Consider the following 115343-nt stretch of genomic DNA (forward strand, 5'->3'; position numbering starts at 1 on the left):
CCTATTATAAAACTAAAACCCTTCAATAACATGAAAAAGTACTTTCCATCCTCTGAATTGATAATCAATGAAGACGGTTCAGTATTCCATCTTCACGTAAAACCCGAATGGTTGGCAGACAAAGTAATTCTGGTAGGTGACCCCGGACGTGTAGCACTCGTAGCTTCTCATTTCGAAAACAAAGAATGTGAAGTGGAAAGCCGCGAATTCAAAACCATCACGGGTACTTATAAAGGTAAACGGATTACGGTAGTCTCTACCGGAATCGGTTGCGATAACATCGACATCGTGATGAATGAATTGGATGCACTCGCCAATATCGACTTTGTCACCCGCGAAGAAAAGGATCAGTTCCGCCAACTGGAATTAGTGCGTATCGGCACATGTGGCGGTCTGCAGCCCAATACTCCTGTCGGGACTTTTGTCTGTTCACAAAAGTCCATTGGTTTCGACGGATTACTGAATTTCTATGCCGGACGTAATGCCGTATGCGATTTACCTTTCGAACGTGCCTTCCTCAATCACATGGGTTGGTCGGGAAATATGTGTGCTCCCGCTCCTTATGTCATTGATGCCAGTGAAGAATTGATTGACCGGATTGCCAAAGATGACATGGTACGTGGAGTGACAATCGCTGCCGGAGGTTTCTTCGGTCCTCAAGGACGTGAACTTCGTATCCCGCTAGCAGACCCGAAACAGAATGATAAGATTGAGACATTCGAATATAAAAGTTACAAAATCACCAACTTCGAAATGGAAAGTTCGGCTTTGGCAGGACTTAGCCGGTTGATGGGACATAAAGCAATGACCGTCTGCATGGTGATAGCCAACCGACTTATCAAAGAAGCCAACACCGGATATAAGAATACAATCGATACGCTGATTAAGACAGTACTTGACAGAATATAAATCATCTATATCCAAAAGGATTAAATTGTAATCGAAAGCACAAAACTGTCATCGAAAAATAGATAATGGCTTGAATCTTCCACTGATAACGTATAGATTCAAGCCATTTTTTATCATTTACATCTTTTCAATATAGCATCATTATATTACACAGCTATTTTTGATTTGTTATTTTATCAATAACCAATCGTAAATCTCTCCTGATGATGTTTCGGATATTCCAACTCATCGATCATGGCGGCGGCATAATCTTCCACAGAGATATGGCTGTTGCCTACGACATCTACAATCATATCATCTTTTCCCAGCCGGTAACGCCCTGTACGGACTCCCGGACGCATATCTGCCGCCGGAGAGAAAAACACCCAGTCTATTTCTTTTTCTTTCTTTAAAAAGTTCAGATAGAACTCTCCTAAAGCTTTCACTCCCGGCAATATATTTTCAGGTACTTCACCGGAATCCATCAGACGCAAGCCCGGAGCAATAAACAAAGAACCGGCACCCCCAACCATCAAAAAACGATTGACGCCAGCTTTCTTCACTCCATCAATAATGGTCAGATAGACTTTAATCGTTTCATCGTATATATCAGGATTATTCCATCCCGGATTGAATGCACTAATAACAGCATCTGCACCTTTACAAACGCCAACCACTTCATCAAGCACAGAAACATCGGCTTTCACCACTTTCAGATTTTCATTCTTTATCTTTATCTTTTCCGGATGACGAACCACAGCCGTAACTTCGAAACCACGATTCAAAGCTTCATTCAGAAGCGCAGAACCCACAAAACCACTTGCCCCGATAAGGACAATCTTTTTCACTTTCTCCATATTCCAATATATTATAATGTTACTACTATATGACAAGTAACACTACAACATCCTGAATGTTAGTTCTTTTTCAAAAAATTAATTATCCGATATAAGATTCTATCGTCTCTTTTAACCTCTCTAAAGAATAAGGCTTTGAGATAACAGCGTTACATCCTGCCTGAATAGCCTGTTGCTGTTCAGTATAGAAAGCATATGCGGTCACTGCAATAATAGGTACAGTCAGGGAAATAGCACGGATCTTTTCAGTGGCTTGAATACCGTCCATGATCGGCATACGGATATCCATCAGAATCAAATCCGGCTTTTCACGGATGAAACTATTAATGGCTTCCTGTCCGTTGCGCACCCATGAAATAATATATTCCTTATTCAAAAGAATATTAAGTTGAGCAAAATTCGATTCAATATCCTCTACCACTAATATATTCTTACGTTTATCCTCATCGACATTCTTCTTATGCTGAAGCCTTCTTTCGACAACCTCCTTCGGTATTTCCTGATAAGGCAAATAGAGTGCAAACATACTCCCCTGCCCTAACTCTGAAGTTACTTCGATGCGACCGCCCAACCGTTCTACAATGCTTTTACAAATTGAAAGCCCTAATCCGGTGCCCTGCACAAAGTCATTCAGCTTCTCAAAACGGGTAAAAATTTGCGGGAGTTTCTCTTTGGATATACCGCAACCCGTATCGCTGACATACAGTTTCAGCCAGGGTCCTTCATGTTTCAAGCCTAAGGTTATACTTCCCTTTTCCGTATTTTTAATCGCATTCGACAAGAAGTTGAACAATACTTGCATCACACGGTTACGATCGGTAGAAGTCCAGTATTCTCCTTCGGGGCGAATCACTTTCAATTCTACATTCGACTTCATCTTCAGTTGGTGCACTTTTTCCACTTCTTCCACTAGCCCCGCAATCTCAACCTGCTGGAAATGCATTTCCGATTTACCGGATTCAATACGGGAAAGGTCTAAAATATCATTAATCAGCTGCAGTAACAGGTTACTATTTCTCTGGATAATCTCCAGATACTCCCTTTTCTCTTCTTCACCCTCCGTCACCGCAATAATCTCCGAAAAGCCAACAATAGCATTCAACGGGGTACGAATCTCATGGCTCATATTCGCCAGGAAAACCGACTTCATCTTATCAGCATCCTCTGCACGACGTTTTGCTTCAATCAATTCCTGCGAACGCTGAATCCGATCTCCAATATCATGTATCAACGCCAACACTCTGTTCCCCTCAAAAGGGGCGATACGCGCCTGAAAATAATGTACACACCCATCCACTTCAACCGGATATTCAATTTCTTTCAACTGACTGTCTTGCAGACACTCGCGAATGTTACAGAGGAATAAGTCACTAACCTCCGGTGAATAAATAGATCGCCCGTCTGCTCCGCGTAACACTTCTACCGGATGAAGTAAAATCGTCCCCGGTGCCATCAGGACATCGGTAATAAAGAAATTATCATCAAAAATAAAAATGAATTCCGGCAGTGCCTCAATAATTTTGCGGTTATATTCTTCCAGATATTTGATATGTTGCTCTTTTTCGCACTGTGAAGTGACATTCACCGTGTACGCCAGCACTTTACCCGGATGGCTTGCACAACTCTCTTTATAGGACAAGAAATGATCTTCCAACCAAACCACTTTCCCCTGTTCACCAATACAACGGACTCTGATTTGTGAAGTCTTAGAGTCTGATGAAAGCATCTCTGCAAAAGCCTGTTTGTAAGCTTCAGCATCTTCCGGATGAACAAACCGATAGAAACTATCAATATCTTCAAAAAGAACTCCGGCATTTTTCAGTCCAAGTGTAGAGAAATAATCGTCAGAAAAAGAGCATTTACCTGTAATGATATCATACTCCCATAAAGCTATTTGATGAGCTGCAAGGACAGATAGAATTTCTTGTGAGTTCTCCCGTATGAGTTCACTCTTTTCATTGGAGGAATATAAATTGATCGCTGGTTCCATAAGCATTATTGTTTTATTTTGTTTGGTGTACCACTGCACGGCAGCAAATATAAACAAATAAAGTATAAGTTGTGCTCATTTTTCTGTTTTTTACTTAGAAACAATTATCTTTGCTCATCCAAAACGAAAAAACAATGATTCAAGATACTATCTGCGCCATCGCTACCGCTCAAGGCGGTGCTATCGGAAGCATCCGTGTTTCCGGTCCGGAAGCTATTTCCATCACCGGCAGCATCTTCAAGCCAGCCAAAGCAAGCAAATTATTGAGCGGACAAAAACCATATACTTTGACATTCGGGCGTATTTATGACGGAGACGAAATGATTGATGAAGTACTCGTCAGCCTTTTCCGTGCTCCTCATTCGTATACGGGAGAAGACAGCACGGAAATCACGTGTCATGGTTCTACTTATATTCTTCAACAGGTGATGCAGTTGCTTATTAAGAACGGTTGCCGCATGGCCCAGCCGGGAGAATATACGCAACGTGCTTTCCTCAATGGAAAGATGGATTTAAGTCAGGCAGAAGCCGTGGCGGACTTGATTGCTTCTTCATCTGCTGCCACTCACCGATTGGCAATGAGCCAGATGCGGGGTGGATTCAGTAAAGAGCTGACAGATCTACGCAACAAGTTGTTAAATTTCACCTCCATGATCGAATTGGAGTTGGATTTCAGTGAAGAGGATGTGGAATTTGCCGATCGTTCGGCATTAAGGAAACTGGCCGATGAAATTGAACAGGTCATTTCGCGGTTGGCTCATTCATTTAGTGTCGGCAACGCCATTAAGAATGGTGTTCCCGTAGCTATCATCGGTGAAACAAATGCCGGAAAATCGACTTTACTGAATGTATTATTGAATGAGGATAAAGCCATTGTCAGTGATATTCACGGGACAACACGTGATGTAATCGAAGATACTGTCAATATCGGAGGAATCACTTTCCGGTTCATTGATACCGCCGGAATCCGGGAAACCAATGACACGATTGAAAGTTTGGGTATTGAACGTACTTTTCAGAAGTTGGATCAGGCGGAGATTGTCCTTTGGATGGTAGATGCTGTGAATGCCGCCTCTCAAATTGAACAGTTATCAGAGAAGATAATTCCACGTTGCGAAGGAAAACATTTGATTGTTGTATTCAATAAGGCTGATTTGATTGAAGGCAAACAGAAAGAGGATTTATTATCTTTATTAAAAGACTTCCCCAAAGAATCTACAGAATCTATTTTCATCTCGGCCAAACAACGGGAGAATACAAGTGAGCTACAAAAAATGCTTATTGATGCAGCACACTTGCCTACAGTGACACAGAATGATATTATTGTAACAAATGTAAGACATTACGAAGCTTTAAATAAAGCTTTGGAAGCTATCCATAGAGTACAAAACGGACTTGATTCGCAGATTTCCGGGGATTTTCTTTCGCAAGATATACGTGAATGCATTTTCTTTATTTCGGACATAGCGGGTGAGGTTACGAATGACATGGTACTTCAAAATATCTTTCAACATTTTTGCATCGGTAAGTAAGAGAAGTGCATGCTATCATCGCTGCAATAAAATAGATCATTTCAAGAAGTCACTATGCCTATTATAGAAATATCATCCTTAACAGACTCCGGAGTAGAAATATTCAGTACCCTCACCGAAGCTCAATTACGCAATCGTATCGAGCCTGATAAGGGATTGTTTATTGCAGAAAGTCCCAAAGTTATCCATGTAGCTCTGAATGCTGGTTATGAGCCTTTAGCCCTCTTGTGTGAACAGAAACATATCACTGGTGATGCCGCTGGCATTATTGAACGTTGTGGTGATATACCAGTCTATACTGGTGAAAGAAAGTTACTTGCCACATTGACCGGATATACACTGACGCGCGGTGTCCTCTGTGCCATGCGTCGTCGGGCACTACCAAGTGTAGAAGAAGTATGCCGGAAAGCCCGGCGGATCGTAGTCATTGAGGGTGTGGTGGACACTACTAATATCGGAGCCATCTTCCGTTCCGCAGCCGCCTTGGGAATAGATGCTATATTATTGACGCGTAATTCCTGCGATCCGTTGAACCGACGTGCAGTCAGGGTTTCGATGGGTTCTGTCTTCCTGATACCATGGACTTGGTTGGACGGTTCTCCCAATGAGTTGCGCAAACTGGGTTTTCGTACAGTCGCTATGGCACTCACGGAGAAATCAATCTCCATCGATAATCCTATCTTAGCAACCGAACCCAAGTTAGCCATCGTAATGGGAACAGAGGGAGACGGTCTTCAAAACGAAACAATTAATGAAGCGGACTATGTAGTCCGCATTCCTATGGCAAACGGTGTCGACTCTCTCAATGTAGCCGCCGCATCCGCTATTGCTTTCTGGCAACTTCGCGTTCAAAATGACACAGATCTGCCACCATCACCGGATGATGTACATATATGATTTTACTTATATTCCTACTCACACCTACAATACGTATTTGCGCCACAGGAACAGCGAGGCAATAATTTTTCCATCAATTCACTTCGAAAGAACTCATACAGTTCTTTATGCATGATGTCATATAGTGCTCTAACCCGTTCTTCCTGCTCATCTTCTACATGAATTCCTCCCTGAAAGGGATCTGTAAAGTTGAAAGAAACGTATTTTCTCACTACACCCTGCATTTCCTTTTGCACTTCCTCCGCTTCCGGACAAAGGGTAATGACATAATCCCATGTCTGTTGAGCATATGTCGCAACATCACAGGGCTTTCTACGCGAAAAGTCATATCCATTTTGTTCCATCACTTGGCAAACAACGTCAGGGACAGAATTTCCAGCCAAAATACCGGCAGTACTAATCTTCATCCCTCTACCGAAGGAGTTCAAAATTTCCTGTGCCATACGACTGCGGCACATATCATTATTACTTACTATCAGTATATTCTTCATACACAAATTCTATTTTTACTTACTTCCTGATATAGCTACTTTAATAACCCCATCCAACTTGTTCTCGAATATACGGTAAGCTTCCTCAATCTCATTCAACGAAAACCGGTGTGTAATAAGAGGAGTAGTATCAATTTTACCTTCCTCAATCAGTGCAAGGATTTCGGCACAGTCGCAGCCATCCACTCCCCCTGTTTTGAAAATCAAATTCTTGCCATACATATCAGGTAAAGGAAGAAGCTGTGGTTTATCATAGAGGGCTACAATCGTGACAATAGCATTAGGACGGGCGCAATCCCAAGCCAAATAAAAAGAATCGTCACTCCCTGCCACTTCCAAAACAACATCTGCACCACCATGGTCACTGTTCTTGAAAACAAAATCCTTGCAGTTTTCCGGTTCAGTCACCAACACATCAGGATAATGCTCGCGGACAAACCGAATTCTTTCAGGAGACTTCTCACAGATAATAATGCGTTTTGGCTTCTTCAGCATCACACACAGCAAAGTACAAATCCCGGTAGGTCCGGCACCGATGATAAGAACAGTATCTTTCTCGGTAATTTCCGAGATGCGTGCTGCCCAAAAACCTGTTGCAAGCACATCACCGACAAACAAAGCTTGTTCATCACTCACTGTATCCGGAATACGGTTCAAACCTTGATCCGCATAAGGAACTCTAACATATTCCGCCTGACCGCCATCAATTCGACAACCTAAAGCCCAACCGCCATTAGGGTCAGTACAGTTATTCACATATCCATGCTTACAGAAAAAACACTCACCGCAGAAAGTTTCGACATTCACAGTCACCCTGTCACCAGGCTTCACCGAAGTGACATCAGCCCCCACTTGTTCTACCACACCTACCATCTCATGCCCGACAGTTATTCCGGGCACAGCACGCGGCACACTGCCATGTTTAATATGAAGATCACTGGTGCAGATGCTACCAAGTGTTACACGTACGATTGCATCCCGTGAATCCTTTATTTCCGGTCTCGCCTTCTCCTGCAATTCAAACTTTCCGTGTTCAATATATGTATATGCAAGCATAATATCCTCCTCGTTCATTAATATATACCTTGCAAAGATAATGATTTCATTGGCAAAACAAATCTCTTTTATCACGTTCAATACCCCCAAACCAAATCTCACTCTATATTTATAACAATACAAAACTGAATAAAGTCATTCACTGTTTTTTCGACTTCGGTTTTGATATTCTGGAAAATATTCTTACTTTTATATCCAAAATAATAAATAAGAACAGCAGCACGACTTATTATATTTACACACAAGCCTATGATAGATACCTCCGAAAATCTGATTATTATAAAAGGTCAAATCAAGACTCCTGAAATAGAAAGCTGCCAGAATCATAATGGCAACTATAAAGTAATATTCCGGAATGTTCCCAGTGCGTATACTTACAAAGAAGAAAATGTCCTTTGGCTGACTGATCCGGACAAACCGGACCCCAATAATTATCAAATAATCAGTAAAGGGAGAACTTTATCAAACATTAAAGCCTTATCTATTTTTAAAGCCGGTTCACGCTGCTATTGGCACATTCGTTTTCAGAATGGCAAAGAGTATGATTACAGAGAAAAGGACTTAGAAATTATCGAATCATGCTTGGGAGAGAGTCGTTCGAAAAGCATATTCGAATATTTGAAGAAAGTTGCCGATGCGAATGAATTGAAAGCTGATGACGGAACGAAGCTATTAGCAAAACAATATGAAAAGATTCATTTCATCGCAAACAACAGAGCTATTGCTGTATATCTGAATCCTCAAAAATATAAAATGCAGACCCAGACTGCCTCAACCTTGATTTTTCCTTTCGGCTGTAATGCAAGCCAACAAAAAGCAGTTCAGGCAGCTTTTGAGAATCAAATCAGTGTTGTGCAAGGACCTCCGGGAACCGGAAAGACACAAACGATTCTGAACATCATTGCCAATATCCTTGTGCGTGGTAAGACTGTTCAGGTAGTATCTAATAATAACTCCGCCATCGTCAATGTACTTGAGAAGTTATCCAAATACGATATGGGTTTCATTGTTGCATTGCTTGGCAGCACAGCTAACAAAGAGAAATTCATCGAGACTCAAGAAGAGGCAAAACAATATCCGGAGAACTTTGAGTCATGGCATGATGCGGATGCCGACCAACCTCAATTTCTCAATCAGATACATCATCAGACAGAAGAACTCAAAAGCATATTTTCCAAACAGGAACGCCTTGCCATGGCAAGACAGGAAATACAAGCTTTAAAAATAGAGTGGCAACATTATCTGCAAGAGTTCGGAACAAAAGAAATTACTCTCAAACAACGAAAGAGTTCCAGCTCGGCAGACCTTCTGAATTTATGGAATGAATGTCAGCAATTTGCAGAAAAAGAACAATCATCAAGTCTTCGGGGAATAGCAGCTTTTATTCAACGGTTGAAATGGTTATTCTTTAAATTCAGGAGCAGAGCGATTTGTAAAATCCCCGATAAAGGTTTTTATAAACGGGAGATGAGTTTGATTATCGCCGACTTCCAAATCTTATTCTACCAAACAAAGTATGCAGAACTGGAAGTTGAAATAGACACATTAGAAAAGGAACTTGCCAACAAAGATGCAGCAGAAATGGCTAGACAAATGGCTGATACATCAATGAAATATCTAAAGAATCAGTTATTTCACACCTATGGCAATAATCATGACAAACCCATCTTTACGCTCCCTGATCTAAGAAATAATTGGCGAGAGGTACAAAAAGAATACCCTATTATCTTAAGTACAACCTTTTCATCATTAAGCAGTCTACAGCGAGATGCTGTATATGATTATATCATTATGGACGAAGCGTCGCAGGTTTCCGTTGAAACCGGAGCTTTAGCCTTGTCATGTGCTAAAAATGCAATCATTGTCGGCGACACCATGCAACTCCCCAATGTAGTCACAGAAGAAGATAAGGAAAAGCTAAACTTTATCGCTAATGCCTGCCTGATTAAGCCGGAATATGATTGTGCCAATATGAGTTTTTTGCAATCCATCTGCAAAGTTATTCCAAATGTACCGCAGACCTTGTTACGGGAACATTATCGATGCCATCCCCGAATCATCAACTTCTGTAATCAGAAATTTTATGGTGGAGATCTCGTCATCATGACACGTGATAAAGGAGAAGAGGATGTCATTTGTGCCATACGGACAGCCAAAGGTAATCACTCCCGCAGTCACATGAATCAACGGGAAATAGATGTTATCAAAGAGGAAGTACTACCGAATCTATCTTATGAAACAGATGAAATTGGCGTCATAGCTCCATATAACAAACAAGTAGATGCAGTAAAATCCGCACTTGAAGAGGATATTGATGTCGCAACAGTCCATAAATTTCAGGGAAGAGAAAAGGATGCTATCATTATGACCACTGTCGACGATGTCATCACTTCCTTTTCCGACGATCCAAACCTGCTCAATGTTGCTGTTTCGCGGGCTAAGTCACAATTCTACTTAGTAGTATCGGGAAACGAACAACCCAAAGACTGCAATATCAGCGATTTGATCGCTTATATCGAATATAACAATGGCACTGTTTCCACCAGTAAGATTCATTCCATATTCGATTACCTATATGAGCAATATACAGATGTACGAATTGCCTATTTGAAGAAGCACAAAAAAATATCCGAATACGATTCCGAGAATCTTACATTTGCCTTACTCGAAGATATCCTGAAAGAAAATATCAATATGCGTCATTTGAATATCATTTGCCATTTACCACTCTATATGTTGATTCAGGATTATTCTCTGTTGAATGAAGAGGAAAGCAAATATGCTGCAAATATAAACACTCATATTGACTTTCTGATTTATAATCGTGTGAGCAAACAACCGGTATTGGCTATTGAGACGGATGGTTATACATTCCATAGATCGGGGACGAGTCAGTCAGAACGTGATATTAAAAAGGATCGTATTTTAGAGTTGTACGGAATCCCGTTGGTGAGATTGTCTACTATTGGTAGTAATGAGAAAAAAATTATTGGAGATAAGTTAAGCGAAGTATTAAACTTGCATTAGAATGCTCATTGCAAATCATATTTTTTTGTTAGAATAGGAGTTTCTGCATATTCTAACGACCAAAAGAATAAATTTTACTCCAACTATAACAATTACATCAATAATAATGCCTACATTTACTTCTCATTTAAAGTACGACAACACTATGGAAATTATTTTCTACTTTTGCATCAACCTCATTAAAAGTTTCTGAGAACTTAAAGTGAGTACATAAATAAACATTAATCACAATGACAAAAAACTATCTCATCGTAAATACATTAATTAAAATGCGGATAAGATACAATACATATAACAATAAGAATCATCTGTTTTACAAAAATAGACAGATAAATAAATCGTATTTCGACCAAATACTAAGAAATGAACAGGAAAGTATTAGGTTAACAATTCTACGCGACACACTTCTCCCGAAGCTGATGTCAGGAGAACTAAAAATTAACGCAACTGAAGTATTATAGATTACGATGAACAAGTCAATAAACATACTTGATAAAGAATATCTGCAATGGGTGAAAAACCTTTGCGGTCGCTATCGTCAAAGCCAAATAAAGGCAGCGGTGAAAGTAAATGTGGAACAGTTGAAATTCAACTGGCTTTTAGGTCGTGACATTGTTGAATTGCACGTAGAAGAACGCTGGGGCGAAAGTGTTATCACTCAATTAAGCAAAGATTTACGTGAAGCCATACCCAATGCGGCTGGTTTATCAAAGAGCAATATTTACTATTGTAGGAAGTTTTATTTGTTATACAAGGATGCTCTGAAAACTTTCCACCAACTTGGTGGAAAAAATGAAACGGAATTATTCCACCAAGTTGGTGGAATATTTGAAGTCCCATGGAGACACCATTGCTTGATAATGGATAAAGTGAAAGACGATATAGACAAAGCTCTGTTCTATGTTCACCAGACGGTGGAGAATGGCTGGAGTCGTAGCATGCTGCTCAATTTCATTAGCACCGACCTTTATGAGCGGCAGGGCAAGGCACTGACTAACTTTACAAAAACATTGCCTGATGCGATGAGCGACCTTGCACAGGAGTTGACCAAAGATCCCTACAATTTTGCTTTCACGGGTATAACTGGGCTTACAATGAACGATTGCTCAAAGATGCTCTACTGAATAACATTACCCGATTCCTGATTGAACTGGGTACAGGTTTCGCTTATGTGGGCAAAGAATATCGTTTAGAAATAGGCGAAACGGAAAACTTTATCGACTTGCTCTTTTATAATCTTTCGCTTTCCTGCTATGTAGTGGTAGAGGTAAAGATCGGTAAATTTGCTTTTGCCGACATCGGTCAATTAGGTGGATATGTGGTAGCTTGCAATCATTTGCTGCGTAAGGAAGGACGAGATAACCCCACCATCGGCTTACTGATTTGCAAAGAGAAAGACCGCATACAAGCTCAGTATGCTTTGGAGTCGAGCAGCCAACCTTTGGGTATTTCCGAATATGATCTGGAGAAGTTCTATCCCGAAAAAGTGGAAGGTACCATGCCTACCATTGAAGAGATAGAAGCTAAATTAAGAGATAACTAACATTGACTGGCAGAAAAAAGAATCTGCCAGAGCCGGAATGCGCAAAATGATAAAGCGGTTGCTGAAGAAATATAAATATCCGCCCGAGGAAGCTGCTAATGCTTTGGAAACAGTCATTCGTCAATGCGAACAATGGACGGATAATGATGATTCAGAACCTCTTTAACAGAAAGCCCCGAAGAAATATGAGTTTCCTGAAAGCAGTTCATACACCATAGCTGCTGAACCAAACAGCAAATACAATAATATTTGTATTACTAAATTTTCCCATTTACAAGGTATTTACAGAGTCAAGCTTTCTAAATCAATTATAAAAAATACGGTCCTGCTGACCCGTTGCATTACATATCTATGCCGAAGCCTAGGATACAGTGGGGGCATTAACCCTCCACACGGGAACAGAACCGTAATATCGCGAAACTACGAACACATTTTTAATATGTTCGTAGTCGTTTACGACTAAAGGCTCCTTGGCTTCCAGTCGGCAAAATAGACATGTAATGCCCTACAAAGATAAGACAAATTCCTTATAAAGCCAATAAAATCAATGTTTTATTATAAAATAATGCAGAATGGTATATAAAAATCTCAATAAAAAGATACGACCCTGATTCCCCGCCGCATTACAAATCTATTAGCCGCAGCCTAGGATATGAGTGGGGTAATTAACCTACCACACGAGGAACACAGAGCCGTACTATCATTAATTGCAAAGTATATATACCTGCAACTGACGACAACTAAGGATCTCCTAAGACATATAAACGACTTAAATATTGTAATGCAATACAAAGGTGAACATAAAATCCGAGAAAACCAAAACACCAAGCATTATTCTTATAGCAAATGCACATTATATACCGCCTAAAATAAAATGACCTGACATTTTGAAGAATTGAATCTAAACAAAAAAATCACCTTTGAAACACAATGTAACAAAGGTGATTTTTGCACCAATTTCATTTCAAGATATTATTCCCGAAAGCTATTCTTTATTTTTCTGCGACACTTCAATCCCCTCCGGCCATACAGCAGTTGTATAAGCCACAGCATCATTTCCATTACCGGTCAAGTCTCTTGCAATGTTATTTCCTTTACCTTCGTTGAACTTCCAGTAAGCTTTCAAACCAGTAGTTTGGGGATCAACATCATACATATTCCTGTAAATTTCTTCCTGTGAACGAATCACATTCCATATACGTACTTCGCAAATCTCACCATTTAATTGCCGACTCATATCGTCGGGTTCGCCATAAGAGTGTCCTATCTTAAACATAAAGTCTCCTTTCTTCTGTTTTCCAAGATTTATGGCTTCCCCATTTCCGTAATCGTCAATGCGGCTCTGCTCTTTACCATCTACATACATAATAGCAGCTTTTGTCTCCGTGTCATAAGTAACGGCAACATGATACCACTCACCAGGTTGCAACAGTTTACTGTCATTGGCATTTGGGAATTTCATTTCATTAGCCGCGAATTGCAATTGCTGTCTAGGAAAGCCAGAATCACCAAAACGTAACAAACAATATTGCTCAATACCCATAATGGATGAGATTTCAGTAAGAGGATCAAATCTATTCACTCGAACAACAGCTTCGAAAGTAAGTTGCTTCAATCCGTTTACTACATTAGCAGTAGGACTACCAGCAACAAATCCCGGTATCTCAAAATAATTGTTAGCAAGACTGACCGCAGTAGTTATTGCACTGGAACGACGCACTATGTAACAGATATTTTTAGATCCGTCCAGTATACTCATCCCTCCTGATGCTTCTCCAATAGTAACAGGTAATAGAAAGCTAGTGTCAATATCCAAATCTATCAAGTTGGAAAATTCAATAGTGACCATTTCTGAATCTACATTTCCTTTAGGAATGACAACGTGCTGGGTAGAAAACTTATAATACTTAGCATCCAACATTGCATAATTATTCCCTAAACGTGCATTATAATAACTTATCAATGAAGGATCTGTCCGAAAGCTGACATCTATATCCTGCTCGGCAGGATATGCCAGTACAGCAGAAATCTGTTGCTGTCCATCCTGTTTAAGATTATTAAATGTAAAATTAGCTATATCCTTCACTTTCGCCACATCAATATATACACTATTACCAAAAGGAGATTCCTTAGTATAATCTTTGTTGTCACAACCTGTTATTAATAACAGGAAAACCATGACCAAACAATTATTACTTATTTTCATTATATTCTTGTTTTGAATTATCAGACTCATTATATCTTAGTTTTAAGATTCATTTTATTTCTCACATTCCGGACGGACGTACCCATCCTTTTGAATACACATTATACATCTGGCGCAAAAGCCAGTCCAACGGTTTATAAGTATAAGAATACTCACCGGAAATAAATCCCCAATCATAAGGAGGATAGATGGATTGCCCCCAATAAGCACCATCATCCATCATAGCGTTAATGCCATCTCCTATCGCGATATCGTTCACCATTCCTTCATACATATTTTGCTCATTGGCTGTAAGATCAAACGCATATACAACAATATTATTTTTCTTACGCTTATTCATTTTCCAATCCACCATCCTATATTGCGATTTATCTCTCAAAGGATTTTCTCCTTTTTCATATAATGGAATAACCAGACTTCCATAACATTCCGGTGCCAACCCTATAATAGGTTTACGAGTATATTCACTATAAGGATGCTCTGCGTCCCATGGTTCTATAATCTGTATCACTTCTTTTCCACTATCATACGCATGCCACGCATAGTCTATATACTTACCTACCTCAATGCCGCCACATCGATTTACATCATAAAAATATTCAGTAGCTTCTCCTTTATCAACAACTGTCAGCAACTTTTCAGGAAGTGCATCCCGTAATGCTTTAATGAGTTTAGGATAAGAGGCTGTATTCATAGCAAACATACCTTCCTTGCTATAAGTACTCACCTTATCCCAAAGATTTATTCCATCCAAACGATAAAGTTCTACCACATTTTTCACCTGTTGAACAAAATCTGCAAGCTGCATATCGGTTAAATTACAAAAGCCAAATCCTTTATTACCATTTTCAATGCTAAGACATACTTTACGTCCGTGTTCCTGAAGCGGACGAATAAACTTATCCGCCTTTTCCAACACATCACGTATGTCACTACTCAAATTGAGCAGTGCACGTCCTGTTGCAGGCTCATAGTCCATTGTCACAATTCGCAGATTCACGATACTACCTATATTATGTAAAGTTTGAGTATAATCCATCTGATTAATTTTTTGAATTCCATAAACGTCAGCTATCAACGGTTGATAAGTTGAAGTATTCACATAGAAAACAACAAATGCATCAGGTAACATTGACGGCATATCTATTTGTTCATAATGGTTATTAGGATAACAAGTCGTTATTCTTTTTCGAATATTCACAATATAATAAAGCACCTGTTTCTTAGTATCCACTTTTACTCCTGCAGGTATTTCTTCCATAGTTAATGGCAAAAGATATGGAGTATCAGTATTCAGTCCGGCTGTGGATATAGTAAATTTGATTTTGGCAGATTTTTGTTCTCCAGCATCTATTGAAAGAACTCCACTATTTTCGAACCGCACATTCTCAACCGGCAATGTATTCAATTTGGAATCGTTTTCCTTATTATAATCTTCTACAAGCTTTTCGCTTACAACGGCTGTCGCAGTCAACCTGCTTCTGGCTGATTGTGACAGTGAATAGAATATTTCCTCTGTGACAGATTCGTCCCCTTCCGCCAACTCAATAAATGCTTTATTAGTCAATGTAGTTGTGTTACGCAGGGCACCTGCAATATTATCCATAGCCGTCTCGTCAGGCATTCTGTCCGCATTCATTAAGATAGTCTCTTCGGTACACCCTGTTACTCCTATTTTCAGTAACAATACTAATATAAAATGTATGATAAGATTCTTTTTCATATTGATTCTTTTTTATTTCGATGGGTTCATTAGTTGAATAGCCGTTCGTGTAATCCCGTAATTCCTTATCGGACTATAATAATCATTGCCTATAGCATAAATACCCAATCCAGCTAATGGACCAAGAGCAATCACACGGTCAGTCATTAAAGTTACAGCCTCTTGTTTTACACCAGTCTCATCAATTACTTGTCCGCCCATTTGAACAGATAACAATAATTTATCTTTAAACAATAAACTATTGGCAAGAATCCCCGTCACCTGCAATTTCAAATCGGTAACATTAGTCAACTCTGCAGTATTCAACACAATATAATTCAATTTGTCAAAGTCTGCTTCATCAACGAAAGCCGGGTTTCCTTCCAATACCAATAATTTATCCTGTCCCGTAGCAGTAGATAATTTAGAAACAATCAGTCGTGATTTCTCTTTATACGATGCCAATTCAGCATCAGTTCCATTATAGAGCGGAAGACCGGTAAAAGCAAATCCGTCCAGATTGAGTTCGGCCGACGTAGCAATTTCTTTATCCAACCAACTGTTTAATGCCGTCATATCCGTTAAGGAAGAGGCGTGAGCTACATAATCTATCAAATAAAGCACACGGATACTCTTTTCCTGCAATAGAGGGATATCCTCCCGATCATAATCAGAGATTTGATGAGAATTACCCAAGGTCACAATATCCAACGAATCCGGCAATGACCGAAGATAACTACCTTCATTTAGCGATTTTTCCGGAGAATTATCAAAGTGCGCATATGATAAGTAATGTTCACTTTGTTTGTAAGTACGTAATGCCTGCATATAACGCGCCCATAGTTCCGGATTCTGTTCTTTCGCACTATTAATATCAATATCTACAATTTCAGGTTCATTCCAGTCATCACAAGCAACAGGCAATAAAAAAGCCGTTAAAAACAGAAAACCATAAATGAATTGTTTATATATTATTGTTTTCATATAAATTCTTTTTCATTCTTTTATTCGTATTCAAACTCTCTCATCAATTGAGATAAGATTTCTTATCCCACCACAATCTCGTTCCCCCATTGTCAGGACCTCCCAACATACCTATCGCCAAATTGATATTCGAAAGATTTTCAGTATATTCTGTAGGCGGATACCACAAACGACGGATCATATGCTCAGAACTGATGCTACCACCACTTTTGTTTTCTATAACCGGCATAAGATGAGGATATCCTGTACGGCGGAGTTCGCTCCATGACTTAACACCCAAAGGAAAATTAGCAATCCATTTTTGAGTGATGATACGTTCAAGATTACGTTCAAAATTATCCGCACCATCTTCCCAAGCAATAGTAATAGTACTTCTCGGACCTTCCCAATCAGTATAGGCAAATGTCGGATCATTGTACGCTTCCGGAGTGTCAGTCGAATTCTCCGCATAGGTTTCAGAGCCCGACAGACCATATTGTTCAAAAGAAAGGGCTATCGCCATATTATATAAATCTTTAGCTTCCCCACCCATATTCCAACCTCGCAAGGCACCTTCGGCACGTAAGAAAGTGATTTCTGCGGCATTCATCCATAAAAAAGGACTGGTACTGCTGATAATCGGTATGCTGTATGCATTTACCATCTCATCCTTGGTAGTCACATCAATGCCAATACGAATACCCGCATATCCATCAACCTCTTGCGGTTGGAAGTTTTCATCATATACAGTCATTTTCACTGTAGTGAACATCTTTTCCCGACGCGGATCTTTATAACCATTCATATATGAGATAATATCAGCCCCCGCACGCTGGTCATTCCAGTCATTAAAAATCATGGCTACCCTATTTTCTTCCACTTTCAAGAAAGCGTTATCAATTATTTCCGTCATTACGCCTGCCGTTACAGCTTCTTCGGCTATTCGTTGTATTTCCGCCTGCATTTCCGGTACATAAGTCAAGCGCATGGCCATACGCAATTTGAGTGAATTAGTAAATTTGAGCCATTTGGAAAGATTGCCTTGATATACATCATCAAATTTACGAAAAGCTTCCGCACTCAAATTGAGATTATCCCTAAGGACATCACTCACTTCGTCCAATTCACTAAACATTTGCTTATATACCTCTTCCTGCGAATCATAAGGTACGGTAAGAGAAACCTTACCTGTTTTAGAAATGATTTTTGAATAAGGAATCGGACCGTACATATCCGTCACACGTTGCATGATGACTACACGAAACAGTTTTCCCAGTGCCAACGCCACAGGATCGTCTGTTTTATCCAACAAGTCCCGATAAAACGGATAAGTGCGGGTGACTAAATCTGAAAAAGGAGCTTCTTGCCAATCTATTGGCGGATTATAGGTTTCAAACTTAGCCGTCCATTCTACAATACAACCAATGTAACCGGCAAACGCACCTGCGCCAAGTGCTTCAACAAACTGATAGAGATGTTCTTCCGTAGGAATCACCAACCCTTGTAATCCTTTAAGACTGGCGCCTACGTTATAACTTTCACGACCCAACTCTTCTTTATCAACCTGATAATCCTTCCGGTTGATTTTATCGAAATTATTCGTACAAGCGTAACCGACAATAGACAATAGTGCTAGTGAAAACAATTTTATGATAGATGTTATATATTTCATAGTAACTACTTTTTATCTGTTAAAAGTTGATTTTCACATTCAAACCGACATTACGGGTACTCGGCAACATGAAAAAGTCGATCCCTTGATAATAGTTGCCTGTCGTTGCAACGGCTTCCGGATCAAAAGGAGCTTTATTATAAATCATACAGAGATTGCGTCCCACAACAGACAACTGAATATTGCATACATCATGCAACCATTTACGTGGAAGCGTGTAACCGATAGCCGCCTCCTGCAATCGAATATTGGTAGCACTATAAGTATAATACTGTGGCAAACCACTTTGTGAACCGATAGCCGTGAACCATGTCTGCGCATCCACCCTATTACGTCCATTCACTAATACCCCACCATTATCACGGGCAACCGCCGAACTTTCAGACACCCCATATTGATCCATAGCTGCTGCAGTAGCCGAATAAACAATACCGCCTATACGCGCAGTAACTAAAGCACTGATATTAAACCCTTTCCATGAAAACTGATTGTTCCATGCCAAATTACATTTAGGGAAAACACTTCCTAATTTAATATCAGGTCGATTATTCACTGTTACTAATGTACCCGCAGGAGAAATTTCTACCATTCCATTGTCATCCCGCTTCAAATCAGACTGTGTGTAAAGGTCACCCAGCGAACCTCCTGTTTTCAAGATGAATCTGGCTTTTCCGAGTCCGCCTACATCCAGCCGATCTTTATTTATAGGCTCACCAGTCTCCGGATGTATATAGTCCTTTACCAATTCTATAATTTTGTTCTTGTTATGACTTAATGTAAAATTACTTTGCCAACGAAAATCTTTCTTCCATGTATGTCCATAACCAAGCGAAAGCTCCACTCCTTGGTTACGTACATATCCTGTTTGAAGGTAAATGGTAGTATATCCGGATGATACGGAAATTTTCGGGTCGAACGTCTGATTAAATGTATTAGCCAAATACCATGACAAACTAAGATTAAAGTCCTTGAAAAGCCGCATATCCAAGCCTAATTCCCACGAATCGGTCCGTTCAGGTTTAAGGTCACCAATAGGATAATGTGTTTTCGGCTTCCACGTTTGAGTAGTTTCGTCATACTCAAAAGTAGGCGATGTCAAGTTACGAGGATAAGGCATACCTACCGAACTAAACGAACCACGTACCTTCAGATAATCCACGAAAGAAGGTAGTTTCACCATCTCAGAGATGACAGCCGAAAATCCAATTGACGGGTAAAAGAAACAAGTAGAAGATGAGTTTGCCAACTGTGACGCCCAGTCATTACGTCCGGTCAGCGTAAGATAAAGCATACTCTTCCACCCTACTTCAGCACTGGCAAATATAGACTGCGTCTGCTCTTCCCATTCATCCTGACGTGCTTTCTTCTGCGTATTGTCAAGATCAAACACATTAAAAACATTGGGAATACCATTGGCGCGTATCGGTCCACGATAACTCAATTCGTCATACTTATTATCTACGATGCTCGTCCCGATATTGACCACAATAGAATAATCACCCAAACGTTTATTTATATTTGCCAACGCATCAGCATACACTTGTGTTTCGTCAGGTTTAGATATAGCATAAAATCCCTGTGCACTACCTTCAGTAAGAGTAGTATTGGAACTTGCATATAATTTTTGTTCATATTTGGTACTGGAATTATCAACCCGAACACGCCCTGAAATATTCAGCCAGTCTGTAATATCATAACTTAAAGAGGCAGACAGCATATAACGCTTCTTGTCATTCGTCCGTAAATTGCGATAAGCGATCCAATAAGGATTCTGCATCCGCAAGTCTCCTTCCCCTTGAGGCCAAAACATGGTTTTAATCTTACGGGCCGGATCCCAACGTTCGAACACTTTTATCAAATTAAAGTCGTCGCCACGTGGAAACAAATAAACAGGAACTATCGGATTTGAGTAAGCACCTTGATTAGTCATATTGCGGTCATTCTGAATAATATAACTTGCACCTACATCAAGCTTCATCCTGTCATTCAGAAAGTTTGTAGTGTTACGGAAGGTAAAATTAAAACGGTTGTAACGGTTGTTCGGTACAATCCCTTCCGAATTAACCGCAGCAGCAGAAAAGAAAGTCTGATTCTTATCTGTTCCCGTTGATAATGTAACGGAATTGGTATAAGTTATCCCCGTATCAAAGAAATCACGTGGTTCATAGTTTCTACGAGAGGCGTCATTTAATAAAGTCCCCCAACTCAACGTAGTAGAATTACCAGTTTTTCCCGAACTGCCTGTACCATAGCGATTTTGAAAACGTGGAAGTACGAATGGCTTAGCGAATTCTGTATTACTGGATACAGAAACCTGCAATTTACCAACCTTGCCACGTTTCGTATTAATAACAATGGCTCCATTTGCCGCATTACTTCCATAAAGGGCAGCTGCGGCCGCTCCGGTCAACACAGAGATGCTTTCAATGTCATCCGGGTTGATGTCGGCAATGCTTTCAGTCACTCCCTGTGAGCCATTCTCCATACTACCGCCACCTCCGAAATTAAACATGGGAATACCATCGATAACATACAATGCATTACTACTTTGTTCAATCGACTTTGTACCACGCATCACCACCTTACTAGCTCCACCTACTCCTGAAGAACTACTGTTGATATTAACTCCTGCGACTTTACCATTCAGGCTATTAATAAAATTTGCATCCTTGACATTTGTCAACTGGTCAGATTTTACCTGTTGCACATTGTAACTCAGAGCCTTTTGTTCCCTCTTGATACCCAAGGCAGTCACAACGACTTCATTTAGCGACTCTACATTAGCAGACATTTGTATATTGTATACATTCTTATCTGCTATTTTTACATAAGACGAAATATAACCAATATAAGTAAAACTTAGTATACTACCTATAGAAGCTTTTATGACGTACTTACCATCCAAATCTGTGACAGTTCCATCATCAGTCCCTTCTACCCGTATATTTACTCCTATCAGCGGTTCATTATTCTCATCAACAACCCTACCTGTAATCTGTTTGATAACCACAGTTCCAGTCTTTGGCTGAGGAATAATATTAATATAATTTCTTTTAATTCCATAAGAAAATCCTGTTCCTTTAAGGATAATCGAGAGGGCTTTTTCCAAATCAATATTTTTCAAATTGAGATTGATAGCCGGTTTATCAATTAATTGCGAATCGTTATATCCTACCGAAAGCTTTGATTGCTTTTCCACTTCTTTCAGTGCTTCAATAACAGTTATATTTTCTTTTTGAATAGTAATTTTCATACCACTTTGGGCAAAAGCTGTAGCTTGTATTACAACCATAAATAAAAACAACACAAATCTTATCCTTTTTGCCTTCTTATCATTTTTCAATGTATAACTGTGTAACATGAATTTTAAGTATTAGTTTGCTAACTTTTTTATTCGCAACACATGTCTATCTGTTTTAATTTTCGATTTCATATCCAAGGCAGAAAGATTCCTGGCATAGATACTTTTTCACATATATCTTTATTATTAGGCAGTGCCTATCAACAAATGAAAGGCATCTGCAGTTTGTATATTCAGGTTAATTTATAAAAGACCGGAAGTGTCCTTCTCTGAAAGTCTATCACTTCCAGTCTTCAATTCATTCACATGGAGCGTCCTGATATCTTAATAATTCTTCGCATAGATAGTCGTCGTACGAGATACGGTCTTGCCTCCCCAAACTCTTGAAGCAAAGTTATTCATTAAGCTTGTTTGACCGGACTCGCGTAGATTGAACATCATAATGGCGCCATAGCCACTATAATTTGCAGCGCTACTTTGTATCACACCTGCACTTGGTCTACCATCCGTACAGTGTATTGACATCTTTGCCCATTTGCTATTCCCTAATCCGACCGGAGTACTCCAATCCGCCCCGAAATCAGGCCACATGTAACTAATGGCATTCATTGTAGTCGCATCAAAATTTGTATAACCACCAAAACTGAATACTGTAATCAGTTTATCAGGCAACAACTGACACACTCTTTTTACAAGATTTCCAAAAATCGTAGTACTTGGTGAAGGCAAATTAGAAGGTGCCTTCCAATAGTCTGCATATTCATCGTCAAAATCCACACCATCTAAATTGTATTGCTTAACACAAGCGGCAATCTGTTGTGCAAAACTTTCAATCATGGCCGGTGTCAAGTTACAGAAACCCACTCCGGTGTGATCACCCAACAGCCCTAAAGAGACTCTGATACCTTTCTGTTGTAAAGGAGCGATAAGCGTACCGGCATTGGTCAATATATGAGACTGATTATTATTATGATATAATTGAACAGTACTAGCCGTACCCCGAATATTAGAAGCGAACAGAATCACATTATCAATCACCTGCTCTTGCGGATCCGTACCTGTAAAATAGTACTCTCCTGCATTTAGAGGATTTACATCATTAGTTTCAATATAAGTAGTCAACTTCGGCATCTTGTCGCTGACGCTGCGAGTAGCTGGCGAAATACCTTGTTGTTGTGTTTCTGCCATGTAGTCATCATTACTACAACTTGTGATCAAAGTTCCTGTCACCATTGCTACAACGAGCAACAAGAAGTATTTCAAATTTTTCATATAGTATTACTTTTTATATGGTTACTATTTCGCTTAGGTAATGCGTTCTAAAAGTTTAATAATTCCTCCTTTCTCCGTTTTAGTTATTCGACATACCTTCCACCGCTTTAACTTTCTAATATCAAAATTATTTCTGCATAATATAGCATTTATCGTGTTCTATCTTAAAATATAAATCTCCTGCTACATCAACAATGACATCCATAACTTCAGACAAAGGTGGATTATCCTTAAACCTGAAACTATAACGATCATTCTTTAAGCTATGCTGATTATAAAAGAACTTACAATCGTACTTACGTTCCAATATCGTTATAATCTCCGTTATAGTTTTCCGATTAAATACCAACCCACCTTTTTGCCATGCTGTCACATCTTTCATATCAGGATAAGTCAGAGTATCTTGACGGCTCTTCCTATTATACCCCAATTGTTCATTTGGTTTAAGCAATATCTTTTTAGTCAAATCAGCGAATTCCACAAGAACACTTCCTGTTATCAGAGTTGTAAAAATATTCTCGTCTGAGGTATATGCAGAAACATTAAATTCGGTTCCTAAAGCTGTTACTTGAAAATCATTGGTTTTGACAATAAATGGTTTCTCTTTATTCGTTTTTACCTTAAAATTGGCTTCTCCAATTAGAAAAACACTACGATACTTTCCAGTAAAATGTTCGGGATATAATAGCATACTACTCGAATTCATGCTTACCCGACTTCCGTCAGGCAAAAAAAATGTCTTCATCTGAGTGCCCGATATGCATTGCTGAATTATTCCTGAGTCATCTTTTTCTGACTTACAAAGCAGATATCCTAAAGAAATAGATACTATTAATAATACAATTGCTACAGATTGCCACCATCGCATAAACAGGTTGTTATCAGACTTTTGTTGAGGTTTTACATGAGCAAGATTGTTATCCGATCTCCAACGCTCCAGTGATTCTTCCACATCGAAGATTTTTCCTTTTTTTCTTGCTTCTGAATAGAACTCCTGTAATGCTTCATCCTTTTCTTTTTCATATTCATCATTAACCAACCACCTGTAAAACATTTGATTTGTTTGTTCCGAATAATTATGTCGGGCAAAAAGGGATAATATTTTCTGAAAATAGTTCTTCATGTTATCGTTATATTAGATTTCGGAATTTCATATATAACGATTGAAACATTCCAGCTACTTAAAGAAAATACAGGAAAAATAAAATTAAAATGATTCTCTTTAAAACTTGAAGCGACAAATATATCTGATGCTCTATTGTACGAACAGAAAGATGTAAGGATAATGCAATCTCCTGATTGCTCATATTATTGAAACGGCTCATCTCAAAAATCTTTCTGCGACGTTCAGGAAAGTTTTCAAGAGCCATTCTTATTATTAGTTGTATTTCTTTATAATAAAGCGAATTTAACGGATCCGAAAGGCCTAACAAATCCTTAATTTTACTTTTCTTTATTTGTTCCTCCCGATAATCATTTTCCAGTCTTTTGTGTTTGATAAAATCAAATGCTACATTTTTTGCCATAGCGTATATATACCCTTCTTTTCCATCATTATTTTGCCACGTCTCAAAATTAGTCCATAATTTGGTAAATACATCTTGAGCCAAATCTTCCGCATCTGCTTCCGATTTAAGAAACATATTGATAAAAAACTTCACTGAAGAGAAATGAGTTCTAAATATCATTTCAAACTGTTCTACTAAACAATGGTCTTGATTCATATAAGATTACACTTTTGTTTGTGTTACCTTACAAAGATAGAATAACTTATCTAGAATTAAAAGTAATAATGATTTTATTTTTAATAAAATATTACCATACAATTAGATAGAGTATGATTTCTTTGTTATATCATGGTAAGCGAAGTATTATACCAATAATAGTTATAGACCATGTACTAGAAATCCATCCAATTGTTTCTTGATATTCTCGAAATCCTGATTCAGATCAAGTGTCCGGTAATATATGATATTCCCATCCCTAAATGTCGTCTGTCCATCAGGTGTTATATCTTCTTCTGTCTTGGCATACAGCAACATTCCATCCACATTCCCAGTATGATTAACATCATAATTCATTATATAAGAATGGATTTGATACAGGTTATTAGAATGAATAGTTCTCTTGTCAAATTGACATTGCATTGATTTACTATAATATTTGGTATCAATAATCAATGTTCTCTCTTTAAATGTCAACGTTATATCCGTCCGCATTATAGGAAGAATGTTGGAAGTAGACTGTTCTTTATCAATATTCCAGTCTATTTGAGTAGCTTTTGCTTTTAATTCCGGATAATGCTTTCGGTAATATTCCAAAACAAACTTCTCATAAAGTCTACACATATGTTCATCGGAAAAATCCCTCATTTTATACGTACCCCTTTCCGTAGTCATCAACATCCCGTCGAGAATGAAATAACAAACATATAGAAGCATCTGATAAGTCTTGCAATTTCTATCAAAGCGCATAATAGTCCAGTTTATTGTCAGAATATCAATAACTTCTACATTGCTAAAGAAAAGCATAAGACGCTTCAACGAAGCTTTCCTGTCCGATTTGACTTTCGGATGTTTCAGCAAGAATTGAACAGTCGTCTTTAATATCTGATTAAACTTGTTATTCTCTGATAATTCATCATACTCACAATCTATTTTCTGTTGTTTTCGCATCAAATTATTGATAGTACCATTTATATCAAGCTTACCCTTCAACGTAGATAATGAACCATGACAGGAAATATATTCTTTATGTAACCCCTGCTTAAGTTGATACGAAATACCACGAACTAGAATTTCAGCAAATAAATCATGAATCTCGTCAAATTCTTCACCTGCTATTTCTTCATAGTTGTTCTGCTTAAGCTCTTGAAAAGCATAAGTCAACATATAATAGATATTGCGAATGAATATACCTTTGTCTATTGTCATTTTATCAGGCTCAATAATTTGTCTGTTTCTTCTTTGAATTTCTTATCATTGTCAAACCAATATTCGCGTAACATAGGGGCAATATCATATTCAATCACATTTCCAAGCCACATATTATCAATAGATTCCTGATTACAAAAATAACTATGACCGATACAAAAGCCTTTTCCGAGTGAATCATCTTTAGCAATCTCAACATTCAGAGCTTTGATGGCATCAATTACCCTATTAAAGGCTTCACAAGCAAGATTCTCCTGATACTTTTTGAAACCATCCGAATCAAATCCCGGCACCATATCAAAGAAACTGAACCGACGACGTAAAGCATAGTCAATCATAGCTAGGCTACGGTCTGCCGTATTCATCATACCTATGATATAAAGATTCTCCGGAACAGAAAAATACTCATCATTATATGCAAGACGGATTTGATGTTTTTCGCCCCGATAATCGTTTTCAATAAGCATCAGTAACTCACCAAAAATCTTACTCATATTTCCTCTATTAATTTCATCAATAATAAAGAAATACTTCTTATCCGGATCACTTTGGGCTTTCCGGCAAAAATTATAGAATACCCCTCGTCTAAGCTCAAAACCACCATCTTCTTTTGGCTTATACCCCATCACAAAATCCTCGTAGGAATAATTCTGATGAAATTGAATGAACTCTATTTTAGTTCTATCTTCTTCTCCTATAATAGAGTAAGCTAAGCGTTTTGCCGAATACGTTTTACCAACACCCGGAGCGCCTTGTAATATGACATTTTTCTTTGCCAACAACAGGCTTCTCAATTTGTTATACTCTTCTGATTTTATAAATACATTATCCAAAAAATTTGTTTCGGAATATTGAGGATTATGCATAGGATTTCCGCCACGTATTAATTTCATCAATATGTTATACTCGTCTTTTGTCAGTTTGAAAAATGAGCCGTTCTTATTCTTTAGGAATTCCATACCACTTAATTCCGGTATATCCTTTATAACTGAATAATCAACAGGATTCAATAAACTTTCAGTCTTTTTGAAATATATTTTTTGTCCATCAGCAGATTTGGCTATTTCTGCAATAGCTACCACCTGTTTAACAGGAGTAGCTTCATAGCCAATAACAACATCTCCTTCTTTTGCATCAATAAAATTTTGAAATACCCTTCGTTGGTTTCCACTATCATTATAAAGAGTATAGTCTTGTATTTCGCCAACCGGAGTTTTCGAAAAGCTCCATATCTTAGGACTAGCCACAAGCCACCAATATTGTTTTTGAGATTTATTTTCAAATAGCTTCTCCAAAGATTTCACATAATCCGGCTGCTTGGTTATATCGGTCAAAGTTTTTTGGACATTCTTACCTACTGTCTCCCATTCTCCGACATTCGTCCATTGCATTTTACGAACATTCTTAAAATCAGGAAAAGAACCATCAAAAGCATAGTCACTTTCCACAGTACCCCGCCCTATTATTTGATTCTGACCTTTCTTGACTATAACAATATCGCCCACTTGCATCTCATGAGCAAACTCCCATAATGCCAAACTATCATTTTTAAACGAAGCCCCTGGCTTGCCATATATATCCTGCAATTTAGCTGCCATTTCTTTCTTAGAAGAGTATTCCAAAAGGTTACCCATATCATCCCAACCAATACACATTATGTTTTGAGATAAACACACATCCCACTTAGATGCATTTTCTCCCGGAGCATATAACCAAATCTTATGTCCCATATTTGAACTATCTAATTCATTTACAATATTTAGTAACTCATCATAAAATTCGAAAAGGTCTTTTTCGCCTTTCTGTTCTATCAGGAACCTTTGCAAATCAGAGATTTTAGTTTTATTTGTGACAGACATCCCCAAATAACGAGCCAACTTAACCAACATATCACGCTTATATACTGGTATTAGAGTCTCATCTGAATATAAGAACGCTATTTTCCATTTGTAAGCATCACCCAACTCATCTATTTTTTCTATTGCTTCCAATTCACCTTTGCCTGCATGTTCTGCTATTTTAAATATAGTACTTCTGACAATAGCAAATGCTTCATCAGCAGTCTGTTTATCATATTTGTTATACCAAGCATACTTATCATTGCTAACAATACGAGAATCATTCTTATTGGGTTTGTTTCTATATTCATAAATACCAAACTTATAAGAAGAGCCACCCCAAATAGAACCTAAATCATATGTTTTAGATTCAACCCAATAACAAAATGAATTCTGTCTTTCGAGATTTGTATATTGCGTAAGTGTCATTTCTACAAGATGCTCTTTCGGAAAAGCAGCTTGAAAATCTTGATATATCTGTCTTCTGTCAATCATACTCAAATAGTATTAGAACTTTTCTTCATTAATTCACCTTCCAATGCCTTATTTTATCATGTCCAATTCTTTCAACAATGTAATCAAAATCACCCTACAACAGAACAAACACCTTTATAAAAACAAAATCACCTGCCCATGAATTACTTTTTAAGTCACAAAGATACAGAATAGTTATTTTAATATAGTAAACACCTGTGTTTTTTATCGAAATATACCTACTATCTATATTACACAAAATAATATTGTCGCTATTAATAATAGTCATGCAATAAACCACTTTTGTTTATTACTTTAAAACCACATAAGTACCATTATGAGAACAAATATTTGCCGAAAGGTTGGACTATTTGTTCTTTGGATGATTTAGCTACTTTTGGGGGAGGAAAAACGCCCTCAATGGATAACAGAAAGTATTGGAATAATGCTAAGCATTTATGGATAACATCAAAAGACATGAAGTTTGCTCATATAGCAGATTCCTTGTTGAAGATTTCCGATGCAGCATTAGATCAAATGACAATTTACGGTAAAGGCACATTATTAATAGTGACAAGAAGTGGAATATTACGTCATACATTCCCCATTGCAATTTTAGATACAGAAGCGACCGTTAATCAAGATGTAAAGGCGATTTCATGTGTTTTATCACATATCCACACATACTTGTATTATGTGATAAAAGCTCAAGAGCAGGTGATTCTTAAAGATTATCATAAAGATGGTACTACCGTTGATAGTATAGATTTTGATAAATTTAAGAAGTTGATAGTACCATTACCTCCATTATCTGAACAATACCGTATCGTAGAAGAGATTGAACATTGGTTTGCTTTGATTGACCAAATAGAGCAAGGAAAAACCGATTTACAGACAACTATCAAGCAAATTAAGGGTAAAATCCTTGACCTCGCCATTCACGGCAAACTCGTGCCTCAAGACCCGAATGACGAATCTGCCATTGAACAGTTGAAGCGCATAAATCCCGACTTCACACCTTGTGATAACGGGCATAGTGGGAAGTTACCTTATAAAATACCTAAGACATGGATATGGTGTAGTCATAATTCTATCTTAGATATATCTGGAGGATCACAACCTGCGAAGAGTTATTTTGAAACTATACCTAAACCAAATTGCATTAGACTTTATCAGATTAGAGATTATGGAGAGTCTCCTGTACCTGTTTATATCCCAATTAATCTTGCTTCAAAACAAACCAAAAAAGGAGATATATTATTAGCACGTTATGGTGGTTCTTTAGGAAAAGTGTTTTATGCTGAACAAGGGGCTTATAATGTGGCAATGGCAAAAGTTATCTTTAAATTTGAAAATCTCATATACAAGGAGTTTGCATACTATTATTATTTATCTGACCTATATCAAGGAAAACTAAAAGAAATTTCAAGGACGGCTCAAACAGGATTTAATATTACAGACTTTAATGATATGTATTTTCCACTCCCCCCTATCAACGAGCAACAACGCATCGTTCAAAAGATGGAAAAACTTTTTTCATCCCTTGATGATATTCAAAAAAACTTAGAAGTGTAATTAATTACACTTCTAAGAATAGATAAAATTTACCAATTTACTACTTTGTCCACAATTTTTTGCTGTTCACTGGCTGTTCGACGAAGATAGATACGAGTAGTTTCAATACTTTCATGTCCCATAAGGTCGGCAAGTAGGGCAAGGTCATTGAATCGGTCAAGGAAGTTCTTGGCAAAACGATGACGGAATGAATGAGGATAAACCACTTCCTTATTCATTCCGTATTTTTCCGCAAAATGTTTCAGTTGTTGGGCTATGCCACGTGTTGTAATACGTTCTCCAAATCGGTTCAAGAATATATAGCCAGAAATAAGGCCTTTTTCTTTGAGCCATTTCGTAGCTTCTGTACGCAAATTTTTCGGAATATATAAACGACGTATTTTTCCACCTTTACTGTAAAGATCAAGATGACCAACATGTACATGCTCAGCTTTGATGTGAAGCAATTCACTGACACGTGCGCCTGTGGCAGCCATAAACCATACGATAAAATACCACTCATTATAACCATCGGTTTTTAAGCGTGTTTTTAGAAATTTGTAGTCTGCATCGCTAATGACGTTTTCCAAAAAGTTCTTCTGTTGCACTTTGACAAACTTTACCTTCAGTTTCTCCTGTTTTGTAAATTCCAAATACTTGTTGATACCTTGCAATCGTAGATTTACCGTTTGCGGCTTGAAGTTCTCCACCAGATACCCTTTATATGTTAAAAGGTTCTTTTTGTTTACTTCTCCATAATGATTGAGGAAATACTGTACTGTCCACACATACGATGTAACAGTGTTTTTTGCCAAATTAGTTTTGGCGAGATAGCTTTTGAATTTTGTTACCATATTATATTGATTTATAATGAATACGGCAACAATATAATAGAATATATCGGGCATTATACGCAGTTGCCTGATGGATGGACAATTGCACCCATGCAAATACTATGTTCGTTGATTGATGGTGATAAGCAAAATGGTATAGAACGAGTAAATCTTGATGTCAAATATTTGCGTGGTGAGCGTGATGCCAAAACTTTGACTTCCGGCAAATATGTAGCTACAAAATCTCTTTTGATTTTAGTTGATGGAGAAAACTCGGGTGAAGTATTCAGAACTCCAATCGAAGGTTATCAAGGTAGCACTTTTAAACAGTTGTTTATCAACGAGCATATGAATAGCAGGTATGTATTACAAGTTATCAACTTACATAGGAGGATATTACGAGAAAACAAGGTGGGTTCTGCTATTCCTCACTTGAACAAGAAACTATTCAAAGCGATAGAAGTACCAATTCCACCTTACAAAGAGCAACAAAGGATTGTAGAGACTATAAATAAGGCTTTTATGTCTTTGGATTTGATAATGGAGAGCCTATAAACTCTCCATTATCAAATCTAATTGTGTAAATATTTCACGGACTGCATAAACTATTCGTTTTTGTTCAGCCTTTGGTGGTATGGGTATTTCTAATTTTGAGTATTCGGAAATCCAATATCGTTTATGAGTGTCACCTACCAATCTGGTAATGCTCATAAACATTGTCACATAATTAATTTCAATATCCTTGTGTATTTTTAGAATCTTCATTGCTGATGATTTTACCTTAAAGGGGAAATCAACTTTTTTTGAATCAGTTGTAAAATCATCAAAGATTATACAAGGAAGATTTGAATATATACCAGCAGTCTCGTTGGTGTAACCGATAATAAATGATTTACCTGCTGTTAAAACTGGTGTTGAATAGGAATCATCATAAGTTGTTGAGTTTACAATATAAGCGGTAGGTTGTTCATAATTTGTAATTTGTTCAAGCCTGCAAACTGTCCATCCATCAGGCAACTGCGTATAATGCCCGTTATCACAAGGTGTGAAGTCGGGATTTATGCGTTTCAATAGCTCGATGGCAGGTTCGTCATTTGGGGCTTGTGGCACGAGTTTTCCATGAATGGCAAGGCCGAGGATTTTGCTCTTGGTTTGTTTAATGATAGTTTGTAGATCTGCTTTTCCTTGTTCGATTTGGTCAATCAAAGCAAACCACCTTTTTATTTCTGCCACAATGCGATGCTGTTCTGAAAGGGGAGGCAATGGTAAGTCAAAAGGTCTAATACTCGCCATATTCACATGGGTTACAGTTGAACCGGTAGCCTTACTTGTCAGATGATTTTTCGAATAAGGAGCAAGCATGGTGTATGTAAGCCATACGGAATCAATAAGTGTATTCATTGGGCGAATCAAAACAGTTCTCTGCCCCAAACAAACCTGCTCATTCTCTCTGATAACAGCAACATTTCCAGCAGGTGCTTCTCTTGCGTATATTATATCATCAACTTGAGGAACTGCCCTTACATTTCTTTTGTCATAAACTTCCTTAGAAACTCGATGTACACCATCTAAAAGTAATTGTCCTTCACCGATATTAGGGGTACGCACCAAAGGGTATCCCTTTCCTTCATCTTTGGCTGTTGTATGAGGGCAATCTTCGATAAGAACAGTAATATTTTCCAATTTGCACCACACCCATCCCTCCGGCACCTCAAACGGTACATTCTCATAATGGTACGTATCAGAAGAAGCCGTTTTCTTACTTCTCTTAATCTTCCCCTCCTTTATCAAACGTTCTTTCTCTTCCCTAATACGTTCAAGTAAAACAGATGCGGGTTCATCATTAGGGTCTTGTGGAACAAGTTTTCCTCTAATAGCGAGGTCTAATATTTTCTGTCGTAGTTTCTTTGTGTCCATTAGTCCTCGATATTTGCCATTAATTTTTGAAGCTCAGCCACCGCTTTACTTATGTTGTCACTTTTCTCTTTGATAATATCCATCAATTCTGATAATGAATAGTCTACTTCATCTCCGCCCTGTTTTATCCACGACAAATCAAGGTTGGTTTTGTCACGAGTTATTACTTCATCACAAGTATATTTACGCCAACGTCCATTGGGATTAGTCTCAGCATTATATATTTCTACACGAGCATTTATATCCTCCGCATGATAACACGAAACGAAATCATCAAGATGATGCCTTTGCATTGGATTAGTAGCCAATGTATGCTTTATATCTGTACGATAATCATAAAACCAAATATCCTTCGTACTACTACCTTTTGTAAAAAATAACACATTAGCTTTTACACCTTGAGCATAAAATATACCTGTCGGTAAACGCAAGATAGTATGCAAATTAAATTCTGAAAGTAGTTTCTTACGAATCACTTCTCCAGCGCCCCCTTCAAACAGTACGTTATCAGGTAAAACGACCGCTGCACGTCCGCCTGTTTTGAGCGAAAGCATTATATGCTGTAAGAAATTCAATTGATTATTTTTCGTTTCAACATAAAAATCACTTCGATTAATGTCGACAGAACCAGAAGGACGGGTTCCAAAAGGCGGATTAGCAAGAATAACATTCACTAATATATCAGGTTCTTTTTCTAAAGAGTCCTGACATATAATAGGGCTTCGGTCAGTACCAACACCATGAAGATACAAGTTCATCGAAGCTAATGTAACAACCAAAGGAGTATTATCCGAACCATGCAGAGCTTTATTCCGCAAAAAATCCCGTTTGCCTTTGTCTTGTGATTGTTTTTTCATGTAGTCATAAGCTGCCAAAAGAAAGCCACCAGTTCCACAAGCCGGGTCACAAACCGTTTCCCCAATCTGAGGACGCGTTACATCAACCATTGCCGATATAAGAGAACGAGGAGTAAAATACTGACCTGCTCCACTCTTTTTATCTTGTCCATTCTTCTCTAAAATACTTTCATAAATAGCCCCCTTAACATCACCATCCATTATAAGCCATTGCTCCTCATTAATCATTGTTATGACCTTCTTCAAATATACAGGCTTATCTATTTTATTTTGAGCTTTCGTATAGATAGTACCAATTAGATTATCCTGCTCACTCAGTATTTTCAATGTATTTTCATACTGACCTATCAAATCAAGACCATCTAATTCTATCAAGTTTTCCCAACGATATCCTTCAGGTATGGCTGATTCTTCGTCAAGCAATTTAACGTTTTCATCATCCATTTTCAGAAATAACAAATAAGTCAGTTGGGTTATATAATCGGTAAATCCAATACCTTGACCCGCTAACGTAGTGGCAAGTGTCCAGACCTTTTTAGTCAGACCTTGCTCATTCGAATTTGATTTTGCCATATTAATTTTATGCTACTTTTCTATTATAAATTAAAAACTGAGATAATGAAACAATAGCCTCATTCACCGCTGCTATAGTACCAAATTTACGTATCATCTGAAGCGCTATCGTTTTATCATCTTCTTTTATTTCTTTTATCGTACAAGAACCATTCGCTACAATATAGTTCACAATCTGACGGATAGTATTCTTTTGAGCATCAGTCATTGTACGTTGTATTTGCCCACACCACAATTCAAAACGTTGGGCAGCCATTGATGACAGGCTACGAAGTTCTGTCACCTGGTGATAAGCATATCGGACTAACTGAATAATATTAGTCAATGCTTCTTTTTCCTCTTTTGTTCCAAAATGTACTACACTGGAAGGATTAACAATAGAGTATGTATTCCATAATTGAGAAAGATTAAACTTGTAATTCTCCATTTTCATCCGATTTTCCAAATCCTTAAGCATTGCATAAGTGATAGGTTCACCATTATTGTTATAAATAATGCGTAAAGCCTCTATCTCATCCCTATGTTCATTTACATATTGTTCGAATGCCTGAGTCGTGTCGTGAGCTTCCTCTATCGAAAACCCTTTCTCAATCAATGTATCTTCACCGGGCATTAAAATTGTGACAAATCCGGCGCTCAGAATACACAGATATTCACGGGCATCAGGATGAATAGCGAGAGGACGTACCAAGCCTTTCCGTTCGTTATTCGGTTCGTTTATATGCACATATTCCGGCAATAGATTATTATCCAAAGCTTCATATATATGAGATGCCATATCCCGCATATCTGTACCAGCCAATCTTATAAACTCATTCCTCTGTTCTTCATTTGCCTTATTATGTATTCTTGACAGACGGCTAGCCAACAATCGCAGATGTTCATCCAGCAGTTCACCATGAGAGATACGTTCTAAAAGTTGCCTTAAAGACAACAATGTTTCAGCATTGCTTCCCACTCTAGAAGTTGTTACATAATGCTCATGTTCTGTTACTCCCACTGCATCGACTAAGAAAAATAAATCTTTACTATGAGCATTTGGAGTAACATTACGAAGTTGCTCATCACCAATAGTACGTACTCCCCTACCTTTCATCTGAGTATAAAGAGAGTCAGACTCGACATCACGCATAAACATCACCACTTCCAAAGGCTTCACATCTGTTCCAGTAGCAACCAAAGTCACAGTTACAGCAATACGGAAGTCCTTATCATTACGAAAATGACGTATCAATTCATTACTATCTCCAGCCGAATAAGTGATTTTCTGCACAAACGTATCATCTTCACGTCCAAAGACCTCCTTCGCTATTTTAACAATATTACTTGCATGAGCATCATTCAAAGCAAATATTAATGTCTTAGGTAAATAGTCAAAATTAGGTTCTCTTTGGGGATCATTAAACATTTCTGTATAAACCGAATCTCTATATGTCTCTAAAATCAACTTTATTTGAGCAGGATTAATAATACTCCTATTCAGTTCCTGTCTTGTGTAAGTAGTCGTTTCCTGTGTTTCGATATTTTCAGTTTTACCTGTATAGCGGGTTATTTTACGTACTTTATCCCCCTCGCGAATTGCACCGCCATCTTCGGTTACTTGTGTTTTAATACGGAACACCCTATAATCAACATTGACACCATCAACTATTGACTTTTCAAGAGTGTAGTTCACTATTAAGTTGTTATTAAAGAAGGCTAATGTTTCAACAGCAGGAGTAGCTGTTAACCCTATCATTTTTGCAGAACTAAAATATTCAAGTACACTTCGCCAACTACCATAAATAGAGCGATGGCACTCATCAATAATTATCAAATCAAAGTAATCCGGGGGCAAGTTAGGATGAACTGGCAAATTCATATTTCTAGTGCCGTCGACAACATAATCCGCTTCATTATCATCATCTATAAAATCGTCTCCAGACAATAAAGAAAATAAACGCTGTATAGTAGAGATAACAACATTGGCATCATTTGGGATTTTTGCAGTTTTCAATCTTTCTACCCCAAATATGGTATTAAACGGATCGCCATTTTCTGTCAAACGGAATGTTCCAAATTCTCCTTCTGCCTGTTTTCCAAGATTATTACGGTCAACAAGAAACAGAACCCTCTTCATTGAAGTGAAAGCCAGCAAACGATAGGCAGCCAAACATGCGGTATAAGTCTTTCCCGCCCCCGTAGCCAAAACCATTAATGCACGATTGTGCCCACTACGAAAACTATTTTCTAATTTTGTTATCGCTTCATACTGGCAATCCCTTAATCCTTTCCTTTTTAAAGTTGGAAGTCCTGCAAAATCATCTTTAAGTCCTAATAGTTTTACTATTTCTTTAGGAGAATGAATTTTATTCAAAGAAATATATTCAGAATCAATCTCACGAGTATCTCTAAATAACAGTTCCCTTCCATTTGACAAATAAACTAAAGGTAAAGGATTCATCCAAGCCTGACACCAATGAGGTACGCCTCGAGTATATTTCTCAGCCTGGTCTGCCACAAATTCAGAATAAATTGACACAGATTCTTTCTTTGCTTCCAATACGCCAACAGCTTTACCATTTAAAAAAAGTAAATAGTCAGCTTCACGATTACCTTTCAGCAAGCCTTCCTCGACTGCTATAGCAGATACTTCAGGAGAATAATGATTTCTATCAACTACCTCCCAACCCGCATCATTAAGCATACGGTCAATTATTATTCGAGCCTTTTCTTCCGGTTTCATGTGTGTGTTTTTTGTAACTTCCGATAAGGCTATATTATCGGAAGTTACAAAAATAGGTAAAAATATAGAATATGAGAAAGAAATGGAGATTTTTTGATGCATCACAACACAATTTCTCTATAAAAGATTCTTTGCATGTCAGTAATATTTGTTCAAACACTTCTCATTCCCAAAATAAAGCCCTACTTTTGTGAAGAATATTTTCCCGTATATTAACGTATTAACAACAGTATCTCACAAATAAAATAAACCCTACAAGATGAAAGAAGAACCCGACAGCCTGTCTGTCCCCTACAATTTTGCCCGTTGCTTCAACGATCAATGTCCACAAGTCTCAAAATGCTTGCGCCACATAGCTGCACAAAATGAAACAGCCGATTACCTTTATATCTCCATCGTTAATCCGGCACGTTATCCTGCGGATGGAAACCAATGCGAATGTTTCAAGACTGCTGTCAAAGTTCATGTGGCATGGGGACTTAAACAGTTGCTTAACAGAATTCCCTATGAGGATGCGGTCAGTATCAGAATACAAATGGTAGGACACTATGGAAAAACGGGATATTATCGGTTCTATCGTGGAGAACGGGGGCTTATGCCCAAAGACCAAGCCTACATCAGACAACTATTCCGTAATAAAGGGATAAAAGAAGAACCAACTTACCAACGTTACACAGAAGAATATATTTGGTAAGTTGCTGTCATCTGTCACAGATTAGGGGTTAATAGTTTAGTAATTAACCGATAAGCCTGTGACAGCAAGAGGTGACGGCAGGGTGATGGCATTTTTGCCGTCACCGATTTACTAGTCTTACAACATGATAGAGTGTACCGCTACGCGTATGTTTGGAAGGGATTTCTTGCTTTTTCAGTATTCTCCCGAAGGAATTAACCCTCTTGACAGACATCGGAATTGAACTGCCTTTTTGAATATCCTCCATAATCTCGGCAGGAGATAGCCACTCCCCTTCCTCAGACTGTGCAGCACGGAAATAACGGAAGAAAAGTTGTTCTTCCGGCGGAACTAGTTCAAATTCACGGTTGTTTTCCACCATAATCTTTTCTTCCTCCTGGTCGAACCAGTAACGTTCGCCATGTTCCAGCTCATACATAGCTTGTGCGTAAAGCTGCTCATAGTCTATCGGACGGTTGGTGTCAATCACTCCGGTCACTTCGATACAAATAAAACGACGACTGCCGGAAGGGTCGGTCAACAAGTCTTTTTGGTTACTCGTAGCTATGAATGAGGCGTAACGACGCATTTCAAGCACGGCACTGCCATGAGGTTTCTTCACATTCAGTACAGGCTTTTGCAGAATATGTTTCAGAAAGCCTTGTTGTGTCGAACTCACCTGGTCAAATTCATCGATATTGATAAGCGCAAAACGATTGAGGTAAAGTTCGGCATCTTTCTTTCGGGAGAAATCAATACTGTCGGTATAGTAGGAACGCTCGGTAGGGGGCATTATGCTCCGGCAAAAGGTGGATTTACGTGTCCCTTGCGGTCCGACAAGTAAGGGAGAAACACTGTTTGCATACTTTTTATTGCTTCCTTTCCAATGAGAAACCATATTGAGGAACCAACGGTGGAACAAATCCATCCAATACGGGTTCTTACAAGGGACGGTGGCTGCCAATGCACGGATACGGTCTTTGCCGTCCCACGCAGGAAGCCGGTAGAGAAAATCTTCCAACGGGTTGAATACAGACACACGGTTGGAGTAAATATAACGACTAATATCCCTGTCCCACAACGGGATGCCTTCCATTTGCGCATCCAGAGCAATGCTGTTCAGCGCACGTTTGTCGAGAGGATTGAAGCGGAAACGGAAAGAAAGCCTTTCACGATATTCTACCTCGCCAATTTGAGTGTTATGACGGAATTCATAGCGGCGTTTCATGAATTCTTCTGTCTGCAAGGCGAGTTGCTGCTCTTTAGTCAGGCTGATATTCTTACCAAAGCCTTTGCACTCTGTATATATATTACCAATCATTTGCCGGATAAGCTCTTCCTGTTTATACATATAAAAATGGAAAATGGTACGTTTCACAACTTCTTCTTGCGGAAGTCCCGAAGCAAAACAGTTTTTAGCCAGTTGGACAACTAAAGGATGCCATGTGTCCTCGCACAATTCGAGCCCCGCTTCCCTAAGATCGGCATAAGCTTTCCGAAAAGCGGCTTCGAAAAGCATCAGAAATGCATTTTCCGCATCATATCCCGGTACGGCACGGGTCAATGGAGATTTCTCCGCCTGAACCGCTTCACGGAAAGTGGTTTCTTCGGGCATTGATGATGGTTGAGAGAGATAAAACTGGACTGAATCCGGACGATATATGATGTCCGGATCGTGGGATAATCGCGAATATTGTTCCAAAGTCGGTTCTTTGGGAAGTATATCGAATGGAATCTGGGGCTGATAACATTTCACAGCCAATCGATAAGCATGGGCGTGGAATAATTCCGCTTCTTCCCGTGTATTGGGAAGCGAGTTGTCCGGTCGGGTAAAGGTAGTCCATATTTTCACCGTTTTGCCACTTGAACCCATAAAAACACAACGGGTTTGTGGTTGCTCACAGGCTTTTTGTTTCACTAAAGCGATTTCCGACTTATTGGACAAGGGACCGATGGTCAGTTCTACAATACCGTTGTAGTTTTTCATCTGTTTCTGACCGTTTACTTTTCGGAATTCGGCAGCAGGAATTATTTGGGAAAGTTTATTGGCAAACATACACCGTTCATCGGGAAGGGTATATCGCAAATGTTCTCTGAATGTAGAAACAGGACGGGATTTTATTTCTGTCTTTATCTTATTTACCAGTATATCAAGATCCATTACGCTAAGCGCTATCGTATCTTCGTTCTTACGAAATTGAGTAATTTTCATTAATTTGACAATAAATTGTTTTGTCAGCGCCTTTGTGATCGTTGAGACTGCTAAATTACTCATATTATTCGGGACCGACAAAAAAAAACAAGATTTTAATATAGAAAATTATTGATATATCAAGTGTCTATTTAGCCAAAAGAAATGGGATCGTTATCACCCAATTACGGTTCAAGTTAGTTTTCTCTGCTTGAAACTAAAGTTTCAGCTAGGAGAAACTCTAGTTTCATCGGTAAGAAACCAATGGTTTCAAGTAATTGGAACTAGAGTTTCAAGCCTATGAAACTAAAGTTTCAAACCGCAGAACCAACAGTTTCACGCCTTGAAACTGTTAGTTTAAAGGCAGGGCACAACTCATAAGTACGGAAATAATAAATTGAACGACTTATCTTTCTATGACTGATACTATCAATTTCCAAACAGTATCTTTGATTTTTTCTTTGTTTTTGGGGAGTGACAGCATTATTACTATCACACTGCTGTCACCATGTGCTGTCACAGCATTAAGTACTTATACTCTGCAAGTTAGATTATAATCTGTGACAGATGACAGATATATTTTGTTTTTCATTTCATAGGGGGGGCTGTGTAATTTCACAGGGGACAATTATTCCGTCATCGTATCATATTCCACAATCTTCTCTTTACATAAGCGTTCAGTAATATCTTTCAGAATATCTATGCGGGCAATAAGGTATTCCAGTTGTTCTTGTGAGATACTGAAATCTTTGTTATAACGAGCCTCGATATACGAACGGCATAATAAATCAAAACATTCTTTCTCTTCATCCGTATTTTGAGGAAAGACTGTGGTCAATTCCTGTGAGAAACGTTTTACCATCCCACTAAGCTCTTTAATTTTATGAGTTTTTGGAAGATAATTCGTAAAAACCATCAGGATAGTATAGTATAATTTTTCACAAGTCTGATGAAGCATGAAAGCTGATAAGTTATATTGTTCTTTAGGCATGAAATATTCCTTCACAACACCCAAAAAGTCACACGCATAAGGATACAACCTATCAAATTCACTCTGCGCAATATCCCGAATCTCTCTAAAACTCAACTTTCGCGGTTTTGCCAATTCACATTTACCACTATTGTAAAGCATAATTCCTTCCTTTACTATATCTGTAAAGAAATATTGGCTGATTTCCAGATTACGGTTTACTGTATTAATATGTTCTACAACAAATTGTGGAAAAGCATGACGACGGTCTGCAAACAAGTCATGATATTTATTCGTAATACGGTTCAATTTTCTTTCCACATATTTAGTCTGCCCGGTCACAACAAGAAGAATATCATAATCGCTTTGATAGGAAGTATGAACACCAAATTCTATATTAGTGTCCCATAAAACATAGTTTCCCCTTGCATAACTTCCGAACAGGATAACCATCTGACAATTCCCGATGCTTTTACACACTAAATCCAGCAAGACTGTCAATTCTTCCTGCGTACGTTTGGGTAAACGTTTTATAGACTTTTTCATAATCAAGCTTATTTGATAACCTTACAAAGGTACGAACTTTGCTATCTCCAAACAACAGAGATACAGAAAAACTTATAATAAAGTATTTTTAGAATCTCCTTAATATTTCCATCATTGCCGGACGACGTTTATATTTTATCCGGAACTCTGCAACCAACCTTTCCACTGCTTCCTGTCCCCCATTAAGTTTCTTTGCACACAACAACGCCTGTGCTATCAATTCATAATGAGTCCGTCCCACATTCTGTTCCGCGTAATCATTCAACAAAGAGGTATATATAGCAATCAATTGCTCCGAATGAGTATCTTTCAGATGATAAGAATATTTCATCAGTGCTTCCAACTGATTATACCTGATTGATGACAACAGTTTGAACAAACGCTCATAATCTCTTTCTTTCACATAAATTTCAGCCTCATCATTTCCACCAAAAGAAAAATATTCACTAAATTGAGTTTCTTTCATCATCGTATCCAGAAAACTCTTCCATACTTCTTTCGGAACAAGAGTTTTAAGTTTACTATAATATTCTAACTGATCTCTACCCGACACAAACAATAAACGACATGTATTAATGACTTCAGCAGTTTGATGAGTCATCTCGTAAATCCTCAATTTAGTTTTCAACCATTCCTCTATGGTTCCGATATGTTCTTCTTTTTCTGCAATCTCTATTCCTTCATTCAGCAAACGGATAGCTTCATCATATTGACAACGGGCAATCAATTTATCCACCTCCATTTCTCGAATTTCAGTTAAATAAAGGTATTGACGAATCGTATCAGCTGCTTTTTGCTCTTCATGCAGTTCGGTTAACAGATTGACTTTCCGAAGAACGATTTGATATAAGTCGTAAGTATCTTTTCTTTCTTCCAAGAGTTTGTCAATCAATTCCAACGCTTTTTCTGCCGGTTGAATGGAAAGATTTATTTGCATCAGCAATTCGTCTATATCATAAAGGTCATAATCACGATAAGTAGATAGTTTAGCCAGCTGACCTAATTCCTGAAGAATCGCTGTCTTTTGCTTTTGGGTGGTCTTAGGGTGCTCAATTACTTTTATCAGCAAATCTCCTGCCTGCTCACAATAATCAGAAGGATAGAGATCATCATTATACAAAAGCTCATCCTCATAATTCTCACCGATTGAACGAAGAGTTTGAAGAGCTATATCAATAGCAGTATCTATGTTTCCCACATTCAAAAAGAAGTCTGCTTTCTCCAAAAAAGTGTCCATCCGATTGAAAACTGTTTCCCAATCACAGTCAAAATCATCATAACGATTATGATAACGAGACTTTTTGTTATAATAAGAGTCATTAAACACTTTCTGAATCTCTGCTCTGTAATCCTTTTCTTTTGATGTTGCGGACAACTCTTTAGCCATAAAACGAGTCAAAAGGGCTGTTTTAAACTCCGGATGCATAGAGGCATATTCATATATAAATTGTGAAAGTTCTTGTGGGTTAACGAATGACAGCAATTGTTGTATGTCCACAGTTTCATCTATAACGACGGCTTCCTCTACCTCTACTTTCATCTTGGAAAAGGCACTGCGATTCACCTTTTTCTCATTATCACGAATTGCCAGTAAGGTGGCTACGACATGTTTACAAATCTCCCCATCATACGGACAGTCACAGTACCAAGACTCTATTTCCTTTCCGTCCATAGATATCTCTACGCTATAATTCTCCGTACCCTCTACTGTCGCAGTCCATTCACCGGGCGAATCTTCTTCCAATTCAGAAACAGCCCCTGTTTCATAATACTCTTCTCCGCGCACTAATATTCTATATGGCACACAGCTCTCAAAATTATCTAATGCAATCATAATGAATACTTTACTCTTTTATATAATCTTTTTGTTCATACCCTCTTCTGTATTTATGTTACATATTTGTCCTAATTTTCTTCCTCTTAATTATTTCTTCCACAACACTTTTTATACTTCTTCCCACTTCCACAGGGACAAGGATCATTTCTTCCGACTGTGTGACCAGTAGGTACAGTACGAAACATATTGTCCACCATCGCCTGCATTTCAGGAGTAACTTCCATACCGGCAGCCTTCATATTCGGACCTGCGACAATACGGGGAGGATTATTTTTCAATTTTTCTTTTTCAAATAAAACGAATGCCTCCTCTGAAGAATAACCTTTCAATAACCAACGGGGAGAATGATTCAAATAATCCATAAATATTTCAATGGCCTCTTGCAGTTCTTGCATGGAAGAAAGCTGACGGTTAATCATAGAATTGATAATAGACATTGGATTCTCTACAGTTTGGGCAATATACCACAGATATGACAAACTGCTATCCGCCTTTTCTTCCGTATACCGCAGTTTCTTCATCATATATTCCTTCAATTCATCCAAACACGGATTGGGAATGATGCTCAATGGCATCGTTCCCGCTGAAAAGGCTTCCTCTTTAGAGAACTTCTTCCTGTCCGGTATATCACGGCGCAGATACAATTGTTCCTCCAAAGACTCAAAATCATCCAAAAAAGGAGACTCTATGTAAAGGTCTGTATTATAACCATCTTCCACTTCAAAAGTTAGTCGCTGTATCAATGCCGAATTAGCCAAACTGTCAGCTATTTCTTCTCTTGTCGCTGAATGCTGCAAATAGCCCACCAGTATATACAATAAGTCCGAATAAGAGAGAAAACCATATAAATTTACGATTCCACAGGCATACTGTTCTATCATAAAACGAACAGATTGCTTTTTGGAAGTCAACAATTTACTAAGATAAGGAGCTACTGCCTCACGCAACTCATCACAGATCATATAACGGACTTTACTCTCATCCATGTGATTACAGTCCGTTGCTATGAAAGAAAGAGTTTCCAGAGTAGTCTCTAAAAATGAATTCTTACATTCTACATAACTACCGGATCCCGCTTTCACCAACTTATCAAGTAACACCAGTTCATAATGCGTCAACCGGGAAAGCCACATTTCAGGACAGGTTAAAACAGCTTCTGCAAAATAAGTTACATACTCATCTTTACGCAACTTGGTAGGAACAGGCAAAAGCAAGATCTTCGCCATCCGCTTTAATTCCTCTTTTGTGCTCATCTTTAAGCCATCCACCAATTTCAACGACGGCTGAAACAATTCCGACTGACATTTTAACATAACATCTATTCACTTATTGATTAATTCACAAAAGTAGGAATTTCTTATCCGACATCACTATTTTTGAATGAGAATTTGCAAAGGCAATTACTATTTATACCTTTGTGACTTCAATAGAGAATATGATTTCACTAGAGAATTAGTAACCCGTTAAAAGAGAAATTGATTATGCGTTCATTCATCCTATTTCTTTGTTTAGTCCCCACCCTCCTGTTTGCCCGACAAACTCAACTTGAGACACAGTTGAAAGAAGCCATCAAGGGAAAGAAGGCCGAAATAGGAATAGCTGTCATCATTGACGGGAAAGATACGGTAACTGTCAATAATGATATTCACTATCCACTGATGAGCGTATTCAAGTTTCATCAGGCATTAGCATTGGCAGATTATATGGGAAAACAGAAGCAATCGTTGGAAACCCGGTTACCCATTAAAAAATCGGATTTAAAGCCGGAGACTTACAGTCCGCTACGGGATAAATATCCGCAGGGTGGAATTGAAATGAGTATTGCCGACCTGCTAAAATATACACTTCAACAGAGCGACAACAATGCCTGCGATATTCTTTTTGATTATCAAGGAGGTCCGGATGCCGTAAACAAGTATATCCATTCACTAGGAATCCGGGAATGTGTCATTATCGGAACGGAAACTGCCATGCACGAAGACTTGAACCTATGTTATGAAAACTGGACTACTCCGTTAGCAGCAGCCGAATTAGTGGAGATATTCCGTAAGAAGCCATTGTTTCCCAAAGTGTACAAAGACTTCATATTTCAAACAATGGTGGAATGTCAAACCGGACAAGACCGTCTGGTCGCTCCATTGCTCGACAAAAAAGTAACCGTAGGCCATAAAACTGGAACGGGAGATCTTAATGCGAAAGGACAACAAATCGGCTGTAATGACATCGGTTTCGTTCTTTTGCCCGGTGGACGTAGTTACAGCATAGCTGTCTTCGTGAAGGATTCTGAAGAAAACAATCAGGTGAACAGTAAGATTATCGCAGATATTTCCCGTATCGTTTACGAATATGTAATGCAGCATTAAAATGGAGACAAAGTACGTTCGGTACGAATGAAGATTGAAACAAAGTAATAGAAATTAGAAAATTCATTTATATGAAACTACATCATATCGCTATCTGGACTTTTCGTCTGGAAGAATTAAAAGAGTTCTATGTCCGCTTCTTCGGAGGAAAAAGCAACGAAAAATATATCAATCCCAAGAAAGGATTCGAGTCCTATTTTATCTCCTTTGGAGAGGGAACAGACTTGGAACTGATGAGTCGTACAGATGTACAGAACACTCCCATTGAAGAAAACAGGGTTGGACTGACACATTTCGCTTTCACCTTCCCCAGCCGGGAAGAAGTATTACGCTTCACCGAACAAATGCGTTCGGAAGGATATACCATCGCCGGCGAACCGCGTACTTCGGGAGACGGATACTTTGAAAGTGTAGTCCTCGATCCTGATGGAAACCGGATCGAATGTGTATACCGGAAAACAGCAATCGAACCGGAAACTAAAGCTGGAGAGGAGACTGAAATTGAGCCGAAAACTGAAATTGAAAGTATTCCCCCCGTAACGCTCCATACAGAACGTTTATTTCTCCGCCCCTTCGAAGAGAGAGATGCAGAAGCGTTTTTCGCTTGTTGCCAGAACCCGAATCTGGGGAACAACGCCGGATGGCCGCCTCACCGTACATTGGATGAATCCCGCCAGATCCTTCATTCCACATTTATCAATCAGGAGGGTATATGGGCGGTGATGCTAAAAGACACGAAACAACTGATCGGTTCCGTTGGTATTATTCCCGACCCCAAACGGGAAAATCCACAAGTGAGAATGTTGGGTTACTGGCTCGGCGAGACTTATTGGGGCAAAGGATATATGACCGAAGCAGTGCAAGCCGTCCTCAACTATGGCTTTGAAGAATTGCGGCTTAGCCTCATCACAGCTACTTGTTACCCGCACAATAAACGTTCGCAGAAAGTACTGAAAAAGAACGGTTTCATCTACGAAGGTACACTTCATCAGGCAGAACTGACTTACAACGGAAACATCTACGACCACCAGTGTTACTATCTGCCCGGCATCTCCCAACCTACCCCGGAAGATTATGATGAAATCCTCGATGTATGGGAAATGTCCGTTCGCCACACACATGATTTCCTAACGGAAGAACATATCCAGTTTTATAAACCACTGGTGCGGGATCATTATTTACCTGCCGTTGAACTTTTCGTGATCCGGAATGTCAGCGGAAAGATTGCCGCCTTTATGGGACTGAGCGATGAACTGATCGAAATGTTGTTCGTATACCCCGACGAACAAGGAAAAGGATATGGCAAACGATTAATAGAATACGCAAAAGATAAAAAATATATGGATAAAGTAGATGTAAACGAGCAGAATGAAAAGGCACTCCAATTCTATCTCCATTTAGGATTCCAAGTCATCGGCAGAGATGAAACGGACAGCATGGGCAAACCTTTCCCCATTCTTCATTTACAACTGCCGGAAGCTGATTCCGATAATAGAGATTAATTCCCCAAAACACGAAAGTTACATGAACCTACGTGCAAGATTATCCGAACGAGTACACATTGAAGACATCAGAGAGGTACTCCACTTTATACAGGATGATGAACGGCTTAGAGAAGAAATCTACCAACTGATATTCGACGAAGATGCTATCGTCTCCTATCAGGCATTGTGGGTATGTACTCATTTCTCAAAGGCAGATGTAGAATGGTTAAGCGGGAAACAAGACGTATTGATTGACGCTGCCATGACCTGCCCACACTCTGGAAAACGGAGAATGATTCTGAACCTGATATGCCAGCAACCTGCCGCCGATCCGCCACGAGTGGATTTCCTCGATTTCTGCATGGAACGTATGATCTCCCGTGAGGAACCACCGGGCGTACAGTCGCTCTGTATGAAACTGGCTTATCAACTGACACGCTCCATACCGGAACTGCAACAGGAACTACGCACCATGTTGGAAATCATGGAACCCGACTTATTGGTCCCCGCTATCCGCGCTGTGCGAAGAAACACGCTGAAAGCCATACAAGCAAAGAAAAGCTGATAATTTCTATCGCTTTTATCTTACCGTTCAATTAGAGTATATTCAGATGGAAGATCTGGGATATACCCGTCACCGAAATCTGAATACCGATGCAGAAAGTGAAAAAAGCAACAAGCTTATTAATGATTTGATTTCCCACCGGTCCCAACCTCTGAATAAACCTCTGTCCCTGTGAAAGGAAAACGTAAAAGATGGCTGCCATACAAATAATAACAAGTGCAATGACCAAATAATTAATTCCGGTTTGCAGCAACTTGCCTTTAACACTTGCAGACGCCATCAAAGTAAAGATAACCGATATACTGCCCGGCCCGATACTGATAGGAAACGTGATGGGATAAAATATCTTCTGCTCGATGTTTTTCCATCTGAAACCGTCTACATTCTTGCTGGCTTCTTCTTTATCAGACGAACCCGAATCCCCCAACAGCTCCATTGCCGTCTTGCAAATCAGTATTCCACCTCCCAACTGAATAACAGGAATAGCCAGACCGAAAATCAACAGAAACAAATGCCCTATCACCAATGTCCCTACACCGATCATTATAAAATTGAGTGTCAGTTTCTGAATAGCTGCTTTCCGTTGTTGAGGATCGAGGTCTGTAAAGAATCCATTAACGACAAAACCATTCCCCAAAGGATTTATCACCGGAAACAGTGCCATAAACGATGACGAAAATATGATTAGAAGATTGCTTAATGACATAATACCTGTTTTTTGATACTTTATTAATATCTGATATGTATCTAAAACATAAATGGAACGTTATTGTTTTGAGAATATGCTTTTGCGAAAGGAATCCGCATCGGTTGAATTCCTCGTGAAAGCAGTTTATAATAAACCTTTAACTAGAAATTAAAATTATGTGTACAAGAGTCGTTTATTCGGGAAAAAATGGAATGGTGGCAACCGGCCGGTCTATGGATTGGAAAACAGAAATGCACAGTAATCTTTGGGTATTTCCCAAAGGTATGGAAAGAAATGGAGAAACGGGAGCCAACTCCCTGAAATGGACTTCCAAGTATGGCAGTGTGGTGACTTCAGCTTTCGAGATTGCCAGTACAGATGGGATGAATGAAAAAGGGCTGGTTGCCAATCTGCTGTGGCTGCCCGAAACGGAGTATCCGGTCAGAGATCAAACTAAACCGGGACTTGCCATTACCGCATGGGTACAATATATGCTGGATAACTTCGCCAACGTAGAAGAGGCCGTCGCTTTCATCGATGAGAATACTTTCCAAGTGGTATCGGACATGATGCCGGATGGTTCCCGCCTGGCAACCTTGCATTTATCAATTTCCGATGCAACAAGTGATTGTGCGATATTTGAATATACGGGCGGAAAGCTGACTGTCTACCACAGCAAGGAGTACAAAGTGATGACCAACTCCCCTACCTACAACAAACAACTGGCACTAAACGAATACTGGAAATCAATAGGAGGATTGAGCTTCCTGCCCGGAACCAACCGACCGTCCGACCGTTTTGCAAGAGCCAGTTTTTATATCAATGCCCTGCCCCCAACAGATGATGTGAGGATAGCCGTGGCAAGTGTATTCAGCGTTATCCGTAATACTTCTGTTCCTTATGGCATATCCACTCCCGAATTTCCGGAAATTTCCACCACACAATGGAGAACGGTATCGGATAGTAAGAATCTGCTCTACTTCTTCGAATCAAGTCTGACACCTAATACATTCTGGGTAAATCTGCGGGAAACAGACTTGTCGGAAGGAGCTCCGGTACTCAAATTGTCTATCGCCAACGGTGAAACTTATCATGGAAATGCAACGAAAGAGTTTCAACCGGCACAGCCGTTCAGATTTATGGGAGTAAAAGGATAAAATTATCCCCGGAAACGATCCGTCTGAAGCACACCCAAAAAGTTTTTGTATCTAACTCTTGAGACGTATTTCGATCATTTCCGGGGATAAAATCTGTTTCTTTAACAGCTTGCCATTAATTGAAATAATAAAGGAATACAGCAATTCCTTCCAGCGCCTTCTTCGGTTGGTCTTTTATTTCGATAGCAAACTTAATTTCTGCTTTTGCCACACCACGCAGATTGGTCAGTGAGTGCAAAGTAGTCACCAGACGCACGCTCTGTCCTGACAATACAGCCTGACCGAATTTCATCTTATCCATACCGTAGTTAATCATCATCTTCAGGTTATTTACCTGGATAATCTGATTCCACAGATAAGGAAGCATAGACAATGTCAGGTAGCCATGAGCAATCGTGCTATGATAAGGGCTGTCTACTTTCGCACGTTCCGTATCTACATGAATCCATTGATGATCCAGCGTTGCATCAGCAAAAAGATTAATACGTTCCTGCGAGAGTTCCACATAATCGGAAACACCTATCTGTTGGCCTACTAGTTTTTCAAATTCTTCATACGAATTGATAATTACTTTTTCCATAAGTCTTATCGTTTTTATGGGGGTTATTTACTATTAAATTGGGGACAAAAATAGGAAAAATAAACTGATATGCCACCAAATTTATAAATAAAAGCAAGGAATGAAGTATTTAGGTATGTTTTACAAACCGGAAGCCCGTTTCAGTGCTTCTGACAAAATACTGTAACCCTTGCCATTCAAATGTAAATCGTCGAGAGTCAACTCCGGATTCAGCCTGCCATCCAGCAACAAACGGTCGAAAACATCGAGATAGACAATGTCCGTCCCCTGCAATTTCTCGTATATCTTCCGGTTAAGGACACGAATGAATTGATTCACAGCCGTACTGTAATCATCGTAATCATTACGTGGGAAAATACAGAAAAGATATGTTTTCAGTGAAGGGATGGCAAGAACCGCTTTTACATAACGTTCCACATAATCGTCCATATTTTCATCATTCAACTGATAAATATCATTGGTTCCGAATTGAATGACGACTTGGCAATCGGAAGTGTCTACGGTAAAAGACTCCACATAAACCAGTCCTTCACCGGGAGCACCATAGTTCAGACATTCCCATGAAGGAAAGTAGACATCCAATGCCCAAAATGCCATGTGACTGTTGCCAAGAAAGGCAAATTTAGGTTTTTCTCCCATTCTATTCATGTTACTTCATTCGATAATTCACGGATTTACTTTACTTTTGCAAAGGTAATCACATTCATTCATATATATAAACCGATGATACATTTTTTCAAGCAACCCATTTCTCACCTTACGTTACCGGATAAATTCACTTATCCTTTCCACTATACGCCTCATCCATTGTGCGTGTTGGCAGCGGAAGAAGTGAAAGAATATATCGCGAGCCGAGAAGAATGGCAAGAAGAGCTAGCTTTCGGAAAAATGTTCGGGGTGTTGATTGTACAAAAAGAGAATAAACAAGAGACTACAAAAAAAGAAGCGGTCAATGAAATTGGTTATCTCGCTGCTTTCTCCGGCAATCTGGCAGGGAAGAATCTGCATCCTTATTTTGTCCCTCCTGTCTACGACTTATTGCAACCGGAAGGATTCTTCAAAATGGAAGAAGAACAAATATCTTCCATCAATATCCGTATTCGTGAATTAGAAAACAGTCGTTCTTATCTCGATTCAAAAGAAAAGTGGAAGACGGAAACGGAACAGGCTAAAGCTATGTTGAATCAGGCTAAAGCAGCACTCAAAGCAGCAAAGGAGGCGAGAGAGATTCGCCGCCAATCATCCCCCGCCCTTTCCGAAGAGGAACAAGCCTCCCTGATCCGGGAAAGCCAACACCAGAAAGCGGAATACAAACGACTGGAAAAAGAATGGAAGAAACGATTGGAAGAACTCGAAACGGAAACAAGACACTTCGAGACTGAAATAGAACAACTGAAAACCGAACGGAAGGAACGTTCGGCAGCCTTGCAAAGAAAGTTGTTCGAGCAGTTCCGGATGCTGAATGCCAGAGGAGAAGTGAAAGACCTATACACTATCTTCGAACAGACAGTTCAGAAAGTTCCTCCTGCCGGTGCGGGTGAATGTGCTTTGCCTAAATTGTTGCAATATGCGTATCTTCATCAATTAAAGCCATTGGCTATGGCCGAATTTTGGTGGGGAGACTCTCCTAAAAACGAAATCCGGCATCACGGATATTATTATCCTTCCTGCAAAGGAAAGTGTGAACCTATTTTGCTGCACATGTTGCAAGGACTGGAAGTAGACGAGAATCCGCTGCTAAACTCCATCCATGAGGATGAAGAACTGGAAATCGTATATGAAGATGAATGGCTAGTAGTAGTCAATAAACCGGCAGGAATGTTATCCGTTCCGGGAAAGGCGGAGGACAGAGATTCAGTCTATCATCGCCTGAAAAAGAAGTATCCCGATGCCACCGGACCTATGATTGTACATCGCCTCGATATGGCAACTTCCGGATTATTGCTCGTAGCGAAAACGAAAGAGGTACATCAACATTTACAAGCACAATTTGCTGACAGAAGTATCAAGAAACGCTATACCGCTGTATTGGATGGGGTAACAGCAAGAACAGAGAAGACAGTATCAACGGAAAAGACAACACTACCATTTGGAAGAGCAGGAAGAATCAACCTTCCTCTCTGTTTGAATCCCCTCGACCGCCCCCGGCAAATCGTCAGTAGAGAACATGGGAAAGAAGCGATTACAGAATACCGGATCATCAGTGAACCCGAAAAATATACCCGGATTACTTTCTATCCGTTGACCGGACGAACACACCAATTACGGGTACACGCCGCCCATCCGGAGGGATTGGGTTGCCCCATTCTTGGGGATGAACTTTATGGAAAGAAAGCGGACAGGTTATACCTCCACGCCGAATATATAGAATTCCGTCATCCCATCAGCGGAAAGATTCTATGCATACAGAAAGAGGCTGACTTCTAAGCTGCAACCGTGCTTGTGAACACCTGCTTTTTCAACCTGCGATAAACGTAGATAAATGCCGGCACGAGGAACAAGTCTGCCGCTATCCAAGCCATCGGATCACCGTAGCAGACAGCAACAAAGCCGAATGCAGGCACAGCGTAAATGCTGACAAGAATACGCGCAATCATCTCCGCCACTCCCGAAAACATGGCAAGATTGGTATATCCCACTCCCTGAATCGTGTAGCGCAGGATGCACAACAATCCAAGCATCGGGAAGAACATACAGGAGATATGCAGGAATAGCTCGGTATCCAACAGAATTTCCGTTTCTGACGGATCTACAAAGATCAACGCGAAATATCTGGCTCCCACCATCAGAAGAACGAACGTAAATGCCGCATAAACGATCATCATCAAAGCACTCGCCTTGATTCCCAACCAGATACGTTCCGGTTTCCCCGCCCCATAATTCTGTCCGCTATATGTAGCCATCGCAATTCCCAGACTTTCGAACGTACAGATAAAGAACATTTTGATTCGCATGGCAGATGTAAAAGCAGCCACACACGCCGTTCCCAACGCATTATTCGCACTCTGAAGCATGATACTGCCGATAGCCGTGATAGAGAACTGTAATCCCATAGGCACACCGATGTAAAGCAATGTCTTTGCCAGTTTCGCCTGAAACCGGCGTTCTTTCGGACTACCCTGCAATATTTCAAACTTCCGGTACATATAAATATAACAAAGGACAGCCGACAGCCCCTGCGAAAAGACAGTAGCAATGGCAGCTCCCGCCACTCCCCAGCCGAGTACCAGAATACAGAACAAGTCAAGAATGATATTCAGAACAGCAGCAAACAGCAAAAACCAGAAAGGCGTCTTACTGTCTCCCAACGCACGGATGATGCTTGAAAGAAGATTATAGAAGAAAGTGAAAGGAACACCGATAAACGTTACAAGCAAATAAGCATAAGCTCCTTCGAAAATATTCTCCGGTGTGCGCATGATTCGGAGTATGTCCGCACAAAAGAGACTGGTAACAAGAGCAATGACCACAGACATCCCTGCTGCCAGCTTCAAACTGACGGAAACGTAACTGCGCATCGTACTGTAATCTCGTGCACCAAACTTCTGCGCAACGGGAATCCCGAAACCTCCGCAACATCCATTACAGAATCCGAGAATCAGGAAAACAACCGATGTACTGGCTCCCACAGAAGCTAACGCGTTAATTCCCAAAAACTTTCCTACAATTGCAGCATCAACAAGCGAATACGTTTGTTGTAAGAGATTGCCGAGTAAAAGCGGCAATGTGAACTTTAAAATGAGAGGTAATGCCGGCCCTGCCGTCATTTCTTTAGAAGTTGCCATACGTCTATGTTCCAAAATTGGGCGCAAAGATACGGAAAATTCAAGGAATTAGTTCTCGATTTGCGTTCCTCTTTTAGTTGACATAAATCAATAAATGAGTATGAGAGTATGAATACCCCGGTCTATCGTTTCACCAACCGTTTAGGTGAACCATGCCACGAGCATCCCAAGCAGAAGACTTCTGTCAAATCGAATCCCTCCACCGAATCTTCCGGATATTTGGGAACCACTTCACCATCTTCGAGCACATAAACCAGCAGCCTTTCACCTTGTCCATTCTTCACATACATAGCTGCAATCTTGCATTGCGGACACAATAACTTTTTCATGCCGCAAAGATACAGATTGTTTCCGTCAACAACAAGCTCTTTCTAAGAAGTTTAAGAAGCCCGCCCATGATTTACTGTTTATCTATTCTTCCAGAATCCCGGATAAAACAACAGGAGTACGCTAAACAGCTCCAGACGTCCCACCAGCATCAGAAAAGAGAGTATCCACTTTGCCGGATCAGGTAAAGAATTCCATGAAAATGCAGGTCCGCAAGTTCCCAATCCCGGACCGACATTGCCTATACTCGAAATAACCGTACTGACGGACTCGGTAAAGCCAACTCCCAAAAACAAGAGAACCGTCCACCCAATCAGGATCAGGACCAAATAAAAAGCAAAGAAAATCAGTACGGTAGTTACGATAGAAGAAGACACCGTCTGCTTATTGATACGAACGGGAAGCACGGCATTCGGATGGAGCAGATGCTTAAACTCATTCCGGATGGCACGTGCCACAATCAGCAACCGCATATTCTTGATACCTCCACTGGTAGACCCCGTACATCCTCCCGAAAGCATCGCAATAAACAATAACAACCACGTGAAAGGAGGCCACATATTATAATCGTCCGTAGCAAAACCGCAGGAAGTATGCACCGTAGACACTTGGAACAATGCTTTCCGGAAAGCCAGCTCCCAGTCGTAATGATTTTGAAAGACAAGTGCCAATGTGATAAGGAAAGTCAAAATACCCACCGACGCCAGGAACCAGTGCAACTCTTCATCTTTGAACAAACGACTGACTTTTCCTTTCAAACACATCAGAAACAAAAAGAAGTTGATACTGGAAACAATCATAAAGATAGCCACCACATATTCTATATACGGAGAATTCCAGTAAGAAATACTGTTCTGCTTCGTAGAATATCCACCCGTAGCAGTAGTGGCAAACGACTGGCAAATGGCATCAAACAAGCTCATGCCCCCAAACATCAATAAAACAGTTTCCGAAATAGTCAGTACCAGATAAATGGTCCATAACCACTTGGCCATAACATTGATTTTCGGATGGGTACGATCGTGTGTCACTCCCGTAGATTCAGCAGAGAAGAGTTGCACTCCTCCGGTGGTAAAGATAGGAAGAATGGCAATCGTGAAAAACACAATCCCCAAACCACCGATCCATTGCGTCAGGCTTCGCCAGAAAAGCATACCGTGGGAAAGGGATTCAATATCATCGAGAATGGTGGCTCCTGTGGTGGTAAACCCGGACATGGTTTCGAAAAAGGCATTGGTTATCGTATCAATGCTTCCGCTGAAATAAAAAGGAAGCATGCCGAAAAAGGTAAAAGACACTCCGGCACAAAGTAAAAACATCCCCAATTCGATGAATAGCAACATACCCAGCACACGCCCTATCATCTTCCGGTTGATCATGCTATTATTCTTACTCCGAATATACAGACTGTTATCTGAAATGTACTCTTCCATAACTCATGAATTATCTTGTATGCTCCCCTCATAGCCAAGAGTATGCCAAAATGAAAAGGATGCAGATAATTCGCTTATAATCAATGCAATATTTTTTTCATTATGAAAAAGTAATCTCTAAATACCCTACCAAAATGAAAGGGTGATTTTCAAATTAGAAAAAAGAAGAAGGTGTATTTTAACAGAATACGCCTGTATTTCTGCATAATCTTCGCTATCTTTGTCACTTCAAAGTGTAAAAAGAAAGAGATGACAGCATCACACATTGAACGTGAAAAGAAAACAGTAGAATTGATGATCCGCCTCTATTGCCGGAAAAAAGAAAAAAATACAGTTCTTTGTGCCGACTGTGAAGAGTTGCTTCGCTATGCCCATGCCCGTCTCGACCATTGTCCGTTTGGAGAGAAAAAGGGGGCATGCAAGGAATGCACCGTACATTGCTACAAGCCTGCCATGCGCGAACGAATGCGGCAAGTGATGCGTTTCTCCGGACCGAGGATGTTGCTTTATGCACCCTGGCAGGCCATACGACATTTATTGAACCTATAACTTACTAAAAAAAATCAGTAATGAAAAAAGCCATTATCATTGGCGCTACCTCCGGCATCGGACAAGAAGTTGCAAAATGTCTGCTACTGGATGGATGGCAAATCGGAGTAGCCGGCAGACGGCAATCCGCTCTCGAAAACCTGCAACGGGCAGCACCGGATCAGATTCAGATTCAAGCGTTGGACGTAACACAGGAAGATGCAGGCGAGAAATTGAATATGCTCATCGACAAGGTGGGCGGCATGGATTTGTTTCTTCTTAGTTCGGGCATCGGTTTCCAGAATACGGAGCTAAATATGGAGGTGGAACTGAACACGGCATACACCAATGTTGAGGGATTTATCCGCATGGTAGATACCGCTTTCATCTATTTCAGGAAAAACGGAGGCGGCCACCTGGCAGTCATCAGCTCCATCGCGGGAACGAAAGGGCTTGGGGTGGCTCCTGCCTACTCTGCCACCAAACGTTTCCAGAACACTTACATAGATGCTCTCGAACAACTTTCATATTTACAAAAACTAAATATCCGTTTTACCGATATCCGTCCCGGATTTGTTGCCACCGATTTGCTGAATGACGGAAAACATTATCCGATGTTGATGGACGCAGCCAAAGTGGGACGCCACATTGCCTGGTCACTGGAGCGGAAACAACGGATAGTGGTGATCGACTGGCGCTACCGGATACTGGTCTTTTTCTGGAAAATGATTCCCCGCTGGATGTGGAAACGATTGCCTGTAACATAAACTTATAATCTAACTAAAAAATGGAACAAAAATTTTGTCAAAGTTGCGGTATGCCGATAGACGACTCAACTTTTGGAAAAGAAGCAAATGGTAGCAAGAACGAAGATTATTGCCACTATTGCTATGCGGACGGACATTTCACGAAAGAGTGCACCATGGACGAGATGATCGAACATAATCTAAATTTTCTTAACGAGTTCAATAAAGATTCGAAAGTAAAATACACGGTGGAGGAAGCACGGAAAGCGATGAAAGAGTACTTTCCACAGTTGAAGAGGTGGAAATAAAATGTAATAAATATAAACTTTCAGAGATACATTTATCTCTGAAAGTTTATATAAAACCATGTACAACCATTCTCTCCCCCGCTATAAACAAATTCTTTCAAATTCTATATTTCATGTACGTATCAACGTGCGTACTATCTGCATACAAGCCTAAATTCTAAAATTATCCACAAAAAAATATCATTCATAAAAAACACTAAGCGGCAGATTCCCTTTCTTTTTTCCACAATTATACCGTAATCCAAGAGATATGTTAGTAAACAGGAAATATATCTATAAAATTGGGCACAAACGCAATCGTTCATAACTTCAGCTTTTCCGTTCATTAATTCCTTTTTTCTTATTATTTTTATTACATTTGTATATAGAAGCATGCTACAGTGGTTAAGAAACGATGTACATACACTCTACAACCCAATTACCCATTTGATTCGACAGACAAAAATAAATAACAATAAAAATGAATGAAAAGGAGATTCTTCCCAGTGAAAACAGCCAGACAATCTTTGAACAAGGAATAACTGAATTGATGCACGAACAAATTCTGTTTGCGGAAGGTATATATGCCCATATACCGATAAGCATAGAAATGTATGATACAGACGGAATTTTACGTTTCATCAATGATCACGCATTGAAAATGTACGGAGTCAGCGACCGGAGTGCAGTCGTAGGTGTCGTCAACCTGTTTTCCAGCCCTTACATGGATGACCAGCTCAAAGCCAGAATACAAAGCGGTGAGGAAAACATGACGCTGGAATTTGAATATGATTTCAACCGCATCAATGAAGACGAGTATTTTGCTACTTACAACAAAAATAGCATGATCTTCGAAGTCCAGTTAGTTCCTTTACGGAATAAAGCGGGAGACATCATCGGACATATGCTGCTCTCCAATGACAAGACAGCAGTCAGAGAAACAGAATTCCGGACAGAAGAAAACAAGAAAAATCTGGAAATGGCAATGGAAGCCGCCAATATGTCTTCCTGGGTATACGATGTCCGCAAAAAAACATTCAACTCATTGTATGGAACATCCATTGTCAAAAAAGGAATGACTCTGGAGGAAGTATTAAATATATTGCATCCGCAAGACCGTGACCAGTTGAGAGTCGTGTTCTCACAGCTAATAAATAAGGAGATCGAAAACGGACAAATCACATTACGCGCCTACAATGAGGCCGAAAAACAATATCGCCACTATGAGAGCAGAATGCGCCTGTCCTCCGAACATATGGGGAAGTTATTGATTATCGGAACGCAATTGGACATTACCGAGAAACTGGAAATGGTAAAGAAAACACAGGAACTGATAGCCAAACGCGAACTTGCCATGCAGGTGAGCAATATCGTTCACTGGGATTTCGATGTACGTACCTGTAAGTTCGAATCTTACCACGATCCTATCAATGATTATGCAAGCGACAAACTTCTCACCATTACAGAGTATCTGGAAGTCATACACCCCGACGACCGGTCTGTTGTCTACGACGCTATGCAATCCATGCTTTCGGGAAAAGAAGTGACCATCAATTTCACCTGTCGCATGCAAACTAAATATGATAATTCATGGCAATATTGCAATATTCTGGGCGTACCGTTCGAGAAAGACGAATACGGCAATAACATACGCTTCACGGGATTCCGGCAAAATATATCCAAACTTCACCAACTGGACGAGGAAGTAAAGGAACGAAATTACAAAATGGAACTTACTTTCAAGACTATCGGAATGTCTTACTGGGATTTCGATGTCATGACCAGACAGTTCAAAGCATTCAATGACCCGGTAAACGATTATCATCCGGAAAGAGCCATCACCCCGAACGATTACATGGAAGTGGCTCACCCGGAGGACTTGGACTGTATCGGCAAATACATCGAGCATATGCTCCAACGGACAGATAAAGAGTTCAGTTTCCAGTACCGCTCCAAAAGTAAATGGGATGTAGAGTGGCAAACTCTGATAGTAACCGGTATTCCGGTTGAAAGAGACAAGAAAGGAAACGTCACCCGCTACACCGGCATAAAGTTCAACAACACGAAGTGGGAAAAGATGGCACAGGAACTGAAAGAGCTGAAAGAGAAGGCAGAACTTTCCGACCGGCTCAAATCAGCATTCCTTGCCAACATGAGCCATGAAATACGTACACCCCTGAATGCCATTGTCGGCTTCTCGGGCTTAATGGTGCATTGCGATAATCCGGAAGAAAAAGAAGAATACATGAATATCATCGAATCCAACAATGAATTATTGTTGCGGCTCATTAATGATATTCTCGACCTTTCCAAAATTGAATCAGGCATCCTCGAACGTAAGAGAGAGAAATTCAATCTGTCCAAGACCTGCAATGAACTATACATGATGATTCAACAGAAAATCACCAATCCTGACGTAAAGGTCTTCGTAGATAATCCTTATGCGGACTGCTGGATATTTCTGGATGCCAACCGTCTTAAACAGGTATGGATGAATTTCCTCACCAATGCGGTGAAGTGCACTCAAGAGGGATTCATCAAAATGGGATATAGCATAGAAAACGAAGGAATCCGTTTCTACGTGCAGGACTCGGGTGTCGGTATTCCGATAGAAGTGCAGGACAGGGTGTTCGGACGTTTTCAGAAGCTTAACGAATTTGCGCAAGGCACAGGACTCGGCCTGGCCATTTCCAGAGCAATCATAGAAGGTGCAGGAGGAAAGATCGGGTTCACTTCCAAGCCCGGTATCGGTTCCACTTTTTGGGCATGGGTTCCTTGTACTACAGATACACAGGGGACTGACATGGCCCAGGAAAACAAAAAAATATCCGGACCGTCGGTTTCCGTTCCGCCACTTCCTTCATTGAGCGATATCAATAAGAAGGTTTTCAAAGTACTGATTGCCGAAGACAATGACAGCAACTTTTCTTTAGTGCAACACATTCTCTTCAAGTATAATCTTACACGAGTAAAAAATGGAGTGGAAGCTCTTGAGAAGATACGTAACGAACAGTATGACATCATCCTCATGGATATGAAGATGCCGATCATGGGAGGACTCGAAGCGGTACGGAAAATCAGGGAATTCAATACCAAAATTCCGATTATCGCCTTGACAGCTTACGCATTCGATTCTGACAGAGCGAGTGCCATGGAGGCAGGTTGTAATGCATTCCTCACAAAACCATTAAACAAAAGCCAACTATTAGAACTTTTTTCTACCAAATATTAGTAAAGCACAAACAATTCTGATAACGTCATCCGGACAACGGTTTATACCAGTTCCGGATGGCGTTCTAACCATTTCACCGCATACGAGCAGGTTGCTTTCGGTTTCATCCCGTTGGCCAATGCGTAGCCGTAAGCAGCTTTCACCAGTGCAGCAGCTATTCCGCGGCCTTCTACCGGACGGGGTACAATTGTATGGATAATATCAAGAGAATCACCTATCAGGCGATATTCTACAAAGGCGGTGCGACCGTCTACTTCTGTCTTGAACAATTTTTGTTCGGGCTGATGAATAATTTCGTAATCCATAATTTCTGTTACTTTAAAGTTGGCTTATTGTTCGTTGAGTACTCTTGCAAAATAATCTTGGGTTATTAGCAGGGATTGGGATTAGAGTTGGTCAATCCACTTCAACTGACTCGTATCATATCCACGGCGTTCGGCAACGGTGACGAGTTTCTTCTTGATTGCTTCCGGCAGTTGAGGTGTACGGCTTAGTATCCAGAGATATTTATCGGTACTACTACCTACCAAAGCATAGTTATAATTCTCTTCATCCAGCTCCAAGACGTAATAGTCAGAATAGAAGCTAAGGAAGAAAGACACTTTCAGTTTACCCGGCTGTGCGGGATCGGGTATCTTGGCGTGTCCGTTGGCAGTCTTGCAGATGTCGTAAGGAGAATTACGTTTGCATCCCCGGTTCTCTACACGAATCATGCCGTCGGGACGAAGCGTATAAGTAGCCGTGACGTCTACAAGTCCATGTTCAAAACGGTTCTCGTAACGGGCTATTTCATACCAGAGTCCCATATACCGGTGCAGGTCGAGAGAGGTAACCGTACTGTGATCCGTACCTCTGAAAAGACGTTCGACATTGGAAATGGAGAAATGAAATCCCGCTTCCGTCAGACGCGTAGGGCGGACTCTCTGACCGGCAGTCAGGAAAGAGGCAGCTTCACCATATAAGATTCGGAAAACTTTTTGAGGAACCACAATCGTTGTCCATGCCTGATAAGCCTTTCCCATCGCATGGGTGAAAGCATTTTGCGAGATCTGCTGCGGGGCAACCAAGTTGTATACACCACGTGTTTCTTCGTGAGTGATAAAGAATTCCATTGCACGACAAAGGTCGTGTATCGATATCCATGGAAAAGCTTGCGTACCGGGACCAATGGCGGTGGCTATCTTTGTGGCCTGTAAAGGACGAAGCATCTGCTGCATCGCTCCCCCATCCGGAGAAAGCACTACGCCGAAGCGTGTAATAATGAGCCTGGTAGGTTCGGGACAGTGTTTCGCTTCCTTTTCCCACGCATAGCAAAGATCGGACAGAAAGCCTTCTCCACGGGTACGGGTATATTCGTCCACCTCCGCTTCCGAAGGATAATAGCCTACGGCGGAAGCCGAAATCATCAGTTTCGGTTTCGTCTTGACTGCGTTCAAAGCGCGGATAATACGATTGGTTACGACAATACGACTATTGAAAAGCTCCTGTTTATATTCCGGTGTCCAACGCTTATTGATAGGTGCACCTGCCAGATTGATGACAACATCGCAATGGGTCAATGTCTGAATCAAATAACCGGACATACCTTCGCGAAACATCGACCTTCCCAGAGGAATGATCCGGTGTCCGCCCTTTTCTGTGAGATAATTAGAAAGATGTTTACCGATATATCCGGTAGCTCCGGTCATTGCTATATTCATCTTGATTCATTGTTTATTTAACTCTATTAGAAAAACGTATAAAATGCAAGAAAAGTTCTTTGAAAAAGGCAAAATGAGGTTATCTTTGCAAGGTAGACTTAAACATTGAAGCATCCAAAAAGGTTATAAAATGAAAAGACGAATGAAAATCAACTATATTCTTACACTTATATTAGTATTTTGCATCGGTGCTTCCATCCCTGTATTGACAGGCAGCAGCCAAGTGAACGAACAACATTCCGCTAAATCGGAAGTGCCGTATTGCGTTACTCCGCCTACCGTTCCCACACAAGTCACCTTCGACGGGGAAACGATTGATCTCCGGCGCTACGACCGCCGCGAACGGATGGACCGCGAGATGATGGCCTTCACCTATATGCATTCCACCACCATGCTATTGATAAAGCGTGCCAACCGTTACTTCCCCATCGTGGAACCGATACTGAAAGCAAACGGCATTCCTGATGACTTCAAATACCTGATGGTCATCGAAAGCAACCTGAACAACATTGCACGCTCTCCGGCAGGAGCAGCGGGTCTGTGGCAATTTATGCCTGCCACCGGACGGGAATTCGGGCTGGAAGTGAACGATAACGTAGACGAGCGTTACCATATTGAAAAAGCAACCGTTGCCGCCTGCAAATACTTCAAACAAGCGTATGCCAAATATGGCGACTGGATGGCTGTCTCCGCTGCCTATAACGCCGGACAGGGACGTATCTCCTCCCAACTCGAAAAGCAGTTGGCAAATCATGCCATGGACTTATGGCTGGTAGAGGAAACTTCCCGCTATATGTTCCGCCTGCTGGCAGCCAAAGAGATATTCAATAACCCGCAACGTTACGGATTCCTCTTGAAACGGGAACATCTGTATCCGCCTATTCCTTATAAAGAGGTAACCGTCAACACTTCTATCGACGATCTGAACGACTACGCAAAGTCACAGGGAATCACCTATGCCCAACTCCGCGATGCCAATCCCTGGCTGCGCGACACTTCATTGAAAAACAAGACCGGAAAGACATACATTCTCTATATTCCTACACAAGAGGGAATGTATTACAACCCGCAAAAAACCGTTGCCTATAATAAACAGTGGGTCATCGACTAAAAAGGCTTTTTCTTTAATTCCGGCCAAACACTATTGATATGAAACTGAAAGAAAGAATCCATCTTTTTTTGCATGACGAGAAACTGAAACGAAAGTTGTATGTCATCATCTTCGAATCGGACACCCCTGCCGGGAAATTGTTCGACGTGATTCTTATCGGCTGTATTCTGGTCAGCGTATTGCTCGTCATCATCGAAAGCCTGAAAGGACTTCCTACCTATCTGACGACTCCGTTCGTCATTATGGAGTTCCTTTTCACCGGCTTTTTTACTTTCGAATATCTGACGAGGATTTACTGTTCACCCCGTCCCCGAAAATACGTATTCAGCTTTTTCGGTATCGTAGACCTATTGGCCACGCTGCCTCTTTACATCGGTCTGCTTTTTCCGGGCGCCCGCTATCTACTCATCATCCGCGCCTTCCGCCTGATACGTGTGTTCCGCGTCTTCAAGCTTTTCAACTTTCTGAATGAGGGGGAACGGCTGCTCACTGCCTTGCGTGAAAGTAGTAAGAAGATTGCAGTGTTCTTCTTGTTTGTCGTCATTCTGGTGACTTCCATCGGAACGCTAATGTATATGATTGAAGGAACGCAACCCAACTCCCAGTTCAACAATATCCCGAACAGCATCTATTGGGCTATCGTCACCATGACTACCGTAGGTTATGGAGATATTACTCCCGCCACCGGCCTCGGAAAATTCCTTTCCGCCTGTGTCATGCTGATCGGTTACACGATTATCGCCGTACCCACAGGTATCGTATCTGCCTCCATGATGAAAGAGTATAAACGCAGGAGAGACAAAGAATGTCCCAACTGCCATCGCTCCGGACACGAAGATAATGCAGAGTTTTGCAAATATTGCGGCCACAGCCTGGACCCATCCGAAACCAAAGCGGAAGAGAAATAAGTCCTCTATGATCTACGCCGGACGAAATGCTCGAATAAGACAATGAAAACGCATCCCACAGCATAGCAGGCAATATCTCCCCAATCGAACGTAGAACCCAGCACAATTCGGGCTACACGGTTCGTAACGCCCAATGTTTCCACCAGTTGGAAGTATTGCAACACTTCTACGAAACAGGCAAAAAGAAAGACATAAAACGGCATCCGCGGAATCCCCGTCGGTAGAAAGATACGTACAAAGCTATATACCAGCACTACAACCAGCATATCTCCGACATAGGGACGTATGAAACGGTCGCGCACATACAAAGCTATCAACACCTCAATACAGAAGATCACCAGAAAGCTGATTATATAAAAAAATCTTTTCTTCATTATTTGCTCGGTCGCGGGATTAAACATTTATTTGAATCTGCGAATATACGATAAAATGAATTGGATACGTTCAAATATTGCTAAATGATTGATACAAAAAGGGGAAATAATTGTATATTTATAGTCCTAAGCATTTTTCCACAAACAATAAAAAACAGAAAGGAGATTGAACACATGATGTTGAATATGGATTTTGTAATCCGTTTATTGGTTGCCGGAATACTGGGAGCCATCATCGGACTGGATCGTGAATACCGTGCCAAAGAAGCCGGATATCGCACTCATTTTCTCGTGTCGCTAGGTAGTGCTTTGATTATGATCGTTTCCCAATACGGATTTCAGGAAATTATAAAAGAAAGTAGTGTCACACTTGATCCCAGTCGGGTGGCGGCACAGGTTGTCAGCGGTATCGGGTTTATCGGTGCAGGAACCATCATCTTTCAAAAACAGATTGTACGCGGACTGACTACCGCCGCAGGGATCTGGGCAACAGCAGGTATCGGCCTGGCGGTAGGTGCAGGAATGTACACCATCAGCATTGCCGCCACGATATTGACCCTCGTCGGACTGGAACTACTTAGCTATCTATTTAAAAGCATCGGAATGAAAAGCTCAATGGTTTCTTTCTCAACTCCCAACAAAGACATACTGAAACAGATAGCGGACAGATTCAACTCTAAAGACTACCTGATAGTCTCTTACGAGATGGAAACGCTACACACGGGCGAAGCAGAATCTTATCAGGTTACCATGGTTATCAAGTCGAAACGAAATAATGATGAAGGGCATCTGCTTTCGCTGATACAGGAATTTCCGGATGTAACGGTGCAGCGAATTGAATAGTCAGACTTTCGCTCCTCTCCCAAAATGGAAATCTACTTCTGCTTTTCCGTCAGATACTTCCAATAACGTACAGGCATATCCTGCCTGTGCTTTCTCGGATTCATGCGTTCTTTGATACAAATGGCCTTGAAATATGTCTTCCAAAGTTGTTGGAAAAGCTTCTCATCCTTGTCCATCAGGCTTTCGTCCAGCATCCCCGTAATCAAATGGGATTCACGGCTGTCATCATCAAACGAGATAGTCGTCACCTCCTGCAAATCATAATAAAATCCGTAACGGCGTTTCATGTCGTAAATAATCCACTTCTGATCGGCAAAACGATCTTTGAAATGGTGAACGGTCAGCGGGAGCGCATTATACTGCGGTTCGAAAGCGGCAAAGAATGTACCGTCGGCAGCTTTCTGAAAACGGACAAACTGCATCAAGTGCACACGTTCGCCATCCACTTTTTTCCATATTTGCGCTAATTGCAAAACATCCGGATCACCAAAGTTGGTTTCAATAGAGCGGGGTGCATCAATTGCTTTACGGATATATCGAAAAATAAGTATTCCTATTTCCGGAAGTTCCGACAGCCAACTTTGCGTGAGGCAACCCAAAGCAGAAGAGGAAACTTTCTTCTGCAATCCCCGCCACACACGCCCGGCCTTTTCTTCATCGGTCACTACCGTATGCAGCTCATCACAAAATAAAGGCAAAGCATCTCCTTCCGACAGCAAAGCATCGGGAAAGGTCTTGCGGAAATAGGCGTCGAACACGGCCGTCAGCAGCCCATCAAAGGTTTTATCATAAATATAAACACTAAACATATTTACTATTAGACAATTCACAATTTACTATTTAAGTTACTATTAGACGATCTACGCTTGGTATCACTTTTGAAATCATTAACGTCCGATGCATACATGATATTTTACAATGCTAACTTAAATAGTAAATAGTAAATCGTCTAATAGTAAATTATTCTTATTCGCCAAAATCAAGCAACAACTGCCGCTCATCCACTTTCTTTTTCGGTTTCGGCAACAACAGACTGCGTACCCGTTGCGGAGAAAGTTCGTTCACCGTCTGCATCTGGAGAGGCAGTTCTTTGCAAGTGATGAAATATTGCGCTTTCTTCATTACTACTCCTATCTTCTTCAGTTCATAAAATCCCAGCCGCGAAAAACGACGGGAAGCAACAATCAGTTTCGCAGACTTCACCCCTACTCCCGGCACACGGAGCAACATTTCGTAGTCCGCCTTATTGATGTCGACAGGGAACTGTTCGGGATGGCGCAAAGCCCACGAGAGTTTCGGGTCTATCTCGAGATCGAGATCCGGATAGGAATCATCCACAATCTCATCTACCTTGAATTGATAAAAACGCAATAACCAGTCAGCCTGATAGAGGCGGTTTTCACGTACTAAAGGCGGCTGTTTCAATGCCGGAAGGCGCTTATCATACGTATTCACAGAGACGTAGCCCGAGTAATAGACACGTTTCATGGTAGGGCGCCCGTAAAGTGCCGACGAAAGAAAAAGAATATCTTTATCTGATTCGGAGGTAGCTCCCACAATCACTTGGGTACTTTGTCCTGCAGGTGCGAAACGGGGTGCGTGGCGAAACTTCTGCCGTTCTTCTTTGCTCTCCAACACGCCTTGTTGAATGTATTTCATCGGAGCAAATACGCTTTTGTGATCCTTCTCCGGCGCCAGAAGTTTCAGGTTTTCTTCTTTGGGAATTTCGACGTTGACACTAAGGCGATCGGCATACAACCCGGCTTCATTCACCAATTCGCGACTGGCTCCGGGAATACTCTTGAGATGGATATAACCGTTAAAACGGTACACTTGCCGCAAATCTTTGGCTACACGCACAAGTCTCTCCATGGTATAGTCCGGATTACGGACCACTCCGGAACTAAGAAACAACCCTTCGATATAATTACGACGGTAGAATTCCATCGTCAGCTCCACCAACTCCGAAACGGAAAAAGTAGCGCGGGGAAGATCGTTGCTACGGCGGTTGACGCAATAGGCACAATCGTAAATGCAATAATTGGTAAGCATGATTTTCAATAGCGAGATACACCGCCCGTCCTCGGCAAAACTATGGCATATCCCCCATCCTCCCACAGTGTTTCCCAGCGTTCCCGGCTTATTGGAACGCACCGTACCACTGGAAGAACAGGAAACATCGTATTTGGCAGATTCTGCAAGTATCTTCAGTTTAGCTAAGACGTTTTCGTTCATCATTCCCAATCTTGATTCTTTTCGCAAATATACGATTTAATTTGAGATAGATATTCAATATGAATCAATACTATATTAAAACCTTATCAGTCGTTTCTTCACGAGTCATGCAATGAATTGCTACATACAAAGATACCCCTTTCTACTTAAACAATTGTCACTATCTGTACTAAAACAATTAAAACTCATTCCACATTAAACCAAAAAGAGGGCATATCGCTTCACGATATGCCCTCTCTTTTTTCTGATATCTTAGTAGTCTTCTAACTATTATTTCTTAGAAGCTTCCAAAGATGCTTTACGGAATTCTTTCATTGCTTTTTCGATTTCCAAAGAAGCCTTACGAGCACGAGTTCCTGCTGCTTTGTTACCGTTTTCGATCTGTGCGTTAGCATCTTTTGAGAAGTCAGCATAAAGAGCTGCTACCTTTTCTACCAATTCTTTCATAATCCTTTTATTTTTTTCGTTAATAATGTGCCGCAAAAATACACTGTTTCCCGAAATAAAAGCATAAAATCAATATTTTTTTTGAAATAATCTTCGAAAAATATCTAAAAAAAGGACTTTTTATCAATTTTACCTACCTTTGTAGCCATGAAACCGCTTACTGATACCGATTATATACATGCACTGATTGCTGAAGGAGAGCACCAGCAACAGGATTTTAAATTCGAAATTTCCGACGCACGCAAAATTGCCAAAACACTTTCGGCTTTTGCCAACACGAACGGAGGACGATTACTTATTGGCGTTAAAGACAATGGTAAAATTGCAGGAGTACGCTCCGAAGAAGAAAAATATATGATTGAAGCCGCAGCACAACTTTATTGCGTGCCGGAAGTGGAATATTCTCTGCAAACATACATTGTGGAAGGACGGCAAGTGTTAGTGGCAACCATCGAAGAGACTCCACATAAACCGGTTTATGCCAAGGACGAAGCCGGAAAGCCCCTAGCCTATCTCCGCATCAAGGACGAAAATATTCTGGCAACTCCCATACATCTCCGCATATGGCAACAGAGCGATAGTCCCCGTGGAGAACTCATCCGCTACACCGAACGTGAACAGCTCCTGCTCGACCAACTGGAACACGGAACTTTACTCTCACTCAACCGTTACTGTCGCCAAACCGGACTTTCACGACGTGCCGCTGAACATCTGCTCGCCAAATTTGTTCGTTATGATATTGTGGAACCTGTATTCGAAAATCATAAATTCTACTTCCGAATAAAAGACGAATAACCACAAACAACCCCAATACTTAATACTTTATACTTAATACTTAACTATGACTTTTATCAACGAGATTAACGACATACTTTGGACGTATATTCTAATTATCATGTTATTAGGATGTGCAGTCTGGTTCAGCATACGGACACGTTTTGTGCAATTTCGTATGATCCGGGAAATGATCGTGCTGTTAAGCGAATCCGCCGGCAAAGGAAAACAGGGAGAGAAACATGTATCTTCTTTTCAGGCATTCGCTATTTCCATCGCCAGTCGCGTGGGTACGGGGAATCTTGCGGGAGTGGCTACTGCCATTGCCATCGGAGGTCCCGGAGCTATTTTCTGGATGTGGGTCATCGCACTGTTAGGGGCTTCGAGTGCTTTCATTGAGTCTACTTTGGGACAATTATACAAAATACGTGGAAAGGATTCATTCATTGGAGGACCTGCTTATTATATGAAAAAAGGGTTGAAACAACCGTGGATGGGAATGCTTTTTGCCGTATTAATAAGCATTACTTTCGGGTTTGCTTTCAATTCTGTACAGAGTAATACGATCTGTGCCGCCGCAGAGCATGCCTTTGGATTCAATCATATTATATTGGGAGGTGTGCTGACTTTGCTGACATTGCTTATCATCTTTGGAGGTATTCAACGCATTGCCCGCGTCAGTAGTATTATCGTGCCTGTTATGGCATTGGGATATGTAGGGCTGGCACTGGTTATTGTCGTACTCAATATCACTCATTTACCGGGTGTTATCGCACTGATTGTCAGCCATGCTTTCGGTTGGGAGCAGGCATTGGCAGGAGGAGTTGGTATGGCATTAATGCAAGGTATCAAGAGAGGACTTTTCAGTAATGAGGCCGGTATGGGTTCGGCTCCGAATGCGGCTGCTACGGCTCATGTCAGCCATCCCGTAAAACAAGGGTTGATACAGACTTTGGCGGTATTTACAGATACATTATTGATATGTACTTGTACGGCTTTTATCATCCTCTTTAGTGGTGCTCCTCTGGATGGTTCGGCTAATGGAGTGCAGCTGACTCAACAGGCGTTGACAAACGAAATCGGTTCTTCCGGCAGTATCTTCGTTGCCATTGCTCTTTTCTTTTTTGCTTTCAGCAGTATTCTGGGAAATTATTATTACGGTGAGGCTAATATCCGCTTTATCACTCACCGGAAGTGGGTACTTCATGGTTACAGGATATTGGTGGGTGGTATGGTGCTCTTCGGTTCACTTGCCACATTGGATATGGTATGGAGCCTGGCAGATGTCACGATGGCGTTAATGGCTATCTGCAATCTGATCGCTATCCTTTTCCTCGGGAAATATGCTATCCGTCTGTTAAATGATTACCGGGCGCAAAAGAAAGTTGGCATCCAAAGCCCTGTTTTTAAGAAAGAGACAATGCCGGACATCGAAAAGGACTTGGAATGTTGGTGAAAACCAACTGTTTTTGTACCTTTGCACGCAAATTGACAAATGGTAGTTATGTTATATACCTCCCACACGCTCAAATAGTAAATTGTAAATAATAAAATTGTAGAGATAACAATGGGCTTATTTGGTTTATTCAAGAAAAAATCCGATGAAACGAAAGTCGGCAATGTAGAAGATTTCATATCACTGACCCGGGTATATTTCCAGTCAGTTATCGCCACAAACCTCGGTATCACTAATATCCGCTTCTTGCCGGACGTAGCTAACTTCAAACGTTTGTTTAAAGTTCCTACTCAAAACGGTAAACTGGGATTGGCCGAAAAGTCTGCTGCACGCAAAATGCTGATGCAGGATTATGGGTTGAACGAGAACTTCTTTAAGGAAATCGACTCTTCCGTGAAACGGAACTGCCGCACTCAAAATGATATTCAATCTTATTTGTTCATGTATCAGGGATTTTCCAATGATCTGATGATGTTGATGGGAAATCTGATGCAGTGGAAGTTCCGTATGCCGTCGATCTTCAAGAAGGCTTTGTATGGTATGACACAGAAAACGGTACATGATGTTTGTACCAAGACCGTGTGGAAAGCTGATGATGTGCACAAAACAGCTGCGGCTGTCCGCCAGTACAAAGAGCGTCTGGGATATTCGGAACAGTGGATGACGGATTATGTGTATAATATTGTTCTCCTTGCCAAGAAGGAACCGAAAAGGAAGAATGATGACACGGAAACGAAATAACAAGTCGCTTTAAATGTTAGAAAAGCGTAAAGATTAATAGGATAGAAAAAGCGGGGGTTTTATACCTCCGCTTTTTTTGTTATCTTTATGTACTTTTTTCTTTTGTCTTGATACAAAAGAAAAAGTACCAAAAAGAAAAAATCAAGGCCGCGCCTGCCCGGCTACTTGACGCCATGCAGACGAGGCCGAAGGGACCGTGCGGCGTGAATAATGTATGATAATAATTTTTAAATAGAGAGATTGCTTATGAAACAAAAGAAAATGCTTACACTTACTTTTTCACAGTTGAAACAAATCTATAATCAAGAAATTCCGGAGGTGGTGGAGATGGCTGATAAGAGCTCTTCTGTGGAAGAGTTCAAGGCTGGGATGCTGCGGTTTCTGGAAGTTTGCGGGATAGAAAATGAGGCTGCGGAGGAGGCGAGGGAGCAAATTCGACTCTTACTCCATTATGATGGGCAGAATGTCCATGAACTGTCTACAGGACAGGATATGCCAGTACAGACTATCAGGCTACTTTATGAGTTTCTGACGGGGACGTTGGAAAATATGGAGATGCCGACGGATTTGTTTATTGAAATTTTCCAGATGTTTAAACGGTTAAAGGGAGAGGTTGTGCCTTTGCCATCGCCGCAACGTATCAAAAGTCGGAATGACCGGTGGGAAACGGGATTGGATGAAGAGGTATGTGAGATGCGTGATGAGAATAAGGAAAGGATGTTGCACTTGCTGATTCAGAAGATTGAGAACAGGAAATCGAAGCCTTCGGTGCGTTTTCATTTTGAGGAGGGAATGAGTTATGAAGAAAAGTACAGGTTGGTAAGTGAGTGGTGGAATGATTTCCGCTTTCATTTGGCGATGGCTGTGAAAAGTCCGAGTGAGTTGAACCGGTTCTTGGGAAATTCACTTTCTTCAGAGACTATGTATTTGCTTTATCGTGCCCGGAAGAAAGGAATGCCGTTTTTTGCGACTCCTTATTATTTATCGTTACTTAATGTAACGGGATATGGGTATAATGACGAGGCTATCCGGAGTTATATTCTGTATTCTCCACGTTTGGTGGAGACGTATGGAAATATTCGTGCGTGGGAAAAGGAGGATATTGTAGAGGCCGGGAAACCTAATGCTGCAGGATGGCTTTTGCCGGACGGACATAATATTCATCGTCGGTATCCGGAGGTAGCTATCCTCATTCCTGATACTATGGGACGGGCTTGCGGAGGACTTTGTGCTTCTTGTCAACGTATGTATGATTTCCAGAGCGAGCGGTTGAATTTCGAGTTTGAGTCTTTACGCCCGAAAGAGTCATGGGATCGTAAGTTGCGCCGATTGATGACTTATTTTGAAGAGGATACGCAGTTGCGGGATATTCTGATTACAGGGGGCGATGCGCTGATGAGTCAGAATAAAACACTTCAGAACATTCTGGATGCGGTGTACCGGATGGCGGCACGCAAACAAAGGGCGAATCTTGAACGTAAGGATGGAGAGAAATATGCGGAATTGCAACGGGTACGGTTGGGGTCACGCCTGTTGGCTTACTTGCCGATGCGTATCAATGACGGACTGATTGATATTCTGCGAGAATTCAAGGAGAAGGCATCGGCTATCGGTGTGAAACAGTTTATTATTCAGACTCATTTCCAGACACCGCTGGAGGTTACTCCTGAAGCTAAAGAAGCGATTCGGAAGATTCTTTCTGCAGGATGGATTATTACAAACCAACTGGTATATACAGTAGCTGCTTCACGTCGAGGGCATACGACCCGGCTTCGCCAGGTGCTCAATTCATTGGGGGTGGTGTGTTATTACACTTTCTCGGTAAAGGGATTCAATGAGAATTATGCGGTATTTGCACCCAACAGTCGTTCGATGCAGGAACAACAGGAGGAAAAGATTTATGGCTGGATGACACAGGAACAGGAAGAGGAATTATATAAGATATTAGAAACGAAAGTCGGAGCGGAAAAGGAGCCCAAAGAAGATGTTGCCAAGCAATTAAGACGCTTCATGAGAAAACATCATTTGCCTTTCCTTGCTACAGATCGCAGTGTACTGAATTTACCGGCTATCGGTAAGAGCATGACTTTCCAGTTGGTGGGACTAACAGAAGAAGGAAAACGAATTCTACGCTTCGAACATGACGGCACTCGTCATCATAGCCCGATTATCGATCAGATGGGGCAGATTTATATCGTAGAGAATAAATCGTTAGCTGCTTACCTGCGCCAGTTAGCCAAGATGGGAGAAGATCCGGAAGACTATGCTTCTATCTGGAATTATACGAAAGGAGAAACCGAACCTCGTTTCAGCCTTTACGAGTATCCTGATTTCCCCTTCCGTACAACAGATAAAATGAGTAATTTAAGTATTAAGGAATAAGAAATAAGTATTAAGTATTAATCGACAAATATCAAGCGTAAACCAGCTGCTTCGGTGGTAATACTTAATACCTAATACTTAATACTTATTTTTCATTCTTTTACCCGTATTACTATATTTGCAATAATTGCAGTTAAGCCTCCGGTGGTGATTCCTGAAGAGAAGATACTTCGAATTGCTTCCGGAGCTTGTTGTAATACATCCGGCATTAATTCTACACCCAAGCCTAAAGAAAGGCTGACTGCTAATACTAAAGTCTCTTTACGTCCTATTTCTTGTGAGGAGACAATACGGATTCCTGCAGCGGCTACTGTACCGAACATCAATAAAGTGGCACCGCCTAATACAGGATCGGGCATTAAAGAGAATACGGCACCGACGATGGGGAATAAACCTAAAAGAACGAGCATTGCTGCAATATAATAGCCGACATAGCGGCTGGCTACTCCGGTCAGTTGAATAATACCGTTGTTTTGTGCAAAGATGGAGTTTGGAAAAGAGTTGAATACACCGGCGAGAAAGGAGTTGAATCCATCCGCCATTACTCCACCGGAAACTCGTTTCAAATAGGAATCTCCTTCAATGGGAAGTCCGGAAATCATAGAGTTGGCAGTTACATCACCTGTTGCTTCGATGGCTGTGATTAGATAAACCAAGCCAATGGCTATGAAAGAAGATACATTGAAATCAACACCGTATTTGAAAGGTTGGGGAATATTAAAGCTCATCAGCATTTCCATATTTAACGAACTCATATCCACTTTTCCTAAGACAAATGCCAAGGCATAACCAAGACAAAGTCCGAGCACAATGGAACTCATACGCAGGTATTTATTCCGGCAACGGTTAAAAAACAAGACGCTAAGCAGCACCAGTGCTGCAATGGACAGATTTTCCCAAGTAGCAAATGTACCGTTATCCATAGCCGCATATCCGCCTCCGCAAGATACAATACCGACCTTTATCAGGCTTAATCCGATCAATAGTACAACAATACCGGATACCAACGGAGTAATGATATTGCGCAGATACTTGAATGTGCGGCTGACAATCATCTCGATAGGTGCGGCAGCCATACAGGAACCGAATATCAAGGGCAAACCACCCACCAATCCGGTGGCGATGATAGGGCCGATAAAAGAAAAACTGGTTCCCTGAATGCAGAGTAACTTTGCTCCTATCGCACCCAAACGACGGCATTGTATGAAAGTAGATACTCCCGAAGCAAAAAGAGACATGGAAACCAGAAAGCTTGTCTTTTCCACATCCAGTTTCAGGGCACTCGCGATGATTAGCGGGGGTGTAATAATTGCTACAAAAATAGCCAAGAGATGTTGTAAAGCCGCAAACAGGGCGTCTTTAAAGGGGGGACGGTCTTCTACGCCGTAGATTAAATCAGTTTTCATTTAACAGGTTGTTCTATATATTTTTAACTTCCGCAGAGGGATAGACAGAGATTCTTCCGGAATTTGGATTTTCTTAGTTCAGTGTCCATTTGAGGGCGAGTGTCGGGATAACATAAAAGCCATCACGACCGCCAAAGTTATTACTCAATTCGACTTCGGAGCCAACACTAAGATTGAATTTTTTATTTACTCCTTTGATTTTGTTCAGGTTCACCCAGAATTGTGGTTCGGAGAGGAAGATAGTCTTTCCGTAGTTGGTTTCTTCACGCCACCAGTCGGCAAAGCCGGAGAAAGTGAGCAGATTGCGGCAGAAATTCACGTACCACGTACCTGTCAGCTGGAAGTTGTTGGGTGATTGGTGTTTCTGAATATACTTATACATAGCAGTCAGCGTGAAGCCTTTGGAAAAGGAAGCATTATTAAAAGTGTAGGTAGCTCCTGCCAGATAAGCATTTTTATAAGACATGCCTTTCGATAATCCACCGTTATATTCAAGATGTGCAGAAAAAGGACCTTTCCAGAATTTCAGTTCACGCGCTATTTCCCAATAAGCGGAAGCGACACCTTCGGAAGTGTAATCCATATCGACAAAGAAATAAGTGCTTCCCCAAGTATCAGGCTGAAACTTCTCCACTGTGGAGGTGAGCAGCGGGCGACCTTGCAAATCTTTATCGTACAAAGAACGTCCGAAATCATAATGTAGCTGAATGTTTTGCGCCTGCAATCCCGGTACGGCAGAGAGCAACATACAGAGGAAAAGAGCAGAGATAATTTGTTTCATAAGTAAATGTGTTTAAATGAAGATGCAAAAATAGTTAAAGCTACACATATAAACACATTACTTCTGTCTTTTTTTATTCCAGGTTATTATTTCCCGTATCCCACCAGAGTCTTGTACCTCCATGGTCATCTCCGCCTAAAGCCTCGACAAGAGCAGAATATTGCTCCGAGTCTTCTGTCTGCAATGTACCTGGGAAATTAAGACGGCGCACCATGATCTCCGTGTCGATGCATCCGCTCCTACTATGATTGAATCGAACGGGAAATAAACGGGGATATCCCGTCCGTCTTTGTTCGGTCCAGGCTTCGCAACCTTCCGGGAACATGGCAATCCATTTCTGCGTGATAATCTTCTCCAGTTTGGTCTCCTTATCATCCTGCGGATTCCATTTGGGAGTGACTTTACAACGGGCCTCTATATTATTTTCTTCATCATAAGTGTCTATAAAGTCGGAAGCTGTCAGCTCACTTTTCAGGTAATCCTCCACCCCATAAATTCCCCATTGATGAAAAGAGGTAGTTACACCGTTCCGGTAACAAGCTTCTTCATCTTCATCCGTCCATCCGCGCAAAGCAGCTTCGGCACGCAGAAACCAGACTTCCGAAGCAGTCATCAGAGGTGTATCGGTATCCTGCTTGAAAAACAGCTTTGACAATCCCGAATAATGACTATGAGCAAAGCAGGTTCCCTGGCGAATTCCACGATACTGTCCTTTAAGAGCCTCATCCGTACAGGGTTCAAAATAAATTTCCAAACGGGGATCGTTATATCCGGTCAAAATTGATTCCATGTTAGCACTCATGTAAGTTTCATTCCAGACACGGTTAAGTTCTCCCAATGGATTGGTATACCCGGATTTGGTAGAAACAAACACTCCTCCTGTTTCCGCTTCAAAGAAGCCGTAACCATTTTCCTTTATTTTCTGTATTTCAGCATGCGCTTTATCTGGAGCAACAGAAGCAAGGCGCATTGCCAGACGCAGACGCAGGGAATTGGCAAACTTTACCCAGGAAGGATATTTCCCGTCCAACAAAATATCAAAACGTGCAAATCCATTGGATTCCGGTTTCTCATCTATATAGTTGGTGAGAGCAACTACAGCAGAATCGAGTTCATTGAAAAACTCATAATAGACATCCTCTTGTTTATCCGGACGGTAATGTTTTTCGGCATTAGCGAAATTCTTATAAATGATAGGACCATAATAATCCGTCACACGGTGCATCGCTTCCACCTTTAATATTTTCGTTATCCCGAACAGAGCAGGATGTGTATTTCGGGTAGCATTCTCCGACTGATATATCTGTGGGAAAATATAAGAATACATGTGTGTCCACATGGCGCTATTCCAGCCGTCCTGCATATTATAATCGGAGTTATGCGAGCCCCCGTTCAGCGGTTTGCCGTCATGCATATACCCACTGAACATATCCGCGTTCAGATTCTGTATCAGCTGAAAAGGCCAGTTCTTTCCTTTTCCGTAGTCGTAATTAAAATAAATACCTTGCTGAATAATTCCCAAACGGATTCCATAGCCATTGTCATCAATAATCAAGTCATCATCCGTGATACCGGACAAATCGGTATTGTAATCACGGAAGTTACCGGTACAAGCTACGGAAAACAGCAATAACCCCAACAAATATAGATATACAGATTTTCTCTTCATTTCTCTCTCTTACCTTTAAAATTCACATTTCAGAGTAAAGCCCAGACTACGGGTCGTAGGCATTCCGAACACTTCAATTCCTTGATTATCATTTCCGGTAGAAAGTACCAGATCCGGATCAAAAGGAGCTTCCTTATACAAGAAACATAGATTGCGGGCTACAAACGAAAGCTGAACATCTTTCAGCACCTTCGTTTTCTGTATCCACTTCTTGGAGAAATTATAGCTCAAAGATACTTCACGCAACCGCAAGTTGGTAGCATCATACATATAATACTCCGTCACCCCGGCACGCCCGCCTACTATTTTATAGAATCCTTTCACATCGTCTATACGCTGACCGTCGAGCATTACATATCCCCTGTCACGCGCATCAGCCGTTATTTCAGATACTCCATAAAGATCCATTTCCGCCTGCGTCTGCGAAAGGACTTTACCTCCGTAACGCCAATCAAGCAGAAAATAAAGGGTGAAGCCTTTGTAAGAGAACGTATGATCCCATCCCATCATAAAGACAGGGTTGGCATTTCCCACTTTCACCGTATTCCCATCGCCCTCCACTAATGGAAGTCCTTTATTATCACCCTCTGTTTCGTAGACAATATTGCCTGCATCATCACGCACAAAGGCCTTACCATAAATATCACCGATAGAACCGCCTTTAATAAGTTTCATAGCATAACTGGAAGAAAAGCTCGTAGGTCCGTAGACTAATTCTTTCAGCTCATCGTGCAATTTCACTATCTTATTCTTGTTGGTAGAGAAGTTTACGGAAGTTTTCCAAGTAAAACTAGGAGTTAATATGGGAGTCCCATTCAACGTCACTTCCCATCCCCGATTCTGAATATTTCCTGCATTTACATATCGATAAGCATACTTATCCCCTGCAAGTGCAGGCAGTTTGAAAAACTGATTGTAAGTATTGGTACGATAATAAGTCAGATTAATACCCAAACGGTGTTGGAAGAATCTCCATTCTGTTCCAAATTCCATTGCATGAGTCATTTCCGGCTCCATTTCTTTGAAAGGTGCGGCATCATTCGCCTGTATCTCGCCACCGGCATTAATCTGCGAAGAGGGATTAGTGATATGCGGAGGAATATCATTTCCTACTTTACTGTAAGCGCCACGCAATTTAGCGAAAGAAACCCATTCGGGTAACTTCACCCATTTATCAAGTAGTATGGAGAGCCCTACAGAAGGATAAGCAAATCCGGTTTTTTCATGGCTGGTATAAGACAAGGTTGACGCCCAGTCATTACGGGCCGTCAAATCAAGGAACAATTTCTCCTTATAACCGATCTGTGCCGTACCGAATATAGATTGCAACTGACGATGCTCATCTATTTTCTGGTCAATACTGGCAGAACTGTTCATAACGATATTGGCAATATTAAACACATTAGCAAATTTCAAAGAAGCATTCTTCGAATCATAACGGGTAGAATTTCTGATTCGGTCATTTATACTACCACCAATCGCCGCATCCAGTGTAAAATCCCCCCAGGTTTTCTTCACCATCGCCATGACATCACCATACATCTGCGTTTCCTGATAATCCATCTCAACATATCGTCCGTTCGCTCCACACAGAGCGGTGGCGGTAGACGCATAGAATTTTTGGCGCAACTTATCCGCCCAGTAATCCATGTTGCCACGGGCTTGAATCGTCAGCCATTCATTAACTTTAAAGTTTGCTGAAAGAGAAAGGATAACGCGCGTACGTGTTTCTTTACTTTGTATACGGTTCGTTATCCAGTATGGATTCTGTTCGAAGTCTTCGGTAAACGTATGCCAATTCTGCACACCCAGTTTCCGTTCTTCGTCATAGGTTTCAAAATGATCTTTATAATAAGACAGATCCTCCCCACGAGGGAAACGATAAAGCCCTACCAATGGATTCATATAGAAACCTCCCGATACCGGCTTATTCTCGACGGTCTGTTTCATGACATTTACACTACCATCCAGTTTCAGACGTTTGTCGAACATGGTAGCCGTCTCACGCAAGTTTATATTATGCTTTTTCAGTTTATTCTTGTCGATAATCCCCTTTCCGGTAGTATTGGCATAGGAGAAATAAGTTTGCAGGTTTTCATTTCCATAACTGATAGATACGGAAGTCATCGAAGTCAATCCGGTACGGAAAAAGTCATTCAGATTATCATAAGCCATCAGATTCTCTTTCTCGCCCCAACTGTCTACCACATCACTGACACCATAACGATTCTGCATTTTAGGCATACTGAATGCTTTCTCGAAAGTGAGTCCCGTAGAAAAATTAATATTCCTTTGTCCGACAGAGTTTCCTTTTTTAGTCGTAATAAGAATCACTCCGTTAGCAGCCATGCTACCATATAAAGCCGCAGCAGGAGCACCTTTCAGAATACTGATACTTTCCACATCTTCCGGATTCAGGTTAGAGATTCCGTCTCCTCCATCACGATTTCCTGCATTTGCCGTCCCCCCAATAGCCGAATAAGCCTGTTCGGAAGAGGTGTTCGACATCGGTACTCCATCTATTACATAAAGCGGTTGATTATCCCCGGATACAGAACGGATTCCCCGGAGACTGACTTTTGCGGAACCACCCATACCGGAAGAATTCTTATTGATTTGTACACCGGCAGCTTTTCCCGCTAAGGCAGTAATCATATTTATTTCTTTCACCCGATTCAGTTCCTCTCCCTTGATTTTCTGCACAGAATAAGCTAATGAAGCTTCATCCTTTTCAAGTCCCAAGGCCGTTACAATGACATGATCAAGCATCACCGCATCTTCCTGAAGACGTATTTCAAGCACATTCCGACCTGTCACATTGACATCTACAGTCTTGTAACCCACAAAAGAAACCTGTAAGACAGCACTATCCGGCACAGATAAAAAGAACTTTCCATCAATATCGGTCACAGTACCATTGGTTCCCCCCCTTTCGCGTATTGTAGCACCGATCAGTGGTTCACCATAGATATCAATTACACGCCCTCTCACGGTATTATGATCAGAAGGAACTTCTATCGTCCCTCTTAACGCTTGTTGCTCCGAAGCATAACAATTTCCTCCCGCCAGGAAAAATAGGCCTATTAAGAAGCAACTCACAAAAACTTCTTTTTTCAATGATATAATAAAATATTGTTTGTTCATCACGCCGCAAAAATAACTAATTATTTTAAATCTAGCATTTTTTCTCATTGATTTTGAGGGAAATAAACATTATCACTATTTTTGTACGAAATTAAAATGAAAGGAATTATGGAAATCGAAACACATCCGCTAGAACCGTTTCTCCCAGCGAAATCAAAACTTCTGATGCTAGGAAGTTTTCCGCCACAGAAAAAACGTTGGTCTATGGAGTTTTACTACCCGAACCTAAACAACGACATGTGGCGTATATATGGGATTTTATTCTTTAATGATAAGAATCACTTTCTAAATTCGACACTAAAATCGTTCTGTCGCGAGCAAATCATAGACTTTTTGAACGAAAAGGGGATTGCCCTATTTGATACCGCTTCATCCATTCGCCGGTTGCAGGATAATGCATCGGACAAGTTTCTTGAAGTAGTGGAAGCTACCGATGTTGCAGCATTACTGCGGCAACTTCCCGAATGCAAAGCAATCGTCACCACAGGCCAAAAAGCAACGGACACTCTTCGACAGCAATTCGACATAGAAGAGCCCAAAGTAGGTGATTACTCCGAATTTGTTTTCGAAGGACGTGCCATGCGGCTTTACCGGATGCCCTCATCATCAAGGGCGTATCCATTAGCATTGGACAAGAAAGCGGCCGCTTACCGGATTATGTTTCAGGATTTACAGATATTGAAGTGAAGTTCAAGTATTAAGTATAAAATATCAAATATTAAATTATAAATGAATATGGCAACATTATTTTTGCAGTACCCGGCATGCAGCACATGCCAAAAAGCCAAGAAATGGTTAACAGAAAATAACATTGAGTTTACCAACCGCTTAATCGTAGAAGAAAATCCTACGGTGGAAGAATTAAAGGCATGGATTCCGCGCAGCGGTCTGCCAGTGAAGAAATTCTTCAACACGAGCGGATTAGTATATAAAGAGCTGAAACTAAGCGAGAAGCTACCTACAATGAGTGAGGAAGAACAGATAGCACTATTGGCAACTAACGGTAAATTGGTGAAACGCCCATTGGTAGTGACAGACAGCTTCGTTCTGGTCGGTTTTAAGCCCGATGAGTGGGAAAAATTAAAATAATTCAAAACTTATTTACCCGAATGTTTGGAGATTCAGAAGTTTCTACTACCTTTGCAGCCGCAAACACGGGAGTAGCTCAGTTGGTAGAGCACCGGTCTCCAAAACCGGGTGTCGGGAGTTCGAGCCTCTCCTCCCGTGCAGAGTTAAATAGCTGTAAACAATAAGTTTACGGCTATTTTTCGTTTCAGGTCGGACGAAATTCGGACGAAAGAAAAGATAGTGACGCTATCCGACAAAGATAGTGACGGTATACAACAGCGATAGCGTCACTATCCCGAACATATACCGTCACTATCATTTTCTACGATTATCCATCTGGAATTCTACGTTCATTCATATCTGCGAATCTTACGCATAGTCACATAGCGTACACTCACAATGACTCCTGCCCGATTTCCTAGTTCTTATTCGTTCTTTCCAATCCTTTGGCAGCCTCAACCAGACGAATGAATTCTCTTCTATATCCCTTATCATCATTATTCAGTCCCTGTTTGGCCAGATTAATCACTTTATCGTAACTGGCATTTCCTTTGAAGTCAGAGTCCCGAAGCAACTGTCCGAACATAGCCACTGCAGAAGCAAAGCGGAAATCGGAAGAAACATTATTATCTTTATTATCAACGAAAGGAAGTTCCATTTTCTTGCTGACATCTTTATCCGGAGCTTTATAACGCAGTTTCACAGTCAGGAGATCATTAGAGCCTGTCGGTTTCACTGTCACTTTCTCTTTCTTCTGATATTTCAGATCGTCTATTTTACCCACATATTCATTCTTTGCACCGGTAGGAATCACTTCGTAAAAAACAGTTACTGTATGTCCCGCACCCATATCTCCGGCATCTTTAGTATCATTATTAAAGTCTTCGTCTTTCAACAGACGGCTTTCGTAACCAATCAAACGATACGCCTGCACTTGGGAAGGATTAAATTCCACTTGCAGTTTGACGTCTTTCGCCACCGTATGCAATGTAGCACCGAATTCGCCTACTAAAACACGGTTAGCTTCCTGCAAGTTATCTATATAAGCATGATTACCGTTTCCCTTTTCTGCCAACACCTGAATCTTTTTATCTTTATAATTACCCATGCCATAACCTAATACGGTAAGGAACACTCCACTCTTACATTCTTTTTCAATCAATTGTTCCAATCCTTCGGCGGAAGAAACGCCCACATTAAAATCACCGTCGGAACAAAGTATGATACGGTTGTTGCCATTAGAGATAAAATTCTTCTTGGCTATTTTATACGCCAACAGGATACCCGCACCACCTGCCGTAGAACCACCTGCCGTCAATTCATCTATCGCTTCACGAATCTTCTGTTTGTCACTACCCGGAGTGGCCTCCAGTTTCACACCGGCACTGCCTGCATAAGTCACGATAGCTACTTTATCTTTATCCCGTAAGTTGTTTACCAACAATTTGAGAGATGATTTCACCAAATCCAACCGGTTGGCTCCCCACATAGAGCCGGAGACGTCAATCAGAAACACCAAGTTAGATGCAAGCAAATTATCCGTCGGAATTTCTTTAGCTTTCAAGCCGATACGCACAAGACGGTGATCCGCATTCCAGGGACAAGTTCCGGCTTCCATCGTGATTTTCACAGGATCACTTCCTGTCGGTTTCGGATAATCATAGGAAAAATAGTTCACTAATTCTTCCGTACGGATAGCATCTACAGGAGGCAATTCACCTTTATTGATAAAACGACGCATATTACTATAAGAAGCAGCATCTACATCAATAGAGAAAGTAGAAAGCGGAGCATCCGACACACTCTTAAATCCATTCTCCTGAATCTGCCCGTATTCTTCCGCATTTACAGCATCATACATGATTCCCGGTGTCGGACATACCGCCATATAAGCAGCAGACACCGATTTAGTAGCCTTTAGCTCATGCCCGTATCCTACCACTACACATTCTTCCAATGCCACATCATCAGCTTTCATCTTCACATCCAGCGTAGCCGATTTCACCACCCTTCTCTCTTGCTTATACCCGATATACTGAAACAACAACGTCTCCCCCTTCTTGGCCTGAATTGTGTACTGGCCCTTCATATTCGTTATTGCCCCCTTCGAAGCACCCTTGATCTTTACCGAACAACCTACAAGCGGATTTCCATCCTTTGCATCCGTCACCGTACCCGACACAGTAATAACTTGCGCATTCATCCTACCTAAAGAAATAACCGCCATTAGCAGCACGAGCATCATCGCTCTGAATTGATTTGTTTTCATAACTTCTTATTTTAAAATGTTACTATTAGTTCGCTTTTATTATAGAGATGCACATTTCACACAGATTCCATAAAGGCATCAAACTTTTTTTTATTTTTAGTCTTACAGTTGTTATTTTTAGTCTCAATCCCTATCTTTGGCAATCAATAGATGTTGTTTTTCAAAAGAAAAATATTAAAACTATCGGACGAGGAATTACTAATACATTATACGAAGTCCGGTGATACGGAATATTTCGGTGAATTATATAACCGATATATCCCGTTACTATACGGACTTTGCCTGAAATATCTGCATGATGAAGACCGGGCACAAGAAGCGGTCATGCAGTTGTTTGAAGATTTATTGCCTAAACTGGGAAATTATGAGATAAAAGTGTTCAAGCCATGGCTCTACCGGGTGGCAAAGAATCATTGCCTGCAACTTTTACGAAAGGGAAATAAAGAAATTACGTTAGATTATACCGTTAATGTTATGGAATCCGACGAATTTCTGCATCAATTAAGTGAGGAGGAAAGTTCAGAGGAACAACTAAAGGCATTACATCACTGTCTCGAAAAGTTGCCCGAAGAACAACGGACCAGCATTACGCGTTTCTTTTTAGAGGAAATGTCGTATGCCGACATTGTGGAACAGACCGGATTTACTCTGAACAATGTGAAAAGCTATATCCAAAACGGAAAGCGAAACTTGAAAATTTGTATTAAGAAACAAGCCCTATGAAACTATTGGACTACATACGAGGACTCCGCAAAGGAAAAGAGGCACACCGGCTGGAAAAAGAGTCGATGCAGGACCCTTTCCTGGCTGATGCTATGGATGGATACAACCAGGTGGAGGGAAATCACGAACAACGGATCGAGAAACTGCGGATGCAGGTTTCTGCTCATTCGGCAAAGAAAAAGAACACTTATGCTATCACCTGGAGCATCGCTGCGTGTCTGGTTATCGGATTCGGTATCAGCAGTTATTTCCTGTTCCTGAAAAAGAGCATAACAGATGAAGTGTTTATCGCTGAAGAGTCTGTTCCTGCAAAGTTGCCTGAAGCTGCAACGCCGGCAATTCCTACAAATCCGGCGACTCCGGCAGCTCCTGCAACCCCGCGAAAGGAAATCGCACTGGCTGCCACAAAGGTCAAAACGGATTCTACCCCTATTTCCGGAATTGCTGTGAAACAAGCGGATAAAAAGGATATGATTGCCAAAAAACAAACTACTCCTACCGCTAAAAGTGCATCCGCAGTAATAGAACCGATGATGGAGGAAGCCTTGGAGCAGACTGCTGAATTGCAAGAGGTAGCAGCAACAATGGATACTTCCGAGTCCGCTTCCGACAAGAAAATGAGAATGGCTAAAGTGGTGACTATTCCCAACAGTAACATTATTCAGGGAAAAGTGACCAATGAAAAAGGAGAACCGATCATCGGGGCCAGTGTAGCATATAAAGGGACAAATATCGGAACCATTACGAATATGAACGGAGAGTTTTCGCTGGTTAAAAAGGAAGGTAAAAAACAGTTGACAGCGCAGTTCATCGGATACGATCCGGTAGAAATTCCGGTAGATACTAGCCAGACAATGCTCATTGCCATGAACGAAAACAAACAAACGCTTAACGAAGTGGTGGTAGTGGGATACGGAACAAATAAAAATAAGAAGTCGACAACTGTCGTGACGGCTAAGGAGCAGGCAGACAAAGATATTACTCCGCAACCCGTGATTGGTAAACGCAAATATCAGAAGTACCTGAAGGAGAATCTGGTTCGTCCGACGGATGAAAAATGCGCACAAGTGAAAGGGAAAGTGGTATTAACTTTCCTAGTTAACAAGGAAGGGCGTCCCTTCTACATCAAAGTAAAAGAGAGCCTCTGCGAATCTTCCGACAAGGAAGCCATCCGCCTGATTCAGGAAGGTCCGGACTGGATTTATGGCAATAAATCAGTGGAAATAACCGTCAAATTCGAATAGGACAAAAATTTGTGAATGTAAAAGATTAAATCAATTCATAACTGGCCATCTGTATCGGCATATCCAGATTGTGAAGTACTTTCTCCAACAGAATCCCCTCCCGATTGTCATATTCATACCCGAAAGTGGCACGGATTCCTTGCAGGATAAATTGAGTGGCACGGTCTAATGCCATCGGCAAGCTGTCTCCCTGCATCAAAGAGCCGGTTATGACACTTGTAAAAGTATCTCCCGTACCGGGATAATGTGCAGGCAGATAAGGACAGGTCACTTTCCAGTAGCGGTTTCCCTGACGGTTATAAGCGTAGACAGACGTTTTATGGGGTTCATCATGCACGGGGACACTGGTTATGATAACCACTTGCGGACCTTTATCGGACAAAAGGCGAAGATATTCTTTCAACTCTTCATCCGTGTTGTCTGCTTTATAGGGTTCATCCAATAAATAAAATAATTCCGTCAGATTGGGAGTAATCACATCTGCTTTGGTTATCAGGTGGCGCATTTCTTTCACCATCTTCCTATCAAAGTTAGTGTACAGCCGACCGTTATCTCCCAACACCGGATCGGCAACTATCAGGCTATCCGGCTGGCGAAAGTCCTTGATAAAATCAGAAACAATCTGAATCTGTTTCGGAGAGCCCAGATATCCGGTATAGATAGCATCAAACTTCACCTCCAGTTTCTTCCACTGGGCAATAATCTTCGGCATTTCGTCCGTCAGGTCGAGGAAGGAAAAACCGGGATATTGCGTATGGTTGGATAATACAGCCGTAGGAAGCGGACAAACCTGAAAGCCCATGGATGAAAGAATAGGAATAACGACAGTGAGAGACACGCGTCCCATTCCCGAAAGGTCATGAACGGCGGCTATTTTCTTTACTTTATTGGCATACATATCATTTAAATTTAAACATTTGACTACTCTTCTATGAACGGACCGGAACAGAGGCTCTATTTACAATAAACAGAAGTTCTGTTTATACCGAACAGAGGCTCTACTTCCTACCAATAGAGCCTCTGTTTTAAAACACTAGATTAATATCACTAATACGTCCCGTGCCCCATGTGCTCCCATCACCAATGCCTGCTCAATGTCGGCAGTCTTTGAAGGACCGGAGATGAATGTTCCGAATTGATATTCCTGTCCATCCAGTTCGCGGTAGGCATCATACATGGTATCCACTATTTTATTCCGGTCGAGCAGGATAACCAGCTTCTCCGAGATAAAATAAATAGCTTTATATTTCACCGTCTGCGGTATCCAAATGGCTCCGTTCTCGGCAACTCCGATTTCTCCTTTCACCACGGCTACATCGGTGCCATCCAACTCCTTCGGATCATCCAGATTGTCGGGATTGAATGTCGCGCAGGAAATATCCGGTAAGACGGAAGCAATGCGCATAGCATCCGGATAAGTCCGACGTATGACCGCATTCACATCTTCTCCTTCGCCCAATACCACTGCTGTGCCACCCACTGCACGGCTGATTGCACAAAATTGTTCTATCTTATCAAGATACGACAATCGTTTCATATCCGCAATATCCGGTTTATCATAACGAGTTTGCGTATTCTTGCGAATACTGGCTAATATCTCTTCTCTGCTGCTCATTTGGATTCCTCCTTTCCCTGTACTTTGTTTTTCTTCCACATTTCATTGAACGACTCTTTGGCAAATTCCGGCAGTTCACGCCCTTTTCCCCAATCGTCGAGATCGTTGTATTTCATAAAACGGGGCAGACCGTTTACTACCGGAGCCGCCCACAAAGCAGCATTGAACAATGCCGGACGTTCCATCAAGAACTTCATACCACCGGACATGATCTTCTTTCCTGTATTGGCTTTTCCCAGTCCGTCCAAATCCTGACGCCACTTGTAAATCTGTTCGGCCAAATCAACTTTCACCGGACAAACATCAGAGCAGGACATACACAGAGAGCAGGCAGAAAGATTATCATAATATTTCTCCGGATCATGAGCCATGCCCAGATTGATACCGATAGGTCCGGGAATGAAATAGGTATAAGAGTATCCCCCACTCCGGCGATATACCGGGCAGGTATTCATACACGCACCACAACGGATGCAATTCAATGTCTTGATATGATCGGGCTTGGAAAGCAATGTACTTCGGCCGTTATCTACAATGATGATATGATATTCACCGCCTTCGCGGGGACGGCGGTAATGGGAAGTGTAGGTGGTCACCGGTTGTCCGGTAGCCGAACGGGCAAGCAATTGGGTGAATACGCCCAGTGCATCCAAATCCGGAACAATCTTTTCCATACCGAAAGCGGCGATGTTCAATTTCGGATAGGAAGTACCCATATCAGCGTTTCCCTCATTCGTGCAGACTACGATGTCACCGGTTGAAGCTACGGCAAAGTTGGCCCCTGTCATAGCGGCTTCGGCATTCAGGAAGAGAGGTCGCAGGTTCTTACGTGCCGCATGAGTCAGGTAGGTAGGGTCGAAGTTTCCTTCCTCGGTTCCCATCTCCTTTTCGAAAAGTTCGCCTACCTGTTCCCGTTTGATGTGGATGGCAGGCAGTACGATGTGACTCGGTTCGAGATGCATCAGTTGCAGGATGCGTTCGCCCAAATCGGACTCTACGACATCAATGCCCCGCTCCATCAGGAAAGGATTCAATCCGCACTCTTCGGCAAGCATGGATTTACTCTTGATGAAATGATGCACATTATGTTCATTCAATATCTCATAGACAATGGCGCAGTATTCATCGGCATCTTTTGCCCAATGCACAATGGCACCGTTGGCGGTAGCGTTCTTCTCGAACTCCAGCAGAAGTTCTTCGAGGTGGCTGTTGGAATAAAGTTTCAGTTCGCAAGCCTTGTTGCGCAACTCTTCCCATTCGGGAACTTCCTTGCTCATCTTATCCCTTTTGGCACGGACCATCCAAAGGGTCTCATTATGCCATGCTGCCATCTTGCTGTCCTGCAAGAACTTCTCGGCAGCCTTTGAATGTTTTGTACTCATGATTGCGACGCTAGAATTTCTACAATATGGATAATCTGAATAGGCAGATGCTCCCGTTTGATAACACCTTGCATGTGCATCAGGCAGGAACTGTCCGCTCCGACAATATATTCGGCTCCAGTGGCCATGTGGTCTTTTACCTTATCACGTCCCATGCAGACGGAGACTGCCTGCTCTTCCACGGCAAACATTCCGCCAAAGCCGCAACACTCGTCAATATGGCTGGGTTCGAAAACTTCGATTCCTTCAACCAGATCAAGCAAATCACGCAATTTATTGTAATAAGGAATATTCAGTTCGGAGGGAGCCGAAATTAACAATTCACGCACCCCATGACAACTATTGTGAATACTAACCTTATGGGGAAAGCGTGCAGGAATCTTCGAAGGCTTCAGTACATCATGAATAAAATCACAAATATCATAAATCTTTCCCGCGCTCTGACAAGCGTGTCCTTCTTTCTCTAAGATGCCCGGATGATTCTCTTTCACAAAGGCCACACAACTGGCGGAAGGACCGACTATGTAATCATACTTCCGGAACAAATCGTCAAAACGGAGTGCCAATTTCATCGATTCGTCTTCAAAACCGGCATTTGCCATCGGTTGTCCGCAACAGGTCTGATCCAACGGATAATCGACGTCTACTCCCAAACTTTTCAATAACTTATACGATGCCACTCCCACATTGGGATAAATAGCATTGATATAACAAGGAATAAACAAACCTACTTTCATAACTATATTATGTAATAATTTAAGCTTCCTCCGTATCACCCGTTTATTTTGTTCAACGGATGTCGATTAATTTGTGTGTTTGCAGGCTGAGTCTCCATTTGGGATGTCGCATTACACAGTCCACTGTCAAAGCAGTGTTATTACAAGAACAAGGCTGGAGGAAAAAATGTTCGGCAGGAAGTAGTTCAAAAATACTTATATCTTGTCCTTCATAGACAACTTTCACTTCGTCCATCCGGTCGATTGCCAGTTTTGCCCCTTGTTTGGGTGAGCAGGTCACCCAGTCGATAGATGCCGGTAAGGGGTGTGTACCGTTGGTTTCGATGGTCACATATTTACCGGCCTGATGCAAAAGGTCGATCAATTGGTCGTCTATCCATAAGGAAGGTTCGCCACCTGTGAGGACAACGGTAACGGCTGGATATTTTTTCACTTCGGTGATAATTTCTTCATCGGTCATCATGGTTCCTTCTTCGTGTTGTGTGTCGCAAAAGTCACATTTCAGGTTGCAGCCGGAGAAACGCACGAAGATGGCCGGAGTTCCGGTGTGGTAACCTTCGCCCTGCAAACTGTAAAAGATTTCATTAATCTTTCTCATCGTCATACTTGTTTAATTTGCTACTCTTGTCCTTCTGCGCTGGCGGAATCTTTCTCATAGATGACAATGTTTCCTTCCGATTCCTGCACCTCTACCTTATAGCATTGAGGAATCTGTTTGCACACCCACCGGGCGATATTCTCTGCTGTAGGATTGAACGGAAGTACTTCATTCAGATTTTGATGGTCGAGTTTCTCCATGACCACTTCTTTGATACGGGTGAAATCTACCACCATTCCTTCGGAGTTGAGCCGCATGGAACGGCAATAGACGGTGATAATCCAGTTGTGACCGTGTAAACTGGCGCATTTACTGCGATACGGGAGTATCAGCTTATGAGAAGCCGAGATCTCCATGCGTTTGATTACTGTAAACATAGGTGTATGTATTTTAATAGTTACACGCATCTAATGTCACCTCGATGCAACGGCAAAGGTAATACAAAATAGAGTTTTCATCCAGCAAAGAGTGTTATTTTTTCCCTTTTTTTGCACTATCTTTGCCGCATGAAAACTCTGTATATTGTTTTAGGTAGTATCTCTCTTGCACTCGGCATCCTCGGCATCTTTCTGCCGTTACTGCCTACTACCCCTTTTCTGTTACTCACCGCCGCCCTTTATTTCAAAGGGTCTCCCCGACTATATAACTGGCTGCTCAATCATCGGCACTTCGGTCCTTATATCCGCAATTACCGCGAAAACAAGGCGATCCCTCTCCGAGCCAAAGTAATCTCGCTCATGCTGATGTGGGGAACCATGCTTTACTGCATTTTCTTCCTGATTCCTCTGATATGGGTAAAGATTCTCCTGGGACTGATTGCCGCAGGAGTCACTTATCATATTCTTTCTTTCAAGACATTGAAGTAATGTGATAGTCCCTGTCGGGCATCGGCAAGTTTATCTTCCCAATGTTTCACGGAGTTCTGACCAATAATGTCAGTCACATATTTCACGGAAATAAACGGAATTTCTTTCGAACGGCAAACGAATGCCTGTGCATAGGCTTCCATGTCTACGACATCTCCGCTAACGTGAGTCAATTCTGTCAGAAAGCCATCTCCCGTGTTACAGATTCCTTCTTCTGTCCAGTGCTTGCAATAACCTTTTTCTTCGAGCAAGGCCGATGAATCAATCTCACACTCCAATCCGAACTCTTTCATTTTCTGCATATCACGGTCTACGAACTTGCGGCAGACAAAGATATCTCCTACCTGATGGTTGACTGTTCCGGCACTTCCAATATTGAGTACTAAGTCCGGTTGTACCTGGCGGATTGCTTCTGCCAGATGAAAGGCTGATTTTACTTTTCCAATACCTGTACGAATGTAATAAGGTTCTACATCCGGCCATTTAATCTCTACAAATTCGCCTTGGACGGCGTAGGTTACTAATATTTTCAACATGGATTTCTTTATATCATAAAATTATTATTCAATGAGATATGCAAGCAACTCCAGCTCACTCCAATTTTCTGTGATGAACATAGCATTGACTATTTTTGCAAAAATAACTATTAAATTGGAGTTATTCATAAAAATGCGATTAAAAGAGGTATGCTAAGCCGCAAATTATGCGGTTAATAAACGGAATTAAACCGTATCTTATAAAAAACACTATACATAGATTCATAAAACTATATCGTAGACCTAATAAAAATTACATTAAAAGCTTTCGAGGCTTACACATTATATCTATCTTTGCAACAAAATAATTTTAATGCTTTACCAACAGAGCAACAAAACAAACATAATTTTAATATGAAATCATTAAATTTACTCTCCGTACTAGTTTTAACATTGTTCATAAATGGTTGTAGTGACAAGAATGATATAGAAGATAAAATTATACAACAAACAATTGATGCAATAAAAATTACCGAAGAAGAAGTAACTTTAAATATTGGTGATAGTCACACGCTCACCATAAAACATTCTCCAGAAAACTTGCCCGTTCCTGAATATATTTGGACATCCTCCAATAAAGACGTTGCCACAATTAATGCCCATGGAGAAATTAAAGCACTGTCTATCGGTGTTACTATTATTACTGCTAAAGCCAAAGATTTCGGTCCTCTCTCCACCTGTCAGATAAATGTTATTCCGATTGAAGCTACATCTATCAAATTATCAGAAAACACAGTTAAATTAATTGCTGGAGAAACCCATCAGTTATCTGCTGTTATCGAACCGGACAACGCAACATACAAAGATATAATATGGACATCGTCAGATGACAAAATTGCAACAGTATATAATGGAAACATTACTGCAATTAAAGAAGGGAATGCAACCATCACAGCACAACTAAAGGAATCAAAAGCAAAAGCTAGTTGTGAACTTACTATTACTCGCAAAATCATTAAAGCCAGTTATCACATAGAAGTACCCGGAAGTCTAGAAAGTATCTTAGAAACAAATAAAACATCCATCACAGATTTAACACTCACCGGAAATCTTGATGCTAGGGATTTAATGACTTTAAAAGAAATGGGGCAACTTATTATCTTAGATATGAATGACACAAAGATACATGAGTTTAAAACCAATAATTTAACCTTCAACCCTGATGAATTACTTGAACGCAACTTTGAGAATTCAAAATTAGAGGAAGTAAAACTACCTAAGGAACTAACAGTCATACCGGCATATACCTTTTTATCATGTCGTAACTTGAAAGAAGTGTCCCTGCCTTCTACAGTAAAAATTATAAAGAGGCTTGCTTTTAATGGAGCTATAAATCTTAATACTATAAAACTCCCAGAAGGGCTAACCAGAATCGATTTTTTCGCATTCGGTTCTACATTCATGAAAGGGAAACTAACTATACCTACTACAGTAACTTTTACCGAACAAGGTGTATTCCAATATACTAGTTTTGATGAAGTTGAGCTATCTCCAAACTTGTCTACTATCAGTGTACAATTTTTGAATTATAGTAGAAAAGTAAAAAAAATAATAATACCGGAAGGACCTACTGAAATTGAAGCAAATGCTTTCGGAAATTGCGAATCCTTAGAATATGTGGAAATTCCCAACAGTGTTAGTGAAATCAAATCGTCAGCTTTTAATGCTTGTCCCATAGTAGAAATACATGTAAAAAGAATCACTCCCCCGAGGATACAGAATCAAAGTACCCTAGAAATAAAAGATAAGTCCATTTGTAGAATATATGTTCCCAAAGGATCTATTACAGCATATAGATTATCACCCTTTTGGAGTGACTTTAAGAATTTTATCGAAGAATAATCAGCTACCCGGAACAGATGCTTCACGGTAGCATAAGCAGCTTTTTGAGCGACAGCTTTCCGTGATTCATCTAACCTTTCCGGGCATAATGTTTCCCCACCAGGCTTCGTTTAAAGATTACTTTTTACTATCCGGCAGCGGATTAATAGCTCCTCTTTGTGTACAAGTATATGCCGAGACATCTACCGCTTTGCGGTGTGATTCAGCAACGGACGCCCCTCTAAGTATGTTCACAACAAAGGTAGCAGTAAACGAGTCGCCTGCCCCTACAGTATCGGCTACCTCGACTTTAGGTGTATTGATGGATGACACTTCCCCACTAGCATCGTATATACCACTACGTACTGCCCCCTGTGTGAATATGACATATTTGAGCGAAAAACGAATAATGAGTTCTGCGATAGCTTCCACAAAATCAGTTGAAAGGGAAAGAAGAGAAATCAATAACGGCAATTCGTCTTCATTCAATTTGAGGACATTTGCCTTTTGCAAGGACTCCACAATCAAGTCTGTCGAGTAAAAATGTTGCCTGATATTAATATCAAATACCTTCAACGATGTGTCCGGCACAGCATCTATAAGCCTCAAGATTGCAGCACGTGACTTTTCACTTCGCTGCGCTAAAGATCCCCAACAAACAACATCTGCATCGCTAACAAGTTTCATTGTCGCAGGACTACACTCAATTGCATCCCAAGCAACATTCTCAACAATATCATATTGCGGTACACCGGCCTCATTCAACGAGACAAGCACTTTACCCGTCGGCAAAATATTACAAGAAATATATCCTAAATCAAGTCCGGTCTCTTTAAGCACTGCAAACGTTTCATCGCCAAGTTCGTCGTCACCTATTGCCGTAACGGGATATGATTTTGCTCCCAATTCCTTTGCAAAAAAACAGAAATTGATAGGTGCTCCGCCAAGTCTCTTACCTTCCGGGAAGCAATCCCAAACAACTTCTCCTATACCTATTATTTTCATGGTTTTATAGTTTAATAATTATTTTCATGGATGTTGCACTATTCTCGTCTATAAATTTGTATGCCTCGTCATACTGTTCAAACGGAAAATGATTCGAAATAAGCGGTTCGAGACGGATAGCTCCTGAACTTACCTGATCGATAGCCGTAAGATAATCTTCATGGCGATACATCATCGTTCCGTTCACTTTCAATTCGTGCTCTCCCAAATAGAACATGTTAAGCGACGGATCCTTGCCAAATACCGCCACTACAACAATGGTACTCCCTTTTTCGATACACTCCATAAGCGAACGAATACTCGACTCAACTCCGGCAACCTCAAACGCAGCTTGAAAATCTTCATCCCCAAAAAGATTCTTAGCTCCTTCTTTGAGTGATGTCTTAGCTACATTGAGCGTATCTATTATGCCACATTTATGAGCTATTTCAAGTCTGAAATCACTTACATCGGTAATCAAAACCCGTTTGGCTCCTCTTGCCTTAGCGAACTGCGCCACGAGGTTACCGATCGTTCCGGCACCCGATACAACCACATTCTTACCTTTCAAGTCCCCGCCACGCATGGTTGCATGCGCAGCCACTGCCACTGGTTCTATCATAGCCCCATAATCAAGTGACATACCTTTAGGCAACACTGCAATCCTGTCATCATCAACCACAAAAAAGTCTTGCGCAGCTCCATTTGCCTGAAAGGCTTGCACTCTTAGCTCTTCACAAATATTATACTCTCCCCGCTGACAAGGCTTGCACTTCCCACATGCGAGTTGCGGACGTGCGGTGACAACGTCACCCACCTTGCAGATCGTAACCGCTGTCCCCGTAGCGACTACCACTGCCGAATATTCATGCCCCTGAACTACCGGATAGAAAGTTGCCGGATGACATCCGTGATAAGAATGTATCTCACTGCCACAAATACCTATTCTTTTAATATTCAGAAGCACCTGATGTTCTTTCAGGTCCGATGCCTTAGGCGCCTCAACCTCACGAAATTCAATATGTTTTGGTTCTACTAATACCGCTTGTCTCATTTTATACCATATTTACTTAAAATTTCTATTACCAGAGTCTCTATTGACTTCGCCCAAAGTGCATATCCATAACTACTTGGATGAGTTCCATCGACCGATGTTTCATGCGCATCGGAAGCATTAGGTGTAATCAGATAAACGTCTTTATATTTCGGGGTCGTGAGGATTTTTGTAAATAACTCCTCTACAGTTGCCGCCTTAGCCCGTTCTTTCGCATCAAGAACTGTATCGAATGAACGTCGTTCGCGATAGATAGTACGCTGAAATATCAACGGAGTAGCCGGATGTGCCGCTATAAGCCGATCAATAAATGGTATCAAACGTTCTCTTATCAGTTCTGCATCAGGATTTGAAAATGTATCGAATATAAAGGCATCAGCCTTGACTTCGGCAAGAACATCGAGCATATAAGGCTGCATCAGGCAACGTCCGCTTGTTGCAAGCGACACGACTTGAAGACCTGTATTACGCATAAATTGCATGGGATAACTCATACCGGATCGATCCGTGCTCACTCCTTGCGTAAATGAAGAGCCATATACCGCTATCCTGTGACGAAAATCGGACTTCAACGGTTCGATAACAGCATCGTCATCTATCCCTATTTTACAAGAAATGACCTCCGAATACATCGGCATATACATCATACATTCGTGCATCGTACCATCCATATTCTCAATGAGCGTGAATGTCTCGGTTTTCTCACCTTTGTACGCTTTCAATGAACCGCTTGCCGCATACTGCCATTTACCGTTTGCATTTTTGATATAAAGATCATATCCTTTATAAGAGATCGGCATGGTTGAATGGCTCGAATATACATATCCCCACTTTGTTGTAATCTGTATATTACGTGTGTTCGTTTTAAACAACACAGCCATACCGGCAGAACAACGGAGTTGTCGGTTCTCCGTCCTGTTAAAACCTTTATAAACCAATGTATCGACTCTATGATACGGATTGAGAGTCGATTCAAACGGCTTACCTATCAGGTTAAGCGTTGATGCCTCCATCTGTTTCTGTGCCGAAACCGACAATACGCACGAAAATGACAGAACAACTGTTATGAAAAACCTCCTCATAGCCTTGTTTTTTTAGTTGTTTTACTGTAATAAGACCTTCAGTCCTTCCGCTACCTGCATGGCATAAAACTGCTCATACTTTTCCATAAACACAGGATATTTGTCCAGTCTCAATGATACAAAAGGTGATATCTTCAAGAATTCGGCCGGCGATCCTCTGGAAATCAACTTCTTGTCCGCCGGGGTGATGTGAGGTTCTGAGATAGCTATATTTTCACCGGACTCGGTGCGCGCCCCTATCAGATATTTGCAATAAACAGCTATCAGGAAAGCCTCTATCGAAATATCCTTTCCATCCTGCAACATCTGTTTGAGTATGGGTACCACATAAACTGCAAACTTAGCGATACCATCGCCGCAAAGCCGTGACACCTGATCGCTTATCGCCTTGTTTGAAAATCGTTTGATAAGCTGGTCTTTATACGCTTCAAGGTCAACATTCTCGGGAGCCGGAACATAAGGAGTAACGTCCCTGTCCATAAACAACTTTATCATTGCACGATACCGCTCGTCTGCCAACACGGTATCGACCTTTCTGAATCCTTCCATATAGGCAGGATAAGAAAGAAGAGTATGTGACGCATTGAGAAGACTTAATTTCATTATTTCATACGGAGTCACATCATTGGTGAATGTAACCCCCACTTTCTCCCATGCAGGACGACCTGCTATGAAATTATCTTCAATCACCCATTGTATAAAATCTTCACAATACACATCGGTGACTTTACCTGGTTTTGTTACAGGAGTGATTCTATCCACCATCGAATTCGGAAACGTCACCTTCTTTTTCGCCCACGCTGCCACTTCGGGATATTTCGCTTCGAAGTATGACATAAACGCGCCTTTGGCAGTGTTGCCGTTCATCTGCATATTGTCACACGAAAGAATAGTTATCGGCAGATCTTTCGCCATCCGACGTTTAAGTCCTTCGGCTACATACCAAAACACACTACGCGGCTTTTCAAAATCGACTTTATATCCCCCTTCGGTTATGGTGAGAGAGATTATTTTTATCTCCTCCGATGCTATTTTAGCTATGATAGGCTCACTATCTATTTCCCCCCATGCAAGTTCTACAAGCGAACCAATCAACATACTATCCCGTTCGCCGGAAGGACTGCATGTCGTTAACTGATATATGCCATCGTCTTTTTTAAGGGCATTGAACAATGTCCCGTCCGTAGGCATGATCATGGCTCCGAACACACCCCATCCCCTTTGTGTCGGATCTTCAAGTAAAAGATTTGTGTAAGCTTCAAGATGTGCACGATGGAAGTTTCCAACGCCGAAATGTACTATTCCAGCCTTAATTTCAGCACGATTATAATTAAAAGTCTTCATACGATAATTTCAATGTTTCGGCAAGTGATCTTTCAACCTTGTCGCAATGTTCTATATAGAATTTATAAACCTCATTCCATTTGTAATAAGATGCTTCAACCGCTTCAAACGGCAACCGGAGGTCTTTTTCATTCAGCATAAACTTAACTAAAACATCCGGATTGTCTTCCGATTGATAAAATATTATCTGGAGGTTTGCACCCATTGGAATATCCCAGTACTTCCAACTCCGCAATGCTTCTTTGGAATTATTTGCCTCACGCGCCCACGTCCCGGTTTGCAGATTTGTCAAGATACCCATAAGAACGCCATCATGTCCGAAGTTGAGATTGATACCATGACGCTTGCGAACCAGATCTTCGGCAGATTCGTCTAACAAATGGCGTAACGTGCGGGATGCAAGTCCCCAACTACGCCCGTGAGAAACCGGTTCAGGACCTTTCTGCGCAAAATATTTATAGTTTTCAATTTCCGCCCAAGCCAATATTTCTTCTTCTGTAAAAATGTCCCATATAGGCACTTGACGGTCGAGGCATTGCATAAGCGACGCCATTAACCAAAAACGGTGGATTAGGTCATACTTGTCATACTCGCTTTTTATTTGTGCTATGTCTATAAACAGTCTTGCAAAAAAAGCATCCACATCCATTTTTTCATCTATGTACGAACGATATTTTTTATACCAACTATTTTCTTTACCAAGTATATACTTATCAAGTGGACTTCTGTCGGGACATACGCTGCCATAAGGATTCAGTGTGGTAAGAAACGAACGGGAGTTGTCAATCTCCGCCCATTCAAGCCCGGGGCGCAGCGACAAAATCCCCGCATTTACAGATTGCATGGTAGCCGCCACCCGAAGCACATTCGTTGCGTTAGTTTTCAAATAGGGATGACCTTCAAATACTTCCGGATAGTTTTGTACCATCCTCCGGCCTATCTCCCTTGTCTGACGATAACCGATTTGTGTCAAATCGCCTTCTTTGTAAAACACATTCTTCTTGAACGGTTCAAGACGTTCATACAAGGCTTTCCCAAAATCGGTAAGGTTATTTGCGGCATAAGCTTTCTCCAATACACCGTATATGGCAGGATAAGTCACCGCATCGTCTATCTGACGCGCTCCGTGACGGAAATAGCCGTTTATATAGAAAGGCGTATATCCTTTGGGCGCCGGCGTAACCGGATGTGAAAGATCGGTCACATAATACACGCCGCCCGCACGTTCCGGATCCCTGCGTATCTCGTCGAGAGGATTTTCGGTCACCGACTTTTCTTTCGGAAGAGAGAGTTTGAATATGCAAGGAAGATCAGACGTCTTTTTCACATTCGTATTGGTATTGACATACATAACTCCGTCTTTGACCACAATATCTTCCGGTTCGTAAATAACCTGCTCCTGCACATTGTATCGTGCAGTAATTGTCCGCCTATCAGTATCGTACACCCGAATACAGGAAGGACGGTTGTCATCCTGTTTCCCGACTCCGAAGCAATAATAGATTTTACCATCATGCATGCAGCCCGCTTGTGTGAACCATACATCATAAGGGAACACCACCTGATCGAGAATGTCATTTTCGTCGAGCCGCACCTTTGCGCCCTCACTCAACGACGGTATACGGAATTTGGTGGCGACATACTGATTTTCCCATGCATGCTTTGTCACCTTCGCCACAGTACGTTTACGCGCCGAGAATATCCATATAAAGCCCCGCTCCCGATCGACCAACCAGCTTGGTGCACCAAAGATGGAGACATACCCTTTCTCCGCCCACTTCGAGCCATCGAGTTCAATTGTCTGTACGATTTCGCTGCTAAAACGTTTTCCACGACGGGTGATGCTCTCCACAAAGCACAACCATTCCAACTCGCTTCCTACCTTCCCGTTTGTGATATACAAGAGAGGAAACGATGCTCCGCGTTTTGTCTCGACGCCAAAGCATACATTATTTACATGGTTGTCCGGATGGGAGGACGCCAACTCAAAGCCTGCCACAGGTTTCGGATCGGCACTTTTGAAATCATAGATATTCACGTGTCCTCCATCCTCGCACGAGAATATGTAATCATCCCATATTTCAAGTCCTTGCTGTGCTCGACCCCGTCCTTCCTTTGCTAGGAAGACTGAGCATTCCACCTCCTTCTCCGACTCTACATACAACTGAGCGATAAGGGGAATAGAGATCAATAAGCACACGACAGACAAATATATTTTCTTCATAAGTATGCTCTATAAATTTAAAGTATGATTATGTTCTACGTTAATCAAACAGCTCTACGCCTAACGACTCAAGCCGTCTTTGCAACTCTCCTACATCGAGAGCCCGCGGAGTACAATGCTGCGAGGCACTCATGGCAGCGGCAATGCCAACAGCCTCTCCCATCGCCATGCAAATACTCATGACACGGTATGAAGCGTGAGCTCTGTGAGTACCCGATATGCACCGTCCCGCCACAAGAAGCCCTTCCAAGCCCAACGGAAGAAAACAACGATACGGCAAATCGTATGGTTTGCAATATTGTATGGTCGGTTCCGCCTGTCCGGCTCCATCAGGATTATGTATATCGACAATGAACAATGCTTTATGTACTACCACATCGGCAAAACGACAACCTTCCGCCATCTCATCGGCATCGATCACATAGTCGCCCATCACCCTGCGGCTTTCGCGCACTCCGGTTGTTGTACCACTCCCGATCACTCTACAGTTTTCGTAACCCGGCAAATTTTCTTTCAAGAATTGAGTCAGGAGACGTATCTGTTGCCTAAGTTCAAGATCGGCAGCGAAAATAGAGCTTACCGAAGTTATATCCACCCTATTGACTTGTGTCGTATTTACCTGACGGCAACCCGTTCTGACTGACGGATGCAAACGCACGGCAGCAAGCATCCGGGGAAGTTTGCCCTCATCGGCTTTCTTTTTACACCAATCAAGAAAACACTCGCCATTCAGTTGAACATTGTCTACATCTCCAATACAGATAATTCCTTTCGATTCATCTATGCCGTCAATGGTGTATTCAAGGGTTACAGGCTGCATGAGTCCGTCAGCACGTCCTTTTTCTATTTTTGCACCGGCAAGAAAAGATACTATAGCATCACCGGTACAGTCAATCGTAACCGCGGCCTCAAAACAGAGCGTCCCCTCGTTACTTGCACACTTAATGCCTTTTACCACCTTTTCGTCACGAATAACATCCGACACACAACATTGCAAAAAGACATCGACGTTCTTTTCCCTGGCGACAAATTCTGCCAATGTAAGTTTTGCCTCTTCGAAATCGTGAGCATTTCCATGCTCGCCAATCCAGTCATTGTCTTCGACGCCAAGAATAGCACAAACCTCATCGCGCATCGTGTTCTTACTTACACTACCGAGAATAGGGCCGACATACCCGGCGGTCAGGTTACCTCCGATGACTCCGTATCTTTCGATAAGAGCAACACGTGCTCCTTGCCGGGCGGCGGCTACAGCCGCACATATCCCGGCAGGACCTGCACCTGCTACTATTACATCATAATATTTTGTATTCATTATCTGCTTGTATATGGACCGGAAATAGTCTTAACAGTCATTGCCCCGTCAGAATCTGTGATTGTCACAACTCTATATTTGTTTCCCCCGTCGGTCACACGAACTACAATATGTCCATCATATCCCTTTACTCTCGCAGCCTCTTCCGCCGTAACCCGGTCGTCTACTCCGCTGGGGCGATCGCCCTGCCAAAAGTTAGTGATAAACATGTCACACGCAGGGAGTGTTGTCTCCATCGAATTCAGTATATCGGTACGGGGATGACAATCTACCCACGAATTGACAACAATCGTTTGTGGATTGAGTGCTTTCAGAGCATCCGCCTGATTGGTGTTGGTTACACCGTGATGGTTAGCTTTCAATAGTTCCACTTGACCTACTGCTTTTGCACAGGGCAGTTCGGCATCTTTCCACGCATGACTCGAACGTCCGTTATACTGAAGGTCACCACCGGCAAAGAAATCAAAGTTGCCATACGAAACTTTCATCACACAACTGGTTATATTCTCCGGCGGACAATTGTCACTGGAGGTAATGTTCTTACTGTTTTCGTATGAAATCTCCGAGAGTTCAGGGAATGTCTTTTTTGTGGTAGTGCCCGAACCTGTCCAGATCTCTCCATTCACTGCCACGTTTTGCACCTTTGCAGTAGGATACTTTGCAGGATTATACTTCTGAACGATCTGATTATTCGCCCCTGCTTTGAATATCGCAGCATCGAACTTTTGATTAGCGACATGCCATTTCACTGCATTGATATAGTTATTACAACTTGGAGCATTGTCTGCCATTGTCGCCATGTCGAACGGATAATTATAATCGGGATAGCCACGATCGAGAAGCGTACCAATCTTGAAATTATCGAAAATCTCAGCAAAACCTATCAACGAATAAGTGCTGGAGTTGGAAGATTTCGGCAAGGAGGAAGTATAACCGCCGAAGTGGTCATTATGGAAGTGGGTAAGTACAGCATAATCAATCGTACTGTTACCTGTCCATACCATACACTTACGAATGTAATCAGTTATAATCTGTGAACCACGGGTAGAAGTCAGAGTCGGATCCCAACGACTACGGATACCTGTGTTGGTCGTATTACTATTAGAGTTGGTCGTAACACTCGAACTTGCGGCATCAATAAGCATTTGCGTACCATCCGGGAATATTACAAACATGCTTTCACCGGTAGTCGTATTGATGAAATGAATATCCATCATACCCTCTTGCCAGGCAGGAATCGTTTTACCTACCTCTATTTCAGTGGCAGCATCTTCCCCACCTCCATCCGGACGAATCAAAAATGAGTGAGACTCATTGGAGCTGCATCCTACAATCGCAAGGATGAACAGACTAAGTATAAATATTAACCTTTGCATGCTATATGAAGATTTAAAAACATCTCTCCGCCTTCAATGCTGACGGCAAGACGAATATAATTACCAAAATTTGAATTTACCTTTATAATATGTTGGCCAAGTCCTTTGAAGATTGCAGAATCACTACCGTCGTCAGCCCAATGTATACCGTCTTGCGATAGTTGTACACGACCTTCAAATACGGGATCTCCTTCTATTTTCTCAACCATAACAAAGAATATAGCCTCATCTGCCCAACCAGCCTCGTAAGGATGAGTGAAGAAAGTGCCTTTAAAAAACTTCTTTACCTCAAGGTGGGAATCATTAAACATTTTCATATATTACATTCCTCCTTTTATTCTTGTGAAACAACAACAGAATCTATATAAAAGAATACACGACGATTGGTATCAGTACCCACCCAGAAAAGAGGATTGATAAGATTGTCGATGCGCCCATATCCGTCAACAGTATCGGCTGCAATGCCACGCATATCCCAAATTCTATCCTGACATTGAAACTCGACATATTCACGAAGCTGTGTGTCAAGTTTCAGACGCATGTATTGCCAATTGAGTTTACAGTCGGTCTCATTATAAATGAGTTTCTGATGACCATCTTTCAAATCCTTAAACCCATCGTGATCGCCATTAGGATAACGGCGGCCGAACCACCAAGGATCGACTCCCCTCTTACACCAGTCTCCGTCAAGCCCATAAGCCCAATCACGGTCGGTTATGTCTTCATTGGAATGTTCATACTGCCACTTCTGCATTAATTTGCCATCTACTGCATTGAGATAGCGAATTCCTACATGGTAACGCTTTCCACCCTCCTGTACATCGAATCCCATACCAAAGTCGCGGATGGAACTCTCGTGTAAACCCGGTTGCGGACGGTCACCGCCATCCACAACATCCTGCTCCGCCGTGTATGTAAACCAACATTCTATCTGCAAATATTTGCAGCCCGGACGAGAGAACGAAAGCCGCTTAATGGCATGTCCCAGACAACCTTCCGCTGGAATCTCCGTATAAAGAGCGGCAACAGGTCTTGTTGAAAGTTTAAGAGAGTAAGTGCCGGACATTGCCCCGTGAGTGCCCGGATACCTGAAAGTAGCGGAACTAAGCATGACCGGTGGCCACTGGTCTTTATTGACCAATGTCTTGGGAACATCAAAATCGGGATATTCCGTAAAGTTAGGCATCAATGTCATCCAGCCATTAAAGCCGGTGTTGAATACATCATAGCTCAACACCCTTTTCAATGGTTGATAACGACTGTGCAATAAAATTTCTCCAATGCTCATAATATCATTTATTTAATAAAGTTAGTACCCTGGATTTTGAACAAGTTTTCCATTCATTATCAATACATCATCACTTGGCAATGGCCACAAATAAATCTTCTCATCATACTTACGTTCACCATGCTGGACGATATAGGTCCCGTCGGCCATCGCTTCAAAAGAAGGAAATCCGTCTTTGTCAAATGTCGGAGTCTCCGGCCAAAACCAGTTGCCTGCCGCAAAGTATTCCTTTGCCCTGTTGGCTGTACGGGTAAATCCGTACATATTATGTCCGAAAGCATTCTCAAACTGATGCCAACGAAGCAAGTCGAAATAGCGAAGATTTTCCCATGCAAACTCCACACGACGCTCACGACGGAGCACTTTGCGCAATGCTGTCTGATCGGTTGTCGTGATGGACGGATAGTCGTTGGTTTGTGTACGGGTGGTGCCGTAAGCACGGGCACGGACATCGTTGATGCAAGCAAGGACAGTAGCGTCAATCTCCCCCTGTTCAATCTTAGCTTCGGCATACATCAACAAGACATCGGCATAACGCATGAGAATAACGGGGTTGTCGTTATACAAAGTAGTACGCCATGACTCTTGCGCGCCTTTGCGCAGGCAACAACCATTGTAAGCACAGTTGGAAGCATCCGAACCGCCTTTGGAATCTTTGTTTGTAATCATACGATTTTGCGTATAGTCCATAACTTCGAGTGCGTTTGGCGCAGGATTCCACTCAATACCATAGATACGGCTACCGGGAGCAGCAAATGTTTCCAGGCAACGGGGATCACGGTTGGCAAATGGATCGTGAGGATCAAAGCCACTGCCCGGTTCATCAATCGTCTTGCCATTCGTCATTTCGTAGACAGCAAGAAGTTCCCACGAAGGTTGTGCATTATGTGTACCGCCTGCCGTACGGGCAATAAAGGAACCGATAGCCTGTGTAGTAGGCTGACCGTTTTCATCCAACTCAAGGTCATTTGAGTGGACAACAGAGAAGATAACTTCTTTGCTTCCTCTTGTCTTGTCGCGGAAAAGCTCTCCATAATCAGGGGCTAAGTCATATACTCCCAGATCCATACAGTCTTGCGCAGCCTTTGCGGTGGTCCCATAGTCGTGCTGATAAAGAGCGGTACGAGCCTTGTAAGCATAAGCCGTTCCTTTGTCCACACGGGTGGCGCCGCTATTATTATTTGCGACCGGCAAATTATCTGCAGCATAGTCATAATCTTCATAAATTTGTTTCAGAACGACAGCTTTGTCGGTACGCCCCATCTCAAATGCTTCCTCCGGAGTAATCGAAGTCAGATAGAAAGGAACATCTCCCCAAAGAGTAATCAAACGTGAATAAGCAAACGCTCTGAAAAAACGAGCTTCGGCACGAAGCGTATTCAGTTCAGTGGTGGAATATTCGCCTTCAAGTTTGTCGAGTGCCTCCAAAATCCGGTTGGCACGACTAATGTTCTTATACGTGTAACTCCAAACAGTCTTGATATTAGGATTACTTGTAGAAGACGCATTCAGTGAACCTGCTGCAATGGTATAAATGTTGGTTCGTTGCGCCCAGTCATCCGTATTACGGTCCAGCGTCCAGCCTTCTTCTATAACAAAGAAAGTACTGCGATAAAAATCGTTCAACGAGATTCGAACTTCCTCCGGTGACGAAAACCAGTTTTCACTGGATGCAGCTGAAGGAGGATTCAGATCGAGGTTCACACAAGAAGTTACAGATAGAAGAGCTATCATGCAAATCGATACATGTATTTTTTTCATATTATGTAATTTTTTCATACTCCATTAGAATTTGATATCAACTCCAAACGTATAAGTGCGTGTGATATAGGTAGAAGCGCCTGCTTCAGGGTCCCATCCCGAAAGATAACTATCAAAGCAGTATGGATCATCGATATTGACGTACACCCGAAGTCCCTTGATTCCGACTTTAGAGACGATTTTTTTAGGAACTGTATAGCCAAGGTTGATATTCTTTATACGCATATAGGCACTACTCTTGAGCCAGTAATCCGACATTTTGTAGTTGTTGTATTCACCACCCTGATGGCTCAAGCGGGGATAGCTGGCTGCTGCGTTCTGCTCTGCAGTGTTATATACACTCCAATAATTACGGCTGCCATTGTCGTTCAGAAGAACTGACGGAGCCGGAAGCCATTGTCCCTGCATGGGGCGAATCATACTTTCGGTGAGGCGTGAAAGTTGTTTTCCGACACCATTGAAAAGTAGAGAAAATGAGATACCTTTCCAGCCCAAACTAATAGAACCTCCATATAGATAGTGTGGCAACGAACTGCCAAGCACTACTCGGTCGTATGTTTCATTGATAATTCCATCAGGAGTACCATCCGGACCGCTGACATCTACATATTTCACATCACCCGGTTTGGTAGAAGCCGAAAGCAAAGCACTTTCACTGACTTCCTCTGCGGTCTGGAACAAACCTGCAGTCTTATATCCATACCATGAGTTATATTCTGCACCTTCAGTAATAATGGTACCATCACTGTTAAACTGTTGCTTGCCGTTAAGATTATCTATAATAGACTTGTAATCAGAGATATTAAAACTTACCGCATAATTTACATCTCCGATACGGTCAGACCAGCCGAGTTTCACTTCCCAACCGCGGGTGTGCATTTTACCTACATTCCTGTCAGGTGCCGAGTAACCAGTAAACGACGGGATTGCCACCGACAAGAGCATATCTGTTGTTTTCTTATAGTAATAATCTGCACTAAAGTCAAGACGATTATTAAAGAAAGCGGCATCCACACCTATATCCCAGCTCTGTGTTTTCTCCCAATGGATATTCTCATACGCATAATCCTGTTGTGCGGCGGACATTGAGGATTGGGGCGTAGAGCCCGCACTGTCATACATAATGGCATTATTAAATGAAATGTATGTCTGATAAGGATAATTTCCAATCCGCTCATTACCGAGAGTACCGATAGAGGCACGGAACTTCAGATAACTTATCGGGGTTATGTTTTGCATGAATTTCTCATTAGAGATTACCCAACCAACCGATGCGGATGGGAAGAATCCCCAACGGTGATCCTTGTGAAAACGTGAAGATCCGTCTTCACGAGCATTGATCTGGAGGTAGTAACGGCTGTCGTAATTATACATGACACGGCCAAAAAATGAACGGTATGCATTCTGATAAGAATTACCGGCTACGGCAAGAGCATTCTTGTTCGCCAAATCAAGATAAGGGAAAGAAGACAAAGACATATCGTTTGTCGATCCCGACATCGTTTCATACGTATAGCTATAATCTTCATAACCAACCATGGCATTGAAGTTATGTACCTTGCTGAAGGTCTTGTCGTACGTAGCGATGAATTGTTTCTCCAATGATTTGATGTTACGGCGTTCTTCACTTAGCGAATTAGAAGTATATCCCGAAACATATCCCAGCATAACATCGGTTTCGTATGCATCGTAAACAGGTATGGCTTTTTTCATCTCCTTGATCGAAACAGTTCCAACGGTAGGAGTCAGATTGGCAGTAATAGTCAAATCTTTTATGGGCTTATAGCTCAACGAGAATTTACCGGTCATTGTGTTGGATACAGTCTTCTTCTCTCCGCCTTCCAATAAGGCGGCAAGCGTATTGCTAAGACTGCCGTCTTTACCGGGACCAACACGACCATCCGGATAAAGTCCTAAATAAATGGAAGGATACATATAAGCTGCACGAATTGGACTACCGGAAGTCGGGTCATTTTTCGTAGCATAACGTACCGAGAAATCGATAGAACCGGAAAGTTTATCACTAATCTTCAGATTATTACGTGAACGGATAGAGATTCTTTCGTGGTTTGAACCTTTATAAATAGCATCGGCATTTTCGTAGGTAGCGGAAGTGTGGCTCTTGATTACCTTGTTTCCATACGTCATGGTCAAGTTGTGCTTATGGCGCATAGCGGTGCTCGAAAGAATAGCATCTTTCCAATCATAGATAGGATATTGAATGGGATCATACCTGTTGTTGGTAGCATAGTTGTCGATGTAGTCCTGTGAATAGTTGGCAAACTCACCTCCTGCAGGATTACCGGCATCGTTCCACGACCATTCATTATACATTGTCATGTAGTGATAAGGGTCGGTCAGGAATTTCGGAAATTCGGTAGGAGAAGATAAGGAAATCTCTCCGTTATAACCGATCGAAAGTTGTCCCTCGGTTGCCTCCTTGGTCGTTATCAAGATAACACCGGCAGCAGCACGGGCACCATAGATGGATGCAGAAGCCGCATCTTTAAGTACAGTAATCTGCTGTACATCCTCGCTTGCTATATTATCGAGGCTACTGACCATCATACCATCGACAAGGATAAGCGGACTCGAATCAGACATTGTTGTCACACCACGCACCTGAACCGTAGCACTCGCTCCTGGCATACTACTCGAACGGGTAACCGTAAGTCCCGGAATCAGTCCTTGCAAAGATTGTGAAAGTTGAGACGTACTCTGTTTCTCGATAAGAGAACTATTGATTACACCGACCGCACCTGTAAGATCTTTCTTCTTTACAGATCCATAGCCGATAACAACAGTCTCCTCAAGTTGTACAGCATCCTCTTTAAGTTTCATATTTACTGCACTCTTACCATCCCATACCACAGTCTCGGTCACATAACCAAGATAACGAAATTCTATTGTATGGCCTAATTCAGCGCCATTGAGCGCATACTTTCCCGACATATCGGAAGTAGTACCCTTTCCATTGTCTTTATCGTGAATCACCACTCCGACAAGAGGACCATTGGTATCGCTAACGACACCCTTCATTACATTCTGTGCAAAAGCCAGATTGATTTGCAGGAAACATGCCAATAACAGGCTTAATATATATTTTTTCATACTATTTATTCTACGATTTCAAGCAATACATGTTCGTTATACTCTTTGATTGCCGCACCTGTTTCAGGGTTACTCGGATGTTGCGCTGAAAAACGTGTCTGGCCACTTGCATGTGTCCAATCAATATATTTTCCGGAATATTTAGAACCACTAAGACATAAACGACCCGCTTGTCCAAATCTTAACACAATCTCATCCATATTTTTAGTTGTAGTAAATACTCCTTCGGCAGGGATATATGCGCCATTGTTACTGGTATCAAGCAACATTCCAGCAAAGTTGTAAGTAATAGTCGCCGAATAATTAATTGGTGCACCCGACAATGTCTCTGTCGCACTTTCCTGAAGAGTCGAAGTCGGAAGAGCCGGTTTCCATTCCTCACCATCCTTGAACTCGATCATCCAGTAATTGGAACACATCGTTCCTAATTTGGTCACAAAATAGAAGTGAATCTTTGTGCCGGCAGGAATAATCGTACCTTTCATATCACCATAGACATACCAATAATCACCGGGAATAGCTCCTGATACATACGGATCACCATTACTACCCACGGCACGGTTACATACGGCATTCTGCGCTACATAAGCAGTCCGGTCGCATGCCCAATACTCAATTTTACCACTTCCAGAACTTGGAGCAATATACTTGCCATTGGTTCCCGGAAATACAGACTGGGCGTCATCATCAGCAAATGTTCCACTTGTGTTGCCGGTCAAACTTTTCAAGTCCCAGTCAGCCAAAATACCCGAGAAAGCATCTTGTACAAGAGTATAGATATAGTCTGTATCATCCAGAATAGTTACCGTTACTTTTATTGTCCGCTTAACAAATGTCTTGTTCTCCGGGAAAGTAAGTTTAATGTCACATTCACCTACCCCATTTGCAGGAGAAACAGTTACATCTGCATCTGTACAAACAGCATTCCACTCTTTATCGCCAAAGACTTTGAACGAAGATTCTGTTGTAGTTGCGTCGATCGATTCGGTGGTAGGACTGATGCCTTTCGGAACAATCATCTTTTGGGTAATAACCAGCTTTAGAGGAGTTACATCATCACCAATGAAACGAATGGCACCGACACGGGAACTAGTCGATAAATTTTCAGAGACTTTGATTGTAAATTTAGTTATCTCACCTTGCGTCTCATACGAATCAACAACTGCCCAATGGCTATCACTTCCTTCGGTCTGGCAGTCGTTATTGACTCTGTAATAGACATTTGATGAAAGGTCAACGGTGAAAAGCCCACCTTCTGCTTCTACATCAAGTGTCTTTGCCGCGAGTGTCATATACGGATCATCCGAGTTATGACAAGATGCAAAAAGCACAAGCGACACACTTGCAAACAATAACATCTTTAAATTCATTTGATTAGTATTTAGGGTTATTAATAATTGACTAGCTATACATTTTCAGACGTCTTGCATATATAATTCTGTATATCACATAAGCAAATATCATGGCAACCATCAGTACGATGCTTCCTATTACGATCCCTTTGACCGCAAGCGTCTTCGGATCGCCAACAATAAGCAGACCAATCAGCAAGAGCGCAACGACACCAATGGTGATACAGAAGCAATTAACAGCCAAATGTGAATAGATTAATACCGCTTTCTTCTCCTTTAATGTCGGTTTGCGATCGGCTTCAGAATCAGTATATTCACAAATAGCTTGATAACCATTGTCTTCATACTTTTTATATGCCGACCAAACTTCCATTATCGCAAGGATAAGTACGGGAAGTACACAACCGGAAACAGACTCTATAAGGCTTGGACTAATAACGGAGGCGGGAATTATGACGCGAGCCATAATACCAACGAACCAAGTAAGAATCATTGCGGTTATAAGTTGATTGCCTGTCAGCCGCTTCGAGAACAGTCCCCATATCGACGGAATATATAAAGGACACATCACCATTGTAAGAAGGGTTACTACTACCTTTTCGGCACCTCCGGCAAATGGTATTAACATCGACAAAGCGATTATCACAATTCCAAAGATAAATGTAAATAGACGTCCTACTTTTATACGCTTTTTTTCATCCGCTTGACGGTTTTTCTCTTTATGTCCCCAAATATCATAGGTATATACATTGGCATACACATTCAAAATGCCCGAAACATTGCTCAATGTGGCCGATAACATCGCCGCCAACATCATGCCGACCATTCCTTTCATGAGTACAAGTTTGCTCATATTCACATAAGCGTGTTCACCGTTGAAAGTCATTGTAGTTGTATCCAAATCAAGCGCAAGTCCGGGTTCCATCACACGGTAAATCATGGTAGGAAGATACCAAATGAGAGGAGTGACGAGATAAAGAATTCCTATTAAATAAGTACTCTTTTTCGCATCTCTTGTAGTAGGTACGCTTATGTATCGCTGTACAAACGGCCAGTCGCCGCCAATCATGGACACATTGAGAAATACCCACAGTAAAAGCCACCCCCATGTATAGGTCGGAGATGTACCCGAGAAGAATCCCGGTATCTCATTTGCCTTATCAATAAATGCACTTACACCTCCAACTGCATTAAATGAAAGAGGTATCATAAATACAACCACGACCAGGAGCACTCCAAACTGAATTACATCAGTCATTAGTACCGCAAGAAATCCTCCAGCAATGGTATATCCAAGAGCGATAGCACCAAGAATGAGAAGCGCCCACCAAATACTAAAGTAACCCGTCGGTGAATCGCCCATCATACCCGTACTTGCAAAAATACTGCCACCATCGACTTTAATTAATGCACACATCACAACCGCTACCGCATACAGAGACACTGCCGTATGCACCGCACGGGCTACAATCCCTGAAATCGTATAAAAACTTACTGTACGGTGTCCAAACCGGATGGTGAGGAACTCCCCCGGCGATTTGATACGTAGCTCCCGCCATTTACCCGAGATCCATTTACCGACAATAAACGATGCTACGCCAAGGCAAAGTGCAACGACTACCGCAACAAGTCCCGACTTATAAGCGACACCTCCCCAGACAACAAAGGTACTTGCCGAGAAGATGGTCATATAAGAAGAGACTCCCGACAACCACCACGAAGAATTTCGCCCGGCAATAAACATATCCTCGGAGTTTTTGATTTTCCGGGACATCACAACACTCACGGCAATCAATCCGAGAAAGTAGAGTAAAATAATAATATAATCTAACTGTTCCATATTCTTTATATAATTGCTCCAATTTTCTTCAATTCCTTTATGAGATTGTGAATATCAGCCTTTTGTACTGTCACACCTGCCTTTATACATTGTGCAGCTGCCACTCCTGCGGCTTGTCCTACCCCCATACAACTTGCCTGAACGCGAAGTGACGCAAAGGAGATCTTATCGGCACTAATACAGCGTCCTGCTACGAGCAGATTCGGAAAATCTTCAGCTATAAGAGCACGAAAAGGTACATACGCTGCTTTTTTAAGGAAAGTTACGCTCTGTTCCGCACCTGCTGCAACATGAATATCTATAGGATGTGCACCGCGTGATACGCTATCAGAATATTTATAAGCATTCACATATTCTTCTGCTGTAATAGTATGTACACCTTTGATACGGCGTGTCTCACGAATACCGGCATGTACAGCGACTGTCGTCACATAACTGTTTTTAAACTCCTCAAAGTTCTCTTTAAAGATTCGTGCTATTTTAAATACGTCTTCTCGCAAGCGACATTCCGCTGCGGTAAAATTTCTATTATCGATGGCATTTCCTGCAGTACGGGTTATATTAACTGTTACTTCACCCGGGCGAAGAGTGGTGCAAAACCAAGGACCTCCGAACTCGGGGATGCCAAGTGCCTCTTTCATTGCCAAAAGTTTCTCACGAACTGCAATGCAATGACAATTCTGCCCTTGTTTATTATGGTGCATGGCATCGATTATCATGGGCGAATCTGTATCCACGCCTCCTAATATAAAATAGGTGGAAAGAGGTTGCAGAGGTTTACATTCATCTGTTTGCATCGGAACGCCCGCCATAGCGGCAAGGTCGCCATCCCCTGTACAATCGATATACATATCGGCACTGATGGCCTCTGTCCCATTCTTATTCTCAAAGAGGATACAGGATATTTTGCCGTCTTTTGCCTGACAACCACTTAAGTAGGAGTGCATATACATATTCACACCGGCTTCCTGCATCATTTGCTGACATAAAAGCTTATAAAGCTCCGGATCAAAAGCTACATTGCCAAGAGGTTTCTCAATGATACAGCCTCCCATCTTCTCCAGCCGTTCGATAAATTCCCATGGAATACCACCTATCACCTTTTCATTATTATAAGTGAATACACTTAAAGGAGTAACAAGCCCCATTGTAGCCATTCCACCTAAAAAACCATATTGTTCCACAATAGCTGTTTTCGCACCACTGCGAGCAGCTGCAATTGCCGCTATAAAACCAGCAGGTCCGCCACCACAGACAACTACATCATAGTTGCCCACAATTGGAACCTGTTTCGCAATTTCTATACTTTGTACTTTCTTGTCCATGCTCGTTTTTTATCCTTTAATTTAAACGTTGGTACCAAATTTATAATGAATCGTCTTAAAATCAATCATATATATTAATTATTACCGGTTCAAATAAGTGGTAAACTTTGATGTGCTTTCGACCGCACTTACAAGAAAAGAGATGTGTTTTCATAGTTTCTTTTTCTTTAGTTCGACATCATGTTGGTGTAACAAAGATAAAGAATGAGAGCTTGAAAAAAAGTTTTTTCCTAACTCTTTTGCCTGCAAACGATTGCGGGAACGTTCCCAAAATCTGCAAACGTTACAAAAACATTGCACAAAAACAAATGGGATTTGTATTTTACTCCAATATTAGGATTTATTGATTGAAATCGATATCTTTGCTTTGATTTAAACAATCATTCAACATGAAGTATATAACCATTAAAGACATCGCTCGGCATTTGTCAATATCCGTTTCCACTGTATCTCGTGCGCTGGGAGATGACAAGAATATCCGTAAAGAAACGAAAGAAAAGGTAATAGAAGCGGCTAAAAGATTGGGATATAGGCCAAACCCTGTAGCAATCAACCTTAAATATGGACATACTAATACCGTGGGAGTGATAGTTCCTGAAATGGTTACGCCGTTTGCTTCACGAGTAATAAATGGAATACAAGAAGTACTTCACACCAAAAATATAAAGGTGATTATTGCAGAGTCCGGAGGAGACCCGGAAAAAGAAAAAGAGAACCTACAACTGATGGAAGGCTTCATGGTGGATGGCATCATCATCTGCCTTTGCAGTTATAAAAGAAACAAGGAGGAATATGCTCGTTTACAGCAAGCAGGAATGCCTATGGTGTTCTACGATCGCATTCCCTATGGGCTTGAAGTCCCGCAGGTAATAGTGGACGATTATATGAAATCATTCTTTCTCGTAGAAAGTCTGATCCGAAGCGGACGCAAACAGATTGTTCATATACAGGGACCGGACGATATTTACAACTCCATTGAACGTGTCAGAGGATACAAAGACGCTTTAGCTAAATTCGGAATTCCTTTTGATAAGAATAATATGCTGATAAAAACCGGCATGACTTTTGAGGAAGGGAAAAAAGCTGCGGATATATTAGTGGAAAGAAATATTCCTTTCAATGCAATTTTCGCTTTTACAGAAACATTGGCCATTGGAGCTATGAACAGATTGAGGGAACTTGGAAAAAAAATACCCGAAGAAATCGCCATTGCCAGTTTTTCAGGAACAGAACTTTCCAACATAGTTTATCCCAAATTAACTACAGTAGAACCACCTTTGTACCAAATGGGAAAAAGCGCAGCCGAACTGATTTTAGAGAAAATCAAAGATCCGGCATCTCCCAATCATTCAATCGTGTTGGATGCGGAAATCAAAATGCGTGCATCGACGCCCAATAAATAACCGCCCTACTCAATAAAAGCAGGGCGATTTTCTTGTATCTACATTTCTATTCTTTTGGCAACATTGACAAAGGATATATTCTACTTGCATATTGAGACCACCAGCTATTTTCTTTATAAGTATTTACTGAAGTATCAGGCACATAGATCTTACATATTTTACTAAAGTTATATCCCAAATCACTACCTTCTACTGTTGGAGGTGCTACCGATCTAACAACAAGAGTCTCCATTGAATAATCAAAATAGAATTATAGTAAGAATTATCTTTTTCATACTCTACAATTTCTTATAGCTTTAAGTTTTTAGATTCATTATTTTAAAGAAATAGAACTCTTATCATAATATCCTGTCGCAAATTCATAGGGATAGTTATCACCTCTAATCAATAACTGCTCACCTCCAGTTCCATAATCTGTCGTTTTCTCATGTCCCCAATGAACAAAACTGATATAAAGAGTATAGTATTCTCTTTCACCTCCCAAAACTTCTTCCATGTATGGATGTTTAACAAGGTTGAGATCATTCTTATTTATGTAATAATCAACAGAGTGAATGCTTG

The 115343-nt window shown here is 41.3% G+C and carries 91 protein-coding genes, 1 tRNA gene and 2 pseudogenes (1 of these 94 running past the window's edge); 33 read left to right on the forward strand and 61 right to left on the reverse strand.

What is annotated here, in order from left to right:
* Positions 1–30 precede the first annotated feature (30 nt).
* On the forward strand, positions 31–909 hold the full coding sequence (locus tag AAHJ11_RS04470; protein WP_148364518.1) for a nucleoside phosphorylase: 879 nt from the start codon (positions 31–33) through the stop codon (positions 907–909).
* 176 nt (positions 910–1085) lie between these two features.
* On the opposite strand, the gene AAHJ11_RS04475 is transcribed toward AAHJ11_RS04470, so the two are convergent.
* Both AAHJ11_RS04475 and AAHJ11_RS04480 read right to left on the reverse strand, forming a co-directional pair.
* A complete protein-coding gene (locus tag AAHJ11_RS04475; RefSeq protein WP_139164924.1) occupies positions 1086–1745 on the reverse strand; it encodes an NAD(P)-dependent oxidoreductase in 660 nt (219 codons plus the stop codon).
* A gap of 82 nt (positions 1746–1827) precedes the next feature.
* Positions 1828–3735: a PAS domain-containing hybrid sensor histidine kinase/response regulator gene (locus tag AAHJ11_RS04480; RefSeq protein WP_148364516.1), complete on the reverse strand. Its 1908-nt coding sequence runs from the start codon at positions 3733–3735 to the stop codon at positions 1828–1830.
* A gap of 134 nt (positions 3736–3869) precedes the next feature.
* On the opposite strand from AAHJ11_RS04480, the gene mnmE reads away from it, so the two are divergent.
* Positions 3870–5267 (forward strand): tRNA uridine-5-carboxymethylaminomethyl(34) synthesis GTPase MnmE, encoded by a 1398-nt coding sequence (mnmE, locus tag AAHJ11_RS04485; RefSeq protein WP_195649223.1) that lies wholly within the window; start codon positions 3870–3872, stop codon positions 5265–5267.
* Between the two features lie 54 nt (positions 5268–5321).
* The gene (locus AAHJ11_RS04490; protein ID WP_148364508.1) at positions 5322–6164 is read left to right on the forward strand and encodes a TrmH family RNA methyltransferase; all 843 of its coding nucleotides are present in this window, start codon (positions 5322–5324) and stop codon (positions 6162–6164) included.
* A gap of 14 nt (positions 6165–6178) precedes the next feature.
* On the opposite strand, the gene AAHJ11_RS04495 is transcribed toward AAHJ11_RS04490, so the two are convergent.
* Together AAHJ11_RS04495 and AAHJ11_RS04500 are read right to left on the reverse strand one after the other, a co-directional pair.
* On the reverse strand, positions 6179–6655 hold the full coding sequence (locus AAHJ11_RS04495) for a low molecular weight phosphatase family protein (RefSeq protein WP_004302014.1): 477 nt from the start codon (positions 6653–6655) through the stop codon (positions 6179–6181).
* A gap of 15 nt (positions 6656–6670) precedes the next feature.
* Positions 6671–7711: an alcohol dehydrogenase gene (locus tag AAHJ11_RS04500; protein ID WP_409012882.1), complete on the reverse strand. Its 1041-nt coding sequence runs from the start codon at positions 7709–7711 to the stop codon at positions 6671–6673.
* A gap of 249 nt (positions 7712–7960) precedes the next feature.
* On the opposite strand from AAHJ11_RS04500, the gene AAHJ11_RS04505 reads away from it, so the two are divergent.
* From AAHJ11_RS04505 to AAHJ11_RS04515, 3 genes and pseudogenes are all read left to right on the forward strand, one after another.
* Positions 7961–10738, forward strand: coding sequence for an AAA domain-containing protein (locus AAHJ11_RS04505; RefSeq protein ID WP_413579125.1), 2778 nt, complete (start codon positions 7961–7963; stop codon positions 10736–10738).
* 467 nt (positions 10739–11205) lie between these two features.
* Positions 11206–12281 (forward strand): annotated as a pseudogene (locus AAHJ11_RS04510) (PDDEXK nuclease domain-containing protein).
* A gap of 1 nt (position 12282) precedes the next feature.
* Positions 12283–12429, forward strand: a pseudogene (locus AAHJ11_RS04515) (type I restriction enzyme endonuclease domain-containing protein); the annotation flags it as partial.
* Positions 12430–13266: 837 nt separating this feature from the next.
* On the opposite strand, the gene AAHJ11_RS04520 reads toward AAHJ11_RS04515, so the two are convergent.
* From AAHJ11_RS04520 to AAHJ11_RS04565, 10 genes are all read right to left on the reverse strand, one after another.
* Complete coding sequence (locus AAHJ11_RS04520) at positions 13267–14517, reverse strand: DUF1735 and LamG domain-containing protein (protein ID WP_195649219.1); 1251 nt, start codon at positions 14515–14517, stop codon at positions 13267–13269.
* 31 nt (positions 14518–14548) lie between these two features.
* Positions 14549–16210: a BT_3987 domain-containing protein gene (locus AAHJ11_RS04525; protein WP_320979353.1), complete on the reverse strand. Its 1662-nt coding sequence runs from the start codon at positions 16208–16210 to the stop codon at positions 14549–14551.
* A gap of 12 nt (positions 16211–16222) precedes the next feature.
* Positions 16223–17173 carry a glycoside hydrolase family 18 gene (locus tag AAHJ11_RS04530; protein ID WP_195649217.1) on the reverse strand — a complete coding sequence of 317 codons (951 nt, stop codon included), beginning with the start codon at positions 17171–17173 and terminating at the stop codon, positions 16223–16225.
* 43 nt (positions 17174–17216) lie between these two features.
* The gene (locus tag AAHJ11_RS04535; RefSeq protein ID WP_320979354.1) at positions 17217–18824 is read right to left on the reverse strand and encodes a RagB/SusD family nutrient uptake outer membrane protein; all 1608 of its coding nucleotides are present in this window, start codon (positions 18822–18824) and stop codon (positions 17217–17219) included.
* Positions 18825–18843: 19 nt separating this feature from the next.
* Positions 18844–22185, reverse strand: coding sequence for a TonB-dependent receptor (locus AAHJ11_RS04540; protein ID WP_320979355.1), 3342 nt, complete (start codon positions 22183–22185; stop codon positions 18844–18846).
* A 264-nt stretch (positions 22186–22449) separates the two neighbouring features.
* Positions 22450–23397, reverse strand: a complete 948-nt coding sequence (locus AAHJ11_RS04545) for a glycosyl hydrolase family 18 protein (protein ID WP_320979356.1) — start codon at positions 23395–23397, stop codon at positions 22450–22452.
* 127 nt (positions 23398–23524) lie between these two features.
* Complete coding sequence (locus tag AAHJ11_RS04550; protein WP_320979127.1) at positions 23525–24520, reverse strand: FecR family protein; 996 nt, start codon at positions 24518–24520, stop codon at positions 23525–23527.
* Positions 24521–24578: 58 nt separating this feature from the next.
* Complete coding sequence (locus AAHJ11_RS04555; RefSeq protein ID WP_148364498.1) at positions 24579–25121, reverse strand: RNA polymerase sigma-70 factor; 543 nt, start codon at positions 25119–25121, stop codon at positions 24579–24581.
* A gap of 162 nt (positions 25122–25283) precedes the next feature.
* On the reverse strand, positions 25284–26330 hold the full coding sequence (mcrC, locus tag AAHJ11_RS04560) for a 5-methylcytosine-specific restriction endonuclease system specificity protein McrC (protein WP_195649211.1): 1047 nt from the start codon (positions 26328–26330) through the stop codon (positions 25284–25286).
* Positions 26327–28663 (reverse strand): AAA family ATPase, encoded by a 2337-nt coding sequence (locus AAHJ11_RS04565; protein ID WP_320979125.1) that lies wholly within the window; start codon positions 28661–28663, stop codon positions 26327–26329. The genes mcrC and AAHJ11_RS04565 overlap by 4 nt, the downstream gene beginning before the upstream one ends.
* 357 nt (positions 28664–29020) lie before the next feature.
* Between AAHJ11_RS04565 and AAHJ11_RS04570 the strand changes: the two genes are divergently transcribed.
* Positions 29021–30217: a restriction endonuclease subunit S gene (locus AAHJ11_RS04570; RefSeq protein WP_413579269.1), complete on the forward strand. Its 1197-nt coding sequence runs from the start codon at positions 29021–29023 to the stop codon at positions 30215–30217.
* 29 nt (positions 30218–30246) lie between these two features.
* Here the strand turns inward: AAHJ11_RS04570 and AAHJ11_RS04575 are convergent, their stop codons facing one another.
* Entirely contained in the window at positions 30247–31050 is an 804-nt protein-coding gene (locus AAHJ11_RS04575) for a tyrosine-type recombinase/integrase (RefSeq protein WP_148364495.1), read from the reverse strand.
* 6 nt (positions 31051–31056) lie between these two features.
* Between AAHJ11_RS04575 and AAHJ11_RS04580 the strand changes: the two genes are divergently transcribed.
* The gene (locus AAHJ11_RS04580; protein WP_413579127.1) at positions 31057–31584 is read left to right on the forward strand and encodes a restriction endonuclease subunit S; all 528 of its coding nucleotides are present in this window, start codon (positions 31057–31059) and stop codon (positions 31582–31584) included.
* On the opposite strand, the gene AAHJ11_RS04585 is transcribed toward AAHJ11_RS04580, so the two are convergent.
* The 3 genes from AAHJ11_RS04585 to AAHJ11_RS04595 are packed head-to-tail and all read right to left on the reverse strand — an operon-like array spanning position 31579 to position 37101.
* Entirely contained in the window at positions 31579–32946 is a 1368-nt protein-coding gene (locus tag AAHJ11_RS04585; protein ID WP_413579128.1) for a restriction endonuclease subunit S, read from the reverse strand. The genes AAHJ11_RS04580 and AAHJ11_RS04585 overlap by 6 nt on opposite strands.
* Positions 32946–34376: a class I SAM-dependent DNA methyltransferase gene (locus AAHJ11_RS04590; protein WP_320979435.1), complete on the reverse strand. Its 1431-nt coding sequence runs from the start codon at positions 34374–34376 to the stop codon at positions 32946–32948. Before AAHJ11_RS04590 ends, AAHJ11_RS04585 begins: the two co-directional genes overlap by 1 nt.
* Before the next feature lie 7 nt (positions 34377–34383).
* Complete coding sequence (locus AAHJ11_RS04595; RefSeq protein WP_320979434.1) at positions 34384–37101, reverse strand: DEAD/DEAH box helicase family protein; 2718 nt, start codon at positions 37099–37101, stop codon at positions 34384–34386.
* A 259-nt stretch (positions 37102–37360) separates the two neighbouring features.
* On the opposite strand from AAHJ11_RS04595, the gene AAHJ11_RS04600 reads away from it, so the two are divergent.
* A complete protein-coding gene (locus AAHJ11_RS04600; RefSeq protein ID WP_320979433.1) occupies positions 37361–37795 on the forward strand; it encodes a DUF6078 family protein in 435 nt (144 codons plus the stop codon).
* A gap of 100 nt (positions 37796–37895) precedes the next feature.
* On the opposite strand, the gene AAHJ11_RS04605 is transcribed toward AAHJ11_RS04600, so the two are convergent.
* The 4 genes from AAHJ11_RS04605 to AAHJ11_RS04620 all read right to left on the reverse strand — a co-directional run bounded on the left by AAHJ11_RS04605 (position 37896) and on the right by AAHJ11_RS04620 (position 44631).
* Positions 37896–39986 carry a BT4734/BF3469 family protein gene (locus tag AAHJ11_RS04605; protein WP_320979436.1) on the reverse strand — a complete coding sequence of 697 codons (2091 nt, stop codon included), beginning with the start codon at positions 39984–39986 and terminating at the stop codon, positions 37896–37898.
* Positions 39987–40593: 607 nt separating this feature from the next.
* Positions 40594–41481 (reverse strand): HEPN domain-containing protein, encoded by an 888-nt coding sequence (locus AAHJ11_RS04610; RefSeq protein ID WP_217723130.1) that lies wholly within the window; start codon positions 41479–41481, stop codon positions 40594–40596.
* 88 nt (positions 41482–41569) lie between these two features.
* Positions 41570–43315, reverse strand: coding sequence for an SWIM zinc finger family protein (locus tag AAHJ11_RS04615; protein ID WP_320979432.1), 1746 nt, complete (start codon positions 43313–43315; stop codon positions 41570–41572).
* An 86-nt stretch (positions 43316–43401) separates the two neighbouring features.
* Positions 43402–44631: an SEC-C metal-binding domain-containing protein gene (locus AAHJ11_RS04620; protein ID WP_320979431.1), complete on the reverse strand. Its 1230-nt coding sequence runs from the start codon at positions 44629–44631 to the stop codon at positions 43402–43404.
* Positions 44632–44799: 168 nt separating this feature from the next.
* On the opposite strand from AAHJ11_RS04620, the gene bla reads away from it, so the two are divergent.
* From bla to AAHJ11_RS04635, 3 genes are all read left to right on the forward strand, one after another.
* The gene (bla, locus tag AAHJ11_RS04625; RefSeq protein WP_320979430.1) at positions 44800–45681 is read left to right on the forward strand and encodes a class A beta-lactamase, subclass A2; all 882 of its coding nucleotides are present in this window, start codon (positions 44800–44802) and stop codon (positions 45679–45681) included.
* 71 nt (positions 45682–45752) lie between these two features.
* A complete protein-coding gene (locus tag AAHJ11_RS04630; protein WP_320979429.1) occupies positions 45753–47183 on the forward strand; it encodes a GNAT family N-acetyltransferase in 1431 nt (476 codons plus the stop codon).
* A gap of 22 nt (positions 47184–47205) precedes the next feature.
* Positions 47206–47730 (forward strand): hypothetical protein, encoded by a 525-nt coding sequence (locus tag AAHJ11_RS04635; RefSeq protein ID WP_148364486.1) that lies wholly within the window; start codon positions 47206–47208, stop codon positions 47728–47730.
* A 31-nt stretch (positions 47731–47761) separates the two neighbouring features.
* Here the strand turns inward: AAHJ11_RS04635 and AAHJ11_RS04640 are convergent, their stop codons facing one another.
* Entirely contained in the window at positions 47762–48436 is a 675-nt protein-coding gene (locus AAHJ11_RS04640) for a MarC family protein (RefSeq protein ID WP_004304823.1), read from the reverse strand.
* Positions 48437–48594: 158 nt separating this feature from the next.
* Between AAHJ11_RS04640 and AAHJ11_RS04645 the strand changes: the two genes are divergently transcribed.
* Positions 48595–49575 carry a linear amide C-N hydrolase gene (locus AAHJ11_RS04645; protein WP_004304821.1) on the forward strand — a complete coding sequence of 327 codons (981 nt, stop codon included), beginning with the start codon at positions 48595–48597 and terminating at the stop codon, positions 49573–49575.
* Between the two features lie 115 nt (positions 49576–49690).
* Here the strand turns inward: AAHJ11_RS04645 and AAHJ11_RS04650 are convergent, their stop codons facing one another.
* Positions 49691–50155 carry a MaoC family dehydratase gene (locus AAHJ11_RS04650; RefSeq protein ID WP_004301986.1) on the reverse strand — a complete coding sequence of 155 codons (465 nt, stop codon included), beginning with the start codon at positions 50153–50155 and terminating at the stop codon, positions 49691–49693.
* A 120-nt stretch (positions 50156–50275) separates the two neighbouring features.
* The gene (locus tag AAHJ11_RS04655; RefSeq protein ID WP_148364483.1) at positions 50276–50803 is read right to left on the reverse strand and encodes an SGNH/GDSL hydrolase family protein; all 528 of its coding nucleotides are present in this window, start codon (positions 50801–50803) and stop codon (positions 50276–50278) included.
* A gap of 75 nt (positions 50804–50878) precedes the next feature.
* Between AAHJ11_RS04655 and AAHJ11_RS04660 the strand changes: the two genes are divergently transcribed.
* Positions 50879–52582, forward strand: coding sequence for an RluA family pseudouridine synthase (locus tag AAHJ11_RS04660; protein ID WP_320979428.1), 1704 nt, complete (start codon positions 50879–50881; stop codon positions 52580–52582).
* Here the strand turns inward: AAHJ11_RS04660 and AAHJ11_RS04665 are convergent.
* The 3 genes from AAHJ11_RS04665 to AAHJ11_RS04675 all read right to left on the reverse strand — a co-directional run bounded on the left by AAHJ11_RS04665 (position 52579) and on the right by AAHJ11_RS04675 (position 55700).
* Positions 52579–53940, reverse strand: coding sequence for an MATE family efflux transporter (locus AAHJ11_RS04665; RefSeq protein WP_148364481.1), 1362 nt, complete (start codon positions 53938–53940; stop codon positions 52579–52581). The genes AAHJ11_RS04660 and AAHJ11_RS04665 overlap by 4 nt on opposite strands.
* A gap of 122 nt (positions 53941–54062) precedes the next feature.
* Complete coding sequence (locus tag AAHJ11_RS04670; RefSeq protein WP_148364480.1) at positions 54063–54269, reverse strand: hypothetical protein; 207 nt, start codon at positions 54267–54269, stop codon at positions 54063–54065.
* A gap of 78 nt (positions 54270–54347) precedes the next feature.
* Positions 54348–55700: a TrkH family potassium uptake protein gene (locus tag AAHJ11_RS04675; RefSeq protein ID WP_320978736.1), complete on the reverse strand. Its 1353-nt coding sequence runs from the start codon at positions 55698–55700 to the stop codon at positions 54348–54350.
* A gap of 249 nt (positions 55701–55949) precedes the next feature.
* Between AAHJ11_RS04675 and AAHJ11_RS04680 the strand changes: the two genes are divergently transcribed.
* The 4 genes from AAHJ11_RS04680 (at position 55950) to AAHJ11_RS04695 (ending at position 60493) form a co-directional block, all read left to right on the forward strand.
* On the forward strand, positions 55950–56249 hold the full coding sequence (locus tag AAHJ11_RS04680; RefSeq protein ID WP_074557894.1) for a nitrous oxide-stimulated promoter family protein: 300 nt from the start codon (positions 55950–55952) through the stop codon (positions 56247–56249).
* Positions 56250–56269: 20 nt separating this feature from the next.
* Positions 56270–56995 carry an SDR family NAD(P)-dependent oxidoreductase gene (locus AAHJ11_RS04685; RefSeq protein ID WP_074557892.1) on the forward strand — a complete coding sequence of 242 codons (726 nt, stop codon included), beginning with the start codon at positions 56270–56272 and terminating at the stop codon, positions 56993–56995.
* 20 nt (positions 56996–57015) lie between these two features.
* On the forward strand, positions 57016–57282 hold the full coding sequence (locus AAHJ11_RS04690; protein WP_217723144.1) for a zinc ribbon domain-containing protein: 267 nt from the start codon (positions 57016–57018) through the stop codon (positions 57280–57282).
* 460 nt (positions 57283–57742) lie between these two features.
* Positions 57743–60493: a hybrid sensor histidine kinase/response regulator gene (locus AAHJ11_RS04695; protein ID WP_148364477.1), complete on the forward strand. Its 2751-nt coding sequence runs from the start codon at positions 57743–57745 to the stop codon at positions 60491–60493.
* A gap of 41 nt (positions 60494–60534) precedes the next feature.
* Here the strand turns inward: AAHJ11_RS04695 and AAHJ11_RS04700 are convergent, their stop codons facing one another.
* On the reverse strand, positions 60535–60798 hold the full coding sequence (locus AAHJ11_RS04700; protein WP_148364476.1) for a GNAT family N-acetyltransferase: 264 nt from the start codon (positions 60796–60798) through the stop codon (positions 60535–60537).
* Positions 60799–60879: 81 nt separating this feature from the next.
* Positions 60880–62193, reverse strand: coding sequence for a TIGR01777 family oxidoreductase (locus AAHJ11_RS04705; protein ID WP_320979427.1), 1314 nt, complete (start codon positions 62191–62193; stop codon positions 60880–60882).
* A gap of 130 nt (positions 62194–62323) precedes the next feature.
* On the opposite strand from AAHJ11_RS04705, the gene AAHJ11_RS04710 reads away from it, so the two are divergent.
* Complete coding sequence (locus AAHJ11_RS04710) at positions 62324–63304, forward strand: lytic transglycosylase domain-containing protein (protein ID WP_195649200.1); 981 nt, start codon at positions 62324–62326, stop codon at positions 63302–63304.
* Positions 63305–63342: 38 nt separating this feature from the next.
* Positions 63343–64212, forward strand: a complete 870-nt coding sequence (locus AAHJ11_RS04715) for an ion transporter (protein WP_320974519.1) — start codon at positions 63343–63345, stop codon at positions 64210–64212.
* Positions 64213–64217: 5 nt separating this feature from the next.
* Here the strand turns inward: AAHJ11_RS04715 and AAHJ11_RS04720 are convergent, their stop codons facing one another.
* Positions 64218–64586 carry a DUF2809 domain-containing protein gene (locus tag AAHJ11_RS04720; RefSeq protein WP_074637904.1) on the reverse strand — a complete coding sequence of 123 codons (369 nt, stop codon included), beginning with the start codon at positions 64584–64586 and terminating at the stop codon, positions 64218–64220.
* Between the two features lie 174 nt (positions 64587–64760).
* Between AAHJ11_RS04720 and AAHJ11_RS04725 the strand changes: the two genes are divergently transcribed.
* On the forward strand, positions 64761–65429 hold the full coding sequence (locus AAHJ11_RS04725; RefSeq protein WP_195649199.1) for an MgtC/SapB family protein: 669 nt from the start codon (positions 64761–64763) through the stop codon (positions 65427–65429).
* A gap of 32 nt (positions 65430–65461) precedes the next feature.
* Here the strand turns inward: AAHJ11_RS04725 and AAHJ11_RS04730 are convergent, their stop codons facing one another.
* From AAHJ11_RS04730 to AAHJ11_RS04740, 3 genes are all read right to left on the reverse strand, one after another.
* Positions 65462–66238, reverse strand: coding sequence for a TIGR03915 family putative DNA repair protein (locus AAHJ11_RS04730; protein WP_148364579.1), 777 nt, complete (start codon positions 66236–66238; stop codon positions 65462–65464).
* Positions 66239–66395: 157 nt separating this feature from the next.
* Positions 66396–67664 (reverse strand): putative DNA modification/repair radical SAM protein, encoded by a 1269-nt coding sequence (locus tag AAHJ11_RS04735; RefSeq protein ID WP_004304808.1) that lies wholly within the window; start codon positions 67662–67664, stop codon positions 66396–66398.
* 270 nt (positions 67665–67934) lie between these two features.
* A complete protein-coding gene (locus AAHJ11_RS04740) occupies positions 67935–68111 on the reverse strand; it encodes a histone H1 (RefSeq protein WP_004301965.1) in 177 nt (58 codons plus the stop codon).
* Between the two features lie 147 nt (positions 68112–68258).
* Here AAHJ11_RS04740 and AAHJ11_RS04745 point away from each other — a divergent pair, with 147 nt between their 5' ends.
* From AAHJ11_RS04745 to AAHJ11_RS04760, 4 genes are all read left to right on the forward strand, one after another.
* Entirely contained in the window at positions 68259–68906 is a 648-nt protein-coding gene (locus tag AAHJ11_RS04745) for an ATP-binding protein (protein WP_320979426.1), read from the forward strand.
* Between the two features lie 46 nt (positions 68907–68952).
* Entirely contained in the window at positions 68953–70341 is a 1389-nt protein-coding gene (locus AAHJ11_RS04750) for an alanine/glycine:cation symporter family protein (RefSeq protein WP_259022498.1), read from the forward strand.
* Between the two features lie 111 nt (positions 70342–70452).
* Entirely contained in the window at positions 70453–71082 is a 630-nt protein-coding gene (locus AAHJ11_RS04755; RefSeq protein ID WP_148364470.1) for a hypothetical protein, read from the forward strand.
* A 246-nt stretch (positions 71083–71328) separates the two neighbouring features.
* Entirely contained in the window at positions 71329–73464 is a 2136-nt protein-coding gene (locus AAHJ11_RS04760; RefSeq protein ID WP_148364469.1) for a KamA family radical SAM protein, read from the forward strand.
* 92 nt (positions 73465–73556) lie between these two features.
* On the opposite strand, the gene AAHJ11_RS04765 is transcribed toward AAHJ11_RS04760, so the two are convergent.
* From AAHJ11_RS04765 to AAHJ11_RS04780, 4 genes are all read right to left on the reverse strand, one after another.
* Positions 73557–74870 carry a nucleobase:cation symporter-2 family protein gene (locus AAHJ11_RS04765; protein ID WP_148364468.1) on the reverse strand — a complete coding sequence of 438 codons (1314 nt, stop codon included), beginning with the start codon at positions 74868–74870 and terminating at the stop codon, positions 73557–73559.
* Between the two features lie 73 nt (positions 74871–74943).
* Positions 74944–75651 (reverse strand): DUF5020 family protein, encoded by a 708-nt coding sequence (locus tag AAHJ11_RS04770; protein ID WP_148364467.1) that lies wholly within the window; start codon positions 75649–75651, stop codon positions 74944–74946.
* A 73-nt stretch (positions 75652–75724) separates the two neighbouring features.
* The gene (locus AAHJ11_RS04775) at positions 75725–77320 is read right to left on the reverse strand and encodes a SusD/RagB family nutrient-binding outer membrane lipoprotein (RefSeq protein WP_148364466.1); all 1596 of its coding nucleotides are present in this window, start codon (positions 77318–77320) and stop codon (positions 75725–75727) included.
* Between the two features lie 15 nt (positions 77321–77335).
* A complete protein-coding gene (locus tag AAHJ11_RS04780) occupies positions 77336–80464 on the reverse strand; it encodes a TonB-dependent receptor (RefSeq protein WP_320978732.1) in 3129 nt (1042 codons plus the stop codon).
* 108 nt (positions 80465–80572) lie between these two features.
* On the opposite strand from AAHJ11_RS04780, the gene AAHJ11_RS04785 reads away from it, so the two are divergent.
* The 3 genes from AAHJ11_RS04785 (at position 80573) to AAHJ11_RS04795 (ending at position 81691) form a co-directional block, all read left to right on the forward strand.
* The gene (locus AAHJ11_RS04785; RefSeq protein ID WP_117932454.1) at positions 80573–81151 is read left to right on the forward strand and encodes a uracil-DNA glycosylase family protein; all 579 of its coding nucleotides are present in this window, start codon (positions 80573–80575) and stop codon (positions 81149–81151) included.
* 48 nt (positions 81152–81199) lie between these two features.
* Positions 81200–81553, forward strand: a complete 354-nt coding sequence (locus tag AAHJ11_RS04790; RefSeq protein WP_148364464.1) for an arsenate reductase family protein — start codon at positions 81200–81202, stop codon at positions 81551–81553.
* A gap of 65 nt (positions 81554–81618) precedes the next feature.
* Positions 81619–81691, forward strand: a tRNA-Trp gene (locus AAHJ11_RS04795).
* Between the two features lie 259 nt (positions 81692–81950).
* Here the strand turns inward: AAHJ11_RS04795 and AAHJ11_RS04800 are convergent.
* Positions 81951–83801: a vWA domain-containing protein gene (locus tag AAHJ11_RS04800; RefSeq protein WP_148364463.1), complete on the reverse strand. Its 1851-nt coding sequence runs from the start codon at positions 83799–83801 to the stop codon at positions 81951–81953.
* A gap of 150 nt (positions 83802–83951) precedes the next feature.
* Between AAHJ11_RS04800 and AAHJ11_RS04805 the strand changes: the two genes are divergently transcribed.
* Together AAHJ11_RS04805 and AAHJ11_RS04810 are read left to right on the forward strand one after the other, a co-directional pair.
* The gene (locus AAHJ11_RS04805; protein ID WP_320978731.1) at positions 83952–84524 is read left to right on the forward strand and encodes a sigma-70 family RNA polymerase sigma factor; all 573 of its coding nucleotides are present in this window, start codon (positions 83952–83954) and stop codon (positions 84522–84524) included.
* The gene (locus tag AAHJ11_RS04810) at positions 84521–85768 is read left to right on the forward strand and encodes a carboxypeptidase-like regulatory domain-containing protein (protein WP_320978730.1); all 1248 of its coding nucleotides are present in this window, start codon (positions 84521–84523) and stop codon (positions 85766–85768) included. The genes AAHJ11_RS04805 and AAHJ11_RS04810 overlap by 4 nt, the downstream gene beginning before the upstream one ends.
* A gap of 25 nt (positions 85769–85793) precedes the next feature.
* On the opposite strand, the gene AAHJ11_RS04815 is transcribed toward AAHJ11_RS04810, so the two are convergent.
* From AAHJ11_RS04815 to AAHJ11_RS04840, 6 genes are all read right to left on the reverse strand, one after another.
* Positions 85794–86666, reverse strand: coding sequence for a pyridoxamine kinase (locus AAHJ11_RS04815; RefSeq protein WP_148364460.1), 873 nt, complete (start codon positions 86664–86666; stop codon positions 85794–85796).
* Positions 86667–86801: 135 nt separating this feature from the next.
* The gene (locus AAHJ11_RS04820; protein ID WP_320974510.1) at positions 86802–87383 is read right to left on the reverse strand and encodes a LutC/YkgG family protein; all 582 of its coding nucleotides are present in this window, start codon (positions 87381–87383) and stop codon (positions 86802–86804) included.
* On the reverse strand, positions 87380–88765 hold the full coding sequence (locus AAHJ11_RS04825; RefSeq protein WP_320974509.1) for a lactate utilization protein B: 1386 nt from the start codon (positions 88763–88765) through the stop codon (positions 87380–87382). The genes AAHJ11_RS04820 and AAHJ11_RS04825 overlap by 4 nt, the downstream gene beginning before the upstream one ends.
* Positions 88762–89502 carry a (Fe-S)-binding protein gene (locus AAHJ11_RS04830; RefSeq protein WP_148364457.1) on the reverse strand — a complete coding sequence of 247 codons (741 nt, stop codon included), beginning with the start codon at positions 89500–89502 and terminating at the stop codon, positions 88762–88764. Before AAHJ11_RS04830 ends, AAHJ11_RS04825 begins: the two co-directional genes overlap by 4 nt.
* Before the next feature lie 52 nt (positions 89503–89554).
* Positions 89555–90100, reverse strand: a complete 546-nt coding sequence (locus AAHJ11_RS04835; RefSeq protein WP_117936630.1) for a 7-carboxy-7-deazaguanine synthase QueE — start codon at positions 90098–90100, stop codon at positions 89555–89557.
* Positions 90101–90120: 20 nt separating this feature from the next.
* Positions 90121–90477, reverse strand: coding sequence for a 6-carboxytetrahydropterin synthase (locus AAHJ11_RS04840; RefSeq protein WP_320974508.1), 357 nt, complete (start codon positions 90475–90477; stop codon positions 90121–90123).
* A 129-nt stretch (positions 90478–90606) separates the two neighbouring features.
* On the opposite strand from AAHJ11_RS04840, the gene AAHJ11_RS04845 reads away from it, so the two are divergent.
* Positions 90607–90966 (forward strand): YbaN family protein, encoded by a 360-nt coding sequence (locus tag AAHJ11_RS04845; protein WP_320978728.1) that lies wholly within the window; start codon positions 90607–90609, stop codon positions 90964–90966.
* On the opposite strand, the gene AAHJ11_RS04850 is transcribed toward AAHJ11_RS04845, so the two are convergent.
* Positions 90936–91502: a nucleosidase gene (locus AAHJ11_RS04850; protein WP_217723164.1), complete on the reverse strand. Its 567-nt coding sequence runs from the start codon at positions 91500–91502 to the stop codon at positions 90936–90938. The genes AAHJ11_RS04845 and AAHJ11_RS04850 overlap by 31 nt on opposite strands.
* A gap of 354 nt (positions 91503–91856) precedes the next feature.
* Here AAHJ11_RS04850 and AAHJ11_RS04855 point away from each other — a divergent pair, with 354 nt between their 5' ends.
* On the forward strand, positions 91857–93344 hold the full coding sequence (locus AAHJ11_RS04855) for a leucine-rich repeat protein (RefSeq protein ID WP_320978725.1): 1488 nt from the start codon (positions 91857–91859) through the stop codon (positions 93342–93344).
* 117 nt (positions 93345–93461) lie between these two features.
* Here AAHJ11_RS04855 and AAHJ11_RS04860 read toward each other — a convergent pair whose 3' ends face one another.
* From AAHJ11_RS04860 to AAHJ11_RS04925, 14 genes are read right to left on the reverse strand one after another with little or no spacing between them, the layout of a single operon-like run.
* Positions 93462–94328 carry a carbohydrate kinase family protein gene (locus AAHJ11_RS04860; protein ID WP_195650573.1) on the reverse strand — a complete coding sequence of 289 codons (867 nt, stop codon included), beginning with the start codon at positions 94326–94328 and terminating at the stop codon, positions 93462–93464.
* A gap of 4 nt (positions 94329–94332) precedes the next feature.
* Positions 94333–95361, reverse strand: coding sequence for a zinc-dependent alcohol dehydrogenase (locus AAHJ11_RS04865; protein ID WP_195650574.1), 1029 nt, complete (start codon positions 95359–95361; stop codon positions 94333–94335).
* Positions 95358–96443 carry an SGNH/GDSL hydrolase family protein gene (locus tag AAHJ11_RS04870; RefSeq protein WP_195650575.1) on the reverse strand — a complete coding sequence of 362 codons (1086 nt, stop codon included), beginning with the start codon at positions 96441–96443 and terminating at the stop codon, positions 95358–95360. Before AAHJ11_RS04870 ends, AAHJ11_RS04865 begins: the two co-directional genes overlap by 4 nt.
* A gap of 21 nt (positions 96444–96464) precedes the next feature.
* Positions 96465–97787, reverse strand: a complete 1323-nt coding sequence (locus AAHJ11_RS04875) for a mannitol dehydrogenase family protein (RefSeq protein WP_195650576.1) — start codon at positions 97785–97787, stop codon at positions 96465–96467.
* Positions 97774–100011: a histidine phosphatase family protein gene (locus tag AAHJ11_RS04880; RefSeq protein ID WP_320978723.1), complete on the reverse strand. Its 2238-nt coding sequence runs from the start codon at positions 100009–100011 to the stop codon at positions 97774–97776. Before AAHJ11_RS04880 ends, AAHJ11_RS04875 begins: the two co-directional genes overlap by 14 nt.
* Positions 100012–100051: 40 nt before the next feature.
* Positions 100052–101326 carry an FAD-dependent oxidoreductase gene (locus AAHJ11_RS04885; protein WP_195650578.1) on the reverse strand — a complete coding sequence of 425 codons (1275 nt, stop codon included), beginning with the start codon at positions 101324–101326 and terminating at the stop codon, positions 100052–100054.
* Entirely contained in the window at positions 101326–102702 is a 1377-nt protein-coding gene (locus AAHJ11_RS04890) for a hypothetical protein (RefSeq protein ID WP_320978722.1), read from the reverse strand. Before AAHJ11_RS04890 ends, AAHJ11_RS04885 begins: the two co-directional genes overlap by 1 nt.
* A complete protein-coding gene (locus AAHJ11_RS04895) occupies positions 102690–103019 on the reverse strand; it encodes a hypothetical protein (protein WP_195650580.1) in 330 nt (109 codons plus the stop codon). The genes AAHJ11_RS04890 and AAHJ11_RS04895 overlap by 13 nt, the downstream gene beginning before the upstream one ends.
* A gap of 17 nt (positions 103020–103036) precedes the next feature.
* Positions 103037–103990, reverse strand: a complete 954-nt coding sequence (locus AAHJ11_RS04900) for a DUF6772 family protein (RefSeq protein ID WP_320974505.1) — start codon at positions 103988–103990, stop codon at positions 103037–103039.
* 21 nt (positions 103991–104011) lie between these two features.
* A complete protein-coding gene (locus tag AAHJ11_RS04905; protein WP_320978720.1) occupies positions 104012–105751 on the reverse strand; it encodes a RagB/SusD family nutrient uptake outer membrane protein in 1740 nt (579 codons plus the stop codon).
* Between the two features lie 24 nt (positions 105752–105775).
* The gene (locus AAHJ11_RS04910; protein WP_320974503.1) at positions 105776–108862 is read right to left on the reverse strand and encodes a TonB-dependent receptor; all 3087 of its coding nucleotides are present in this window, start codon (positions 108860–108862) and stop codon (positions 105776–105778) included.
* A gap of 5 nt (positions 108863–108867) precedes the next feature.
* On the reverse strand, positions 108868–110232 hold the full coding sequence (locus tag AAHJ11_RS04915; protein ID WP_413579133.1) for a BACON domain-containing protein: 1365 nt from the start codon (positions 110230–110232) through the stop codon (positions 108868–108870).
* Between the two features lie 31 nt (positions 110233–110263).
* Positions 110264–112054 carry a sodium:solute symporter family protein gene (locus tag AAHJ11_RS04920; RefSeq protein ID WP_320974501.1) on the reverse strand — a complete coding sequence of 597 codons (1791 nt, stop codon included), beginning with the start codon at positions 112052–112054 and terminating at the stop codon, positions 110264–110266.
* 5 nt (positions 112055–112059) lie between these two features.
* Entirely contained in the window at positions 112060–113379 is a 1320-nt protein-coding gene (locus tag AAHJ11_RS04925) for an FAD-dependent oxidoreductase (protein ID WP_195650586.1), read from the reverse strand.
* Between the two features lie 389 nt (positions 113380–113768).
* On the opposite strand from AAHJ11_RS04925, the gene AAHJ11_RS04930 reads away from it, so the two are divergent.
* Positions 113769–114782: a LacI family DNA-binding transcriptional regulator gene (locus tag AAHJ11_RS04930; protein ID WP_195650587.1), complete on the forward strand. Its 1014-nt coding sequence runs from the start codon at positions 113769–113771 to the stop codon at positions 114780–114782.
* Between the two features lie 313 nt (positions 114783–115095).
* Here AAHJ11_RS04930 and AAHJ11_RS04935 read toward each other — a convergent pair whose 3' ends face one another.
* Positions 115096–115343, reverse strand: partial view of a hypothetical protein gene (locus AAHJ11_RS04935; protein WP_320974500.1) — the 3' portion only. It continues 214 nt past the right edge of the window; 248 of the gene's 462 nt are visible here — the last part of the coding sequence; the start codon falls outside the window, past its right edge — the gene reads right to left on this strand; the stop codon is at positions 115096–115098.

The sequence above is a fragment of the Bacteroides sp. 90-K9/2 genome, assembly GCF_047310725.1.
GTDB classification, from domain to species: Bacteria; Bacteroidota; Bacteroidia; order Bacteroidales; family Bacteroidaceae; genus Bacteroides; species Bacteroides vicugnae.

Excerpts from the sequence above, each read along its gene's own strand:
- mcrC (WP_195649211.1), bottom strand. The coding sequence starts at position 26,330 with ATGACAATAGACAAAGGTATATTCATTCGCAATATCTATTATATGTTG.
- AAHJ11_RS04905 (WP_320978720.1), bottom strand. The coding sequence starts at position 105,751 with ATGAAAAAAATACATGTATCGATTTGCATGATAGCTCTTCTATCTGTA.
- AAHJ11_RS04770 (WP_148364467.1), bottom strand. The coding sequence starts at position 75,651 with ATGAAACAAATTATCTCTGCTCTTTTCCTCTGTATGTTGCTCTCTGCC.
- AAHJ11_RS04815 (WP_148364460.1), bottom strand. The coding sequence starts at position 86,666 with ATGTATGCCAATAAAGTAAAGAAAATAGCCGCCGTTCATGACCTTTCG.
- AAHJ11_RS04680 (WP_074557894.1), top strand. The coding sequence starts at position 55,950 with ATGACAGCATCACACATTGAACGTGAAAAGAAAACAGTAGAATTGATG.
- AAHJ11_RS04700 (WP_148364476.1), bottom strand. The coding sequence starts at position 60,798 with ATGGATTACGAAATTATTCATCAGCCCGAACAAAAATTGTTCAAGACA.
- AAHJ11_RS04535 (WP_320979354.1), bottom strand. The coding sequence starts at position 18,824 with ATGAAATATATAACATCTATCATAAAATTGTTTTCACTAGCACTATTG.
- AAHJ11_RS04635 (WP_148364486.1), top strand. The coding sequence starts at position 47,206 with ATGAACCTACGTGCAAGATTATCCGAACGAGTACACATTGAAGACATC.
- AAHJ11_RS04885 (WP_195650578.1), bottom strand. The coding sequence starts at position 101,326 with ATGAATACAAAATATTATGATGTAATAGTAGCAGGTGCAGGTCCTGCC.
- AAHJ11_RS04575 (WP_148364495.1), bottom strand. The coding sequence starts at position 31,050 with ATGGTAACAAAATTCAAAAGCTATCTCGCCAAAACTAATTTGGCAAAA.
- AAHJ11_RS04480 (WP_148364516.1), bottom strand. The coding sequence starts at position 3,735 with ATGGAACCAGCGATCAATTTATATTCCTCCAATGAAAAGAGTGAACTC.
- AAHJ11_RS04475 (WP_139164924.1), bottom strand. The coding sequence starts at position 1,745 with ATGGAGAAAGTGAAAAAGATTGTCCTTATCGGGGCAAGTGGTTTTGTG.
- AAHJ11_RS04865 (WP_195650574.1), bottom strand. The coding sequence starts at position 95,361 with ATGAGACAAGCGGTATTAGTAGAACCAAAACATATTGAATTTCGTGAG.
- AAHJ11_RS04675 (WP_320978736.1), bottom strand. The coding sequence starts at position 55,700 with ATGGAAGAGTACATTTCAGATAACAGTCTGTATATTCGGAGTAAGAAT.
- AAHJ11_RS04470 (WP_148364518.1), top strand. The coding sequence starts at position 31 with ATGAAAAAGTACTTTCCATCCTCTGAATTGATAATCAATGAAGACGGT.
- AAHJ11_RS04715 (WP_320974519.1), top strand. The coding sequence starts at position 63,343 with ATGAAACTGAAAGAAAGAATCCATCTTTTTTTGCATGACGAGAAACTG.
- AAHJ11_RS04855 (WP_320978725.1), top strand. The coding sequence starts at position 91,857 with ATGAAATCATTAAATTTACTCTCCGTACTAGTTTTAACATTGTTCATA.
- AAHJ11_RS04920 (WP_320974501.1), bottom strand. The coding sequence starts at position 112,054 with ATGGAACAGTTAGATTATATTATTATTTTACTCTACTTTCTCGGATTG.
- AAHJ11_RS04695 (WP_148364477.1), top strand. The coding sequence starts at position 57,743 with ATGAATGAAAAGGAGATTCTTCCCAGTGAAAACAGCCAGACAATCTTT.
- AAHJ11_RS04845 (WP_320978728.1), top strand. The coding sequence starts at position 90,607 with ATGAAAACTCTGTATATTGTTTTAGGTAGTATCTCTCTTGCACTCGGC.
- AAHJ11_RS04760 (WP_148364469.1), top strand. The coding sequence starts at position 71,329 with ATGAAACAAAAGAAAATGCTTACACTTACTTTTTCACAGTTGAAACAA.
- AAHJ11_RS04875 (WP_195650576.1), bottom strand. The coding sequence starts at position 97,787 with ATGAAGACTTTTAATTATAATCGTGCTGAAATTAAGGCTGGAATAGTA.
- AAHJ11_RS04850 (WP_217723164.1), bottom strand. The coding sequence starts at position 91,502 with ATGTTGAAAATATTAGTAACCTACGCCGTCCAAGGCGAATTTGTAGAG.
- AAHJ11_RS04750 (WP_259022498.1), top strand. The coding sequence starts at position 68,953 with ATGACTTTTATCAACGAGATTAACGACATACTTTGGACGTATATTCTA.
- AAHJ11_RS04775 (WP_148364466.1), bottom strand. The coding sequence starts at position 77,320 with ATGAAGAGAAAATCTGTATATCTATATTTGTTGGGGTTATTGCTGTTT.
- AAHJ11_RS04755 (WP_148364470.1), top strand. The coding sequence starts at position 70,453 with ATGGGCTTATTTGGTTTATTCAAGAAAAAATCCGATGAAACGAAAGTC.
- AAHJ11_RS04650 (WP_004301986.1), bottom strand. The coding sequence starts at position 50,155 with ATGGAAAAAGTAATTATCAATTCGTATGAAGAATTTGAAAAACTAGTA.
- AAHJ11_RS04725 (WP_195649199.1), top strand. The coding sequence starts at position 64,761 with ATGATGTTGAATATGGATTTTGTAATCCGTTTATTGGTTGCCGGAATA.
- AAHJ11_RS04730 (WP_148364579.1), bottom strand. The coding sequence starts at position 66,238 with ATGTTTAGTGTTTATATTTATGATAAAACCTTTGATGGGCTGCTGACG.
- AAHJ11_RS04785 (WP_117932454.1), top strand. The coding sequence starts at position 80,573 with ATGGAAATCGAAACACATCCGCTAGAACCGTTTCTCCCAGCGAAATCA.
- AAHJ11_RS04860 (WP_195650573.1), bottom strand. The coding sequence starts at position 94,328 with ATGAAAATAATAGGTATAGGAGAAGTTGTTTGGGATTGCTTCCCGGAA.
- AAHJ11_RS04540 (WP_320979355.1), bottom strand. The coding sequence starts at position 22,185 with ATGTTACACAGTTATACATTGAAAAATGATAAGAAGGCAAAAAGGATA.
- AAHJ11_RS04585 (WP_413579128.1), bottom strand. The coding sequence starts at position 32,946 with ATGGACACAAAGAAACTACGACAGAAAATATTAGACCTCGCTATTAGA.
- AAHJ11_RS04705 (WP_320979427.1), bottom strand. The coding sequence starts at position 62,193 with ATGAATATAGCAATGACCGGAGCTACCGGATATATCGGTAAACATCTT.
- AAHJ11_RS04690 (WP_217723144.1), top strand. The coding sequence starts at position 57,016 with ATGGAACAAAAATTTTGTCAAAGTTGCGGTATGCCGATAGACGACTCA.
- AAHJ11_RS04660 (WP_320979428.1), top strand. The coding sequence starts at position 50,879 with ATGATACATTTTTTCAAGCAACCCATTTCTCACCTTACGTTACCGGAT.
- AAHJ11_RS04870 (WP_195650575.1), bottom strand. The coding sequence starts at position 96,443 with ATGAGGAGGTTTTTCATAACAGTTGTTCTGTCATTTTCGTGCGTATTG.
- AAHJ11_RS04520 (WP_195649219.1), bottom strand. The coding sequence starts at position 14,517 with ATGAGTCTGATAATTCAAAACAAGAATATAATGAAAATAAGTAATAAT.
- AAHJ11_RS04630 (WP_320979429.1), top strand. The coding sequence starts at position 45,753 with ATGAAACTACATCATATCGCTATCTGGACTTTTCGTCTGGAAGAATTA.
- AAHJ11_RS04605 (WP_320979436.1), bottom strand. The coding sequence starts at position 39,986 with ATGAAAATTACTCAATTTCGTAAGAACGAAGATACGATAGCGCTTAGC.
- AAHJ11_RS04825 (WP_320974509.1), bottom strand. The coding sequence starts at position 88,765 with ATGAGTACAAAACATTCAAAGGCTGCCGAGAAGTTCTTGCAGGACAGC.
- AAHJ11_RS04565 (WP_320979125.1), bottom strand. The coding sequence starts at position 28,663 with ATGATTGACAGAAGACAGATATATCAAGATTTTCAAGCTGCTTTTCCG.
- AAHJ11_RS04880 (WP_320978723.1), bottom strand. The coding sequence starts at position 100,011 with ATGAAGAAAATATATTTGTCTGTCGTGTGCTTATTGATCTCTATTCCC.
- AAHJ11_RS04790 (WP_148364464.1), top strand. The coding sequence starts at position 81,200 with ATGGCAACATTATTTTTGCAGTACCCGGCATGCAGCACATGCCAAAAA.
- AAHJ11_RS04505 (WP_413579125.1), top strand. The coding sequence starts at position 7,961 with ATGATAGATACCTCCGAAAATCTGATTATTATAAAAGGTCAAATCAAG.
- mnmE (WP_195649223.1), top strand. The coding sequence starts at position 3,870 with ATGATTCAAGATACTATCTGCGCCATCGCTACCGCTCAAGGCGGTGCT.
- AAHJ11_RS04890 (WP_320978722.1), bottom strand. The coding sequence starts at position 102,702 with ATGCAAAGGTTAATATTTATACTTAGTCTGTTCATCCTTGCGATTGTA.
- AAHJ11_RS04640 (WP_004304823.1), bottom strand. The coding sequence starts at position 48,436 with ATGTCATTAAGCAATCTTCTAATCATATTTTCGTCATCGTTTATGGCA.
- AAHJ11_RS04545 (WP_320979356.1), bottom strand. The coding sequence starts at position 23,397 with ATGAAAAATTTGAAATACTTCTTGTTGCTCGTTGTAGCAATGGTGACA.
- AAHJ11_RS04745 (WP_320979426.1), top strand. The coding sequence starts at position 68,259 with ATGAAACCGCTTACTGATACCGATTATATACATGCACTGATTGCTGAA.
- AAHJ11_RS04530 (WP_195649217.1), bottom strand. The coding sequence starts at position 17,173 with ATGAAAACAATAATATATAAACAATTCATTTATGGTTTTCTGTTTTTA.
- AAHJ11_RS04810 (WP_320978730.1), top strand. The coding sequence starts at position 84,521 with ATGAAACTATTGGACTACATACGAGGACTCCGCAAAGGAAAAGAGGCA.
- AAHJ11_RS04765 (WP_148364468.1), bottom strand. The coding sequence starts at position 74,870 with ATGAAAACTGATTTAATCTACGGCGTAGAAGACCGTCCCCCCTTTAAA.
- AAHJ11_RS04590 (WP_320979435.1), bottom strand. The coding sequence starts at position 34,376 with ATGGCAAAATCAAATTCGAATGAGCAAGGTCTGACTAAAAAGGTCTGG.
- AAHJ11_RS04615 (WP_320979432.1), bottom strand. The coding sequence starts at position 43,315 with ATGATTGCATTAGATAATTTTGAGAGCTGTGTGCCATATAGAATATTA.
- AAHJ11_RS04900 (WP_320974505.1), bottom strand. The coding sequence starts at position 103,990 with ATGAGCATTGGAGAAATTTTATTGCACAGTCGTTATCAACCATTGAAA.
- AAHJ11_RS04645 (WP_004304821.1), top strand. The coding sequence starts at position 48,595 with ATGTGTACAAGAGTCGTTTATTCGGGAAAAAATGGAATGGTGGCAACC.
- AAHJ11_RS04910 (WP_320974503.1), bottom strand. The coding sequence starts at position 108,862 with ATGAAAAAATATATATTAAGCCTGTTATTGGCATGTTTCCTGCAAATC.
- AAHJ11_RS04835 (WP_117936630.1), bottom strand. The coding sequence starts at position 90,100 with ATGAGAAAGATTAATGAAATCTTTTACAGTTTGCAGGGCGAAGGTTAC.
- AAHJ11_RS04555 (WP_148364498.1), bottom strand. The coding sequence starts at position 25,121 with ATGAATCAAGACCATTGTTTAGTAGAACAGTTTGAAATGATATTTAGA.
- AAHJ11_RS04735 (WP_004304808.1), bottom strand. The coding sequence starts at position 67,664 with ATGAACGAAAACGTCTTAGCTAAACTGAAGATACTTGCAGAATCTGCC.
- AAHJ11_RS04665 (WP_148364481.1), bottom strand. The coding sequence starts at position 53,940 with ATGGCAACTTCTAAAGAAATGACGGCAGGGCCGGCATTACCTCTCATT.
- AAHJ11_RS04600 (WP_320979433.1), top strand. The coding sequence starts at position 37,361 with ATGAAAGAAGAACCCGACAGCCTGTCTGTCCCCTACAATTTTGCCCGT.
- AAHJ11_RS04620 (WP_320979431.1), bottom strand. The coding sequence starts at position 44,631 with ATGTTAAAATGTCAGTCGGAATTGTTTCAGCCGTCGTTGAAATTGGTG.
- AAHJ11_RS04495 (WP_004302014.1), bottom strand. The coding sequence starts at position 6,655 with ATGAAGAATATACTGATAGTAAGTAATAATGATATGTGCCGCAGTCGT.
- AAHJ11_RS04925 (WP_195650586.1), bottom strand. The coding sequence starts at position 113,379 with ATGGACAAGAAAGTACAAAGTATAGAAATTGCGAAACAGGTTCCAATT.
- AAHJ11_RS04740 (WP_004301965.1), bottom strand. The coding sequence starts at position 68,111 with ATGAAAGAATTGGTAGAAAAGGTAGCAGCTCTTTATGCTGACTTCTCA.
- AAHJ11_RS04720 (WP_074637904.1), bottom strand. The coding sequence starts at position 64,586 with ATGAAGAAAAGATTTTTTTATATAATCAGCTTTCTGGTGATCTTCTGT.
- AAHJ11_RS04610 (WP_217723130.1), bottom strand. The coding sequence starts at position 41,481 with ATGAAAAAGTCTATAAAACGTTTACCCAAACGTACGCAGGAAGAATTG.
- AAHJ11_RS04820 (WP_320974510.1), bottom strand. The coding sequence starts at position 87,383 with ATGAGCAGCAGAGAAGAGATATTAGCCAGTATTCGCAAGAATACGCAA.
- AAHJ11_RS04550 (WP_320979127.1), bottom strand. The coding sequence starts at position 24,520 with ATGAAGAACTATTTTCAGAAAATATTATCCCTTTTTGCCCGACATAAT.
- AAHJ11_RS04685 (WP_074557892.1), top strand. The coding sequence starts at position 56,270 with ATGAAAAAAGCCATTATCATTGGCGCTACCTCCGGCATCGGACAAGAA.
- AAHJ11_RS04490 (WP_148364508.1), top strand. The coding sequence starts at position 5,322 with ATGCCTATTATAGAAATATCATCCTTAACAGACTCCGGAGTAGAAATA.
- AAHJ11_RS04915 (WP_413579133.1), bottom strand. The coding sequence starts at position 110,232 with ATGAATTTAAAGATGTTATTGTTTGCAAGTGTGTCGCTTGTGCTTTTT.
- AAHJ11_RS04500 (WP_409012882.1), bottom strand. The coding sequence starts at position 7,711 with ATGCTTGCATATACATATATTGAACACGGAAAGTTTGAATTGCAGGAG.
- AAHJ11_RS04830 (WP_148364457.1), bottom strand. The coding sequence starts at position 89,502 with ATGAAAGTAGGTTTGTTTATTCCTTGTTATATCAATGCTATTTATCCC.
- AAHJ11_RS04840 (WP_320974508.1), bottom strand. The coding sequence starts at position 90,477 with ATGTTTACAGTAATCAAACGCATGGAGATCTCGGCTTCTCATAAGCTG.
- AAHJ11_RS04895 (WP_195650580.1), bottom strand. The coding sequence starts at position 103,019 with ATGAAAATGTTTAATGATTCCCACCTTGAGGTAAAGAAGTTTTTTAAA.
- AAHJ11_RS04800 (WP_148364463.1), bottom strand. The coding sequence starts at position 83,801 with ATGAAAACAAATCAATTCAGAGCGATGATGCTCGTGCTGCTAATGGCG.
- AAHJ11_RS04710 (WP_195649200.1), top strand. The coding sequence starts at position 62,324 with ATGAAAAGACGAATGAAAATCAACTATATTCTTACACTTATATTAGTA.
- bla (WP_320979430.1), top strand. The coding sequence starts at position 44,800 with ATGCGTTCATTCATCCTATTTCTTTGTTTAGTCCCCACCCTCCTGTTT.
- AAHJ11_RS04670 (WP_148364480.1), bottom strand. The coding sequence starts at position 54,269 with ATGAAAAAGTTATTGTGTCCGCAATGCAAGATTGCAGCTATGTATGTG.
- AAHJ11_RS04930 (WP_195650587.1), top strand. The coding sequence starts at position 113,769 with ATGAAGTATATAACCATTAAAGACATCGCTCGGCATTTGTCAATATCC.
- AAHJ11_RS04780 (WP_320978732.1), bottom strand. The coding sequence starts at position 80,464 with ATGAACAAACAATATTTTATTATATCATTGAAAAAAGAAGTTTTTGTG.
- AAHJ11_RS04805 (WP_320978731.1), top strand. The coding sequence starts at position 83,952 with ATGTTGTTTTTCAAAAGAAAAATATTAAAACTATCGGACGAGGAATTA.
- AAHJ11_RS04655 (WP_148364483.1), bottom strand. The coding sequence starts at position 50,803 with ATGAATAGAATGGGAGAAAAACCTAAATTTGCCTTTCTTGGCAACAGT.
- AAHJ11_RS04525 (WP_320979353.1), bottom strand. The coding sequence starts at position 16,210 with ATGAAAAAGAATCTTATCATACATTTTATATTAGTATTGTTACTGAAA.
- AAHJ11_RS04595 (WP_320979434.1), bottom strand. The coding sequence starts at position 37,101 with ATGAAACCGGAAGAAAAGGCTCGAATAATAATTGACCGTATGCTTAAT.